Origin of the sequence: Streptomyces sp. NPDC060049, from assembly GCF_042736715.1 — a bacterium.
Taxonomy (GTDB): domain Bacteria; phylum Actinomycetota; class Actinomycetes; order Streptomycetales; family Streptomycetaceae; genus Streptomyces.
In genome coordinates this window covers 226846-336279 of sequence record NZ_JBHWVV010000007.1, presented here as the reverse complement: position 1 = coordinate 336279, position 109434 = coordinate 226846, and the positions used below count along the sequence as shown (strand labels likewise).

The following is a 109434-nucleotide window of genomic DNA, read 5'->3' as shown; positions in this document are numbered from 1 at the left end:
CCGCCCGCGGGGCCGGGGGCGGGGGCCCCCCGGCCGCGCCGTCCCGGCCCCCGCCCCCCACCCTCCCCCCCTAACACTGGGGGGGGGGGGGGCCGCGCCCCCCCCCCCCCCCCCCACGACCAGGAGTGTGACGTCAGATCACCTCCAGCCCTCCCGAAAGGGCCTCCAGCTCCTCGTCGTTGATCTCGAGGCCGGACTCCTCCGACGCGGTCTCCGGCGTGTTCTTCTGGGTGTCGCTCATGTCGTTCCTCCTGGTGGGACTGGCGGTCTGATGTTCCGTCGGAAGCATTCGGGAAATGCTCTTCGGAATTCCCCGAACATCGCTTCGCTCCGGTGAGATGAGTCGAACTTAGAGGCGCCCTGAAGTGACCGACAAGGCCTTTCGGACGGTTGCTCCGTAGCATGCACGGCCGCGACTCCACCGCTTCATCGATCCGTGCAACCACCCCGGCCGATTCGGACGGAAGCGCTGCCGTTCTCCCGGAAAGCCCGGCCGTCGGTCCCTCCCCGCTTAGGCTGCGGGCCCGGCGACAGTCCGATCGACGTGACTGCTCATCGCCCGCAACCAATTCTTCGAAAGGAGCGCCCAGATGTTTCTCGGTGTGGCCATCGACGCGGCCGGCTGCCACCCGGAGTCCCCGTGGTATTCGCCCGTCGAGCTGCTGAACCCCGGGCACTATCCGCGACTGGTACAGGAAGCCGAACGGGGAGGCTTCGACTTCGTGACGCTGGACGACTCCATGGCGCTCCGGGACGGTCCCGCCGCCGGTGGGCTTTTGGACGCGGTGTCCGTGCTGGCCGCGGTCGCTCCGCTGACCACCACCATCGGCCTGGTGCCCACGGTGACGACCACGCACTGCGAGCCCGTGCACGCGTCCAGGGCACTGGCCACGCTCGACCACATCAGCCGGGGCCGCGCCGGCTGGCGCCGCCGCGTGGTCACCACGGAGGCCGAAGCCGCGCACTTCGGGCCCGAGCCGCCTGCCGGTCTACAGGACCTGCGTGCCGAGGAAGCCGAGTTCACCGATGTGGTGATCAAGCTCTGGGACAGCTGGGAGGACGGTGCGGAGGTCAGAGAGGTGGCGGGCGGGCGCTTCCTCGACCGGTCCAAGGTCCACCACATCGACCATGTCGGACGGCACTTCCGCATCAAGGGCCCCTCGAACGTACCGAGACCGCCGCAGGGGCACCTCCCCCTCGCCGTCGACTTCGATCCGCGGCGCGACAGGGTCGCCGCCCACGGCGCCGACATGGTGTTCGTCGATGTCCGCGACGCACGGGAGGCACGCGCACGGGTGGGAGCGCACACCAGGGTCGTCGGCGAGCTGGAGATACTGTTCGACGGTGACCACGGCGTGTCCAGCTGGGACGAGCGGGCCGGCCACGGCGCTTCGCGCCGCTCCAGGTTCGCCGGATCAACGGCCGAACTCGCCGATGTACTGGGTGCATTGTGGGGCTCCGGAGACGTCGACGGATTCCACCTCCGGCCCGCTTTCCTGCCCGCCACGCTGTCCCGGTTCGTCGCGGAGGTCGTCCCGATCCTGCGCCGACGGTCCTTGCTCCGTCCTCCTCGGGGAACCTCGCTGCGCGGGCGGCTCGGCCTGCCCGAAAAGGCCCTGAACGTGTTCTCGGCCTGAAAGGTGGCCCCCTCGATGAGCAAGACCGTCAAGCAGATGCACCTCGCCGCTCTCTTTCCCGTCAACCACCTGACCGTCTGGCGCGACCCGCGCGCCGGGAGTCAGGTCGACTTCGCCTCCCACTCCCACCTGGCCCGCACCGCGGAGCGGGGCAAGTTCGACGCCCTCCTCCTCGCCGACTTCCCGCGAGTGGTGGAGCACCGCGCCGAGATCTCCGACGTCGGTGTCGCCGGCCAGCTGGACCAGATCACCGTGCTGTCGGCACTGGCATCCGTGACGCAGCGGATAGGGCTGGCCGCCACCGTGAACGCCACCTTCAACGAGCCCTTCGACGCGGCCCGCAGGCTGGCCACTTTGGACCACCTTTCCGGCGGCAGGTGCGGCTGGAACGTCGTGACCACTTCTGACGCCTGGACGGGCGAGAACTTCCGCCGCGGCGGCTACCTCCCGCACGCCGACCGCTACCTCCGCGCAGCGGAGTTCGTCGACGTGGCCAAGCGCTTGTGGGGCAGTTGGGGTCCGGACGGAGCCGCCCGGTTCCACCATGAAGGGGCACACTTCCGCCTCGAAGGACGGTTCACCGTACCGACCAGCCCCCAGGTGTACCCGCTGACCATCCAGGCGGGGGACTCGGAGCAGGGCCGCGAGTTCGCGGCCGCGACAGCGGAGATGATCTACAGCCGCCGCCTGGGGTCGGCAGGCCGGGCATTCTACTCGGACGTCAAGCGCAGACTGGCCCGCTACGGTCGTGCCCCGGAGCACGTGAAGATCATGCCCGGCGTGTCGTTCGTCCTCGGTGACACCGAGGAGGATGCCAGGGAGAACGCCGAGCTCATGCAACGGCGGGCAGTGAGCCCGCAGCTCGCGATCTGGTACCTGGAACGCGTCTGGGGACGCGACCTTTCGGCCTACGACCCCGACGGACCGCTGCCCGATGTCGACCCCGACCCCGAGGCGGCACCTCCCGACTGGCCGGGGCTGGCCGACGCCGCGGTGCGGTTGCGCCGGGTGCGGAAGTGGCGGGCCTTCGCCGCCGAGCAGAACCTCGGCATACGGGGGCTCGTGATGAAACTGACGGAGGGCAAACCGTTCATCGGCACACCCGCTCGCGTGGCGCAGCAGATGAACGACTACGTGCAGTCGGACGGCGCCGACGGTTTCGTGGTGGTGCCTCGATTCGCCCCCGGTGGACTGGACGAGTTCGTCGACCGAGTGGTGCCCGAACTCCAGGACCGCGGCGTCTTCCGCACCGAGTACACGGACCACACCCTGCGCGGCCATCTCGGGCTACCGGCGCCCGCCGAACAGTTGCAGGGGGCGGCCTGCTGAACGGCCGCCGGAGCCGGCCCGGTTCGGAGCGGCGTAGCAGAACCGTGATCCGGACCGGGGCAGCAGAACCGTGATCCGGGCCGGGGCAGCAGAACCGTAATTCGGGCCGGGCGGCTCCGACGTCACGTCACTTGTCGCCGATGCCCAGCAGTATCTTGTCGACCATCCGGGTGGTCGACCGCCCGTCGACATAGGGGAGGATCACCGTCCGGCCACCCCAGCCGTGGACCAGGGCGGCCTCGGGCAGGTCGTCCACCCTGTAGTCGCCGCCCTTGACGTAGATGTCGGGCCTGATCCGGCGCAGCGCCTCTTGCGGCGTGGACTCCGTGAAGACCACCACCCCGTCCACGGAGGCCAGCGAACCCAGGACCGCCGCACGGTCCCCGACCGGGACGACCGGGCGCTGTGGTCCCTTCAGCCGACGGATGGAGTCGTCGTCGTTGAGGCACACCACGAGGCAGTCGCCCAGTAGGCGGGCGCTCTCGAGCAGTGCGATGTGACCTGCGTGCAGCAGATCGAAGCAGCCGCCGGTCGCCACCACGGTGCCGCCGGCCGCCCGCACTCGGGCGACCGCCTCCAGCGGGTCGGCGGGATCGGTGCCCCGCACCTCTGCCGCCGTACCCGCCCTCCAGGCGGTCGCGCCACCGGCCGCCACGAACTCCTCGGCGGCCCGGACGGCGCCGGTGACCGCTTCCGAGAGCAGCGCGCCGCCCGCGAGCAGTGCGGTGGCCGACGCGGCGAAGCAGTCACCGGCACCGCACGTGTCCGCCGCTACGATGCGTCGCCCGGGAACGGCGAGAGGGGAGGACTTCGCCGCGTCCAGCAGGAGGGCGCCGTCGGCCCCCCTCGTGACGGCGACGCCGACGGCCTTCCAGATGCCGATGAGCTGCCGCCCGCGCTCGATGTCCGACCCCAGGTCCGTGCCCGCGCTCCCGGGCGCGAAGCCGCTCGCCTCGATGCGGTTCGGGGTGACCAGCCGGGCACCGGGGACCGGCCGGGCCCCGCGCGGGTGCGGATCCCAGACCAGCGGCGTCGCTTCGGCGGCGGCGGCGAGGGCCGCCCGGACGGAGGCGTCTTCGGTGATCCCGCGCCCGTAGTCCGAGACCAGGACGGCGCTCGCGCCGACCACCAGCGCGTGTTCGTCGTCGGTGAGGGCGCGGTGCAGCCCGGGCACGGCGTCGGGGGCTTGGCTGAACATCAGCACCGTCCGGCCGTCGGCGCGAACTCGGCTCTTCACCGGTGTCGGCCCGGCGAGCCCGAGGTCGATCACCCGGATACCGGCGTCTCGCAGCAGCCCGCCGAGGTCCCGGCCCTCCCGGTCGTCGGACAACGCCGTCACCAGGGTGACCGGCCCGGCGCTGCGAGCGGCGAGCACGGCCGCGAGGCCGGCGCCGCCGGGCCGCGACCGGACTTCGACGCGGTCGACGACGACAACCGGCGCCTCTGGGGAGACCCTGTCCACCGTGCCCAGCAGGTCCCGGTCCAGGAGCGCGTCACCGACCACGACGAGCCCGCCCGGTGCCGTGGGCGTGGCCGCCTCGGGGGTCACCGGCGGGCAGACGCCCAGAGCGATGTCGACGCCGGCACAGAGGATGTGCACGGCCACCAGGTGGCATTCCTGGACGGTCGCGGTGGGACCGTCCACGCGGACCGCCTCGTCGGCGACCTCGGTGAGCGGGTTCGGCGCCGCGCCGGTGAGCGCCCAGACCGTCATGCCCTTCCGGTGGGCCGCCTCGGCCGCTCGCAGGAGGTTCCCGCTGCGGCCGGACGTCGACAACAGCAGCAGGACGTCACCGGGGCGACCGTGGGCCCGGACCTGGCGAGCGAAGACTTCGTCGTACCCGTAGTCGTTGGCGATGGCCGTGACCGCAGAGGTCTCGGCGTGCAGGGCGATCGCCGACAGCGGCTCACGGTCGTCGCGCAGTCGCCCGACCAACTCCGAGGTGAGGTGCTGAGCCTCGGCCGCCGACCCGCCGTTGCCGGCGGCCAACAGGCGCCCGCCGCTCTGGAGCCGCGTGGCCAACTCACGGCCCCAGGCCTGCAGCCGCTCGACCTCCAGCGAGGCGAGCGCCCGTTGGAGGTGCTCGATGTGGTCGGCGCCGCTGGCCAGCGGCCTCGGGTGCTGCGGGGTACTGCTCGGGCCTGTCACGAGGGATCTCCTGATGGTCAGGACGGCGACCGGTCGGGGCCGGGCCGGCTCAAGGACGGTGTGGCGGCTGGTGTCGGTTCCGTCCTGGGTCGGCACGTTCGGTCGTGACGGGACGAAGGGAATTCAGGAGTGGATGTACCTGGTGCGTTCCGGAGCCTCCGCGACCTCCAGCCGCTGAACCACGGGGTTGCGCTTGCCACCCGCGGTGAGCACGAACCTCCCCTCCGGCCGGTGGCGGAGGCGGAAACCCTGTCGTGGTCCGAAGTGCTCGCCGAGCCGCGAGTTCACGGACCGCACCGTGGCGCCCGCGGAACCGGGGGCACCCGCCGTGACGAGGTCGAGCAGACCGGGTTCGTGCTGCACCACCTGGAAGTCCGGCAGCCCGGCGGCACAGAGGGCGGCCAGCAGCGCGTACGGCGAGTAGGCCGCCCCGTCGACCCCGACCAGGCTGCTCCCGGACCTTCCGAGCAGACCATCGGTCACGGTCCCGGGAAGTCCGCAGTCACATGTGGTGGGCCGGGGCGCCTGATCGCCGGTTACGTAGCGGATGACCGGCATGGGGGTGGACAGCAGCTGGGTGAGGACGATGTCGCCCACCTCGTCGTCGCCCGCCGGGGTGATCTCCGGCAGGACGAAGTCGTCCTGGAAGTGCATCCGTCCCTTGCGGCACTCCCAGGCCGCGTAGCCGGTCTCCGAAGTGGCGTAGAGCATCGTCACCTGACAGTCGAACGTCTCCTCGACCAGGCGGCGACCGCTGAAGGGCATGTGCTCGTAGGTGGCGACGACACCCTGCGGCCGGAGCCGGATGCCGCGTTCGGCGCAGTAGCGGGCCAGTGCGATCACCCGGCTCGACGAACCCGTGACCAGGTCGACCGGGAATCGGCCCACTACTGCCTCGTAGTCCGCGACGATCCCGGGCGAATCGGGGTCGAAGCCGCCGAGGTTGCACTTGACGTAGGGGCGCGGCAGCATCACCGGCTCGAGCAGCGGCGTGCCCCCGAAGAGCAGTCCTACGTTGAGGACCGTACCGCTGTCCGGAAGGCCGAGGTAGGCACTGAAGCGCTCCCGGATCACGTCGTTCGACAGACCGCCGGTCTCCGCGGTGGAGAGCAGGGCGACCGGCTGGCCGGTGCTGCCGCTGGTCTGGGTGAGGAAGAAGCGGCCGGGCTCCATCAGGCCGGTCGCATCACGGCTGATGGAGTCGACGAAATGATCGCGGAGATCGCTCTTGCGGGTCAGCGGGAAGTCGCTCAGCCCCGCCCGCTCCCGGCCGCGCAGCGCACGGTACCGCGGCACCCGCTCCCGGGCGGTGGCCAGCAGCCTGCCGAGTCGCTCGGCCCCCCTGTCCTGGTCGTACCGGGCCAGCCCCTCGATCTCCTGGCGCTTTTCCCGGTACCAGGAGGATGACCTCTTGCGTGCCATCCGCTCACGCATGTGCTGGAAGTCGTATGCGAGGTCACTCGGCGAATTCGACACAGTTCTCCAAATGGATTCGTCGCACAGCCCTCGGGTGGGGCTGGTCGCGGCCTGTTGGGTTTCACTCGTGAAGTGCCGGGGCGAGTTCCCGGTGGATACCCGAGGGGACATTCCGCGAATTCGGCTCTCGGTGAGACGATCCGAACCTAGGGCCGCCCGGGAAGCGCCTACAAGTCCCTTCCGGCACTTGCTCCGGAGCGTGCAGACCAAGGGGAGGACCGTGTCGTTGATTCATGTCACGCCGCCCCTCGCGCGTACGGGCGAAGCCTCGCCGAGCTCCACGTGGCGAGGTGTGTGTAGAGGGCACGCGTCCGGTGCCCTGCGACCGTGAACGGGGCCCAGCCGCTCGACGCCGACGGTTCCGTCCCCGCCTCGGAGCGCCTCCCGCCGCGCAACGCCCGAGGTCTCCGCATAATGGATGGAGGGAACGGCGGGTGGAAGGGGACATCTCGTGCCATCGGCTCTGCCGGGGGGCGAGGAGACTCACGGCCCGTTCTGGTCCGAGCCGGGGACGCTGCTGGAGCACGTGCCCGTGGCCGCCTTCGGTATCGACGACGCCGACCGCGTCTGTTACTGGGGGCCCGGCGCGGGGGACCTCTTCGGATACGACTCCACAGCCGTCCTGTCACGGCCCGGCGCCGTTCTCTTCGCCGACGGGCCCCAGGACCCCTCCGACGCGTGCGCCCGGCTGACGGAGCGAGGCCGGACCAAGGGGTACTGGAGGGGCCGCCTGACCGCGCGGCATCGTAATGGCACGGCCTTCGACTGCGGCTTCCGGGTCTTCTCCCTGACCGGAGCCGGAGGGCCTTCGGTGATGGTCCTGGCGAGCCGCAGCGACGAGCTCGATCGGGTCAAGACCAACCTCGCGTTCCTCGACGCCCTCTTCGAGACCTGCCCCATCGGCCTGGTCATGCTCGACCCGGACCTGCGCTACGTCCACCTCAACCAGGCGCTCGCCGACATGGACGGACTTCCGATCGAGTCCCACATCGGGCGGCACATGGACGAAATCATGATCATGTCCGACGGCGGTGAGTACCAGCGCATGCTCCGCGACGTCGCCCTGGGCGGGGCGCCGGTCGTGGGGACGCTGGTGGGCATGCGCCCGCGCGGGCATCCGGACCGTGACCAGGTGCGATCGGTGAGTTTCTTCCCCCTGAGCCAGGCGGTCGGCTCGCGCCCCGGGGTGGGCGGGCTGATGGTGGACGTGACGGACCGGGAACAGGCCATCCTGGAAGCCAGCGCCAGCCGGCGGAGGCTGGCGCTGCTGGACGGCGCCTCCACCCGCATCGGGACCACTCTGGACGTGAACCTCACGGCCCAGGAGCTCGTCGACGCGTCGATGCCGGACTTCTGCGACGGAGCCGTGGTCGAAGTCGTGGAGTGGATGGACGAGGCAGAGGTTTTCGACCCGGCGTTGCCGCTGATCACCCGCAGGATCGCCTTCGGGACGATCCTGCCCCCTCCGGCCGACGAACTCGTGAGCGGGGTGGAGACGGTGCGGTATCCGCCCGGCTCCGTCATCCACGACATGCTGCGAACCGGTCGCGCCATCTCCGCCGTGGTGGACGAGGAGTTCCTGGCCAGGACCGTCTCCCTCGAGTCACGCGCACGGCTCCTGGCCGAGAGCGGGCTGGCCTGCGTCCTCGTCGCCCCGCTCATCGCCAGGGGCACCGTCCAGGGAATCGCCATGTTCGGCCGGTCGGCGGACCGGCCGGCCTTCACCCCGGACGACGTCAGCCTGGCTGGTGAGCTCGCCTCACGCGCTGCGATCTGTCTGGACAACGCCCGTCTGTACAGCCGTGTCCAGGACATCGCCCTCACACTGCAGCGGGCTTTGCTACCCAGCGCGTTGGCGACCAGCCCGTACGTGGAGGTGGCCCACCGGTACGTGCCCGGCAGCCGGATCACCGAGGTCGGCGGCGACTGGTACGACGTGATCAGCCTGTCCGGCGGCCGAGTCGCCCTCGTGGTGGGCGACGTGATGGGGCACGGGGTGTCGGCTGCCGCCGCCATGGGGCGCCTCCGCATCACCGCCAAGGCTCTGGCCAGGCACGACAGTGAGCCTGCCGACCTGCTCACCGAGCTCGACGCCTGCGCCCAGGAGGCCGAAATCGAGCTGGCGACGTGCCTGTACATCGTCTACGACCCCAAGAGCGGACGCGCCCGCATCGCCAGCGCCGGCCACCCGCCGCCCCTGGTGCTCCGGCCGGACGGCACAGTGCAGACCGTCGACGATGTCCTGGGAGTCCCTCTCGGCGTAGGCGGCTGCCCCTTCCGGACGACCGAGATCGAACTGCCCGAGAACGCGACCCTCGCTCTTTACACCGACGGCCTCATCGAGGCACGCGGCCGCGACATCGAGGCCGGTCTGGAAGCACTGCGCGCCGAACTCGGCCGGGCCCCGGGGCCGTTGGAAGCGACGGCGGACCGCATCCTCGCGGATCTGCTGCCCGCCCCGCCGACCGACGACACGGTTCTCGTCCTCGCCCGCGTCCGCCGCGCCCCCTAGTGCTACTCCGTGTTCGCTCGCGACGCCCCCGGGCGGCCGTCGTGATCGGCCGTGGCATAGTCGCGGCAGGGCGGCGGTCCGGCCGCGCACGCACAGAGGGGGGCGGGCAGTGAACACTGAGATGTTCGAGGAGATCACCACCGAGGGGGAGCTGCGCGAGCTGCTCGGTGAACCCACCCCCGTGGCCCTCGGCAAGGAACGACAGACCCTCCACGACCACCACGAGCAGTGGCTCGCGCGGTCCCCGCTCTGCCTGATCTCCACCTCCGCCGCCGACGGCACCTGCGACGTCTCGCCCAAGGGCGACCCGCCCGGCTTCACCAAGGTCCTCGACGACACCACCCTCGTGATCCCGGACCGCCCCGGCAACCGCCGTGCGGACGGCTATCGCAACATCCTCACCAACCCCCACGTGGGTCTGCTCTTCCTGATCCCGGGCCGCGGCGACTCCCTCCGCGTCAATGGCCGGGCCCGGCTGCTCCGCGAAGCTCCCTTCTTCGACGACCTGACCGTCAAGGGGCACCGCCCCACGCTCGCCCTCCTCGTGGAGGTCGAACAGGTCTACTTCCACTGCTCCCGGGCCTTCGTACGCTCCGCCCTGTGGAAGCCGGAGACCTGGAACCCCGAGGCCGCCCCCTCCAGAGCGAGGATCTCCAAGAGCCTGGAGCGCACGCACGAGTCCCTGGAACAGCTGGAGCGCTACTACGGGCCGTCGTACGACGAGAAGAACATGTACATCTGACCGCGGGATCCGCGGATCCCCGACGCCTGCGCAGCCCTGGAGTACGCCGCCCAGCCGGTCTCACCTCCAGGGCGGAGCTCTGTGATCGCGAACAATTAGACTCACCCTCGGCGCCGTCGTGCAGGCGCCGCCATTGATACCGGTACGCGCAGCAGAGCCCGGGTCAGCCGCCGCGGCTTCGTCGACGAGAGGGCTCTCAGTGGGAACGGGAAGTACAGAACAATCCGAGCCACGCCAGCCCGTGATGGCCGATGTCGCGCGCGTCGCCGGAGTGTCGCACCAGACGGTGTCGAGGGTGCTCAACGGCGCGCCCCACGTCCGCCCCGGCACGCGGGAGCGGGTGCTCGCAGCCATTCGAGAGTTGGACTACCGACCCAACGTGGCGGCCCGGGCCCTGGTGACCCGCCGGTCCCAGACCCTGGGCGTGATCAGTTTCGGCAGGGCCCTGTACGGACCGGCCTCCATGCTGGACGGCATTGAGCAGGCTGCGCGCAGCGCGGGCTACTTCGTCAGCGTGGCGAGCCTCCGGTCACTGGACACGCGCTCGGTGCAGGAGGCCGTGGACCGGCTCCGGGACCAGGGTGTCGAGGGCATCGTGGTGATCGCGCCGCAGACTCCGGCGGTGAGCGCGGTCGCCCAGCTGTCCACGGCGGTGCCCGTCGTCGCGGTGGGGGCCGGCAGCGGTTCGCCCGTACCCACGGTCTCGGTCGACAACGAGGCGGGCGCCCGCGCCGTCACGCGGCACCTGCTGGACCTCGGGCACGCCACGGTCCACCACATCGCGGGCCCGCCGGGCTGGCTGGAGACCGCGACCCGGCAGGCCGGGTGGCGCAAGGCTCTCGAGGCGGCCGGGGCCCCGGTGCCCGAGGCCCACCCCGGGGACTGGAGTGCCCGCGCCGGCTACGACGCGGGCCTCCGACTGGCTGCGGACGCCGCCGTCACCGCGGTCTTCTGTGCGAACGATCACCTGGCGCTGGGGCTGCTGCGCGCGCTGCACGAAGCGGGCCGGGCCATCCCGGGGGACATCAGCGTGGCCGGTTTCGACGACATCTCCGAAGCCGGGTACTTCGCGCCCCCGCTGACGACGGTCCGCCAGGACTTCGCCGAACTGGGCAGACGTGCGCTGGAGCTGCTGGTCGACGAGGTGACCCGGAGCGGCCCGGCGAGCGGTGCGGCCGGCGGCGGGCGCGCCGGCGCGCCGCAGTCCCCTGGCAGACACATCCTGGTGCCCACGGAGATCGTGCTGCGTCGCAGCTCGGGCCGCGCGCCGCGCTGAGAACTCCCGACGCAAGGCCCGGAACGCCTCACCTATGCCGAAGCGCCGCCCCGTGTCGAGTACGAACTCACCGCTTTGGGAAGGACATTGAGTCCCGCTCCCCGGTCGACCGGGACCGACCTCGACCGAGGCCGAGGACGCCGCCGCCTTCCGCCTGGAACAGCCGCGGCGATGCCGCGCCCACCCACCCGTCCGGACGGCGGGCGATCAACCTCAACCGCCGCCGTCCAGGGGCTGTTCCGTCCAGATCGTCTTGCCGGCCGCCGTGTACCGGCTGCCCCAGCGGTGGGTGAGCTGCGCGACGAGGAACAGGCCGCGCCCGCCCTCGTCGGTGAGCTGCGCCCGGCGCAGGTGCGGCTGCGTCTGGCTCGGGTCGGAGACCTCGCAGATCAGCACGCGGTCCTTGATCAGCCGTAGGCCGACCGGGCCGCCCGCGTACCGGATGGAGTTGGTGACCAGCTCGCTGACGATCAGCTCCGTGGTGAAGACCAGGTCCTCCAGTCCCCACGCGGTCAGCTGGTCCGCGACGAGCGTACGGGCCCGTCCGACGAGGGAGGGGTCGGCGGCCAGCTCCCACGCGGCGGTGGCGTCCGAGGGCACCTCCCTGACCCGCACGACGAGCAGGGCGAGGTCGTCGTGCGGCGGCTCGCCGGCCTGCGCGGCCAGGATGCCGCGCCCGATCTCGGTGACCGGCAGCCCGCGGTCGGCGCCCTCCCGGGCCTGCGCCCCGATCGCCTCCCGCTGCCGCTCGGAGCGGTCGGTGTCCTTGGCGAGCGCGCCGCCGCAGAAGACGAGCACGTCACCGGCTCCCAGGCGCAGTTCCACCCCGTCGAACGGCTGCCCGCCGGTGCCCAGCACAGGACCCGGGCGGTACGTCACCGTGCCGCTCCCGGCGCCCCCCTTGGCGGCCAGCACGGGCGGAGCGTGGCCGGCGCCCGCCAGCACGCACAGGCGGGACACCGGATCGTACGTGGCGTAGAGGCACGTGGCGCCGGTCAGCGCGCTGGGCGTACCCGTAGCCGGTTCCTGGCGGTCGTCGTCCTCGATGAAGCGCACGACGAGGTCGTCGAGGTGGGCCAGCAGTTCGTCCGGACCGAGGTCGAGATCGGCCAGGGTCTGCACCGCCGATCGCAGTCGCCCCATCGCGGCCGTGGCGTCGAGGCCGCGTCCTTCGACCGTGCCCATGACGAACGCAAGCCGTGTCGAGGGGAGTTGGATGACATCGAACCAGCTACTGCCGACGGCCGCGGTCGCCGCTGCGGGCACGTGGACCCCCGAGGTCTCGGCGCCGGTGACGTCCATGACCGGCCTGGGCAGGAGACTGCGCTGCAGGGCTTCCGCGGTACGGCGCTCGCGGGTGTACCGGCGGGCGTTGTCCATGCTGAGCGAAGCCCGGGAGCCGATCTCCTCGGCGAGGACCGCGTCCTCCTGGTCGAAAGGGCGGCGCTCTGCGGTACGCCACAGGAGCAGGCCGCCGAGCACCGCGCCGCGTGCTCTCAACGGGACCATCATGAGGGAGGCGGCCCCGGGCGGAAGGATCAGCCGTACGCGCTCCTCCTCTCCGGTGAGCACCGCGCGCAGATCGGTCAGGTCGGCGAGGAAGACCGCCGAGCCCGCGCGCAGGTGGGCACTCTCGACGATTTCGAGACGGACGGTGTCGCCTACGCGGTGGCTCTCGGGCGGCCACCGCCCGTCGGCGGCCCGTACGGCGACGCGCCGCAACGGCGCTCCGGTGACCAGCTCACCGGGCTCCTCGCCGAGCAGCACGGGCTGGGTCAGGTCGACGGCCGCGAGGTCGGCGAAGGCAGGGATGAGAACGTCCACCAGCTGCTCGGCGTCGCGCACCATGTCGAGGGAGCTGCCGATCTCCGCGACGGCCGCGTCGAGCAGCGCCTGCCGTTCTGCGGAGCGCTGGTCCGCGGGGGGCTCGGGGGGCGACCGGCGGACGTCTTTGGCGACGGCGACCGGTACGGAGTCGGCCGGATCCGCGGGCCGCAGGCGCAGCAGGAACCGCGCCGACGAGCCTTCCAGCAGGGTGATGATGTCGACGTCGGCGTCCAGTTTCCCGCCGTCCGCCCGGCGCAGTCGTGCGCGGGCGCTACGCCGGGCACCTCCGACAGATCCGGCCATGAGCCGGGCCCACAGGTCGACGTCCTCGAAGAGGACGTCCGCGCCGAGGCGGTCGGCCCGGGAGCCGCCGACCTCGGGAGCGCCCAGGAGAGCCGCTGCCTGACGTGTGCCGGTCAGGACCCTGCCGGCGGCGTCGAGTACCAGAACAGCCGTGGGGAAGTCCGCTGCTGCGACGGGTTCTCCCGGGCCGTTGTCGCTCACTGGTCTCTCACTCCGGCAGGGATCGACGGCGCTCCTGATCTCATTGAACACCTCGCGGACAGCGTGTGCGCGGCGGCCGGGACGGTGCGCTCGCGTCCGTCGTCGCAGGCTCCGTCAGGAGCCGGCCCTGCGCTTGTTCCACACGTCGAAACCGACCGCCGCCAGCAGCACGAGCCCCTTGATGACCTGCTGGTAGTCGGTTCCTATGCCGACCAGCGACATGCCGTTGTTCAATACGCCCAGCACGAGACCGCCGATGATCGCGCCGAGTACGGTGCCGACTCCGCCGGACGCCGAGGCGCCGCCGATGAAGGCCGCCGCGATCGCCTCCAGCTCGAAGTTGATGCCCGCCTGCGGCGTCCCCGCGTTGAGGCGGGCCGCGAAGACCAGCCCGGCCAGCGCCGCCAGGACGCCCATGTTGACGAAGGCGAGGAAGACGATCCGCTTGCTCTTGACGCCGGACAGCCTGGCGGCGGGCTCGTTGCCGCCGATGGCGTACGTGTGGCGGCCCAGGACGGAGTTGCGCATCACGTAGCCGAAGGCGACCAGGAGCACGCCGAGGATGAGCAGCACGATCGGGAAGCCGTGGTAGCTCGCGAGCAGCAGGGTGAAGACCGTCACCGCGGTGGTGATCGCCGCCAGCTTGACGAGGAAGAAGCCCTTCGGGAGCAGCCGCAGTCCGTAGGAGGCGGCCTGGCGGCGGCCCCGCACCTCCTGTATGACGGCCAGCGCGAGCACGCCGAAGCCGAGCAGCAGGGTGAGGTTGTGGTAGTTCGTGTGGGGGCCGGCCTCCGGCAGGAAGCCGCTGCTGATCTGACGGAAGCCCTGGGGGAAGGGGGCCACCGACTGGCCCTGGAGCAGGATCTGCGTCCCGCCCCGGAAGAGCAGCATCCCCGCGAGGGTCACGATGAACGACGGAATGCCGACGTAGGCGATCCAGAAACCCTGCCACGCTCCGGCCGCGGCCCCGATGAGGAGCGCGGCGGCGGCCGCCACCGGCCAGGGGACGTCGTGGTGCACCATCATCACCGCGGCCGCGGCTCCGACGAAGGCCGCCAGGGATCCCACGGACAGATCGATGTGGCCGGCGATGATGACGATCATCATCCCGATGGCCAGGATGAGGATGTAACCGTTCTGCTGGATCAGGTTGGTGACGTTGAGCGGTTTGAGCAGTGTCCCGTCGGTCCAGATCTGGAACAGCACGATGATCAGCGCCAGGGCGACCAGCATGCCGTACTGCCGGATGTTGCCGCGCAGGAGGTGTCCGAGGAGGACGCGCGGACCTTCCGGCGCACCGGTGCCCTTGCTCCCGCCAGGGGCGGTACCCGCGGCATCGGTGGCGGGGCTCTGGATCTGGGTCATGCGTCACACCTGCTCGTTCTGGGTTGCGGCGCCCGTGGTCATCAGGCGCATGAGGGATTCCTGGGTCGCGTCCGCGCGAGCCGTCTCGCCGGTGATGCGCCCCTCGGCCATGGTGTAGATGCGGTCGCACAGGCCGAGAAGCTCCGGTAGTTCCGAAGAGATCACCAGGACGGCCTTGCCCTGGGCCGCGAGCTCGGCGATCACCGCGTAGATCTCGGCCTTCGCGCCGACGTCGATGCCCCGGGTGGGCTCGTCGAGGATGAGCACTTCGGGCTCGGAGAAGATCCACTTGCTGAGGACGACCTTCTGCTGGTTCCCGCCGCTGAGCTTGCCGGTCTGCGCGAACACCGAGGGCGCCTTGATGTTCATGGTGCTGCGGTACCTCTCCGCGACGCGGGTCTCCTCGTGCTGGTTCACCCAGCCCCGCCGGGAGACCTTGCCCAGAGCGCTCAGCGAGATGTTGCGGCGGATGTCCTCCATGAGGTTGAGCCCGAGGTGCTTGCGGTCCTCGGTCACGTAGGCCAGGCCGTGGGAGATCGCCTCGGGGACCGTGCGGGTGCGGATCTCCTTGCCGTCGAGCAGGACCCGGCCACTGGTGCGGCGTCCGTAGGAGCGGCCGAAGACGCTCATGGCGAGCTCGGTCCGGCCCGCGCCCATCAGGCCCGCCATGCCGACGATCTCGCCGCGCCGGACCGTGATCGACGCTCCGTCGACCACCTTGCGGTGCACGTCGATCGGGTGCAGGACGGTCCAGTCCTCGACCGTCAGGGCGACATCGCCGATGTCCGGGGTGCGCTCGGGATAGCGGTGTTCCACGTCGCGGCCGACCATCCCGCGGATGATGCGGTCCTCGGAGATCCCGTCGGCTTCGACCGAGATGGTCTCGATGGTCCGGCCGTCGCGCAGGATGGTGACGGCGTCGGCGACGCGCGCGATCTCGTTCAGTTTGTGCGAGATGACGATGCAGGAGATGCCCTGGGCCTTGAACTCGAGGATGAGGTCGAGCAGTTTGCGGCTGTCCTCGTCGTTGAGCGCGGCCGTCGGTTCGTCCAGGATCAGCAGCTTGACCTCCTTCGCGAGAGCCTTGGCGATCTCGACGAGCTGCTGCTTGCCCACGCCGATGTCGGCGACGCGGGTCTGGGGGTTGTCCGGCAGGCCCACGCGTTCGAGCAGGGACCGGGCGTGGGTGAGCGTCCGGTGCCAGCTGATGAAGCCCCGCGAGGCGTGCTCGTTGCCGAGGAAGATGTTCTCGGCGATGGACAAGTAGGGGATCAGCGCCAGTTCCTGATGGATGATCACGATGCCGCGGCGCTCGCTGGCCCGGATGTCGCCGAAGGCGCACGGTTCGCCCTGGAACCGGATCTCGCCTTCGTAGGAACCGTGCGGGTGCACGCCGCTGAGCACCTTCATCAGGGTGGACTTGCCCGCCCCGTTCTCGCCGCAGATGGCGTGGACCTCGCCGGCGGCGACGGTCAGATTGACGTCCGACAGCGCCTTGACGCCGGGGAAGGACTTGCTGATCGAACGCATCTCGAGGACGGGTCCGGCCATGGTGGTGAGTCCGTTCGACTGGGTGGTGCGGCGGGCCGGTCGGGGCGGCGCCGCACCACAGGCTCTTCGGCCCCGGTGGGTGGGCCCGGTGGCGGCTACTTCAGCTGGTCGTCGGTGTACTGCCCGGAGTCCACGAGCAGCTTCCGGTAGTTCTCCTTGTCCACGCTGACCGGCTGCAACAGGTAGGACGGCACGACCTTGACACCGTTGTCGTACTGTTTGGTGTCGTTGACCTCGGGCTGGCGGCCGGTGAGCAGTGCGTCACCCATCTGTACGGCCACCTTGGCGAGTTCACGGGTGTCCTTGTAGACGGTCTGGGTCTGTTCGCCGGCGATGATGGACTTCACGGAGGCGAGCTCGGCGTCCTGGCCGGTGACGATGGGCAGCGGCTTGCCCGCGCCGCCGTAGCCGACTCCCTTGAGGGACGACACGACGCCGATCGAGATGCCGTCGTAGGGCGAGAGCACCGCGTCGACGGTGGCGGACGAGTAGGCCTTGCTGAGCAGGTTGTCCATCCGGGACTGGGCCACACCGCCGTCCCAGCGCAGAGTGGCTGCCTGGGTGAATTCGGTCTGGCCGCTCTTGACGACGAGCCGCTTGGCGTCGATGTGGGGCTGGAGGACGCTCATGGCGCCCTGGTAGAAGAACGTGGCGTTGTTGTCGTCCGGCGATCCGGCGAACAGCTCGATGTTGAAGGGGCCCTTGCCGTCCTGGAGGCCGAGCCGGTCGGCGATGTACGTGGCCTGCAGGACGCCGACCTTGTAGTTGTCGAAGGTGGCGTAGTAGTCGACGTCCCCGGTGCCGCGGATCAGACGGTCGTAGGAGATGACCCGGATCTTGGCGTCGGCGGCCTTCTGGAGCACGTCGCTGAGCGAGGAGCCGTCGATCGGAGCGATCACCAGGAGCTTGGCCCCCTTGGTGATCATGTTCTCGACCTGGGCGACCTGGTTCTCCACGACGTTGTCGCCGAACTGGAGATCCGTCTTGTAGCCCTTGGCCTGGAACTGCTTGACCATGTTGGCGCCGTCGTTGATCCAGCGCTCGGAGGACTTGGTCGGCATGGCGATCCCGACCAGGCCCCCCTTGGCGTCGCCGGCGGCCGCATCGTCCCCGACGCCGTTCGAGCTCTGGCCGCACGCGGTCAGGGCCAGACCGAGGGCTGCCACGACTACGCCTGTCGAGATTCTTCGCACTTTTCCTCCAGTGATGCGCCGTGACCCGGCGCGGTGAGGGGGCGGGCCCGGCCTGACGGTGCCCAGGCGGATTCCGGACGGCGGAGCCGGCGCCGGCCGCTGGGACGCACGGCACCGCACCGCTCCGGCCTGGTGTGACACGAGTGTTAACGCTCACAACTGCGCCGTCAAGGCCCCCGGGGTGACCTTTGCTCACCCGTCGCAAAGCCCCTCCCGACCGCCTGCGCCCCGGGCCCGGGCCGCCCCGCGGAGGCGGAGGCCGGCGGCAGCGGGAGAGCCGCGACCTCCTCGGCTCGGCGGAGCGGAGCGAAGCCGACGTCCCCCGGGGCCCGCCGTGCCCGCTCGGACACATGGTGGGACGATGGGGTTGCCGGCGGTAGAAGCGCGAGGAGCTCGTGCGCCCACCCCGAAAGAGACAGCAGGCCAGGCCATGACCAAACAGCCGAAGCCGTCCCAGCCCAAGCACGGCGAGGGCCCGAGTCCCCACAAGGGCACCGACCAGCACGGTTGGTCGCCTGACGTGGACCAGACCCATCAACAGGAGAATCCGAGCGCCCACCGCTCCTTCCATCCGGACACCTACGCCCCGGCCAAGGGGCCCGGCCGGAAGGTCTCCAAGGAAGAGGCGGGCAACCCTCACGGCGAACCGGTGAAGAGCAGCGGCGAGCGCGGGGAGGATCAGAGCAAGGGATCCGGCGAAGAGGGCATGCACGACCTCGGCCCGCGCGGCCGTTCACGGCGCCCCAGCGGGACGAAGGACGCCTCCGCTTCGACCGGAGTCGACCCCCAGGACCCGCCCGGCACCCGCAGCGGCGGCTGAAGGTCGTTGCAGAAGCACCGATGCGGCCTGCCCACACGCACCGTCTGCAACAACCCGTAGACGGGTCCGGTCGGACGAGCCGCAGGTGGTCCGGGCCCCACGTACGGCTCATCCGGATCGTCCCCTCAGCAGATGCGCGGCAGCTGCTCCCCGATCGGCAGGTCGACCACACGGGTGCCGCCGAGGCCGGTCCGGGCCACTACGAGGCCCGGGTGGGTTTCCACCGCCTCGCCGATCACCGCCGCGTGCCGGCCGAGCGGGTGGGTGCGCATCGCGGCGAGTACGGCCTCCGCGTGCTCGCGGGGTACGAACGCGACGAGCTTGCCCTCATTGGCCACGTAGAGCGGGTCGAGGCCGAGGATCGCGCAGGCGTTGGCGACGGGCACGGGAACGGGAACGCTGCCCTCCTGGATGACCACGCCCACGCCGGACGCGGCAGCGATCTCGTTGAGCGAGGCGGCCAGACCGCCCCGGGTGGGGTCGCGCAGGACGTGCAGATCGGGCGTCACCTCCAGCATGGCCCGTACGAGGCCACCGAGAGGGGCGCAGTCGCTCTCGATGTCCACCCCGAACTCGAGCCCTTCGCGGACACTCATGATCGCCACTCCGTGGAGGCCGATCTCCCCGCTGACGATCACCACGTCACCGGGTACGACCCGCTGCGGCCGCAGGTCGACTCCCGGCGGGATCATCCCGATGCCCGCGGTGTTGATGTAGATCCCGTCTCCGTGGCCGGCCTCGACGACTTTGGTGTCGCCGGTCGCCACCTCGACCCCGGCCACGCGCGCGGCGTCTCCCAGGGCCTCGGCCACACGGGCCACCACGGAGAGTTCGACGCCTTCCTCGAGGATGAATCCGCACGACAGGTAGGCGGCTTGGGCTCCGCTCATGGCCAGGTCGTTGACCGTGCCGTTGACCGCGAGGCCGCCGATGCTTCCGCCCGGGAAGAACAAGGGGCGCACGACGTAGGAGTCGGTGGAGAAGGCCAGCCGGACCCCGCCCAGCGTGACGGCCGCCGAGTCGCCGAGCTGGGACAGCACGGGGCCGCCGAAGGCGGGTGCGAAGAGGTGCTCGACGAGCTCGGCCGAGAGCGCGCCGCCGCCGCCGTGACCCATCACCACCCGGGGGCGGTCACGCAGGGGTGCGGGGCAGGACCAGCCGGTGATGTCGAGGGTCGTGTCAGACAACGGGGCTCGCCTCCAGCGGCGTGTCGGTGGTTTCGGCCGGTTCCGCGATACGGGCGGTACGGGCCGGCGTGATCTCCAGGCGCCGGTAGAGGTAGTAGGCGGCGCACGCGCCCTCGCTGGAGACCATCGTGGCGCCGAGCGGGTTGCGTGGCGTGCAGGTCGTGCCGAAGGCCTCGCATTCGTGCGGTTTCAGCAGCCCCTGGAGCACTTCGCCGCTGCGGCAATCGGCTGGTTCGAGCGTCGTGATGCCGGTCACCGAGAAGCGGTGCTCGGCGTCGAACTCCCGGTAGCGGGGCGACAGCCGCCAGCCGCTGTCGGGGATCACGCCGATGCCGCGCCAGGCCCGGTCGGTGACCTCGAAGACGTCGCTCAGCATGGCGAGCGCCGCCGGGTTCCCCTCCGGGCGCACCGCGCGCGCGTAGGCGTTGTCCACGGTGTGCTCGCCGCGTTCGAGTTGCCGCACGGCCCTGCGTACGCCTTCCAGGATGTCAAGGGGTTCGAAACCGGTGACGACGATCGGGACGCGGTGGCGCGCGGCGAGCTCCGGATACTCTCCGGTGCCCATGACGCTGCACACGTGCCCGGCGGCCAGGAAGGCCTGGACCCGGCAGCTCGGCGACCGCATGATCGCTTCGATCGCCGGGGGGACGCGGACGTGGGACACCAGCAGGCTGAAGTTGCGGATGCCGAGCTTCTTGGCCTGATACACCGTCATGGCATTGGGCGGAGCGGTGGTTTCGAAGCCGATGCCGAAGAACACCACCTCGCTCCGGGGGTTCTGCTGCGCGATCTTCAGGGCGTCGAGCGGGGAGTAGACGACCCGTACGTCGCCGCCTTCGCTGCGCACTTGGAAGAGGTCGCGGCCCGTCCCCGGTACGCGCAGCATGTCCCCGAAGGAGCAGAAGATGACGTCGGGGCGGGAGGCGATCTCCAGAGCCTTGTCGATCACCTCCAGCGGGGTGACACACACCGGACAGCCCGGACCGTGGATCAACTCCACCATGTCGGGGAGGAGTTGATCGATGCCGTGCCGGATGATGGTGTGGGTCTGGCCGCCGCACACCTCCATCAGGGCCCAGGGCCGGGTCACCGTGGAGTGGATGTCCTCCAGGAGCCGGCGTGCGAGGTCGGGGTCCTGGAACTCGTCGATGTACTTCACTGCTGCGCCGCCTCCCGCGCTACGTCCTCGGGGCCGTCGGCGAAGGGCCACGGCTCCCCACCGGCCTCCGCGGCCTGCTCCCATGGATCGCCGAACTCCTCCTGGAGCATCCCGAGTTCCGCGAAGAGCTCCAGGGTCTGCTTGGCCGACTCCTCGTCCAGTCGCTGCAGGGCGAAGCCGACGTGCACGATCGCGTACTCACCGACCCGGAGGTCCGGCAGATACTCCAGGCACACCTCCTTGACCACCCCGCCGAAGTCGACGCTGGCCATGCGGGTGCCGTCCTTCTCCTCGATCTCAATCACTTTGCCGGGTACCGCCAGGCACATGGGCTTCTCCTTGCTGTGGGTGGTGCGTCACGAGGGCGGAGTCGGCCGCGGCCGCGGTGGCGGCCGCCACCATCAGCTGGCCGAGGGCCAGGCCGCCGTCGTTGGGGGGCACGCGGTGGTGCCGGAGCACGGTGAATCCGTGTCCGCGCAGGCGGCGGGCGCACGCCGAGGACAGCAGGGTGTTCGCGAAGACCCCGCCGGTCAGTGCGACGGCCTCCAGGCCGTACCGCTCGCGCGCGCGGAGGCACAGGTCGGCGACGAGCGCGGCGACGCCGGAGTGGAAACGGGCCGCGATGAGGGGTGGCGGGGTACCCGTGCGCACGTCGGCCGCGACGGCGGCCAGAACGGGCGCCGGATCGGCGACGACCGGACGCCCGGCGCCGGAAGCCGGCACGCGCAGGGCGAAGCGGTAGCCCTGCCCCTCGCCGTCTCCCGCCCCCGCGCCGCGCGCCGCGGACTCCAGCTCGATCGCGGCCTGGGCCTCGTACCCCGCGAGGTGGCGGACACCCGCCAGTGAGGACACGGCGTCGAACAGCCGTCCCATGCTCGACGTGGGGACGCAGTTCAGGTCTCGGTCCAACTGGCTTCGCAGAACCCGTAGTTCATCGGTCGGGCAGGCCGCCGTGCAGGGCAGGTCCGGCGCCCAGTCGAGGCCCGCCGCCCGTAGGTGCGCCAGGGCCATCCGGTACGGTCGCCGCACCGCGGCGTCACCGCCCGGCAGCGGCACGTACGCGAGGTGTGCGAATCGGTCGTATCCGGCGTAGTCGGCGAGGAGGACCTCGCCTCCCCACACGGCTCCGTCGTCCCCGTAGCCGGTGCCGTCGAAGGCGACGCCGATGACCCGCCGACTGCCGTCCAGACCGTGCTCGGCCATCACGGACGCGATGTGCGCGTGATGGTGCTGTACGCGCACCAGCGGCCGGCCGCCCGCGTGCCGTCCGGCCCACTGCGCGGAGCGGTACCCGGGGTGCCGGTCGGAGGCGAGCAGCCGGGGCGCGACGCCGGTGACGGACTCCAACTGCCGCTCGGCGCGCTCGAACGCGTACTGCGTGGCCAGATCGTCCATGTCGCCGATGTGCGCGGACAGCCAGGCCCGGCGCCCCTCACCGAGACAGAACGCGTTCTTCAGGTCCCCTCCGACCGCGAGGCTCGCGGGGACGGCCAGGGGCAGCGGCAGGGGCAGCGGGGCGTGGCCGCGCGAGCGCCGGACGATCAGTGCTTCCCCGTCGCACACGCGGACCACCGAGTCGTCGCACGGGACGTGGATGGGGCGGTCGTGGGTCAGCCAGGCATCGGCGAGGCCGGCCAGCCGGTCGAGGGCGTCGGTGTCGTCGGTGGCGATGGGTTCGCCCGAGAGGTTTCCGCTGGTCATGACCAGCAGCCGGGGTCCGGGCGGATCACCGGGCAACCCGAGCAGCAGGTGGTGCAAGGGGCTGTACGGGAGCATCACCCCGAGGTCGGGACTGCCCGGGGCGACGTCGGCGGCCGCGCCCGCGGCGCCCGCGCGGCGGCGCAGCAGGACGATGGGCCGCTCCCGCCCCGTGAGCAGGCTCCGTTCCCGGGGACCGACGTGGACGAGCTCTTCGACGGCGGGGAGGTCCCGCGCCATCAGGGCGAACGGCTTGTCACCGCGGGCCTTGCGCCGGCGCAGTTCCCGGACGGCGTCGGCGCGGCCGGCGTCGCAGGCGAGGTGGTAGCCGCCGATCCCTTTGACGGCGAGGATCGCCCCGGAGCCCAGGAGCCGCCGGGCACCGGCCACCGGGTCGGCGTCGTCCGTCTCGCGCGGCGGCGTGCCGGTGAGGAGCCGCAGCCGGGGTCCGCAGGCCGGGCAGGCGACGGGCTGGGCGTGGAACCGCCGGTCGGCGGGGTCGGCGTACTCGCGGGCGCAGTCGGGGCACATCGGGAAGCCGGCCATCGTGGTGTTCGGCCGGTCGTAGGGGAGTGCGGTGACGATGGTGAAGCGCGGTCCGCAGTGCGTGCAGGTGATGAAGGGATGGCGGTGGCGTCGGTCGGCCGGGTCGGCGAGCTCGGCGAGACAGTCGGCGCACGTGGCCACGTCCGGGGAGATCAGGGTGCGGCCGGGGCCCCCCGCCAGGGAGGCGACGATGGTGAATCCGGCACCGCCCACGGCCGGGACCTCGTCGTGGTCCACGGTGTCGACGACGGCGAGCGGGGGAGCGTCGGCCGCGAGCCGGTCGCAGAACTCCGCGACGGCCGACGGTGCGCCTTCCACCTCGGCGACGACGCCCTCCGCGGTGTTGGTGACGTGGCCGGCCAGCCCCAGGCCGGTCGCGCGGGTGTACACGTAGGGCCGGAACCCGACTCCCTGCACCACGCCGCGGACCGTGACCCGGCGGCGCTGGAGCGCCTCCATCAGTACGTCTGCACCGCGGTGGGACGGCCGTGCTGCTCGGGGTCGGGGTGCGGGTGCGGGTGCGTGTGCGGTTGACCTTCTGCGTGCCCGCCCGGGTGGGCGTGCTCGTGGCCGTGGCCCTGGTCGTGGCCGTGGCCGTGCGCAGGCGTGCCCCGGCCGGAGGCCTGCCGGGCCATGACCGGCGTGTGCGTCGCCGCGCCGTCCGCGACCGCGGTCGCCCGGTCGAGCAGGATGCCCACGCCCTCCCCGGAGCGCGCGGACGTCCGTACCACCTCCACCCCCGGATTGACCTGCCGGACGTGCGCCCGGAACGCGTCCTCGTCGAAGTCGACCGCCCCCGCGATGTCGGTCTTGGTGATCACCACGAGCTGAGCGAGACCGAAGGCGGTCGGGTACTTCAGGGGCTTGTCCTCACCCTCGGTCACCGAGGCCAGGACGACCCGCAGGGACTCGCCGAGATCGTAGGAGGCGGGGCAGACCAGGTTCCCCACGTTCTCCACGAACAGGAGCCGGGTGGCATCGGGCAGCCAGCCGTCCAGGTGCCGGCGGAGCATCCCGGCCTCCAGGTGGCACAGCCCGTCGGTGAGCACCTGCTGGACGGGTACGCCGGACCGCGCCAGCCGTACCGCGTCGTTCTCGGTGGCCAGGTCGGCGGTGAGGGCGGCCACCGCGAGACCGCGCTCCCGGGCGAGGAGCAGTTCGCGCTCCAGCAGGGCCGTCTTCCCGCTTCCGGGGCTGGAGAGCAGGTTGACGGTCACCGTGCCGCGGGCGGTGAGATCGGCCCGCAGGGCGTGCGCGGCGGAGTCGTTCTTGGCGAGTACCGCCTGCTTCAGGTCGACCACTCGGCACATGGTTCGTCGCTCCTCGGAGTTCGGTTCGCGGATGGGTGCGTGGCCGGGGCGACGCCGCAGTCGTCGTCCCAGTCGACACTGACGATGTGCAGCTCACGGCCCGAGAGCAGATCCACGTGCGCGGCGCTCCCGCATCCGGGGCAGCACAGCCGGGGCGGCATGCCGACCGCCCACTCCCGTGTGCAGGACGCGCACCGCGCGCGGGCGGACACCGGCTCCGTGACGAGCTCGGCACCGTCGAGGACCGTGCCCGCGCAGGCCAGTTCGAAGCAGAAGGACAGGGCGTCGGGGACCACTCCGGCCAACTCCCCGACACGGAGGCGCACCACGCTCACGCTGCGCGCGCCGGCGGCCTCGGCCGCTTCCTCCACCTGGCCCACGACGGCCATGGCGATCGACATCTCGTGCATCGGACTCCGTCCTGCCGGGGCTCATTACAGCGGCAGGACGGGGACGGTGCGGCCGGGCGCGCCGACGCGACGTCCGCCGCGTACGCCGTTCGGTCGCTCCGGGGGCCCGAGCCGGCGCCCGGCCCCGCGTCACGTCCCGAGCCGGCGCCCGCCGTCGTGTCACATGCGGCGCATGTGCAGATAGCGCTTGATGTCGGGGAGGATCTGCTGCAGTACGGCGAGGAGCGCGGCCGCGGCCACACCGCAGATGACGGCCTTCTTCACGGGGTCCTCCTCAACTCGGCGACCGGGGCCGCCTGTCCTTCGGGGTCGTGTCCTTCATCGGGGTGATCTTCTTCGTCGTGCTCCTCGGGGACGTGCCCTTCGAGGTCGTGCGTCTCGTGGCCGTCCCGCAGCAGGTCCAGGATCATGCGCACGGCCTCCGACACCGCGGCGGCCACCGGGCGGCTCAGCCCGATGCCCTCCGCGATCGAGGCGGGCTCGCATCCCACGACCAGGACCCGCCGGGGCGGGGTGGAGCCGGTGGTCTCGCACAGGGTGCCCAGCAGGGCCAGGACCGCGTCGGGGGACATGTGGTGGCCGTCCAGCAGGGCGCCGCCCGGCTGGACGGAGCCCGGTTCGTCGGCCTCGATGAGGTAGAGCGTGCCGGGGGCGCCGCCGCGCGCCGTGGCGTCCGCCAGGACGAGGGTGTCGTAGCCGTCGAGGAGCTGGTAGGCGAGGTGTACTCCCCGGACGCCGAAATCCACGGCCTCGACATGGGCCGGAAGGTCGTGCGCGGACAGCCGGCGCAGCGTCTCCACTCCGAAGCCGTCGTCGCCGAGGAAGACGTTGCCGATGCCCGCGACGAGCACGCGGCCGCTCACGCGTCCGCCAGGGGCGAGAGTTCGTCGGGCTGGAAGTAGAGGAACCGGCCCTGCTCCCGGCGGATGTCGGCCCCGGGATCGCCCTCCACGGTGACCGCGAGGTGCACCCCGCCGTCCACGTCGTGCAGGACGGCCTCGACCAGGGCGGCGCGGCCCCGCAGGAACAGGTCCTGGGCGTCGGTGCGGCGCAGGCCCGGACGCAACAGCACCCGGCTGCCGACACCGACCGGTACGCCGTCGACGAGGACCCGGTCCCGCGCGGGACCGGCCGTGTCCGTGTGCGCCGGGTCCCACCAGGGGGTCTCGGGTCTGAACACCGCCTGCTCGTCGACGAGTTCCGCGGCGTCGTCCAGCCCGTCCGGGCCGGTGATCTCGCGCAGGGCGCGCACGGCCCCGTGCAGCCGCTCCAGCACCTCGGGGGGCATCGACTCGGCCAGATCGATCACGGCGGCGGCCCTCGGGTCCGTTCCGCGCGCTTCCCGCTTCTCCTGGTCGGTCAGGGCTGCGGTGCGCAGGGCGAGGATCTCGTCGATTTCCGTGGAGTCGTACATCGCGCCGATGCTCTCGGGAGCGATCGCGGGATGGTCCTCCAGGATGATCGGCGAGGACAGCACCACGTCCGCCCGGCCCGGCTCCCCGGCGAGAACGGGCCAGGTGTGCCGGTTGAGGCAGGAGGCGACGGCACCCTTGGCCCATTCCGGCGGATCGGTCATCGACAGGAAGGAGCCGCTGCTCAGGCCCAGCAGGAGGTGAGCGGCCACGAGCGAGTGCGGCAGCGCGGCCTCACGGTCCTCGCCGTCGGCGGCGGGGGTCCAGGGACTGGTGTTCTCCACCACCGCCGTGAGTTTCAACACCCGGTAGGGTCCGCCGAGTTCGGTGGCGCGCAGCCGCACTCGCCCCTCGATCCGCTCGGTACGCCGCACCAGGCGGCCGACGCATCGTCCCTCGCCGTCGGTGACGGGCTCAACATCCTCCGTGGCCGCCCGCGAGAACGGGATCTCGGCTCCCTCTCCGGCCAGTTCGGCCAGGCCGACGCTCAACTCGACGCGCTCCTCGGCCCCTTCGTCCCAGGGCACCAGCACCCGGTCGTCCAGGTGCAGTTCGGCGACCTCCTTGAACCCGCCGTCGGGCAGGGCCTCTTGTACGGTGCGCCGCCGCGCGTGGAGGAACCGCAGCTCCACAGCGAGCGTCGCCTCGCCTCTGGGCTCCATCAGGAGCTCCGTCTGCTGGAAGGAGTGCTCGTCGTGCGCCGGTCCCCACGCCGGCGGTACGAGCACGCCGAACTGCCAGCGCAGCCGGTTCTTGGCCGCAGAGGCCCGGTAGGGGTACAGCACGTACCCCTCGAAGAGGACCGCGTCGGCCACCTGCCGGGCGGTCGCGAACCGGGCCTGTGGTGGGTTGGCCGTCGTCACGGCGCCGTCCTCTCGGTGACACGCGGCAGGACGGTGCCCAGCCGCAGGGGTTGCGGGGGCTCCGGCCGGGACCCGGCCGCCGCGTCCAGGAGGGTCCGTACGGTTGCCTCCCAGGAGGCCAGGGCGTGCCGCGAGCGGAAGGCGAGCAGCTCGTCCATGACGTCCCGGGGCAGTCTCAGCCAGCCGCAGCCGGGGAAGTGCTGCTCGACCATCTCGTGCCAGACCGCCACGGGCATCCGGTACGAGGCCTCGCGGTCCCAGGGCACGGGCTCGACGCGGAAGCCGCCGGCCCCGGTGAACGCGGTGCCGGAGAACAGCATCAGCAGGGGCGCCTCCCCGTCCTCGAGGGAGCTGAAGTACCGGCTCGCGGCGATGTCCATGTCGTACGTGCACGGCACGACCAGGTCGATCTCGGTCTCCCCGGTGAAGCTGGGGACCATGAGGGCGACCTGCGCGAACTGCACGGGCTGCATCGTGGTGCCCCAGCGGGAGCGTTCGCCGAACAGGTCGGCCAGGCCCGCCGCCTCGGCGGGTCCGTAGCCGCGCCGGGCGGGCTCGATGCGCAGTTGGCAGCGCAGCGCCAGGGCGTGTACCCGGGTGGGCTCGGGGCCCCCGCCGGCCGTGACGCGCAGCCGGAACACCAGGGTGGGTCCGGCGGCGTACGGGTCGGCGCGCACGCCGGTGCAGGTGAAGCCGAAGTCCGTCATGGCGCGGATGCCTCCGCCGGGGTCTTGGCCCGTCGCCCGACCTCGGCGAAGAAGTCGGCGAGTGCGGCCCGGGCTTCCGCTCCGCCGTCGAACCCCGTCCACAGCAGGCGCATCCGCCCGACGAGCTCGTAGCAGATGTCGATCGGCACCAGATAGCAGTCGGTCCGTCCCTGTTCACGACGCAGCAGCAGGGCCTCCACGTCGGGTTCGAGGAGCGGGGCGAGGCGCCCGGCGCCGAGCACGGTCTGCCAGGTCTCGGCGTCGAGTTCGCTCTCGGTGGCGCCGGCCGGACTCGGGTAGAGCGCGACGAGACGGTCGAGGGCGGCGTTGCGGAAGAAGAAGGCGACGCCGACCGGGATCTGGAGCATCTCCCAGGCGCTGTCGTCGAGCCGGTGGTCGGGGTCGGCGAGGTAGCGGCCGGGGACGGCGCGGAAGCGGCCGGTGGCGACGCCGGGCCGGTCGAACAGCAGGGCGCACGCGGTGCAGGCGCAGACCAGCGCCCGCTTCTCGGTCTCCACGACGTGGCGGTGCGCGTTCTCGGCGACCGCCACACCGCAGAGCCCGCAGACCTCTGGGCGGGCCGGGCGGGCGCCGGTGAAGCGGCGCAGTCCGCGCGGGGCGCCCGGCGCGCCCGGCGCGCCCGGGCCGGGCCCGCCCTCCGTGCGGAGGGCGGGCGGGGACCACCCCGGGGAGCCGCTCACAGCGCCCGCGCCGAGGTCTGCGGTCGCGTCCCGATCTGGAGCAGGACCGGTGCCGGGGCGTCGGCCGGCTCCATCTCCACCGTGATCACCTCGGGTGCGAAGCAGGCGAGAGCGTCCTCGACGGCCCGGGAGGGCTCCGCGCCGGCTTCGGCGCTGCCGCAGCCGCAGCCGCCACCGGGCGCGGACCGCAGCCGCAGCGTTCCGGTGGCCTCGTCGAAGCCGAGGACCTCCACGGGTTCCCGGGCGCTCGCCAGGGCGCGGGCGATGCGGGCGTCCACGTCCTCGGGGTGCAGGTCGTGCAGGGCGAGCAGGCTCGCCACGAGTTCGTCGTCGAGGAGTCCGGAGAGCGGGGCCTCGCCGAGGCCGGCGACGATCCGGGCGAGCCCGGCACCGTAGAAGTCCATGAGGACGCGCACCAGTTCCTCGGCGGCCGCACACGCCTCCCGGTCTCCGGTGGCGGCGAGCCGGTCGAGCACCTCCTCGACGCGCACCCCCGTCTGACGGGCATCGGCCCGCACGCTCGGGGCGGCGCTCATCCGCCCAGTCCGCTCAGGCCGGTGGGCACGTGCATCTGCTTCACCGTCTGGCCGCCGCCCACGTACATGTGGACCCCGCAGGGGAGGCAGGGGTCGAAGCTGCGCACGGCCCGCATGATGTCGATGCCCTTGAAGTTCTCCGGAGTGTTCTCCTCGAAGATCGGGGTGTTCTGCACCGCGTCCTCGTAGGGGCCGGGCGTGCCGAAGGTGTCGCGGGTGCTGGCGTTCCACGGGGTCGGTGGGTAGGGGTGATAGTTCGCGATCTTGCCGTCGCGGATCACCATGTGGTGCGAGAGCACCCCGCGCACGGCCTCGGTGAAGCCGACGCCGAGGCCCTCGTCGGGGACCTCGAACTTCTCCCAGGTCTGCGTGCGGCCGGCGCGGACCTCCGCCAGGCCCTTCTCGGCGCAGTGCAGGGCGATGGCGGCCGCGTACGCCTGGAAGTACGTGCGGGCGCGGTTGCGCTCCAGCGCGTTGCTCCACCTCGGGATCTTCCACTCGAAGCGGGTCTCGGGCTTGGTCATCGTGCGGGGGAGCGTGATGACCACGCTGTGTCCGGTGGCCTGCACGTAGTCGGTGTTCACCAGCCCGGACAGGGCGGTGGACCACAGTCGGGCGAGGGGGCCGCCGCCGGTGTCGAGGGCGAGGTGGTCCTTGCCGTCGAACCAGCGCGGCGACATCACCCAGCTGTACTTGTCGTCGAAGTTCCGCTTCTGCGGGGCGGGGATGGTGTGCTGGTTCCAGGGGTGGCGGGCGTCCACCGGGTTGCCGAGTGGGTCGTGGGTGACGAACTTCTCCTGGCCCTGCCAGTCGTCGTAGTAGGAACTGCCGAGCAGGATCCGGATGCCGAGGTTGATCTCGGTGAGGTCGTTGGTGACGAGCTTCCCGTCCACCACGACGCCCGGGGTGACGAACATCTTCCGTCCCCAGTCCGTCATGTTGGCGTAGGTGAAGTCGCAGTGCTCGGGGTCGTTGAGCGCACCCCAGCAGCCCAGCAGTACGCGCCGGCGGCCGACTTCCTCGTACCCGGGCAGGGCCTCGTAGAAGAAGTCGAAGAGGTCGTCGTGGAGCGGGACGACGCGCTTCATGAACTCGCAGTACCGCATGAGGCGGCTCATGTAGTCCGTGAAGAGCTGGACGGAGGCGATGGTGCCGACACCGCCCGGGTAGAGGGTGGAGGGGTGTACGTGGCGCCCCTCCATCAGGCAGAACATCTCGCGCGTGTAGCGGCTGACTTGGAGGGCCTCGCGGTAGAACTCGCCCTCGATGGGGTTGAGCGAGCGCATGATGTCGGCGATGGTCTTGTAGCCGTGTTCGCCGGCGTGCGGGGAGGGCGTGCGCTCGGCCAGTTCCAGGACGCCGGGGTTGGTCTCGCGGACCATCTTCTCGCAGTAGTCGACCCCGACCAGGTTCTCCTGGAAGATGTTGTGGTCGAACATGTACTCCGCCGACTCGCCCAGGTTGATGATCCACTCGGCGAGGTGGGGCGGCTTCACCCCGTAGGCCATGTTCTGCGCGTACACGGAGCAGGTGGCGTGGTTGTCACCGCAGATGCCGCAGATGCGGCTGGTGATGAAGTGCGCGTCGCGGGGGTCCTTGCCGCGCATGAAGACGCTGTAGCCGCGGAAGACCGACGAGGTGCTGTAGCACTCCGCGACCCGCTTCTGCTTGAAGTCGATCTTCGTGTGGATGCCGAGACTGCCCACGATCCGGGTGATCGGATCCCAGGCCATCTCCACCAGGCCGCTGCCGTCGCCGGCTGCCTTCGTCTTCGGTGTCATCGTGTCTGCCGTGGCCCTTCGGTGCTGGATCGGTGGTTCTCACATGGGTGTGCGTGCGGGGTGGGTACGGATGGGGGCGAGCACGCCTCCGATGCGTCCGCGCGCGCGTGCGCACGGGGGCCGGGGCGGCCCGGCCGCTCACCAGGGCGGGCGGTAGCCGGTGGTCAGCTTCTCCCCGCGGTGGCGCCACTTCGGCTCCTGGTCCACGGTGTGCGCCGTGATCGCCCGGAGCTTGCGGACCACCGCCCCGTAGGCGCCGCTCGCGGCGCTGGACACCTTGCCGCCGGGCGGTTCGTCCATGAAGGGCATGAACTTGTCGGGGAATCCGGGCATGGTGCAGGCGATGCAGATGCCGCCCACGTTCGGACAGCCGCCGATGCCGTTCATCCAGCCGCGCTTGGGCACGTTGCACTTGACGACGGGGCCCCAGCAGCCGAGCTTGACCAGGCACTTCGGGGAGTCGTAGGTGTGGGCGAACTGCCCCTGCTCGTAGTAGCCGGCCCGGTCGCAGCCCTCGTGCACGGTCGCGCCGAACAGCCAGGTGGGGCGCAGCTTGTCGTCGAGCGGGATCATCGGGGCGGAGCCGGCCGCCTGGTAGAGCAGGTAGGTGAGCGTTTCGGAGAAGTTGTCCGGCTGGATCGGGCAGCCGGGCACGCACACGATCGGGATGCCCGCCTTGGACTTCCAGTCCCAGCCTAGGTAATCGGGAAGGCCCATGGCGCCGGTCGGGTTGCCCTCCATCGCGTGGATGCCGCCGTACGTGGCGCAGGTGCCGATGGCGACGACCGCGAGGGCCTTGGGCGCCAGCCGGTCGATCCACTCGCTGGTGGTGATGGGCTGACCGGTCTGAGGATCGTCGCCGAAACCGCACCAGTAGCCCTCGGGCTTGATGCTCTCGTTGGGGATGGAGCCCTCGACGACGAGCACGAAGGGGTCGATCTCTCCGCGCTCCCCCTTGAAGAACCATTCGATGAAGGTGTCCGCGCCACCCACGGGACCGCACTCGAAGTCGATCAGCGGCCAGTGAACGGCGATCTTGGGCAGGCCTGGCAGTACACCCATCACGATCTCTTCGATGCTGGGCTGCATGGCCGCGGTCAGCGACACGGAATCGCCGTCGCAGCTCAGCCCCGCGTTGATCCAGAGGATGTGGATCGGGGGGTCCTCGGCTTCGGTCGGCGCTGCTGTGTCCATCCGGATGCCTCCTAGGGGAGGGGTGGCGGGGGAGGTGAGACCCGTACGACGGCCTCACCCTTCTTGCTAACAGGTGGACGGCCTCGATGCCCGCTCATGTGCGCCCAGTCCAGTGACCGAGCGCGGGACCGCCGCCCTGCGCGCGGCCCGAGTGCGCGGGGGTGGCGGCCGGGGTCTCCTTGCGGACGAACGCCCTGCGCAGGGCGTGGTACGGGGCTTCGGGGTCGAAGAAGGTGTCCCGCATCCGGGCGAGCTCGGCCTCCCGGTACGAGGCAAGCGGCCTCACCGACTCGTCGAGCTCGCGCCGTGCCTTCTTCCCGGCGATCCGGGCCTGCACCGCCGGCGAGCCGGCCAACCGCACGGCGAGCCGTGCCGTGACGTCCGTGAAGGCCTCCGGCGCGCAGGCGATCGTGCGGTCGGCGAGCCCGAGCCCCACCGCGGTGGCGGAACCGACGGGCAGCGCGTCGCGGGTGAGCCGCTCGGCGACCTGCGCACCGACGCGGCGCGGCAGGCTGTACGTCCAGTACTCCGAGCCGTACAGCCCCATCAAGCGGTAGTGGGGGTTGAGGACCACGCCCGAGCGGCACCAGACCTCATCGGCGGCGAGGGCGAGCACGGCCCCGCCGGCGGCGGCGTTGCCCCCGAGGGCCGCGACGACGAGGCGGTCGGTGGTGGTCAGGACGGCTTCGACGAGGTCGTCCATGGCGTTGATGTTCGCCCAGGACTCCTCGGCCGGGTCCGCGGCGGCCTCGATGACGCCCAGGTGGATGCCGTTGGAGAAGAAGTCCCGGCCGCCGCCGAGGACGAGCACCGAGGTGGGGCGCGAGCAGGCGGTCCGGTAGGCGTCGAGCAGGCGCCGGCACCGCTCGGTGCTCATCGCCCCGCCGGGGAAGGAAAACGTCAGGAACCCCGCCCCGCCCTCCTCCCGGTAACCGATGTCGGACCAGGTACGCCGGTGTGCGGTGCCGGCGGTGAGCACCGGGGCGGGGTGCTCGGGGAGTGGTCGCGGCAGGTGCGGTGGGCGCAGGCGGTCGCCGAGTGCCACCGTGGCCGGGAGCTTGAGGGGGGCCGGTTCCCCGGGAACGCGCCGTGCCCGGAGTTCGGGGATCCAGACGGCGCCGTCGGTGGTCGCCCGGCACACGGCCCCGGCGCGGGTCGCGAGCAGTTCGCCCGGGTGGCCGCGCAGCCGGTCCTCCGGGTGGCCGCCGTGCAGGTACCACTCGCCGCCGAGCAACTCGTCCCGTACGCCGGGCTGGGAGTCGGCGGCCCGCAGGACGCGCAGCACCCGTTCCGTGGAGTCCCGCCGCCAGTCGATGCCGCGGTGTTCCTGGCGCAGGTAGGGCAGGGCGCGGCCGGTGATCTGGGGCTGCGGTGCGTAGGTGCCGGAGGCGAAGCGGTCCACGGCGAGCAGGACCGCCTCGAGCGCGGCGTCGGCGATCTCCCCGCGGTACAGATCGCTCTTCGCGACCGGGGGGACGGCGCATTCGGCGGTGGCCCAGACGTCCCCGGCGTCCATCTCCTCGACAGCCTGCAGGACGGTGACGGCCCAGCGCGTCAGCCCTTCCTGGACGGCCCGGTCGAGGGAGGAGGGCCCGCGGTCGCCGACCGGTCCCGGGTGGACGATCAGGCAGGTGCGGGTGGACCACACCTCCCGCGGGATGGCCGTGCGCAGCATGGGCGCGAGGATCAGGTCCGGCTGAAGGCGGTCCACGGCCTCGATCAAGTCGGTGCCGGGCAGGGCTAGTTCGACGGCGACGTGGTGGCCCTGCTCGCGCAGTTGGGCGTGGACGCGCTGCGTGAGGCTGTTGAAGGCGCTCGAGACGAGCAGGACCTGCACGTGATCTCCTCCGCTGCCGGGCCACGGATCGTGACCGGAACATGACCGGCCGCCTGAGATCGTGGGGGATCGCGGCGGCTCCCCGCACGGCGCCGAGCGGCGTAGTCACTCGAAAGCGCGGCCTCGCGGGTCCACTCGGCGGCGCCGCGGACGGGTCGCGGACGGGATCCGCCGCCACACTGTGAAGGTGGGAGCGAGGGTCCGGCGCGCGCAAACGGAGGACGGTCGACATGGCGGACAGCCATCAGGTGCTGCTGATCTCGTTCACTGATCGGGAGGCCGGCCGGGCGGCGTTCCAGGATGCTCTGACGCTGCCGGGGCTGCGTCAGGCCTCGGTCCTGGAGCGCTCCGCCGAGGGGTTGCTCGATGTGCCGGAGACGCATGTGCAGGGAGCCGGCCGGCGGACGGCCGGCGGCGGGCTCGCCGGCGGACTGCTCGGCTTGCTGGGAGGACCACTGGGTGTCCTGCTCGGTGCCGCGGCCGGCGCGGCCCTGGGCGGCGCAGTCGAGAATGAGGAGCTGTTGAGGGACGGCGCGGGTCTGATCATGCTGAGCAGTCGCATCGACGAGGGTTCGTCGTTGCTCATCGTCGATCTGGACGAGGCCGCGCGGGAGCCCGCGGACGAACTGGCGCGGCGCCACGGCGGGGCCCTGGAGCGCATGCCCGAGGAGGAGTTCGCCTCCCAGGTGCGTGCCGCGGAGCAGGCGGCGGAGGAGTAGACGCGGACGCTCCCCGCCGTGGTGGCCGACGCCTGTTCAGGAGTTGAGGATCCTGCTCTTCTGCTCCGTGAATTCCGCCTCGGTCAGGATTCCCTGTGCCTTCAGAGCCCCGAGCTCCTTCAGCTGATCGATGCGACTGGTCATGTCGTCAGCCGGCGGAGCCGGTGCGACGGGGGCGGGCGGTGCGACGGGGGCGGGCGGAGCGGACTGCGCAGCGGGTTGCGTGTCCTGTTCGGCCCATCGGCCGGCCTGACGCCGCGATACCCGGTTGGAGACGGCGGTCGCCGTACCGGCCACCACCGCGGTGCGCGCTACTCCTCGAAGAAGACCAGGCACGTTGCTTCTCCCTCTGTCGGGGGCCGGGCCGGACAGGCCGTACCGGCCGCCGGCCCTCCCGTTCCATCCAGCATGGCACCGACGCGGGACGCGCGCGCTTGCGGGCGTCCTCGGGCGGCAAGGCTGCCGCCCCGGGGCGTCGGATGGTCACCCTGGGGGCGGGGGCGGGGGCGGGGGTGTGATCCGGCGGGTGGCGGAGCGCAGGGCGAAGGCCATCACCACTTCGAACACGCCGAGCAGCACGAGCCACAGCCCCAGCAGTCGTGTCAGGGCGACCGCGGAGTCGACCGGGAAGCAGAGCACCACGATTCCGGCGACGGCGCCGAGGGCGCCCAGTGCGAAGAGCAAGCCGCGGTGCACGAGCGCGTGGTCGGCGATCGCGACGTACGCCGTGAGGACGCCGGTCAACAGCCAGAACACTCCGACGATCAGGGAGAGTGCGCCGATCGTCTGCATCGGATGCCGCAGGACCAAGACGCCCGCCAGAAACGCGAGCAGGGCGATCAGGACGCCCGCCAGCTTGCTGCCGCCCCCGTCGCTGCTGTGCGAGAAGGCCGTGACGAAACGGAAGCCGCCGGCCACCAGGAGCTGCAGACCGATGATCACGGCCAGGATGTGCAACGTCTCGTCGGGCCAGACGAGTACGAGGATGCCAGGGATCAGGGTCGTGAGGGCGAAGCCGAGCGCCCAGTGCCACGAGCCTCCGAGCTGCTTGAGGACGTCCTCGGGATCGCTCTGTGTGTGCTGCCGTGCGGTGTCGGAGGGTACGGTCATCACGCCTCCCGGGCCAGCCGAACGACCCTTCGGGGTATCCAAAGGACGTCGGACATGCCTTGTGTACCTATCGGTCCCACTTTAGGTCGTTGTGGTACGGCTCGCTGCTCAGGGTCGGGCCGCGGGCCGCGAAGGGCGGCCGGAGCGAGGTTGCTCCGGGCTCACGGGCAGCGGGCAACCGGGTCGTCGTGGACGAGGGCGCAGATCATCTGCTCGCCGCGCCGGTGGTCCGGATAGGCCGCGAGCAGTTCGGCCTTGAAGTCGTTCCACTGGCGGGTGGTCTCGGCGGTGGCTCCGGAGACGGCGTGGTCGAAGTTGTCTCCGGACTTTGAGCGGCGGGACGCGGCGGTGTCCTTGTTCAGCTCGCGGTTGTGCGTGACGCGGCCCGCGCAGTCCTCGGATTTGACGCCGGTGGAGTCGAAGTCGGAGTAGCAGCCCGTCGTGAGGTCGACGGGCATGCGCGTGCGCGCGTCCCGGGTCCAGTCGGCGTCCTTCATGGAGCTGTAGCGGCGGATGTCGAGGAAGGGGGCGACATCGGTGCGCGCGAGGCCGGGAGGGTCGGCGGTGCCGACCGCACCGGGTGGGGTCCGGTCGGACCAGTTCGAGTGCGAGTAGAAGTCCTGGATCGGGTGCCAGCCGCGGCCGAGCTGTTCCAGGACGTCGCACTTGGCGCGGGTGGGTGCCTTCTGCCAGGTGCAGTGGGAGGACAGGTCGTTCTGGTCGGCCCGGACCTTGCCCTGCTCGTCGACGAGGCCGTCGGCCGCCCGGACCGCGTTCCGGAAGCGGGCGACCGAAGTGCGGATGCAGGCAAGGAGCTCGGTGGTGGCCTCGTCCCGGCTGCGGGGATAGTCCCGGGCGTGGCCGGGGGCGATGTAGTCGGCGTTGTCGCAGTGCAGAGGGCCCATGAGGAAGTACCCGCCGTGGTCATTGGCATTGACGGCGCCGTCGCGCGCATCGGCCATTTCGGCCAGGGTGACCGGCTCCCAGGGCAGCGCTGCCCGTGTGATGGTCTCGTGGTTGCCGCCGGTGAAGGCGAGCGCGGGGCCGGACGGCACACAGGTCAGGGCGATCACGAAGGCCGCCGGGACGGCCGATCGCGTCAAGGAGGGCAGCGAGCGGTACGACACGTGACGCTCCCGTCGAAGGGAAACGGACGTCTGCCCACAAGCCTAACGAACGGGTGGTGCGGCCGTCGGGTGCTCGGGCCCGAGCACCCGGGCGGCTTCGTTCACGTACGGCCGACCGGATCCTGGTCCTGGACGGCCTCCACGGGCCCCGGCCGGGAGGGCATGCCGGTCGGGACCGGCCCGGACGGGCCGCGCCGGCGGCTGATCCAGGCTGCGGCGGGTTCGGTGTAGCGGGCGGTGAGCGGTCCGACGACCACGAGGATCAGGACGTAGGCGGTCGCGAGCGGGCCCATGGCGGGCTCGATCCCGGCGGTGACGGCGAGCCCGGCGATGACGATGGAGAACTCGCCGCGGGCGACGAGCGTTCCACCGGCCCGCCAGCGTCCCTTGACCCCGACCCCGGCCCGCTGGGCCGCCCAGTAGCCGGTCGCGATCTTCGTCACGGCCGTGACCAGCGCCAGCGCGAGGGCGGGCAGCAGGACCGGCGGGATGCTGGCGGGGTCGGTGTGCAGGCCGAAGAAGACGAAGAATACGGCGGCGAACAGGTCCCGCAGCGGGCTGAGCAGGGTGTGGGCTCCCTCGGCGACCTCGCCGGAGAGGGCGATGCCGACGAGGAACGCGCCGACGGCGGCCGACACCTGGAGCTGCTGGGCGAGGCCCGCGACGAGCAGGGTCAGGCCCAGGACCACGAGGAGGAGCTTCTCCGGGTCGTCGTTGGAGACGAAGCGGGATATGTGGCGGCCGAACCGGACCGCCACGAACAGCACCCCGCCCGCGACGCCGAGCGCGATGGCCAGTGTGAGACTGCCGGCCGCGAGGCTGACGCCGGCCAGCAGAGCGGTGATGATGGGCAGGTAGACGGCCATGGCCAGGTCTTCGAGGACCAGGATGCTCAGGATGACCGGAGTCTCCCTGTTGCCGAGCCGGCCCAGGTCTCCCATCACCTTCGCGACGACGCCGGAGGACGAGATCCAGGTGACCCCGGCCAGGACCACGGCGGCGACCGGCCCCCACCCCATGAGCAGGGCCGCGACCGCCCCGGGTACGGCGTTGAGGGTGAAGTCGACGAGTCCCGCGGGGTATTGGGTCTTGAGGTTGGAGACCAGATCGCTGGCGGTGTACTCCAGCCCGAGCATGAGGAGGAGCAGGATGACGCCGATCTCGGCGCCGATCGCGACGAACTCCTCGCTCGCCCCCATCGGCAAGAGCCCTCCGGTGCCGAAGGCGAGGCCGGCCAGAAGGTACAGGGGGATCGGGGAGAAGTGGAAGCGGCCGGCGAGCCTGCCGAGCAGACCCAGGCCGAGGATGATCGCGCCGAACTCGATCAGGAAGACAGCGGAGTGCACGGGTGTCACTCCCGTCCGAGTATCGAGGCCGCCGTGTCGACGCCCTCGCGGGTGCCGATCACGATCAGGGTGTCCCCGCCGGCGAGCCGGAAGTCCGGGGCGGGGGAGGGGCGGGCTTCCGCGCGGCGCAGGACGGCCACGATCGAGGCGCCGGTCTCGGTGCGCATGCGGGTCTCGCCCAGCAGGCGGCCGTTCCAGTACGAGTGCGCCGACAGCTCGATCCGCTCGGCCACCAGCCCCAGATCGGTGGTGTGCAGCACGTTGGGACTGTGGTGGGCGGGCATCATCGCATCGATCACCGAAGCCGTCTCCGCCCCGGTCAGGTGCAGGGACTGTGCACAGGCGTCGGGGTCGTCGGCGCGGTAGACGTTCACGGTCCGCGTGCCGTCCCGGTGGGCGATGACCGACAGGTGGCGGTTCTCGCGGGTGGTGAGGTCGTATTGGACCCCTATGCCGGGCAGCGGTGTGGTGCTCATGCGTGGAGCGGGCACAGCTCTGTCCCCCCTTGCTCTGTGCTCGATGGCGGTACGGCGCCGGGTGGTCGGGAGGCAGGATCCCGGCCGGGCGCGGGTCCATCGTGCCACCCCGGGTCGCAGACACGTGCGGGAGCCGCCCGGCCCGTCAGGCGGCCGGCCGCAGCCGGACGCAGCACCGTCCGGGGCCGGGCGCCAGGCACGCCTCGAGTCCGGCCTCGCCCAGGCCGTCGAGAATTCCGCGCAGCAGGTGGAGGTTCATGCCGCACACCGTCCGGGTGTGCTCCTGGGCCAGCACCTGGAAGGGGCAGTTGGCCAGGACGACGGCATCGTCCTCGCGGCGCGGCTCGAAGCCGTACCGTTCCAGCAGGTCGAAGGCGTTCGTCCCGTCCTGCGCGCCCAGTCGTGCACCGAGTTCCCCGGCCTTGCGATGCAACACCTCGCGCACCGGCCCGCCGGTCGCGTCGGATTCCTCCACGGCTTGGGCGAGCAGCCGTCCGGCCAGCTCGTAGCGGCGGTCAGGCAGGTGGACGGCGACCTGCTTCGCCGAGCGGCGGTAGAGCTTGGCCGGTCTTCCCGCGCCCGGTCCGGACCGTCCGCTGCGGCGCTCGTAGACGACGTCGAGCAGCGCTTCGGCGGCGAGCCGGTCCAGGTGGAACGCGGCGGTCTGGCGGGCCAACCCGAGGGCGGCGGCCGCCTCGTCCCGGCTGACGGGGGCCGACTGGCGCACCACGTGGTCGTACAGCCTCCGGCGGGTCGGCTCGTCGAGGGCGGCGATGGCGGAGACGTCGGCGTCGCGTACTTCCTTCGAGGTGTCCACGCACCCAGTGTAAAACCCACAGCCATTGACTAAAGAGCTGGACGAGGGTTCTATTGTTAATGAAACTTGTCGATAGAAGGAGGGGTCATGACCTCCGCACCCACAAGCACCACCTCCGCCCCTCGGCGGGCGCTGCGCACCGACCCCGGCTACCAGGCGTTCGTGATCCTGCGCATCGGATTCACCGTCGCGCCGATCCTGTTCGGGCTGGACAAGTTCGCCAACCTACTCGTGGACTGGCCCACCTACCTCGCGCCGTGGATCGACGACATCGTGCCCGGCAGTGCCCAGGCGGCCATGTACGCCGTCGGCGTGATCGAGATCGTGGCCGGCATCGTCGTGGCCCTGGCCCCGCGGTTCGGGGGCTGGCTGGTGGCCGGCTGGCTGGCGGGCATCATCGTCAACCTGCTGACCATCCCCGGCTACTACGACGTCGCCCTGCGCGACTTCGGACTGCTCCTCGGCGCCGTCGCGCTCGCGCGGCTCGCCCAGCGCTACCACCCCGAGCGGAAGCAGCCGTGAACGGGCGCGGAGCGCGCTGAATCCCTCCGGCGGGTGGCGCCTGACGGCGTCGCCCGCCCTACCGTGCCCGCTCGGACCCCCGGACCGTGATCGGGCCCTTGCTCTCCGGGCGTCACCGCGGCCGCGCTGACAGCCTGACGGCCGGCACACCTCGCCCGGCACGGGCGGGGATGCCGTCCCCGCACAGCGGACATATGGTCGCCATATGGGTGACGGCCGGTGTGGCGGGTGCGGCGCCGCGATGTCAGGGCACCCGGTGACGGCCGGCCGGGAGGCCGGCGCCGGCTGGGCGCCGAGAGGCGCCGGTCCGGGCATCGGGGCGGAGGCGGCCCGCGTCCGCCCCTGGCGCGATCGGTCCGCCCACGCTGCCGAACGGCGGCGGTGACGGCATGCGCTCCCCAGCCGCCTCCCCCGCGGGCCCCGGCCCGGAGCGGCTCGACGCCGCCGTCGCCGATGTGGTCCGGGGAACCGGCGCTTCCATGGCTCTCGTCTACCTGTTTCCGCCCGGTGAGCGGGTCCTGCACCTGGCGGTGGTGTCGGGGGCCCCGGCACACATCACCGCTCCGTGGGCCCGGATCGACATCACCGCACCGATCCCCGTCGCGGACGCCGTACGCGACGGGCGCCCGGTGTGGTTGAGCGGCCGCGAAGAGATCGCCCGCCGCTATCCGAGGCTCGGGCTCGTGCTGCCCTACGACTTCATGCTCGCCGCCGCCCCGATCACGGACGGCACCACCTCGACGGGCGGCCTCGTGCTGCTCTGGCCCAGCTTCCGCCCGCCCGAACTGGGCCCGGCCGAAAACGAGGCGATCGACGCCTTCTGCCGCACGGCCGGCGCCCTGCTGCAGCAGGCCGCCGACGCCGGGCACCTCGCGCTGCCGGGGGACAAGCCCCGGGTACTGCCGCCACCCAGCTCACGCGCCCCCGAACGCGGGGAAGCGCTGGCCGCGGTCACTTTCGCCGAGCGCCTGCCGGTGGGCTGCTGCGCCATGGACCTGGACGGCCGCATCACCTACATCAACGCCGCCGCGACGGGCCTCGTCGGCGCCGGCGCCGACGTCCTACGGGGCTCCCGGCCGTGGGAGGTGCTCCCGTGGATGCGCGAGCCCGTCTTCGAAGACCATTACCGGGGAGCGGTGGTCAGCCGCCTGCCCACCTCCTTCACCGCGCTGCGTCCACCGGATACGTGGCTGTCGTTCCAGCTGTACCCCGACGCATCCGGCATCAGCGTCCACATCACCCCGGCCACGGCCCCTGGGACGGCGCACCTGTCGCCTCGGCACCCGCCACCGTCCGCGGAGCTGGCCGGCGCGACCTCCCTCTACCACCTGATGCACCTGGCCGCCGCCCTCACCGAGGCCGTCGGGGTGCAAGAGGTCGTCGATCTCGTCGCGGACCAGATCGTGCCCGCCTTCGGCCCCCAGGCCCTGGCCCTGCTGACGGCAGAAGAGGGCCGGCTCCACATCATCGGCTACCGCGGATACACCGCCGAGCTCATGGAACGCTTCGACGCCCAGTCCCTGACCGCCGACACGCCGACGGCACGGGTCCTGAGCACCGGTGAGCCCAGCTTCTTCAGCGACTTCGCCGACCTCCAGCGCGCGTACCCCTCCGCCGTCCACCTGGACGACATGGCCTCCTGGTCCTTCCTGCCCCTGATCGCCTCCGACCGGCTCGTCGGCTCTCTCGTCCTCGCCTACGCCCAGCCCCACCCCTTCACACCGGCCGAACGCGCCGTGCTCACCTCACTGGCGGGCCTCCTCGCCCAGGCACTGGACCGCGCCCGCCTCTACGACACCGAGCACGAGCTCGCCCAGACCCTGCAATCGGTCCTGCTCCCGCACAGCCTGCCCCGCGTGCCGGGCCTGGACGTGGCCGCCCGCTACCTGCCCGCGGGCCGCGGCATGGACATCGGCGGAGACTTCTACGACCTGATCCGCTGCGGCGGGACCGCGGTCGCCGCCGCGATCGGAGACGTCCAGGGCCACAGCGTCACCGCCGCCGCCCTCATGGGACAGGTCCGTACCGCCGTCCACGCCCACGCCACCGTCGGCACACCCCCCGGGGAGGTCCTCGCCCGCACCAACCGCCTCCTGGTCGACCTCGACCCGGGACTGTTCACCAGCTGCCTGATCGCTCACATCGACACCGCACGGCACCGGGCGCGCATCGCCACCGCCGGACACCCTCCGCCGATCCTGCGCCACCCCGACGGACGTACCGAGGTCCTCGACGTCCCCCCTGGCCTGCTGCTCGGCATAGACCCCGACGCCGACTATCCGACCACCGAGGTCCCGCTGCCTCCCGGCAGCATGCTCGCCCTGTACACCGACGGACTCGTGGAGGCTCCGGGCATCGACATCGACGTCACCACGGCCGACCTCGCCCGCCAGCTCGCCCACGCCGAAGGCCGCACGATGGACGCCGTCGCCGACGCCCTCGTCGCATACGCCACGGCTTCCGCGCCGCGTCACGACGACATCGCCCTCCTCCTGATCCAGGCATCCTCCGAACGGTGAAGCGGGCGACCGCCCCGCAGGAGTGGGAGCCGCCCGGCTCCGGGAGATGACGCCCGGCTCGGCGGCCCCGGACATCCGCAGGGTGAATGAGCCGCCGGGGGCCGGGCAGGCGGAGTGCAGGCGGAGCGCGTCATCCGCCGCGCTCGGCATCGGCGCCCCCTCGGCGGCCGCCCCGCCTGGCTCCTGCCCGAGGGCGCCCGGATGCGACGAGTCCGGGTCCCTCACGCGCCCGACTCGAGAAGGGGATGATCGTGAGTACGGCTGGACTTCGGCCCTGGACTCCGGACGGAGCGGGCCAGGCGGTTCCCGGGAAACGGACTACTCGGCGTGAGCTGAACGCTGTCGGCGCCGTCCCGGTCGTCACCCTGTCGGCGCATCGTGGGCGGGGGCGCACATGAAGACCTCGAAGATCGCGTACAGGCCGGTCGGGCTGGCTCTGGGCACCGTCAGCGGCATGATCGCGGGGATGGCGTTCAAGCAGGCCTGGAAGTTGATCGAAGGGCAGGGTGACGCTCCCGGCGCCACCGACGAGGACCGCTCCTGGAAGGAGATCCTCATCGCCGCGGGTCTCCAGGGCGCGATCTTCGCCGTCGTCAAAGCCGCCGTCGACCGTTCCGGGGCCGTTGCGACCCGACGGGTGACGGGCACCTGGCCGGGGTGAACCCCGCGCGCCGCCCGGGTCCCGGCCCGGGCGGGAGGTCCGTGATGGCCAGCTGCCCAGCCTCCAGGGGAACCACGGGGGCTGGGCAGCTGGCTGCGCGCGTCTACATGGGGTCCATGGTTCCGCTGCCCCTGCCGTTCTCCTGCTCGCTCTTCTCCCGGATGTGCAGGGCCTTTTCCGTCAGCCGCTGCCGTTCCGCGGGATCGGTGGCGTGCTGCGCCGCCTGCTCCAGTTCCTGAGCCTTGTCACGCATCTGCCGGGCTCGTTCGCTCGGCTGGTTCTCGCCGCTCATGATCAATCCTTGGTTCGTGGAATGCGGGTGCCTCCAGCCAAACAGCGTGGGCGTCCGCCCGCCACCGTAAGCAGCGCGCGCCGCCACGGCGGGGCTGCCCGGAACGGGGTCCCGACGAGGGCCTCCTCACTTCGGCGTCCGGCGCAGGCGCCCGCGCAGGCGCCCGCGCAGGCGGCCCGGGCGCCGGGCGCGGGCGTGCTGGTCGAGTTCCTCCAGCAGGCGCCGGGACCGCGTGTCGACGTCCAGCTCGTCGAGGACCCGGTCGATGTCGGTGAGCAGCGCGCCGCGCAGCTGCCAGTGCGCCGGATCCTGTAGGGCGGAGGCCAGCAGCAGATCCGCCAGCCGGTCGCGGTGGGCCCGTGCCACGGCCAGCTCCCCGGTCAGACGGGCCTCGGCCTCCTCCGCGTTGGCACTGACCTGAGCCGTGATCAGCTGGGCGAAGCTCTCCACGGCGGTCGCCGTATGGCGCAGTACCTGCTGGAGCGCGGCCGCGGTCCCGGCCTCGAAGAGCGGACCGTCGGGGCGGGCCTTCGTCAGGTCGGCGAGCGTCCGGCAGGCGACACGGAGCACCACCGCGCAGATCTCCAGGGTGTCCAGGCCGGTGCGCAGCACCAGCCTGAAGAGCAGGCCCTCCTTGACCCGCGGATTGAGCCGGAGGCTGTCCTCGGCCTGCCGCAGGGCGGCGTCGACCTGCGCGATGTCGTTGTCGAGCCGGCGTGCCTCGTGGAGCCGGGCCGCGGCCTGTTCGACCTTGGTCGGGCCGGACGTCTCCTCGCCGAGGTGGTCGAGGAGCCGGCTCATGCGGAGCGCGAGGTCGGTGATCGCGGCGCCCGCCGGGCCGACCCAGAGGGGCGGTGCGAGCAGCAGGTTGACGAGCAGCCCGACCACCGCGCCGATGACCGTCTCCAGGACCCGGTCCCAGGCGGTGTCCGTGACCTGGGTGACACCGAGGACGAGCATGGCGCTGATCGCGACCTCGGGGACGAACTCGTCGACCCGGACCAGGTGGCCCACCACGAGGGAGGCCAGGATGAGCAGGCCGAGGCTCCACCAGGTGAGGCCCACCAGCACGCTGAAACCGATCGCGATCAGGACGCCGACCACCACGGAGTTCACCCTGCGGATGCTGGTGGTCAGCGTGGAGTACAGAGTGACCTGGACGACGAGCAGGGCGGTGAGCGGGGCGGTCAGCGGGTTCGGCTCGCTGCTCAGGCGGAGCGCGACGGCGTAGCTGATGACCGCTGCCGCGGTGGACCGCAGGGCTTGGACGGCGACCGGCTCGCGGCGGCGCTGGGCGACACGGGTGACGATCCTGCTGATCATTTCCGGCATGCCGGGCACCTTCCCGCGAGGTCACCGGATGACGCGTCGCGGGTCGGCACTTTCTCCGTCTCCCGATGGGGCCCGCGGCGACCCCTCGCGGATACGGCCGGCCGCCGGGACCGACTCCGCCCGAATTCGTCTACGGCTCCGCGATGCGGGTAGGTACGTGGCATGGGGCATTGTGCCCCAAATGGGGCCTGATGAGGGGAGACGCCGTGCAGGGCAAGGAGAACAAGCGTCAGGAGCCGGGGAAGGGCCGCGAGGAGCAGGCGCAGGAGCACCCCGGCCCCGACCCGGTACATCCCGAGGCGAGCAAGCCGGTGGCCGGCAAGGGCCCCGACGAGATGAGGATCCGGGAGCAGCGGATGAGGACGCGGGAGCGGAAGACCCCCGAAGACCAGGACGGTGAAGCGGGCTGACCCGCGCACCCCGACGTGCGCGTCCCGGCCGGGGCCGTGGCCGGGACGGCTTGGGGGAACGCCGTGTTCGGTGCGGTGCGCCTTCCCCGGCTCCCCGGGCGGGGCGCCGGGGAAGGCGTCGGGGGCCGCGCCGGGGTCGGCGGTTCGGGGGCCGCGCCGGGGTCGGCGGTCCGGGCCCGGGTCGCGCGGGAGGAAGCGCGGCCAACCCCTGGTCAGGGGCCTTCGTCGTAGGTCCCCGCCTCGACCTCGAGGGCGAGTTCCTGGAGGACCTCGATCGCGGAGACGTCCGTCCGCCCACTGTCGTGCGCGATCGCGAGGCTGGTGAACGCCAGGCTGAACCCGGAGACCATCGTGTGCAGGGCCGGGCCGAGGGCTTCGGCGACCAGGGCCGCCACCTGCTGCGGCGTCGCGTCGGCCGGCACGCTGATCGACGGCAGCATCTCGTTCAGGAGCATCGTGGCCACCCCGGCCGTCGCCGCCGGGTCGTCGCCGCCGTCGCTGTCCTCCTCGCCCGTTTCCACGGCCCTGCGGATGTCCTGGGCTTCGGTGAGGATGCCGATCACCCGCTTGAGTACCTCTGCGCGTTCCACCTTGCGGAGCGTAGCGCCGCATCCCGACGAACGGGGGTCTGGGCCGTCTCTTTCGGATCTTGCCGGGCCCGCGGCGCCTGTGTACCGCACCTGGCCGCGTTGTCGGGGCGCCCCAGTACGTCCAGTACGCGGCACGCCCCTCCGCCTTGCCGTGCACGGCACCGGACGCCGCGGGCTCGGCCGCCACGATCCGAAAGAGACGGCCCAGGCCGTCTTGAAGTCGGTGCAGCTCTGGCTTCCGGCAAGGTTCGCGGCGGAGTTCGGCGCGCGCGCCGGGTGGGGGTGAGGAGGGCCGCGCGGACTGCCGTCATTTGAACGGGCGCGCGGCCGGCCGTCGGGGAACGGTGCCGGTGGGGGCGGGGATCGCGAGCACGGCTGTCGCCGCGGCCGGTGTCGGGGATCGGCGTCGGTCGCGCCGGTGCCACGGTCGGGCCAGGGCCGGTTCGGTGCCGCGGCGGCCTTACGAGGGTCCGCAGAGCGTCCGTTCGGGTGGCGTCATCCCCTTCACGACGGTAAGTGCCGCTGTATGCAGGCCGGCCCGTGCTGTGCTGTGGCCACGACCCGAACACGGTCGTACGCGGGCCCGCCCGCTGTTCGCGGCAGGTCCGCACCAACAGCGAAGGAGGACTGATGTCGCGCCACCACGAGGACCGGCGAAGCCGGAGCACGATCGGTCAACTGCTCGCGGTCACGGTCTTGTTGACCGTGGCCCTCCTGGACGTCTCCGGAGCACACGCCGCCGCCGTCCATTCCAAACCGAACACCAACTGGGACGCCATCGCCCGATGTGAATCCGGCGGGAACTGGCGGGCGAACACCGGCAACGGCCATTACGGCGGGTTGCAGTTCACCCGGTCGAGCTGGAAAGCGGCCGGAGGCCGCAAGTACGCACCGCGCGCCGACCTCGCCACGAAGGCGGAGCAGATCGCGACCGCGCGCAGACTCGCCAAGATCCAGGGCATGGGGGCCTGGACCTGCGCGCGCCGTCGCTGAAGGCAACGCCCTCCGCGGGGCGGCGGAGCCGCCCCGCAGTGGACCGCGGCCGGACGCGAAGACGCACAGTGGCTGTTGACGACCGCATCCGTCTTCCCGCCGCACCACGAAGGCAGTTGGAGTCGTGATCTGCGACCCGGCCCGTGCTGAGCGCTGCCGGGCGGCCCGGCGGCGGCGCCTCTCGCCGGCGGGGTAGCGGCGCACCAGATGTCCCGAAGAGAGTGCCATGCCCGTTACGGCCTGCTTCTCCTGGCTACTTCTGAGTCACCCGCACGATCATGTACCGTCCGGAACCTCTTGATCCGCTTCAGTGCCCCGCCGCCCGATGAGGAATCATGTTCGCCCATGCCGACGCACCGATCGCCGCTTCCACCGGGCGAGCCGCCCCCGACAAGCCATCCCGGATAGCGGACGGGGGGGCGCTCCTTTGAGATTCCGGCTCAGCCGCTCCGGCAACCCTTCCGCCTTCCCGACCCCGGAGGACCTGGCGCCCGCCCCGGGTCCGGCCGTACACGCCGCGGAGCCCCAGGCCGCCGAGGCTCCCCTGTCGCCCCGCGAGATCGACCTCCTGCGTGCTTCCGTCTCGGTGGTCGAGCCGCTCGCGGCGGACATGACGGTCTACTTCTACGCGATCCTCTTCGCGCGCTACCCCGCGGTCCGCCCCATGTTCCCCCCGGGGATGGACGCCCAGCGCGGCCGCCTGCTGCGGGCGCTCCTGCGCATCGTGGACCTGGTCGACGACCCGCAGAGCCTGGTCCGCTTCTGCGGACACCTCGGTCGCGATCACCGGAAGTTCGGCACGCTCGGCGCGCACTTCTCCGCCGTCGGCGAGTGCCTCCTCGCCTCTCTGGCCCGGTACGCGGGCCCCGCGTGGACCGAGGACATCGCCGCCGTCTGGACCAAGGCCTACGGTCTCGTCGCCCAAGTGATGATCAGTGCCGCCGAGGAGGACGCGGCGCGACGGCCCGCCGTGTGGCCCGCCACGGTCGTGCACCGCGTCCCCCGTGGGCACGGCATAGCCGAGATCACCGTTCGACCGCACGAGGCCTACGAGTACGCCGCCGGACAGTACGTGAGCGTCGAGACCCCCTGGCAGCCGAAGCAGTGGCGCTACTACTCTCCCGCCAACGCGCCCCGCGAGGACGGCACCCTCACCCTGCACGTCCGCGCGGTGGCCGGCGGGGCGGTCAGCGGCGCCCTGGTCCACCGGGCGGTCGTGGGTGACGTGATCTCGCTCGGTCCCCCGATGGGCGACATGGTCCTGGACTCGGCCGCCTCCAGGGATCTGCTCTTCGTGGCCGGCGGCACCGGCCTGGCCCCGATCCGCGCGCTCGTCGAAGAGGTGGTGCGGCGCGGTGGGCACCACCAGGTCGACCTCTTCCTCGGGGCCCGGACCGGGGGCGAGCTGTACGGCGTCGACGACATGCTCCGCATGGCCCAGCGGCATCACTGGCTGACCATCAGGGGCGCGGTCTCCGACGAATACATCCCCGGGCTGCGGGGCTCCTTGCCGGACGTTCTGGCCGAGTTCGGGCCGTGGTACCAGCACGACGCCTACCTCAGCGGCCCGGCCCGGATGGTCGCGTCGGCGAAAGAGGCGCTCACCCTGGCCGGCACCGCGCCCGACCGCATCCACCACGACCCCTTCGAAACGCCCGTCCTGTCCCTTCCCTGAGCCAAGAGCCTGCCCGAACCGCCAGGAGAACACCCCGTGACCTTGCCCCCGCCGCCCTTCGGATCAGTAGGCGAGCACCGGCTGCAGCAACAGCTGGGCACCGCCGACCGCGCCGCCCGGTTCTACGGAAAGCAGGTACACCCGTACCTCACGGCCGAGATGCGGGACTTCATCGGCCGCCAGACCATGGTCTTCCTCGCCACGTCGGACGCCCGCGGAGCATGCGACGCCAGCTTCCGCGCGGGCCCGCCCGGCTTCGTCCACGTCATCGACGACCGCACGCTCGCCTACCCGGAGTTCCGCGGGAACGGCGTGTTCGCCAGCGCCGGCAACATGACGGAGAACCCCCACCTGGGCATGCTCTTCGTGGACTTCACGCACCACCGCATAGGCCTCCACGTCAACGGTGTGGCCCGGCTCCACACCGACGCCGGGCTGCGCTCCCTCCACCCCGGCCTGCCCGCCGGGCCGGTGTCCGGGCGCAGCCCCGAGATGTGGGTCCAACTGGACGTCGAAGAGGCGTACATCCACTGCTCCAAGTACATACCCCACCTGGAACCCGCTCCCCGTCCCGCCGGCCACGACGCCGCGCGCCCCCGGGACGCCGACTACTTCGCCGGGCCGCAGGGCGGCGCGGGACACGTCCTGCCCGCGCAGGGTGGCGCACGACCGGCCGGGTGACGGGAGTGGGAGCGGATCCGGACGTATCCCTCTCGCCGACACCCGCGACGCCCGAACTCCGGCCGGAAGTATCTTGACGTCAAGATTAAACCTCGGGCAAGCTACGCCAGGTATCTCGATGTCGAGATACCTGGCGGGGGACTCGGAGGCCTGGGATGTGGCGGCGCGGTGCGGACAGCCCGAAGGAACGGCAGGAACGGCAAGGCCTGGTGGCCCAGTTGCGACGGCCACCCGGAGGCCGGGACGCGAGGATCATGCTGCTCGCCCAGTTCCTCGACCGCACCGGCACGGGGCTGTGGGCCGCCTCCTCGGTCCTGTTCTTCACCTTCGTCATCGGCCTGGACGCGGGGCGGCTCGGTCTCCTGCTGGGCGCGGCCGCGCTGGCGGGTATCGCCGGATCACCCCTCGCGGGCCACGCGGCCGGCCGTTTCCCGGTGCGCTCCTTGCTCATCGGCTGTCACCTCCTGCGCCTCGGCACCCTCGGCACGCTGCTCGTGGTCACCCGCTTCGACGTCCTGCTGCCCGTGGTCGCCGTCACCTACCTCGGCGACCGCGCGGCCAAGACCCTCGAGATGCTCTTCGCCACGCGCGCGGCCGGTGAGCGGCGAACCACCTACCAGGCACTGTCGCGCAGCACGGCGAACGCCGGTTACGCGCTCGGCGCGGGCATCGCGGCGGCCGGCCTCGCCGTGGGGACGCGGGAGGCCTACCACGCCCTGATCCTGGCCAACGCGCTGTCCTTCCTCGCGGCCGCGGCGCTGGTCTGGCGCACCCGCGAACCGCGCGGCCACGGGCGCGTGGCCGCGCGCACCGGCGATCCGGCGGCAGCGGAGTGCCGGCGGGACGCGCCGAGCCCGTGGCGGGACCGCGGCTACCTGCGCTTCGTACTGCTGGACATACCGATGAACCTGGACGACTCGATCCTGAGCATCGGCCTGCCGCTGTGGCTGGTGGACCACACCGAGGCACCGCACGCCTTGATCCCGGCCTTCCTCGTGACCAACACCGTGCTCGTCGTCGTACTCCAACTGCGCGTGTCGCACAAGGTCCAGGAGCCGCGCCAGGCCGCGGCAGCGGTCTTCCTGTACGGGCTGACGATGCTCGCGTGCTGCGCCCTCCTGGCCGCCACCACCGGGGCCGGGGCCGCGGCCGCCTCGGCCGGGCTCCTCGCCGCGGCCGTACTGGTCACCGTGGCGGAGCTGACGCGCTCGGTGAGTTCCTGGGAGCTGGCGGTCTCGCTCGCCCCAGCTGAGGCGAAGGCCTCCTACCTGGGCGTGGCGGGCATGGCCCAGTCCATCCAGAAGTCCGCCGGCCCGCTGCTCCTGACCGGCGCGGTGATGACGGCCGGCCCGGCGGGCTGGCTCGCCCTCGGCGCGGCCGTCGTAGCCCTGTCGGCCGTCCAGCGCCGGTCCGCTCTGCAGCGGTTGGACACCCTACTCGTCCGACGCCCCGCCACGGCGCCGGACGCCACCCGCCTGCACACGCCCTGACATCCCCGGAACCCCGTATCCGGGCAGGCGGTGCCGGATGTGGTCAGTAGCCTGGTGCCATCGCCATGAAAGCGGACGACTGCCGGCGCTGGACGCCCGTAGCCACGGGAGGGAGAGAGGACATGCCGGTGGTCACGAGCACGAGCACGGCCGGTCGGGGAGTGGAGGTGACCCGGCTGGGCGGCCGGTGGCGGGTGACGCGCCCGTGGCCTCACCAACTGCGCCCCTTCGTACACAGCTACGCCGGCTATTGGGAGGCGGCGGCCTCGCCCTACCGGGTGCGGCTGGTACCCACCGGGCGAGCGGTCGTCGTCATCAGCCTGGGGGAGCCGTTCGCCCAGATCCGCCGCCTCGGTGACACGGGCCCGAACAGCCGGGTGACGGGCTCGCTGGTCGCCGGTCTGGAGGACGGACCCCGGGTCTGTGACCACCCCGGCGGCCAAGAGGCGATCCGGCTCGAGCTGACCCCGCTGGGCGCCTACCGGCTGTTCGCCCTGCCCATGAGCGAGTTGACCAACAGGGTGGTCGAACTCCGTGACGCCCTCGGACCCGAGGCCGGAGTGCTGGTGGAACAACTGGCGGCCACCAGCGACTGGGGAGCCCGGTTCGACCTGCTGGACCACGCGCTGTCGGTTCGCCTCCAGCGCGGCCCGCGCCCCGCGCCCGAGGTGAGCCACGCCTGGCGACTCCTGTCCCGCGCCGGCGGGGCGATCCCGGTCGGCCGCATCGCGGGCGAAGTCGGCTGGAGCCAGGGCCACCTGATCCGCCGGTTCACCCAGCAGATCGGCCTGACGCCCAAGGCGTCCGCCCGGGTGCTGCGCTTCCACCGGGCCGTGCGGCTGGTCACCCGTGAGGGTGCGGGCCCCACCGAAGTGACCGCCGCCTGCGGCTTCTACGACCAGGCCCACCTCAACCGCGAGTTCCGTGCTCTGGCCGGGACCACTCCCGGCCAGATGGCCGCCGCCTGCGTGGCCGAGGGAGCCCTCACCCTGTGAGGGGCGAGGTCAATTTTGTCCAAGCCAGGCCGCCCGCACGTCGGTAGTGTCCCGGTTCGTAGTCGATCGAACACCCAGCACACCGAAGGCCTCCGCCGGGAGGAGAGGCCTCCGACCGGCCGCCGGGGGGCGGACCGGGCGGCGGTGTACCTGACGCGGAGGGGAGCACACGATGGAAGAGCTGCTGCGCATCCTCGTGGGCGGCGCGCTCACAGGCGGCTTGATCGGTTTGGCGGGGGCACTGGGCCGGCGCAACCGCAGACGTCGAGAGGGCGGTGACACGAACGGCCGCTGACGTCGCGTGCGGCAGGGTTGTGGACTGCCCCGCGCCTGCCTGCCGATACGGGAAGCGCCGCACATACGGGGGTTGTCGCGGACGGCTCACCGTGCGACCGGCCCGCCGCCGGACTCGTCCCCGGCCCCGCCCTGGGAGCGGGACCGGGGGCCGGTACGGGGGGCAAGTGCCGAGGGTGAGGTCAGCAGTTCGACGCGGAGGAGATCCGGATGGCATCCGCGTAGCGGAGCGGCTCGTCGTTGATGAAGGAGTAACTGCTGTTGTTCTCGACGCAGATGACCTTGCCGTCCGTCATGTGCACGTACGCCACGTCGTCGTTGCGGGTGTTCACCACGTAGTCGGCGCCCCGAGAGCTTCCGGTGAACCACTGCCACCCACTCGTCACCACCTGGTACTTGCCGGTCATCTTCGCGGCGGGGTTGTCGAGTTCGTCCACGTTGTAGAAGCAGACGTACGGATACGGGCAGGCCGGTGCGGCCGCCGCGGCCGCCGGAGCCAGTACCAGTCCGGCGGTCGTACCCAGCAGTGCGATTCCTGTGGCGACAACGGATCTGACGGTCAGTCCCATACCGCGTTCCTCCTGCGAGAGCCCGTGGTTCCAGTGGGGCGCGGGCCGGCGAAACGGCCTGCCCGCGCCGGGTCGGGCGCCAGTGTGGCAGACGCCCCGGCGCACGGACCATCCTCCGGTCAGGAGCTCGCGCTCCGTTCCGGTTCCTTCTCCGCGCGGCGGCGCAGGGCGTCCTCGTCCGTGGACGCGTCGTAGGAGATCAGCTTCGGGAGCAGCGCGGCCAATGCGGCCACCGACGCCACGCAGGCCAGGCCGCCGCTCCACAGGGCCGTGCGGGTGCCGGTCCACCCGGCCGTCGTGCCCGCCCGGACCTGGCCGAGCTGCGGGCCGACGCTGTACGAGAGCACCTCGATGCCCGCGAGCCGGCCCCGCAGCGCCTCCGGGATCGTCTGGTTCCAGATCGTGGCGCGCCCGAGCCCGCTGAGCATGTCGCCCGCGCCCGCCACCGCGAGGCACAGCAGCACCAGCCGGATGTCGGCGGTCCAGCCCGCGGCCGCCACCGCCAGTCCCCAGACCCCTGCCCCGCAGACCACGAGCAGTCCGTGCCGGCGTACCCGCGACACCCAGCCGCTGGTCAGCCCCAGCACCATGGAGCCCGCCGCGCCCGCCGCGTACATCAGACCCAGGGCCCACACCGCGTCGAGCTCGTCGGCGAGGAAGGGGAAGACGGCGTTCGGGAAGGCGAAGACCATCGCCGCCAGGTCCACGGCGTACGTGCCGAGCAGCACGGGCCGGCTCCACGCGTACCGCGCCCCCTCGGCGACCGCGCGCAGCGAAGGGGGCTCGGCGCCCCGGACGGGCGGAGCCGGCCGCAGCCGAAGGCACAGCAGTACCGATACGAGGAAGCCCGCGACGGTGAGCGAGTACGCCGCGGCGTATCCGGCGTACGCGACGATCAGCCCGGCCAGCGCGGGACCCGCGATCGCGCCGAACTGGTAGCGGAGGCCGTTCAGCGCGGCGGCGGCGGTCAGCTGGTCGTGCGGCACGATCCGCGCCATCAGCGAGTCCAGGGCGGGCCTCTGGAGTCCGGTCAGGCCCGACACCCCGCCCGCGACCACGTACAGCGGCCACAGCAGGGGATCCGGCAGGGCGGAGTTCACCAGGAGCACCAGGGCGAGCAGCCCGAGCCCGGCCTCGGTCAGCAGGATCATCCGCCGCCGGTCGACGGCGTCGGCGAGGGCGCCCCCGTAGAGACCGCAGACCACCAGCGGAACCAGCTCGACGGCGCCCATGGCGCCGACCGCGAGCGGCGAGTCCGTCAGGTGTTTGATCTGGAGCGGTAGCGCGATCATCGCCATGAACGAGCCGAAGAAGGTGACCGTGCCCTGGTAGAAGAGCAGCCGGAAGTCGGGGCTGGACCGCAGAGGGGTGAGGTCGGGAAGTACGGAGGCCAAGCGGGATCTGCTCACGACGGGCCATGGTCGGCCCCGGGCCCCGCCCGGGGCAACGGATTTTCCGCTGTGGACGGGACGGGCGGGGCGCAGGGGGGAGAACGGGCCGGGCGGTGGCGGGCCGGTCGTACCGTGGTCGGGGGCGCCGTCGCCCATCCTGCACAATCGGCGGATGAGTGAAGCAGATCCCTACCTCTGGCTCGAGGACGTATCCGGCGAGGCAGCCCTCGGCTGGGTCCGTGAACGCAACGCGGAGACCGTGGCCGAGCTGGCGGCGGAACCCGGTTTCAAGGTGCTGGAGTCGGCGATCCGCGAGGTCCTCGACGACGACGGCAGGATCCCCTACACGCGCCGCCGGGGCCGTCACCTCTACAACTTCTGGCAGGACGCCGACCACGTGCGCGGCCTGTGGCGGCGCACCACGCTGGAGGAGTACCGCAAGGAGCGGCCCGTCTGGGAGCCCGTCCTGGACCTGGACGCGCTGGCCGCCGCCGAGAACGAGAAGTGGGCCTGGGCGGGCAGCGCCGTCCTGGCGCCCGAGCACCGCCACGCCCTGGTCATGCTGTCGAGGGACGGCGCGGACGCCTGCGTGGTGCGCGAGTTCGATCTTCAGACGCTGGAGTTCGTCGAGGGCGGTTTCGAGGTCGCCGAGGCCAAGACCCGGATCGGGTGGATCGACCGGGACCGGGTCTGGATCGGGACGGACTTCGGCCCCGGCTCGATGTCCGGGTCCGGCTACCCCCTCCAGGTGCGCCGCTGGCGGCGCGGCACGCCCCTGGCGCAGGCGGAGGCGGTCTACGAGGGCCGGCCATCGGACCTGTCGGCGTCCGGACACCACGACGACACCCCCGGTTTCGAACGGGACTTCATCCACCGGCAGATCGACTTCTGGCAGCAGGAGCTCTTCCTCCTCCCCGAGGACGGGTCCGCCGGCGCGCCCCTGAAGATCGAGGTACCGGACGACGCCGGCGCCTCCGTCCACCGCGAGTGGCTGATCGTCGCCCCCAAGTCGCCGTGGCTCGGCCACGACGCGGGCAGCCTGCTCGCCTTCGACTTCGACGCCTTCCGCGCGGGGGACCGCGAGGCGGCGGTGCTGTTCACCCCGGACGGGCACACGGCCCTCGCCGGCTGGAGCTGGACCCGCCACCACCTGATCCTCACCACCAGCGCCGACGTCTCCTCCCGGATGGAGATCCTGACCCCCGGCCCGGGTCCCGACGGCTGGAGCCGCGCACCGCTCGCCGGCGTACCGCCGCTGTCCACGGCCTCCGTCACCGGCACCGACCCCGACGTGAGCGACGAGTTCTTCCTGAACGTCGCCGGCTTCCTCCAGCCGTCCACCCTCTACCGGGGCACGGCGCCGGCCGGCGCCGATGAGAGCGTCAAGCAGGGCCCGGCCCTCTTCGACACCGAAGGCCTGGCCGTCCGCCAGTACTTCGCGACGTCCGCGGACGGCACGCGCGTGCCCTACTTCGTCGTCGGGCCCCAGGACCGCCCCGGCCCCGGCCCCGCCCTGCTCTACGGCTACGGCGGCTTCGAGATCTCCATGGTCCCGGGCTACAGCGCGGTCACCGGCCGCGCCTGGCTCGGTCGCGGCGGCACCTACGTCGTCGCGGGCATCCGCGGCGGCCACGAGTACGGGCCCGACTGGCACAAGGCGGCCCTCGGAGCGAACCGGGTCCGGGCGTACGAGGACTTCGCCGCCGTCGCCCGGGACCTCTTCGCCCGGGACATCACCACGCCCGCGCAGCTGGGCATCGAGGGCGGCAGCAACGGAGGGCTGCTCATGGGCGCGATGCTCACCCGCGAGCCCGGGCTCTTCGGCGCGGTCGTCGCCCACGTGCCGCTGCTGGACATGCTCCGCTTCCACAAGCTGCTCGCCGGAGCCAGCTGGATCGCCGAGTACGGGGACCCCGACAGCCCGGCCGACCGGCCCCACCTGGAACGGATCTCCCCGTACCACCAGGTCCGGACGGACGGGCCACCGTATCCGCCGCTGCTCCTGCTGACCTCGACCCGCGACGACCGCGTCCACCCCGGGCACGCCCGCAAGATGGCCGCCCGGCTGCGCGAGCACGGCCATCCCGTGCTGTTCCACGAGCACCTCGGCGGCGGCCACGCGGGCGCCACCGATCACGGGCAGACCGCCTTCAACGAGGCGCTCGTCCACACCTTCCTGTGGGAGCGGCTGACCCCGCCGAGGTGAGCGCGCCGTGCTCGCGGGCGGGGATCAGACCTGGCAGGCGATCTCGCCCGCGACGCGTTCGCCGGAGGCGACGGCCGCGTTGAGGGTGGAGTCCTCGACGTCGGTGTGCTCGCCCGCGAAGTGGATCCGGCCCTCTTGGAGCCCCTCGCAGCCGGCCATCGAGGTGTACTGGCCGACCTTGTAGTACTGGTAGGCGCCCCGCTGCCACGGAGCGCGCGACCAGTGGTCCTCGTACGCCTTGCCGGTGAAGGCGGCCCTGGTGCCCGGGTACACGTGCTCGACCTGGGAGAGGAACCAGTCGACGTCCGCGGCCGGCGCGGGACCGTGGGCGGCTCCGGTGAGCGTGTCGCGTGCGGTGTTCCCGCCGGGGAAGCCCACCAGGAGCGCGGGGGACCCGTTCGGGCCGAGGGCGACCGAGCCGTCCCAGGCCGCCTGGTAGCCGAGCGGGCCGGTGTTGCTGATCCCGTTGTAGCCGAGTCCGGGCCACGGCTTGGCCGAGAGTTCGGTGACCAGCTTCGCGTTCTGGCCCATGCCCTGTTGCCGGATGGCGGTCAGCTTGCGGGCGGACAGGCCCGCCCCGGAGAGGTCCACGTCGCGCAGGGTGCTGAAGGGCAGGGCCAGCACCACGTGGTCGGCTGCCACCGTGACCGTGTTCCCGCCACGGTCGAAGGTGCAGGTGTACGAGCCGTCGCCCTTGCGGCGCAGGGCGACGAGTTCGTGTCCTTGGCGGACGGTCCCCGCCGGCAGCTGTGCCGCCATCCCGCTGACGAGCTGGTCGTTGCCGCCGACGAGGTGGTACTTCTCGTCGAAGCCGCCGCCCGCGAACACGGACGAGGCCCCCAGGAAGCCGATCATTCCGAGCGCCGAGGCTTCGGCGGGTTCGCCGCCGGACTGGAGCTGGAGGGACCGGACGAGCTGTCCGAGTCGGGATCCGGGTGCCAGTCCGACCTCGTCGAGGTACTCCAGGCAGGAGAGGTGGTCCAGCCGGTACGCCTCCGGCGTGTGGCTGTCGTAGCGCGCGGTGCCGGCCGCCGCGTAGGAGGCGCTGAACGCGTCGTAGGCCGCGGCGATCCAGTCGTCCTGCTGCTCGAGGCCGGGGTAGGAGACGCCGTCGATCCGGGCGGCGTAGTCCCCGGCGTTCAGGGCGCCGCCGCCCGCCAACTCCCGTCGCAGGCCGAGGACGTGGGCCAGCCCGAGGACGGCTGAGTCCGTGGAGCTGATGAACGAACCTCCGTGCTCGTGGACCGCACCGCCGGAGAAGAAGCCGCGGAGGGACCAGCAGCGGCCCCCGATGTGCGTGGTGTCCGCCTCGTAGACCGTCGTGGCGAGCGGGTTCGCCCGGTTCCACAGGCGGTGCGCGCAGCGCAGTCCCGCCAGCCCCGCGCCGACGATCACGATGCGCGGGGCGGCGGCGCCGGTCGCCGCCGCCGCGTCGCGCGGGAAGAGCAGGCCGCCGGGCAGCGCCGCGGCGACGGCCATCGCGCCCGCCGCGCCGAGCACGCGGCGCCGGCTCGGCATCCGGGCGGAGGAGCTCCGTGCGTCGGCGCGGCGTTCGCGCTCGCGGCGGGTGTGCTCGGTGTTCTCGCCGATGACCTCGGCAACGGGCATGCCCCGTCGGCGGGCTTCGGCGTGTACGGAGAAGGCGAGGCGCAGCGGGTCGGGAATGCCGGCGCGGTTGGCCGACTGGTGCACGTGGTGCATGAGATCCCTCTTCTCGGAATCCTGCTGAGACGGCATGGACTCGGACTGAGGGGGAGTGAACCGGTGGCGCAACGCCGTTGTCAACGGTGTTGCGCCACTTTTGTGCGAGCGGGGGTAGGGGCGGGGGTGCGGATGAAGTCCGGGCGCAAGTGCGGGCGTTCGGACGTGAGGGGTGGACTTTCCGGTCACGGCAAAGGCGGCCTTACACGCCGCGCAGCGCCTCGGCCCTGGTCTCGATCGCGGTGATCAGCGCCTCGACCCGGGCTTCGAAGATCTCCTCGTCCGTCACCTCGGCCAACTGGGTGCTCAGCCGGGTGATGTTGGGGAACCCCTCGGGGTCGACCAGCCGGTACTCGCGGTTCCAGGAGGACTCGTCGGCGGCCCGGACGTCCGGGTCGAACAGCAGGTAGGCGGCGCGCTGGCCGACGTAGGCGAGGAGGGAGTCGCCGACCATCCGGTAGTGGACGGCGGCTTCCGCCCCTTCGAGCCCGGCCTCCGTCACCGCGCCGAGGATGAGCTCGACGACGCGGAACTCGTTCGGCCGGCGGGTGGTCCGGCTGGCCATGGTCGAGCCGACCACCGGGTACCTGAGTGCGACTTCGAGGGAGCCGTCCGCGAGTGCCCGCAGCCGGTCCTTCCAGTCGAGGCCCTCGGGGATGCTGTCGAGCACCTCGCCGAGCGTGCGGTCGGCGACGGACAGCAGCAGTTCGTCCTTGTCGCGGAAGTGCCGGTAGATCGCGGTCGGGTCGGCGCCGAGTTCCTCGCCGAGACGTCGGACGGTGAAGGCGTCCTCGCTGCCGCGAGCCGCGATGCGCAGGCTCGCTTCGATGATCGCGTCGGGTGTGAGCTGGCTGCCCGCGCGCTTGGACCGGGCGGGTGTGTCGGATGGCTTCGGCATGGTGGGGCCAGTGTATCGATTTGGAACAGAGGCAGCGCAACACCGTTGACAACATTGTTGCGCTCCCGTTCACTCCTCCTCAACGAACAAGCCGTGCGGGGTATCTCCCGCCGAGCCGAAGGATGGGTCGATGGCCAGCAACAGGCAGCGGATCAGGAAGCCCGGCGAGCAGCGGGCCGACACCGTCTTCGTAGGCGGGCGGGTCTTCACCGGGACCGGGCCCACCCCGATCGACGCCGCCGTCGCCGTCTCGGACGGCAAGATCATCGCTGTCGCCGACGCGGCCACCGTGCGCTCCCTCGCGGACGCCGACACCGACATAGTCGATCTCAACGGCGGCCTGCTCGTCCCCGGCTTCCAGGACGCCCACGTCCATCCCGCGGTGGCCGGCGTCCAGATGCTCAGTTGCGACCTGAGCGAGGAGCGCACCATCGACGGCTACCTCACGGTGGTCGCCGAGTTCGCCAAGGCGCACCCCGACGCGGCCTGGATCCGCGGCGGCGGCTGGTCGATGGACGTCTTTCCCGGGGGTACGCCGACCCGCGCCATGCTCGACGCGGTGGTCCCGGACCGGCCCGTCCTGCTCACCAACCGCGACGGCCACGGCGCCTGGGTCAACACCCGGGCCCTCGAGATCGCAGGCGTCGACCGCACCACGCCCGACCCGGCCGACGGCCGGATCGAGCGCGAGGCCGACGGAACCCCGGCCGGCACCCTCCAGGAGGGCGCCATGGACGTGGTCGCACGCCACGTGCCCATCGCGACACCGGACGAGGCGCACGCCGGGCTGCTCGCCGCGCAGGAGCACCTCTTCTCCCTCGGCGTGACCAGCTGGCAGGACGCCATGATCGGCGCCTTCCCCGGCAACCCCGACAACTACGACGTCTACCTGCGCGCCGCACGGGAGGGCTCCCTGCGCGCACGCGTCGTCGGCGCCCTGTGGTGGGACCGCGAACGCGGACTCGAGCAGATACCCGAGCTGGAGGAGCGCCGCCGCGGCGGCCGGGTGGGCCGCTTCAACGCCACCAGCGTGAAGATCATGCAGGACGGCATCGCCGAGAACTTCACGGCCGGCATGCTGGAGCCCTACCTCGACGGCTGCGGCTGCGCCACCGGCAACTCCGGACTCAGCTTCATCGACCCGCAGGTGCTCACCGCGGCGGTGTCCCAGCTCGACGCCTCGGGCTTCCAGATCCACTTCCACGCCCTCGGGGACCGGGCCGTGCGCGAGGTGCTCGACGCCCTCGCCGAGGCACGCGAGGCCAACGGCGCCAACGACAACCGCCACCACCTCGCGCACCTCCAGATCGTCCACCCCGACGACATCGGGCGCTTCGCGAGCCTGGGCGCTGCCGCCAACATCCAGGCACTGTGGGCCGCCCACGAACCGCAGATGGACGAGCTCACGATCCCCTTCCTGGGACCGGAGCGGGCCCGCCTCCAGTACCCGTTCGGCGACCTGCAGCGCGCCGGGGCCCGCCTCGTCGCCGGCAGCGACTGGTCGGTCAGCAGCCCCAACCCCCTGTGGGGCATCCACGTCGCCGTCAACCGCTCCGTACCCGACGAGGCCCCCAACTCGCCCGATACGTTCGAACCGATGGCGCCCTTCTTCCCCGAGCAGGCCCTGACCCTCTCCCAGGCGCTCACCGCCTACACCGCCGGCAGTGCGTGGGTGAACCACCTCGACGAGGTCACCGGCACCGTCGAGGTGGGCAAGTACGCGGACCTCGTCGTGCTCGACCGGGATCCCTTCACCCACGACCCGATGGGGATCGCCGACACCCGCGTGCTCCGCACGTACATCGACGGCGAACTCGTCTTCACCGCGACCGACTGAGCCGCGACCACCGGGTCGCAGCCGACTGAGCCGCGACCGCCCCGCCGCCGAGAGCGCCGCGACCGGCCGGGCGCCGCCGACAGCGCCGAACCCGGTCGAGCGTCCCCGGCCGAGCCGTCACCCGCCGATCCGCCACCGGCCGAGCGTCACCGGCCGAGCCGTCCCCGGCCGAGCGTCACCGGCCGATCCGCCATCGGCCGAGCGTCACCCACCCCACCGAGCTCATCCCTCAGGGAGCAAGACGATGTCACCAGCCCGATCGGGATCCCCACTGCACCGAAGCGGCCGCAGCCGCGTCCGCCACACCCTGGCGGCGGCCCTCGCCGCGGCCGCCGTGCTCGTCACGAGCGCGTGCAGCGGCACCGCGAACCAGGCCAAGGACCAGGCCACCGCCTACCGGCTCACGGACAAGACGCCCGCCGCCGCCGGAAACACGGACTCCTTCACGTGGTCGATCTTCGCCGAACCGACCTCCATCGACTACGCCTACGCCTTCGACTACCCGCCGAACCAGATCCTCTCCAACGTCTGTGAGAGCCTGCTCCGCTGGAACCCCGACCTGACGACCTCGCCGAACCTCGCGGCCTCCTACAGCAACCCCACGCCCACCACCTGGGTCTACCAGATCCGCCCCGGCGTGCGCTTCCACGACGGCACCGAGCTCACCGCCGACGACGTCGTCGCCTCCCTGCGCCGCAACCTCGCCCCCGAGACGGCCAGCGTCTGGGCCTACCCCTTCCGCAACGTCACCGCGGTCGACCGCACCGGGCCGCTGGAAGTCACCGTCACCCTCGCGCAGCCCGACTCCACCTTCAACAAGTACCTCGCCGCGAGCCCCGGCACCGTGGAGTCCGCCGCCACCCTCGCCAAGTCCGGCAAGGACTACGGCAATCCGCAGACCGGCGTGAACTGCACCGGCCCGTTCTCCTTCGGCTCATGGACCTCCGGCCAGTCGCTCACGCTCAAGCGGTTCGACGACTACTGGAACAAGGATCTGAAGGCCAAGTCCGGCGAAGTGAAGTTCGTCTTCCTCGCCGACGCCACGACCCGCGTCAACGCCTTCCAGAGCGGTGAGGTCGACGGCGGCTGGATGGTCCCGCCGAACGCCTACGCCCAGCTCGGCTCCACGCAGGCCGGGACGCTCTACTTCGGCCGCAACACCACCGTCGCCAACGAGGTGGTCGGCAACCTCAAGGGCCCCCTCGGCGACGCCCGGGTCCGCCAGGCCCTCCTCATGGCCATCGACCGCAAGGGCATCGTCAAGGCCGGCGCGGGCGGGGTCGGCGAGGTCTCCGACTCGCTCGTCACCGACAACCTCTGGGCCGACGCTCCCGACGCGACCCGCGAAGCGCTCCTGAAGGACCTGCCGAAGTACCCGTACGACCCGGCCAAGGCCAAGGCGCTCGCCGCCGAGGCCGGAGTGAACGGCCAGAAGATCGTCATCGCGACGAGCCCGCTCGACTCGCAGACGACCATCATCACGCAGGCCGTCGCCCAGGCCGCCACGGCCATCGGACTGAAGCCCGAGATCGACTCCGTCTCCGCGGAGAAGTACACGACCCTCTTCACCGACCCGGCCGCACGCGAGGGCATCGACCTCTTCCTCACCTTCTGGTACACGTCCATCACCGACCCGCTGGACATGTACGGCTCCCTCCAGACCGGGGCCTACAGCAACTACGGCAACTGGTCCGACCCGGCCTTCGACAAGGCCGTCGACCGCGCCATCGCGGCCTACGACCCCGCCGAGCACGCGGCCGCCAACGCCGAGGCCCAGAAGATCGCCATGAAGGAACTGCCCTGGCTGCCCCTGTACACGCAGCCCGTCAGCGTCTTCCTCGGCAAGAAGATCACCGGGGTCCAGCCGTCCATCGCCTACCTCTACTACCCGTGGGCGGCCGAGATCGGGGCCAAGGGATGACGGCCGCGGTGGCCCGGGCCGGACGGGTGCTGCGCCGCCTGGCCGGCATGGCCGCGACCCTGCTCGTCACCTCCTTCCTCGTCTTCTCCTCCCTGTTCATGGCGCCCGGGGACCCCGCGAGCTTCCTGATCAAGGGCCGCAGTCCCAGCCCGGAAGAACTCGCCGCGATCCGCAGCCAGTACGGCTTCGACGACCCCTTCCTCGTCCGGTACGGGAACTGGCTCGACGGGGTGCTGCACGGCGACTTCGGCCGCTCCTACCTCTTCCACCAGGACGTCGGCTCGGTCATCTGGTCGCGTCTGCCCTCGTCCATGCTGCTGATCGGTGTGTCCGGCTTGATGATCGCGGTGTTCGGCCTCGGCTCCGGCATCCTCGGCGCCCTGCGCCGGGGCTCCCGTACCGACCGCTCCCTCATGCTGCTCGTGACGGTGGGCGCGGCCGCGCCCGCCTTCGTCGCCGCCCTGCTGCTGAGGTCGGTGTTCGGGGTCCAGCTGGGCTGGTTCCCGACCATCGGCAACGGCGAGGGCGTCATGGACCGGCTCCACCACGTGATCCTCCCCGCCGCGGCCCTGTCCGTGACCTTCACCGCCCTGGTGACCCGCGTGACCCGCTCGGCGATGCTCGACGAGCTGCGCCGCGACCACGTGGAAGTGGCCTTGAGCCGGGGGACACCGCGCCGGACCGTCATCCGCCGCCACGTCCTGCGCAACGCGCTCGGGCCGATCGTCACCGTCTCCGCGCTCCTGGTCTCGGGCATGCTGGTCAGCACCGCGATCGTGGAGACCGCCTTCGGGATGTCCGGCGTGGGCTCCCTGCTGGTGCAGTCCGTGGACCAGCTCGACTTCCAGGTCGTCCAGGCCATCGTGCTGCTGGTGGTCGCCGCGTTCGTCGTCGTCAACGCCCTCGTGGACCTCGTCCACCCGCTGATCGATCCGCGCACGGCGGCGGCGGGGAGCGCCCGATGAGCACACTTCCCGAAGTCGGGGCCAAGCCCCGCGTCCCGCGCACCCGGCCCGACCGGCTCGCCCGACTGCGCCGCCTCGGCGGCGGCCGGCTCCAGCGGACCTGCCTGCTGCTCCTCGTCCTGTTCGTACTGGTCGCGCTGCTGGGACCCTGGATCGCACCCCAGGACCCCACCTTCGGCCACCTCGGCGACACCCTCCTGGGGCCGAGCGCCGAACACTGGATGGGGACCGACCAGGGCGGCCACGACACCTTCTCGGCGCTCCTCGTCGGCACCCGGACCAGCCTGGCCGGCCCGCTCGCCGTCGTCCTGTTCTCCACCGTCCTCGGTGTCGCCGTCGGCCTGTTCACCGCCTGGCGCGGAGGCTGGATCGACACCGCCGTCAGCCGGGTCCTCGACGTCCTGTTCGCCTTCCCCGCGCTGCTCCTCGCGATCCTCGCGGTGGCCCTGTTCGGCAAGGGGATGACCGCTCCGGTCCTGGCCATGGCGATCGCCTACATGCCCTACACGGCGCGCCTCGTCCGGGGCCTGGCCGTACAGGAGAAGTCCCGGCCCTACATCGCCGCCTACCAGGTGCAGGGCCACTCGGCCCTGTACGTCATGGTCCGCAGGCTGCTGCCCAACATCGCGCCGACCCTGCTCGCGCAGTCGACGGTGAACTTCGGCTACGCGCTGCTCGACCTCGCCGCCCTCTCCTTCCTCGGGCTCGGCGTACAGCCGCCCACCCCCGATTGGGGCGCCATGATCAACCAGGGGCAGGCGGCCCTCCTGCAGGGCCAGCCGCTGTCCGCGATCGCGCCGGCCGTGGCGGTCGTCCTGGTCGTCGTCGCCTTCAACATCGTCGGGGAAGACCTCGGCGACCGGCTCGCGGGGAGGGACTCCTGATGACGCTGCTCGCATACGAAGCCCTGAGCGTGACCCTCCCCGCGATGGCCCGGCCCGTCCTCGACGGGGTCGGTCTGACCGTCGCCGCCGGGGAGGTGGTCGCCCTCGTCGGTGAATCCGGCTCGGGCAAGTCGGTCACCGCCCGCGCCGCCCTCGGCCTGTTCCCGCAGGGCGCCGAGATCGGCGGCCGGGTACGGGTCGACGGGATCGACCTGGTCGGCGCCGCCCCCGCGAGCCTGCGCGAGGTGCGCACCAACAAAGCGGCCATGATCTACCAGGATCCGCGGGCGGCCATCAACCCGGTGCGCCGGGTGGGGGACTTCCTCACCGAACCGCTGCGCCTGGTGCACGGCTGGTCCAGGGCCCGGGCGAACGTCAGGGCCGCCGAACTGCTCGACGCGGTCGGCCTGCCCGACCCCGTACGGCACCTGAACCAGTTCCCGCACGAGCTCTCCGGCGGCATGCTCCAGCGCGTCGTGATCGCCGCCGCCCTCACCGCCGAACCCCGGCTGCTGCTCTGCGACGAACCGACCACCGCGCTCGACGTCAGCACCCAGGCCGAGATCCTCGCCATCCTGGGACGGCTCCAGCGCGAACGCGGCCTCGGACTCCTCCTCATCACCCACGACATCGAGCTCGCGGCCTCCGTCAGCGACCGGATCTACGTCATGTACGCCGGACGGATCGTCGAGACGGCTCCCGTGGCGGAACTCTTCGCCTCACCCCGGCACCCCTACACCGCGGGCCTGCTCGGATCCTCCCCGCCGCTCGTCGGCCCCCTGGCCCGCCTGACGCCCATCCCCGGAGCCCCCATGGGGCTGCTGGAGTCCGCGCCCGGCTGCGCCTTCGCACCCCGCTGCCGGTTCGCCGAACCCGGCCTCTGCGACCAGTCCCCGCCGGAGCTGGATCGGCACGGCCCGGCCGAAGTCGCCTGCCACCGCGTCGCCGAACTCACCCGCAAGGAGGACAGTTGACCACCGAACCGAGAACGGGCAGCGAGCCGGGGACGGACACCGCCCCGGAACTCCTCAGTGTGCGCGGCCTGCGCAAGACCTACCGCTCCGGCGCGACCGATGTCGTCGCCGTCGACGACCTGTCGTTCTCCGTGCGGGCCGGCGGGGCGCTCGGCATCGTGGGGGAGTCCGGTTCCGGGAAGACCACCACGGCCCGGATGCTGGTCGGCCTCGAACGCCCGGACGCGGGAGAGATCCTCGTACAGGGCAAGCCGCTGGCGGCCTCCGTACGGGGGAGGCCGGCCCGGCTCGCGAGGGCCAAGGCCGTCCAGATGGTCTTCCAGGACCCCTACCTCTCCCTGGACGCCCGGATCAGCATCGGTGGGACGGTCGACGCCGTGCTCCGGCTGCACGGAATGTCCGACCGGACGGCGCGCGCCGCCCGGGTCAGGGAACTGCTGGCCCAGGTCGGCCTCGGCGACCGCGAGGCGGCAGCCCTGCCCCGCCGGCTCTCGGGCGGCCAGCGCCAGCGCGCCGCGATCGCGCGGGCGCTGGCGGCCGAACCGGCCGTGCTGGTGCTGGACGAGGCGGTGTCCGCCCTGGACGTGTCCGTGCAGGCGCAGGTGCTCAACCTGCTCTCCGACATCCGCCGCGACACCGGCATCGGCCTGGTCTTCGTCAGCCACGACCTGGCCGTCGTCCGCTACGTCTGCGACGAGGCGCTCGTCATGTACCGGGGCCTGACGATGGAGCACCGTCCGGTCTCCGAGCTGCTCACCGACCCCCACCACCCCTACACGCGGCTGCTGCTGGCATCCGTGCCCCGTCCCGGCTGGGACCCCGACTCGATCAGCCGCCGGCGGCGCGAACTGGATCCACTGAGCGGCACCACGGCGGTGTGAAGCAGGGGCGGGGCGGAACGAACCCGCCCCTGCTCCGTGTCCGCCTCCGTCTCCGTGTCAGAACCAGTTGACGGTGAGGGGGAAGGTGGCGGCGGCGGTGGCTCCGGCGGAGTCGGTGGCGGTGGCGGTGATCTGGAGGGTGCCGATCGCCCACGGCTTGCCGGTGACGCGGCCGGTGGCGGCGTCCAGGGCCAGGCCCCAGGGGAGTCCGGTGGCGGAGTAGCGGACCGGGGGCCTTCCTCCGGTGGTGGTGAGCTGGACGGTGCAGCTCTGGTTGAACTTGCAGGCCTGTGGGCCGGGGTCGGCCAGTTTCAGACCACCCGGCGTGGGTGTCGGCGTGGGTGTCGGAGTCGGCGTCGGCGTGGGCGTGGGCGTGGGCGTCGGGGTGCCCCCGCACCCCGGGGCGGCCTCCGGAGGCAGCGGAACACGCCAGATCTGGGTGTCGTTCTCCGACCCCACGAGCAGGCTCGTGCAGTCGGCGTACGTCACCGTCTCGCCCTGCGACTGCGCGGGGAGGGCGACGTCCGCGAGCTTGGTGCCCGCGGTGTCGTACACGGAGGCCGTGTTGGCGCCCAGTGGCCCGCCGCTGCGCAGGGTGTACGAGGCACCCGACGGCGAGAACGCGCCGTCGGTGGCGAAGACCGGGGCCGGCCGGACCGCGGTGAGGGTGTTGAGCTGCCCGGGGACCGGCGGTAGCGGGGCCTGGTACACCTGGCCGGCCGCCCCTATGAGTTTGCTCGCGATGTGGATCCGGCCGGTGACCGGGTCCGCGAGCAGGGACTCGGCGTCGTGTTTGCCGTCGGAGTAGGCGAAGCGGTACGTCGTGGGTGTCACCGAGGCGTTGGCGAGCCGATCGGGCTCGGCGAAGGAGTGCACGGTGATCTCGGCCCGGCCGCCTAAGTTGTCGCCGATGTCGCCGACCAGGATCGCGGGGCCGCCGGCGGCGTCCCTGCCGATCGCGAGCGCCTCCCAGTCGGTGTTGCCCACTCCGGAGACCGTGAGCGTGGCCAGGAGCCGGCCGGAGGAGGAGCCGCAGTCGATGGCGAAGACCTGGTTGGTGTTGCCGCTGTCGTTGACGGCGTAGAGGACGCCCGGGTGCTTGCGGCTCACGGCGAGCCCGCTGAGCTCGGCCAGGCCCGCGGGGAGGGTGCACGCGCGCTCGGGTACCAGGGCGGAACCGGCCGGTGGTGCGGCCGCGGCCGCGGCGGGAGCGGCGCCGGCGGCGGACCCGGCCATCCAGGCAGCGGCCGGCAGGACCATGGCGAGGACCGCTGTGGCGAGGGCGGCGGTTCGTGGGGGTGAGAGGCGTAGTCGGGACATGCCCACCATGTGAGGGGACGCCACATCAAGGCGCCAGGACAACGGCCCGCCGTTCGAGCATCGTTCAATGCCGGACGGGCATGTCTGGCAGCCGCGGCTGGTCTTCCGCTCGGTGCGGCCCATTTTGGCTCGAACGGTTCAGCGGGCCGGCTCCCGTACGGGCGAGTTGTGCCGGGCGTGCGCGATGAAGGCGCGGGCCGCCCGGCTCAGCGGCCGCCGGGCGTGCGCGATGCCCACCGGACGCAGCAGGGGCGGTGTGAAGGAACGGATCTCCGCCCTGCTGCCGAAGGCCCTCGCCACCACGTCGCGGTACCAGATGAGGGACCCGCGGCCGTCGGTCACGCCCGTCACCCAGGCGAGGCGTTCGTCCACTTCGAGACAGGGCACCGGGCGCACGCCCAGGCAGCTGAACATGGCCTCCATCTCGGTGCGCCGGCCGGTCCCCGGCGTGGGCAGGACCATCGGCAGTCCGTCGAGGGCGCGGAACGGCATCGGGTCCGGCAGGGGCGAACCGATCGGCGAGACGAGCACCACCTCGCGCTCCTGGATGTGGTGGGTGGACAGCTCCTTGTCGACGGGCAGGTCGACGAGACCCAACTCGGCCCGCCCCTGGCCCAGTTCCTGGACCAGAGCCTCACGGCTGTCGTACTGGTGGAGTTTTACGTCGATCCCGGGGTGCCGCCCGGTGAAGGCCGGAACCAGCTCGGAGGCCAGGTCCAGGGCCAAGGTGGGGGTGGTGACGAGGGTGAGGGTGGCCCGGCCGCCCTTGCAGTGCGGTGTCCCGATGTCGTCGATCGCGTCCACCGCGTCGAGTACCGTGCGGGCCAGCCGGACGACCCGGGCCCCTTCCGGGGTGAGGTCCACCCCCCGTCCCCGGCGGGCGAGGAGGTCGACGCCGAGGTCGCGCTCCATGGCCTGGACGGCCCGGGACAGCGCGGACTGGGCGACGAAGACCGAGGCGGCCGCGCCGGTGATGGAGCGGCAGTCGGCGACGGCGACGAGGTAGCGGAGCTGCGCGAGGGTGGGGGTCATGACCGGACGGTAACCGCGTGAGGGTGCACCTGTAAGACCATGTCGGGTCAACAACTGCTTGCGTCCGCATAGGGGTTCATGCTGGGCGGGTGGCAAGCCATACCCATGCGGCATGACCGCGGCCCCCGCACGGTACGTCGGCCCGAGCACCGGGTCGGGCCGCTCGGGCCGCAACACCGCAGGTCAACTCGGTGCGGGCAGGGCGCGGACGGGGTCGTCGGGCGGTCGCCCGAGCGGTCCGCGGGCGTCGGCGGGGGGAAGCGGCGTATTCCGTTTGGCCGTTGACAGTGCGGGGCCGCGACCGCACGATGCATCGCGGCGTCGGGGAACTTGACCACCGCTCAACCCCGCCCCGGTGGATCGACCGGTCGGTCCGCGCGTCGCGCACCACTGCTCCCAGCCCGGCCGGCACCGCGCCCGCCGCTCTCCCCCCGTCTTCCGCCTTGCACTGCGCCATGTCTCACAGCACTGGAAGAGGAGCGCCCGTGTCCCCCCAGCCCGAGCCGTCCCCGCAGGCCGAGCCGTCCCCACAGCCCTCGCAGCACCCACCGGCACGGCGCTCCGCGCGGGCCGGGCGACCCCCTCGAGTCTCCCAGGTCGCACAGGCCGCGCCGTCCCCGCAGGCCCCGCCGCCCCAAGGGTCCGGCGGGTCCCTTGCCGCCGACCGCGGGCTGGTCGTCGCTGTCAGTCCGTTCGAGGAGCCCAACGCGCGGATCGTCATCGCCGCCGAACGCGCCGGATCCCTCGGACTGTTGGACCTCGGCCGCAACGAAGGACGCGCACGGCGCGGCTTCGGCGAACTCGCCCGCCGCCTCGGCGAGGGCCGCTACGGCGTACGGGTGCCCGCGGGCTGCCCGATCGGGCCGGGGGAGCTGCCGGCCGAAGTGGACACGGTCCTCCTCGCCGACCCCGCGTCACAGACTCCGCAGAGCGTCGCCGGCTGGGCGGCGGCCGACGGGCGGCCCCGTGTCTGGGCCGAGGTCACCGATCCGGCGCAGGCCCGGGCGGCCGTGGCCGCCGGGGTGGACGCACTCGTGGCCAAGGGGCACGAGGCCGGCGGCCGGGTTGGCGGCGCGACCACCTTCGTACTGCTCCAACAACTGCTCGCGGACCCCGCGATCGGGGTACCCGTACGGGCCTTCGGCGGTATCGGGCCGCACACGGCGGCCGCGGCCGTCGCGGGCGGAGCCCGCGGCGTGCTGCTCGACGTACAACTGGCCCTCACCCCCGAGGGCGAAGCCGGGCTGCCCGCGGACGTGGCCGCCGCGGTGCGGGCCATGGACGGTTCCGAGACCCGGCTCGTGGAGGGCCACCGGGTCTACGCGCGCCCCGACCTGACCACGCCCGAGGGGCCCGTCGCGACCCTGCTCGGCGCCCGGGACCTGCGGACACAGCTGCTCCCGGCCGGGCAGGACGGCGCCTCGGCGGCCAGGCTGGCCGCGCGCCACCGGACGACCGGCGGCGTTCTCCAAGCCGTCCGGGCAGCCGTCACCGGGCATCTGGAGGCCGTCGTACGCGCCCGGCCGCTGGGAGGCGGACGCGACCCCGGGCAGCCGCTCCCCGTCGCGCAGGGGCCGATGACCCGGGTGAGCGACCAGGCGGCCTTCGCCGAAGCGGTCGCGGCCGGGGGCGGGGTCCCCTACCTGGCGCTCGCCGTGATGGAGGGACCGGAGGTGCGCCGGCTCCTGACCGAGGCCGCCGAGCGGCTCGGAGACCGGCCCTGGGGGGTGGGGCTGCTCGGCTTCGCCCCGGCCGAACTGCGGGCCGAGCAGCTGGCGGCCGTAGCCGCCGCGCGTCCCCCGTACGCGATCATCGCGGGCGGTACGCCGGGGCAGGCGGCCCCGCTGGAGGCGGCCGGGATCCGGACCCATCTGCACGTGCCCTCACCGGGGCTCCTGGAGCGCTATCTCGCCGAGGGAGCACGGCGGTTCGTGTTCGAGGGGCTGGAGTGCGGTGGACACGTCGGTCCGCGCGCCTCGTTCCCCCTCTGGGAGGAGCAGATCGAGCTGCTGCTGGCGTGCGGCGAACCCGCCGCCCTGGACGTGCTGTTCGCCGGCGGCATCCACGACGAGCGCTCCGCCGCGATGGCCGCGGCGGCCGCGGCGCCACTCGCCGAGCGCGGCGCGCGGATCGGGGTGCTCATGGGCACCGCCTACCTCTTCACCGAGGAGGCGGTGGCGGCGGGCGCGGTACTGCCGGGCTTCCAGCGCGCGGCGGTGGAGTGCACGGACACCGTGCTGCTGCACACCGCGCCCGGGCACGCCACGCGGTGCGCGCCGACACCGTACGTCGACACCTTCGAAGCGACCCGGCGGCGGCTCCAGGACGGCGGAGCCGAACCGCGCGAAGTGTGGGAGGAGCTGGAGCGCCTCAACCTGGGACGGCTGCGGATCGCCAGCAAAGGGCTGCGGCGCGGGGCGGGCGGCTCCGCCCTGGAGCCCGTGGACGGGGAACAGCAGGACGCCGAGGGCCTGTTCATGCTCGGCCAGGCCGCCACCCTGCGCTCCGGGACCACCACGATCGCCGCGCTGCACGCCCAGGTCACCGAGGGTGCGACCGAGCTGCTCCGGCACCGGGCCCGTGAACTCGACGCGGCCGCGGACGACGCGCCGCCGCCCGCGCCGCTGGACGTCGCCATCGTCGGCATGGCCTGCGCCTACCCCGGCGCACCGGACCTCGCCGCCTACTGGGCCGGCATCCTGGCGGGGAACGACGCGGTGACCGAGGTACGGGCCGACCGCTGGGATCCCGCGCTCTACTTCGATCCCGATCCGGCGCGGGCCGGCGAGCGGACCCCGTCCCGGTGGGGCGGATTCCTCGGCCCGATGCCCTTCGACGCCCTCGCCCACGGCATCCCGCCCGCCTCGCTGGCCGGCATCGAACCGGTGCAGCTGCTGGCCCTGGAGATCTCGGCCCGGGCCCTGGCGGACGCCGGGTACGGCAAGGACAGGGAGTTCGACCGGTCCCGGACCTCGGTGGTCTTCGGCGCGGAGGCCGGCACCGAACTGGCGGGCGCCTACGGCCTGCGCGCGCTGCACCCCGCCTACCTCGGCGAACTTCCCCCCGAGCTCGACGAGCAACTGCCGCGGCTCACCGAGGACTCCTTCCCCGGTGTGCTCGCCAACGTCATCGCGGGCCGGGTCGCCAATCGGCTGGACCTCGGCGGTGCGAACTGCACGGTCGACGCCGCTTGCGCCTCGTCGCTGGCCGCCCTCGACCTCGCCTGCCGCCAACTGATGGCCGGCGACAGCGACATGGTGCTGTGCGGCGGCGCCGACGTCCACAACGGGATCAACGACTACCTGCTGTTCTCCTCCGTCCGCGCGCTGTCCCCGGGCGGACGCTGCCGGCCCTTCGACGCGGCCGCCGACGGCATCGCCCTCGGCGAGGGGGTGGGGGCGCTCGTCCTGAAGCGGCTCGCGGACGCGGAACGCGACGGCGACCGCGTCTATGCCGTGATCAAGGGGGTGGGGGCCTCCAGCGACGGACGCTCCCTCGGCTTGACGGCGCCCCGGCCCCAAGGGCAGCGGCGGGCGCTGGAACGGGCCTACGCCCGGGCCGGGATCAGCCCCGGCGAAGTCGGCCTCGTCGAGGCGCACGGCACCGGAACCGTCGTCGGCGACAGCACCGAACTGGCCGTGCTGAGCGAACTGTTCATCGAGGCGGGCGCGACACCGGGAGCCTGCGCGCTGGGGTCGGTGAAATCGCAGATCGGGCACACCAAGTGCGCGGCCGGCCTCGCCGGGCTGATCAAGGCGGCCCGGGCGGTCCACTCGGGGATTCGGCCGCCGACCCTGCACATCGACAGGCCCGTCCCGGCGTGGCAGGCGCAGACGAGCCCGTTCTCCTTCGACACGCGGCCCAGGCCGTGGACGGCGCCGGCGCAGCGGCGGATCGCGGGGGTGAGTGCCTTCGGGTTCGGCGGGACGAACTACCACGCGGTGCTGACGGGTTACGCCGGAGCCGAGGAGCCCCGGCACGCTCTGGAGGAGTGGCCGGGCGAGCTGTTCTGCTTCCGCGGTGCGGACCGGCGCGCCGCCGGCCGGGCGATGGCGCGGCTGGCCGCCAGGCTGGAGGAGAACGACGCGGCCGGGCGCCCGTGGGCGCTGCGCGACCTCGCCGCCGAGGTCGCGGCCGATCCCGGCACGGTGCGGGTCGCGGTCGTGGCCGCCGACTTGGACGAGCTGGCCGCCCGGCTGGAACGGGCGCGGGCCTTCGCCCCGGGCGCGGGTGTCCACGTACGGGAGGAGCAGGCGGACCCCGGCCAGGTCGCCTTCCTGTTCCCCGGGCAGGGCAGCCAACGCCCCGGAATGCTCGCCGAGTTGTTCACGGCGTTCCCCGCACTGCGGGAGCTGCTGGAGACCGCGCCGAGCGCGGTGGCCTCCGCGATGTTCCCCCCGGCGGCCTTCACCGCGCAGGAGCGGGCCGCACAGCGTGCCGCCGTCACCGACACCCGGATGGCCCAGCCGGCGCTGGGCCTGGCCGGCTCGGCGGCGCACCTGCTGCTCGGGACCCTGGGAGTGCGCCCGGACTGCGTGGCCGGGCACTCCTACGGCGAGCTCACCGCGCTGTGGGCGGCAGGGGTGTGGGACGCGGAGAGCCTGCTGCGGCTGAGCGCGCGCCGGGCCGAAGCCATCCTGGCCGCCGCCGGGGCGGATCCCGGGTCGATGGCGGCGGTGACGGCCGCGCCGGACGAGGTGCGGCCGATCGCCGAGCGCTCCGGCTGCGTCGTGGCGAACCACAACGCCCCCCGGCAGTGCGTGATATCCGGGCCGACCTCCGCCGTGTCCGGGGCCGTGGCGGCACTGCGGGAGGCCGGCCTGTCGGCGGAGCCGATCCCGGTGGCCTGCGCGTTCCACAGCGAGGTGGTGGCGGGAGCGTCGACTGCCCTCGCCGAGGAGCTGGCCGGGACGGCACTGGCCGAGGCCGCCGTCCCGGTCTGGTCGAACACGACGGCCGGCCCGTACCCGCAGTCCGCGCAGGAGGTACGGGGCCTGGTGGCCCGTCAGGTGGCCGAGCCGGTCCGGTTCGTGGAGCAGGTGGAGAACATGTACGCCGCAGGCGTGCGGACCTTCGTGGAAGCCGGCCCGGGCCGTGTGCTGTCCGGTCTCGTCGGCCGCATCCTGCACGACCGGCCGCACACGGTGGTCCCGCTGGACGTACCGGGGGAGCACGGGCTGGTCCGGCTGGTCACCGCGCTGGCGGAACTGGCCGCGGCGGGCGTGTCCGTGGCGCCGGAGGCGCTGTTCCGCGGCCGGACCTCCCGGCTCCCCGAGCGCGCTCCGCGGCGCCCGGGCTGGCTGGTGGACGGCCACCTCGTCCGCACGTCGGACGGTGCCCCGGTCGCCGGCGGCCTCCGCCCGGCCCGCCGGATCTCCGCGGCGGTGTCCGCGACCGCGGTTCCCGCAACGACCGCCGAGCGGGTGAACGGCCGCGGGACCCACGCCGTGGACGGGCTCCGGGCCTCCGGAAGCCTCCGGTACGCGGCAGCAGACGACATGGGAGGACATCAGATGGTCCAGGCCACGAACGGCGACCCGGCCGGAGGTTCCTGGCCCCCGGCGGTCGAAGGGACGCCCGGCTCGTCCGGCACCGAGGCCGCGGGATCGGATTCCGGTGCGACGGGCGAGTTCTACGGGTGGGTGGACGGTCGTTTCGTCCAGGCCGCGGGCGGCTACTCGGCTGCCGGTGGCCGCTGGGTTCCGGCGGTCGAAGGCATGCCCGGCCCTTCCGGCAGCGAGGTCGCGGGCTCGGGTTCCGGTGCGGTGGGCCCGGGCGTCGGGTGGGTGGACGGTCACCTGATCCGGGGCGAAGGCGGCATGCCGGTGGCCGGCGCGCACCGGCCCGGTGCTGCCGACGGCCGTGAACAGGTGGTCCTGGAGTACTTGCGCGGCTCGCGCGAACTGGTCCAGGCGCAGCGGGACGTCCTGCTGGGCTGGCTGGGCTCGGCGGCGCCGGTCGCGCCGCGGCCCGGGGCCGGCGCGGACCCGCTCGCGGGGCAGACCCCGGCCGGTTCGGTCCCGCTCCCCGGCCTCGCTGCCGGCGCGGGCCCGTGGCGGCCCGCTTTCGAACCGCTGGGCACCGGCCAAGGCCCTGCGGGCCCGCCGTACGCGGCTGCGGCTTCGGGCATGGGCCCCGGCCCGGGTGTGCAGGGGCAGCAGTACGGTGCGGCCTGGGGCTCGGCTGCTGCTCAGGGCCTTGCAGGTCCGCCGTACGCGGCTGCGGCTTCGGGCATGGGCCCCGGCCCGGGTGTGCAGGGGCAGCAGTACGGCGCGGCCTGGGGCTTGGCCGCCGGCCAGGGCCCTGCGGGGGCGCAGGGCGCGGGCCTGGCCGCCGGGTCGGAGGGCGTCCGTCCGGCCGGAGGTGCAGGCGGCTCGTGGCCGGCGGATCACGACGGGGTTCCGGCGGCCGCGGAACACGGGCCCGGGGCGTCCGGGAGCCGGCCTGCCGCTCCGGGTGCCGCGGTGCCCGGAGCCGCCCCGGCCGACGCGGCGACGGCACCCCCCGGTCGCGCCCCCCGGTCGTCGGAGGAGGTGATGGACGTGATCGTGGAGATCGTCCACACCCGGACCGGATACCCGAGGGACATGCTCGATCCCGGGCTGGACCTGGAGGCGGACCTGTCCATCGACTCCATCAAGCGCGTCGAGATCATCGGCGCCCTGGCCGACCGGATCGGCCTCCCGCAGGACCCGGGAGGCTCAGCCGAGTCCGCGGTCGAGGAGCTGTCCCGGATCAAGACGCTGCGCGGCATCGTCGACTGGGTCACCGCCCACACCGCGCCCCCGGCTCCCACCCGGCCCGCCCCGGGCGACCCTCGGCCGGCCACGGCCACGGCCACGGCCGCAGCCACGGTCAGCCGACTGCGCGTCGACCTGCTGCCCCTGCCCCCGGCGGCCTCGGACCCGGAGGCTCTCCGGGGTCTGCGGATCGGCCTCGTCGGGGACGGCCAGGCAGTCGCGCCCGCGCTCACCGAGGCCTTGCGGGCCCGGGGAGCGGACGTACGCGAACTCGCCGGAGCGGAAGCCGGGTTCGACGCGGTCCTCGACCTGTCCGCCCTGCGGCCGGGCACGGAGCCCGTCCTGCCCGACGCCTTTCCCGGGCTGCAGCGGGCCCTGACCGGTGGTGTGCGACGGCTCCTCCTCGTGACCGTGCACGGCGGCACCCCCGGAGCCGGCGTGCACGGCTTCGCCCGCAGCGCCGCGCTCGAATTCCCCGGCAGTCTGATCCGCGCGGTGGACGTCCACCCCAAGGAGGACCCGGAACGGATCGCGGCCCAGGTCCTCGCCGAGCTGAGCTGCGGGCTCCCGGTTCCCACCGTTCCCACCGGGCCCACCGGGCCCACCGGAGCCTCCGGTACCGTCGAGGACCCCGGATCCTCCGCCCCCGCCTCCGTCGGGTACACCGCCGAGGGGGTACGGGTCACGCGCCGGCCGGTGCCCGCACCGCTCGCGCCCGCAGACGGACCGCCGCCGCTCGACCGGGGCTCAGTCGTCCTGCTGACGGGCGGGGCCCGCGGGATCACCGCCCGGACCGCCCTCGCGCTGGCCCGGGCCACCGGTTGCCACGTAGAGCTGATGGGACGTACCCCGCAACCTCCGCCCGAGGCCGATGAGTTCGGGCACGCCACCGACCGGGTCGCCCTGCGCGCGGCCCTGATCGCCACCGGTCTGCGCACCCCGGCGGAGATCGAGGCCGCGGCCTCGCGCATCCTCGCCGAGCGCGAGGTGCGCGGCACGCTGTCGGCCCTCGCCGCCGTGGCCGCCTCCGTCCGCTACCACTGCGCGGACGTCACGGACGAGCAGGCGGTGAAGGCCGTCGTGGCCGACGTACGGGCACGGCACGGTCGGCTGGACGGCATCGTGCACGGAGCCGGGACGCTGAACGACGGGCTGCTCCGCGACAAGCAACCGGACGTCTTCGCCCGGGTGTTCACGACGAAGGTGGCCGGTGCCCGCCATCTGGCCGCCGCGGCGGCCGAGCACGGAGCGGCGCCCGCTCCCCGCTTCCTCGCCCTGTTCGGCAGTGTGGCCGGGGTGTACGGCAACCGGGGCCAGACCGATTACGCCGCCGCGAACGACGCGCTCGACGGCCTCGCCCACACCTGGGCGGAGTCCTTCCCGGGCCGGGTGCTTTCCGTGGACTGGGGTCCCTGGGCCGCGGAGGCGGGCGGGATGGTCAGTCCCGAACTGGCCCGCGCCTACGCCCGGCGCGGCATCCCGCTCATCGAACCGGACGCGGGCGGCGCCGCGTTCCTCGCCGAGCTCGCGCACGGGAGCGACGTACAGGTGGTCCTGATGGCCGAGGGGAGTGAGGGGCGTGGCTGACGGGCGGCGCGGTCGGGGCCCGCGGCCGACCGACGCGGCGATCGTCGGGATGGGCGCGGTGTTCCCGGGCGCCGCGGACCTGGCCTCGTACCGCCGCAACCTCCTCGCCGGCACGGACTGCATCGGCGACGTGCCGCCCGGGCGCTGGGACCCCGAGGTGTACTACGACCCGGACGGCGCCAGCGGACCGGCGGCCGGAGACCGGTTCTACTGTCGGCGCGGCGGCTTCGTGGACGGGCTCGCGGCCTTCGACCCGACCCGGTTCGGGATCATGCCGGCCACCGTCGAAGGGGCCGAACCGGATCAGATGCTGGCCCTGCACGCCACGGCGGAGGCGATCGCGGACGCGGGTGGCGACGCCCGCCTGCCGGCCGACCGCTCACGGATCGGGGTGGTGCTGGGGCGCGGCGGGTTCATGGGGGTGGCCACGGCGCGGCTCGACCAACGGGTGCGTACGGCACACCAGTTGGCGCAGACCCTACGGGAACTCGCGCCGGAGCTGGGCGAGCGGCGGATCGCGGCGGTGCGCTCGGCCTTCCAGGACGCCCTGGGTCCGGAGCGGCCGGAGGCGTCGATCGGACTCGTGCCGAGCTTCACGGCCGCGCGCACGGCGAACCGGCTGGACTTCCGGGGCCCCGCCTACACCCTGGACGCCGCGTGCGCGTCCTCACTGTTGGCGGTGGACCAGGCGGTGGGGCTGCTGGCCGGCGGGCGCTGCGACGCGGTGGTCGCCGGCGCCGTGCACCACTGCCACATCGCCACCCTGTGGAGCGTGTTCACGCAGCTGCGGGCCCTGAGCCCCAGCGAGCGCATCCGGCCCTTCGACCGGCGGGCCGACGGGACCCTGCTGTCCGAGGGAACCGGGGTGGTGCTGCTGAAGCGACTCGCGGACGCGGAGCGGGACGGCGACCGGATCTACGCGGTGATCCGCGGTACGGGCGTGGCCGGGGACGGCAGGGCCGCGAGCCTGATGAGCCCGCTCGTCGCGGGCCAGGTGCGGGCGTTGGAACGGGCCTGGCGCGAAGCCGGCCTGGACCCGCGCGCGCCCGGTGCGCTCGGACTCCTGGAGGCGCACGGTACCGGGACACCCGTGGGTGACGCGGCCGAACTGGAGACACTGGCCGCGGTGTTCGGAGCCCCGGGGGAGGGCACCCGACGCGGAACCGCCCGCGGGACCGGAGACGCCGTCGGAGCCGAAGACGGAGACGGAGCCGGAGACGGAGCCGGAGACGGGATCGGCTTCGGCTCGGTCAAGTCGATGCTCGGCCACACCATGCAGGCCTCCGGCATGGCCGGGCTGATCAAGGCCGCGCTCGCGGTCCACGAGGGGGTGCTGCCGCCGACGCTGCACCTGGAGGAGCCGCACCCGGACCTGGCCCGGACGCGTATGCGGCCGGTGACGACGGCCCGGCCGTGGGAACGCGGGCAGGCTCCGCGCCGCGCCGGGGTCAACGCGTTCGGCTTCGGTGGCATCAACGCGCACGTGGTGCTGGAGGAGGCTCCCGGCTCCGTGCGCCCGGTCGCGCCCGGCCGGCGGTTCCTGGCCCTGGGCGGCTCGGCCGCGCCGGTGGGAGCGGACGCGGACGCGCGGGAGGACGTACTCCTGATGGAGGCGGCCGACGCGGCGGAACTGTCGGTCCGGCTGACGAGCGGTTCCCCGCGATCCGGGGGTGAGGGGCCGTACCGGCTCGCCGTGGTGGGGCCGACGCCCCAGCGGCTCGCGCTGGCCGCCAAGGTGGTGGCACGCGGACGGGCTTGGCGGGGGCGCGGGGACGTGTGGTTCGCACCGGAACCGCTGGGCGGCCGGGTGGCGTTCCTGTTCCCCGGCCTGGAACCGGAGTTCACTCCGGCGCTGGACGACGTGGCGGACCGGCTCGGGCTGGAGCGGCCCCGGCTGGGCCGGGGCGGCGAGTTGGTGGAGCGGGCCCTGGACGCGATCGCGACGGGTCGCTTCTTCGCCCGGGTGCTGCCGGAACTCGGGGTCGAGGCCGATGTGCTGGCCGGGCACAGCCTGGGGGAGTGGGCGGCGATGGTCGCGGCCGGGATGTATCCGCAGGACGCGGTCGACACCTTCCTCGAGTCGCTGCGCCCTGGCTCGCTGAAGGTGCCGGACCTGGTCTACGCGGCGCTGGGGTGCGGGAGCCGGCGGGCGGAGGCGGGGCTCCACGGCCTGGACGGTGTGGTGGTCAGTCACGACAACTGCCCGCACCAGTCGGTGATATGCGGGGAGCCGGCCCAAGTCGCCGCCGCGCTGGCACGGTTGAGGGCAGAGGGGGTGCTCGGCCAGGAACTCCCCTTCCGCTCCGGTTTCCACACCCCGATGTGGGAGCCCTACCTCGGTCAGGTCCGCGCCGCGTTCGGCCGGCTGCCGCTGCGGCCGAGCACCTTGCCCCTCTGGTCGGCGACCACGTGCGCGCCGTTCCCCCCGGCCCAGGACGAGGTGCGGTCGCTCGTGGTCCGCCATCTCCTGGAGCCGGTCCGATTCCGCGAGTTGACGCTCCGGCTGTACGAGGACGCCGGCGTCCGCAGCTTCGTCACGCTGGGCCCGGGCACCCTGCCGGGCTTCGTCGAGGACACCCTGCGCGAGCGCCCCCACCTCTCGGTGTCGGCCTCCTCCCCGCGCCTCCCCGGCCTGGCCGCCCTCCGGCGCACCTGCGCCGCCCTGTGGGCCGAGGGGCACGCCCCGCGCTGGGACCGGCTGTCCCCGGCGGGAGAGGACGTCGCCGATCGGGCGGCCACGGCGCCGGCCGCCCGGCCTGCCCCGACGGGACCGCCCGCGCCGGGGCGTGCCGTGCCCTTGGACCTCGGGTCGCCGCTGGTCCGACTGGGGGAGGCGGCGCGCACGGCCCTGAGCGGCCTCCTGCCGGGCGCCGGGGCTCCCGCCCCCGCAGCCCCCGCCGCCCCGGCGGCCACGGGCTCACGCCCCGTCCTGCTCTCCGCGCTGGACGCGGTCCTCACCGAGACCGCTCCGGGCGGTCGCGTCGGGAAGCAGACCCTGCGGCTGTCGCTGGCCGCGCTGCCCTACGTACGGGACCACTGCGTGTACCTGCAGCCCGAGGGGTGGGCGGAGGAATCGGACTGGTTCCCCGTCGTGCCCATGACGACCACGTTGGAGCTGGCGGCCGGAGCCGCACTGCGGCACGCCCCGCCCGGCCTGGCCGTCACCGGCTACGACCGGGTACGGGCCCTGCGGTGGCTCCCCGTCGAACCGGCCCTCGACGTCGAGGTCACCGTGCGGGACGACGGGCCCGGCCGCACGCGCGTCACCCTCGGCGACTACGCCGACGTGGTCGTCCTCCTCGGCGAGCGGTACGGACGCCTGCCCGGGCCCGATCCCACTCCCCTGCACGACCCGCGACCGGCCCCCGTCAGCGCCGAGGCGCTCTACCGGGACCGCTGGATGTTCCACGGCCCCCGCTTCGCCGGCGTGCACGAGGTGCGGGCCGTGGGCACGGACGGAATCCGCGGAGTGCTGCGGGCACTGCCCGACCCCGGCGCGCTGCTCGACGCCGCCGGTCAGCTGTTCGGGCACTGGATGCAGCTGCGGCTCCCGGTGGACCGGCTGGTCTTCCCGGCAGCCGTCGACCGCATCCGGTTCTCAGGGCCCCCGCCCGCCCCGCACGAGCTCGTCGCCGCCACGGCCCGGATCCGCGAGGTGCGCGACGTCACCGTGCGCGGCGACCTCGAGCTGTGCCGGGCCGACGGCGAGGTGTGGGCCCGGATCGACGGCTGGACGTACCGCCGCTTCGGCGCCGACGAGCGGGTCTGGCCGATGAAGTTCACCCCGGAGGTCTGCGGCATCGGCGAACCCCAGCCCGAGGGCTGGTGCCTGGCCCGTCGCCGCTGGACCGACCCCGCGTCGCAGGAGCTCGTCATGCGCCGCTACCTGGGCGCCGCCGAGCGCACGGCGTACGAGCGGCTGGCGCCGCGTGCGCGGGCACCCTGGCTGCTGGGCCGGATCGCCGCCAAGGACGCGCTGCGGCAACTGCTGTGGGACGGCGGAGCCGGGCCGGTCTTCCCGGTGGAGGTGCCGGTCGGCAACGACCCGGCCGGCCGGCCCGTCGCGCAGGGCGCCCTGGCCCGCGGGGTCCGGCTGACGATCGCCCACAAGGACCGGATCGCGGTCGCCCTCGCGCACCGCGACCAGCCGGTCGGCATCGACGTGGAGCCGGTCACCACCGACCCGGACGCGCTGATCCGCGTCGCGCTGACACCCGGCGAACTCGCCCTGGCCGAAGGGCTGGCGGCCCACGACGGCACCGGTCTGCCGGCCGCCCTCACGGTCCTGTGGTGCGCCAAGGAGGCAGCGGCCAAAGCGGCGGGAACCGGACTCGGCGGCCGGCCGCGCGACTGGCGGGCGGCCGGTGACCCCGGCTCCGGCCGACTGCGGGTGCTGTCCCCGGACGGACACCCGTACCCGATCCGAACCACCCTGCTCGCGGACGCGCCACTCGACCACGTCGTCGCCTGGACCGACCGTCGCGCGGCTCCGTCCACCGTCCCCTTCCACCTCACGGAGACCAGTCATGGCAGCTGACATCCTCGCCGAGATCACGGGCATGCTCGTGGAGATCGTCGGTGACGAGTTCCTCCTCGCGGACGAGGTCACGATGAAGACGACGTTCAACGAGGACCTCGCCCTGGAGAGCATCGAGTTCGTCGCCCTCGCCGAACTGCTCCACCACCGCTACGGCGCCGAAGTGGACCTGATGGGCTTCCTGTCCGAGAAGGACATGGACGCCATCCTCGCGATGTCCGTCGGCGAACTCGTCACGCACATCGGCCGGATCACGCACGCCTCCCTCGCCCGGGTCTCGGCCGCCACGGCCGCCGCGCCCGCGTCGGACGGCTGATCCCGCCATGGCCTTCGTCCCGGCGGACTCGGTCCGCTTCCACGTCCAGCAACTGCCGGCCGGCCCGGGCGCGTCCGGCCGTGACCGTCCGGACCGCCCCGTCGTGGTCTTCCTGCACGGACTGGTCGTCGACAACCTGTCCTCCTTCTACTGCCCGCTCGCCGTCCCGGCGGCCAGGGCCGGGCACGAGGTCGTCCTCTACGACCTCCGCGGCCACGGCCGCACCGAACGGCCGGCCACCGGCTACGACAGCCGCACCGCCGTGGGGGACCTCTTCGGCCTGCTCGGCGAGCTCGGCCTCGGCCGGCGCCCCGTGCACCTGGTCGGCAACAGCTACGGAGGCACCCTGGCGCTGCACGCCGCTCTCGCCCGGCCCGACCGCGTCACCGGGCTCACGCTGCTCGAACCACCGCTCAGCGGAGCGTGGGTGGAGAACATGGTGGACACCCTGTCGGCCGCCGCCCTCAGCCTCGAGGACAGTCCGGTACCCGACGAGCTGCGCACCCTGCGCCTGCGCAAAGCGGCCAACCTCACGGCGATCGCGGACGACCTGCTCAACCGCACCACGCTCATCGACGACATCGCGGCGAGCCGCACCTTCACCCCGGACGACTACGCCGGACTGCGCTGCCCGGTCCTGATCGTCTGCGGCGAGCATTCCGAACTGGTGCCCGGCGCCCGGGAACTGGCCCGCCACGCCCCGAACGTCGCCGCGATCCGGATCCTGCCGGGTCTGGGGCACGACGTGCTGAAGGAGAGCAGCGGGGCGCTGCGGGAGGCCGTACTCGCCCATCTCGACACGGTGGCCACGGCGGCCGCGCCGACCCCGGCGCGGCGACGGGCGGGGGTGCTGGTCCCATGAAGGTGCTCTTCACGGTTCCGCCGCTGGCGGGGCACGTCAATCCGACCGTGGCGGTCGGCTCCGAACTGGCCGCCCGCGGACACGAGGTCGCCTGGACGGGTCCCCCCGGGGCGCTCACCCGGCTGCTGCCCGACCACGCCCGGATCCTGCCCGCCGGAGAGGAGGCGGGCGGCGGGTACGCGATGCTGCACGCCCGCTGGCGCGATCTGCGCGGGGTCGGGGCGCTGCGGTTCCTGTGGGAAGAGGCGCTGGTACCGCTGGCCACGGCGATGGTGCCGGGTGTCACGCGAGCGGTCCGCGCCTTCGAGCCGGACGTGCTCGTCGCCGACCAGCAGGCCCTCGCCGGCCCGGTGGTCGCGCGGCAGCTCGGCGTGCCGTGGGTGACGTCCGCCAGCACCTCGGCCGAACTCACCCGGCCCTTCGCGGACTTCCCGAAGGTAGGGGAGTGGGTGGCCGCACAGATCGGCGGGCTGCTCGCGCAGTGCGGGGCCGACTGGGACACGGCGGGCCCCGGTGGGGATCCGCGGTTCTCGGACCGGCTGGTCCTGGTGTTCTCCAGCCGTGAACTCGTCGGCGGGGGCGAGGACTTCCCGCCGCACTACGCCTTCGTCGGCCCGGCCTTCGGCGCCCGGCCGCCCGCGCCCGGGTTCCCCTGGGAGCGTTTGGACCCGGCGCGGCGCCGGGTGCTCGTATCACTGGGGACCCTCAACCAGGAAGCCGGCGGCCGGTTCTACGCCGCGGTACTGGAGGCGGCCGAACGGCTTGGTGAGGACGTCCAGTTGGTGCTGGCGGCCCCCTCCTCCCTGGTCGGGCCGGTACCCGGGAACGTGCTGCTGCGGGAGAGCGTTCCGCAGCTGGAGTTGCTGCCGCACCTGGACGCGGTGGTCTGCCACGGCGGACACAACACCGTCTGCGAGGCCCTCGCGCACGGGCTGCCCCTGGTGGTCGCGCCGATCCGCGACGACCAGCCGATCGTCGCCCGGCAGGTCGTCGAAGCCGGGGCCGGGGTGCGGGTGCGGTTCGGCAGGACCAGGGCCGAGGAACTGCGCGACGCGCTGACCGCCGTCCTGGACGAACCACTACACCGCCGGGGCGCCCGGCGGATCCAGGCCTCATTCGCCGCCGCGGGCGGGGCCGCCGCCGCGGCCGACCGGTTGGAGAAACTCATATGACGCGCTCCGCGATCCCTCCCGTCCCCCCGTTCTCCGCCTCCCCTCCCCGCGTCCCGTGGACCTCCGTGGTGCTGCTGGCCGCGCTCGGCGCGGGCACCGTGCGCGCCGCCCGCCGGCTGCGGGCGATCCCGGTACTGCCCATGACCGCTCCCATGACGGGGCCCGCGGCCGCCGGGGTGCCGCGCGCCGCCGGCTGGCGCCTGCTCGCCGCACCAGGCGTCGAGCCCGACGCGGCCACGTTCCTCGCCGCGTGCGCGCACGCCGACCGGGAAGGGCTGGCAGTACTGGACCTGCTGCCCGGGGACCTGGCCACCGAACGGGCGCTGGGACTGCTGCGGCTCGTCGATCCCGCCGGTTACCGGCAGGACCGGCTCGGCGAGGGGCGCGGGGCCGGGTTCGCCGTGCTCGTCTCCGAAGACGTGCTCGCGCGGGCCGGAGTGGATCCCGCCGAGCCGTACCGCGGTCCGGCGGAACTCCTGGCACTGACCCGGCGTCTGAAGGAGTATGCGGCGGACGCCACGGGACTGGCCGTCGCACCGGCCCTGAGCTGCGGACCGGCGCCGGACGCCGCCGGGGCGGCGCGCGCCGGTGAACTCCGGGCCCAGGGGCTGCCACCGGGGCCTTTGGCCGCCGCGCAGCTCGCCGGGCTGGCGCTGCTCGCGGGCGCGGCCGTGCGCCAGGGCAGGTGGGGAGCCGCCGCGGCCGGACTGTACTGGATCCAGCCCTACCTGGCCCTCGGCTGGCCCGGGGCTCCGCTGCGCCCCGCCGATCTCGCCCGTGCCACGGCCACCCGGCCGGTACGCTCCCTCGGCGCGGCCCTGCGCACGGCCGCCGCCACGACGCGTTCCCGGCGTGTCCGGGACGCCGCGCCCGAGAGCGGCGGGGACCTCGCGCGGGCCGCCGTCCGGGCCGCGACCTACCGGGCCGATCTGTCCGCCGGGACCGACCGCTTCCTCGAACCGCGCCGCCCGGACTGCCCCTGGTGCGGTTCCGACCAGCTGTCCGTCCGGGTCCGGGTGCCCGATCTGCTCCAGGCCAAGCCCGGACGGTTCACCCTGGAGAGCTGCGCCGACTGCGACCACGTCTTCCAGAACCCCCGACTGACCCTGGAGGGTCTGGAGTTCTACTACCGCGACTTCTACGACGGCCGCGGTGGCGAGGGAGCGGCCACGGTCTTCGGGCGGCTGGGCGCCGCCTACCGGGGCCGCGCCGAGATGCTCCGCCCCCATGCCGACCCGGTGTCCTGGCTCGACGTCGGCACCGGACACGGCCACTTCTGCAACGCGGCGCGGGACGTCTGGCCGGACACCCGCTTCGACGGGCTGGACATGGGCGACGGAGTGCGCGGGGCGGAGCGGCGCGGCTGGGTGGAGACGGCACACCAGGGCCAGTTCCCGGAGTTCGCGGTCAAACTGGCCGGCCAGTACGACGTGGTCAGCATGTACCACTACCTGGAGCACACCCGGGACCCGCTCACGGAACTCGACACGGCGGCCGCCGTCCTGGTCCCCGGCGGCCATCTGGCCATCGAGCTCCCCGACCCGCAGTCGCGCATGGCCCGGCTCCTCGGCCCGGCCTGGCTGCCCTGGTTCCAGCCGCAGCACCAGCACCTGATCCCTTCCGCGAACCTGCGCGAGGCGCTGGCCGACCGCGGGTTCACCGTGCTCGCCGAGGAACACGGGTCGGCCCACCAGGGCAACGACTTCTTCGGCGCGGTCGCCCTGACCGCGACGCGGCTGGCCCCGGACCCGGACCGGCCGTGGGCCTCCCCGGCCACGCCCGGCCGGCGTGCCCTCGGCCACGCCGTACGGGTGGCGGCGCTGCCGTGCTTCGCCGCCGCGGCGGTGCTCGACGGGGTGCGCACGGTCGTCGCCCGGCGCACGGACGGCGGGAACGCCTACCGGATGCTGGCCCGCAAGGACGAGCGGTGACGGGCGCGGCCGCCCCCGCCGCGGGGGGCGGAGCCTCCCGCGGCGGCACCGACGGCGCCGTCGCAGTCTCCTCCGATCCCCCCGCCCCCGCCCCCGCCCCCGCCGGAGCCGACCTCGCCCGCCGGGCCACCGCCGACCCGCTCTTCCGCCTCGTCGCCTATGCCCTGGAGAGCGCCCACGGCCGGCCCCCGGCCGCCGTCTGGAGTGCCCCGTACACCTTTCACCTGGGCTCGCCCGGCCTGGTCGCGGCCGCGGGCTGGCCGGTGGCGGCCGCCGCCGCGCCCCGTAGCGACGGGCTCGTACGGCTCAGCTCCCTCGGCCATCCCGCGGACAGCTGCGACCTGCCGCTGACCCTGTCCGGGCCGCCCCCCGCCACCCCCGACTGGGCCGTCCGCCCGTACGCCCTGCTCCGCGCACTGGCCCGGGCCGGATACGGCCGAGGCGGCACCGACCTGCACCTGCAGGGCTCCCTCACCCCGGCCGCCGGCCTGGCCACGGCGGAGGCGGCCGACTGCGCGGTGGCCCTGGCGGTGGCCGACGTGCACACGCCGCAGGGGGAGGACCCCGACCGCGCGCGGCTGGCCCGGCTGATGGCCGGTGCGCTGCCGGACGGCGACGACGCGCTGCGCCGGGGTGCGCTCTTCGCCCGGCTCGGCAAGGCCCTTCTGCTGGGCCAGGGTTCGCGCCGGCGGGAACCCCGGCGGCTGCGACAGCGGTACGTCGCCTTCGACCCGGCCGAATCCGGTGCGCGCCTGGTGCTGATGGCCGTGCGCGGGAGTTCCGGGGGCACGGCCCGGGCTGCGGACCTGGCCCGGGCCGTGGGACGCGCCCGCCGGGCCGGGTCCCTGAGCGCGTGGCCGCCCGGGCAGCGGCCCGGACGGAGCGTGCTGGTGCTGCTGCCCGAGGCACGGCTGACGGCGGTGCGGGCGGCGGTCGCGGAGGACTTCCGCGACCGGGGGCGGCCCGTGCCCCGGTTCCTGAATATCGCCGTGGCCGGTGCGGCCCGGCGCGAGCAATGACTCCACTCACCCGCCACCGCACGCCCCCCACCCCGTACGACCTTGGCCACCCCATCACGAGGAGGAACCACCCATGCCCATCCATCCGTCAACGACGGCGGGCGCGAGAGCGCGGACCCGCCGGTCCGCGCTCGTCGCCGGACTCGGCGCGCTCGGCCTGCTGGGCGCCTTCACCATCGCCAACTCTCAGGCCGCCGAAGGCGGTTCCGCCGCCCTCGCGCACACTGCCGCACTGCCGGCCTACGACCACGTGGTCGTCGTCGTGTACGAGAACAAGCAGTACGGCGAGATCATCGGCAGCGCCAACGCGCCGTACGTCAACCAGCTCGCCAACGGCGGCGCGAGCCTGACCGGCATGAAGGCACTGACCCACCCCAGCCAGCCGAACTACTTCAACCTCTTCTCCGGCGCCACCCAGGGCATTACCGGGGACGGCTGCTACACCCCGCAGTCGATGACCGCGCCCAACCTCGGCCAGGAGCTGATCGCGGCCGGCAAGACCTTCGCGACGTACAACGAGGACCTGCCGGGCGAGGGGTCCACGGCCTGCACGAACGGCCAGTACGCGCAGAAGCACAACCCCTGGTTCGCCTTCAAGAACGTGCCGCTGAACACCGGGAAGACCTGGTCGCAGTTCCCGCAGGGCAATTTCGCGGCGCTGCCGAACCTGTCCTTCGTGGTGCCCAACCAGTGCAACGACATGCACTCCTGCCCGGTCGCCACGGGCGACACCTGGACGAAGAACAACATCGACGCCTACGCGCAGTGGGCGAAGGCCAACAACAGCCTGCTGGTCCTGACATGGGACGAGGACAACTACCTCGGCTCCAACCAGATCGCCACGGTCTTCTACGGGGCGAACGTCAAGACGGGCAAGTACGCCACCGCCTTCAACCACCACCACCTGCTGCGCACCTTCGAGGACCTCTTCGGCACGGGGCACGCGGGGAACGCGGCCAACGTCCAGCCGATCAGCGAGGTGTTCGGCGGCTCCACCGAACCCACGCCGACCCCGACTCCCACGTCCACCCCGACTCCCACCCCCACCCCGACTCCCACCCCCACCCCGACACCCACCGCGACCCCGACCGACGGTGATCTGAAACTGGCCAACCCCGGGTCGCAAACGTGCAAGTTCAATCAGAGCTGCACCGTCCAGCTCACCACCACCGGAGGAAGGCCCCCGGTCCGCTACTCCGCCACCGGACTCCCCTGGGGCCTGGCCCTGGACGCCGCCACCGGCCGCGTCACCGGCAAGCCGTGGGCGATCGGCACCCTCCAGATCACCGCCACCGCCACCGACTCCGCCGGAGCCACCGCCGCCGCCACCTTCCCCCTCACCGTCAACTGGTTCTGAAAGAGGCATCCGTGTACCTGTCGACCAGCCGAGCGGCGGACATCGCCGCGGACCCTGCGGCTCCGAAGGGCCCCCTGCGGGCCGTCCCCGGCACGGTGCTCGCGCTCGGCCTGGTCAGCCTGGTCACGGATGTCTCCGCGGAGATGGTCACCGCCGTCCTGCCGCTGTACCTGGTGGCCGGACTCGGGATGTCCCCGCTCGCCTTCGGCGCCCTGGACGGGCTGAACCAGGGCGCCACCGCGCTGCTGCGCCTCGTGGGCGGACGGGTCTCGGACCGCACCCACCGCCGCAAGCTCGTCGCCGGCACCGGCTACGCGATCTCCGCCGCGTGCAAGGCGGCCCTCCTGGTGGCCACCGCCCCCTGGTCGGTGGCGGTGGTGCTCGCCGCCGACCGGACCGGCAAGGGACTGCGCACCGCCCCGCGCGACGCGCTGATCTCGCTGTCCTGCGCGCCGGGGGAGCAGGGCCGGGCCTTCGGCGTGCACCGCGCGCTGGACACGGCCGGGGCGCTGCTGGGGCCACTGGCTGCGTTCGGCGTGCTGTGGGTGGCGGTGGACGGGTACGAAGCCGTCTTCACCGTGAGCTGCTGCGTCGCGGTGCTGGGGGTCGTGGTGCTGGCCCTGTTCGTACGCGAGAGCCCCGCACCGGCGCCGGCCGCCGGGGCGCCCCCGGCCCGCGACCTCCTGCGGATCCCCGGCCTGCGGCGGCTGTGCCTGACCGCCGCCGCCCTCGGGCTGTTCACCGTCACGGACGCCTTCCTCTACCTCCTGCTCCAGCGGCGCCTCGACCTGCCCGTCGCCTACTTCCCCCTGCTGCCCGTCGCCACGGCGGCCGTGTTCCTGCTGGCCGCGCTGCCCGTGGGCCGGCTCGCCGACCGGCTGGGGCGCCACCGGGTCTTCCTCGGCGGGCACCTGCTGCTGCTCGGCGCCTGCGTGCTGCTCCTGGCGCCGGTGCCGGCCGGGCCGCTGCTCGCCCTCGGGGTACTCGGGCTGCTCGGACTGTTCTACGCGGCCACCGACGGGGTGCTGATGGCCGCCGCCGGGCCGCTGCTGCCCGCCGGACTGCGCACCACCGGCCTCGCGGTGCTGCAGACGGCGCAGGCCCTGGCACGGTTCGCGGGATCCCTGCTGTTCGGGGCGGCCTGGACGCTCTGGGGCCCGGGCCCGGCGCTGGGAGCGGCGGCCGGTGGGCTCCTGCTGGCCCTGACCGCGACCGCAGTGCTCGGCGGCCGCCGGCGCACGGGCCGGGCCGGGGACGGCCGCGGCCGGGAGGACGGTGCCCGGTAACGGTGGGCGGGAGCGGTACACCGACCCGCGTTTCACGATCATGGCCGGATCCGAGCGGGTCCGCGGGGGTGCCCGGAACGCATCGCCGAAGATCCCTCAGCGGGCGCCGCCCGTGGCTTACGATCTCGGCGGACGGTCCCGTCCCGTGATCGCCGCTCGCCCCGCACTCGTGGAGGTCAACCGTGTCCCGGACGGCCAGAGGTAACCGCACTCGCCGCAACAGCCTCCGTATCCGCGTCGCGGCAGCAGCCGCCGCGGCGGGCGCGTTCCTCGTCGCGGGATGTTCCTCGGGCGACGACGGCCCGGGCGAGGCGGCCGGCGGAGTACCAGTCGTCGAGAAGGGCAAACTGACGACCTGCACCCACCTGCCGTACCCGCCGTTCCAGTTCGAGAAGGACGGAAAGGTCGTCGGTTTCGACGTGGCCCTGGTCGACCTGGTGGCGAGCCGGCTCGAGGTCGAGCAGAAGATCCTCGACACGCCCTTCGAGAACTTCAAGACCGGTGCCTTCCTGAACTCCGGCGAGTGCGACCTCGCGGCGGCCGGCATGACGATCACCGACGAGCGCAAGAAGAACGTCGACTTCTCCGTCCCCTACTTCGACGCGACCCAGGCACTGCTCGTCACCAAGAAGAGCGGCGTCACCTCCCTCGCCGACCTCAAGGCGAAGTCGAAGAAGCTGGGCGCGCAGGCCGAGACCACCGGTGAGAGCTACGCCAAGGGCCAGGGGTTCGACCCGGTCGCCTTCGAGAGCTCGGACGCGGTGCTCAACGGACTGCGCACCGGACAGGTCGACGGCGTCGTCATCGACTATCCGGTCGTCCAGGGCTGGCTCAAGGACCCCAAGAACGCGGCCGAGTTCACCCTCGCGCAGAACATCGAAACGGGCGAGCAGTACGGCTTCTCGGTGAAGAAGGGCAACACCGCCCTCGTGGCGGCGATCGACAAGGCGATCACGGACGCCAAGGCCGACGGCACCTACAAGAAGCTCTACGAGCAGTGGATCGGCCCGCTGCCCCAGGCCGCGCCGTGACCTCGAGGCTGACCCGCCGCCAGCGCCGCCGCGTGTCGCAGGGCGCGCAGTACGCGCTCTTCGCCACCGTGCTGGTGCTGGTCGGCGTGAACGCCGACTGGGCCCGGCTGCAGAACCAGTTCGCCCAGAAGGACCTCGCGCAGCAGCTCTTTCCGGAGATCATCACCACGGCCCTGCGCAACACGGTGATCTACACGCTGTCCGGGTTCCTCCTCGGCCTGGTCCTCGGCCTGGTCGTCGCCATGATGCGGCTGTCCTCGGTGGCCCCCTACCGGTGGGTCGCCGGGGTCTACATCGAACTGTTCCGCGGACTCCCGGCCCTGCTGATCTTCATCTTCGTCGGCGTGGCGGTGCCCCTGGCCTTCCCCGGTACGGAGATCCCCGGCGGCACGTACGGCAAGGTGGCCCTCGGACTCGGCCTGGTCGCCGCCGCCTACATGGCGGAAACGATTCGGGCCGGCATCCAGGCGGTCCCCAAAGGCCAACTGGAGGCGGCCCGCTCGCTGGGCTTCTCGCACGCCCGCGCCATGGTCTCGATCGTCATTCCCCAAGCCTTCCGCATCGTCATCCCGCCGCTGACCAACGAACTGGTCCTGCTGTTCAAGGACTCCTCGCTCGTCCTGTTCCTCGGCGTGACGCTGCAGGAGCGGGAGCTGACGAAGTTCGGGAGGGACCTCGCCAGCCAGACCGCCAACTCCACCCCGATCCTGGTCGCGGGACTGTGCTACCTCCTGGTGACCGTGCCGCTGAGCTTCGTGGTGCGCCGCCTGGAGACCCGCGCGGCCAAGGCCACGTGAGGACGAGATGCCACAGGAGACGCAAGCGGTGGACACGACGGCCAAGGACGGCCCGGAGATCGAGATCCGCGCCCTGCACAAGTCCTTCGGCGACAACCACGTCCTGCGCGGCATCGACCTGGAGATCGCGCGGGGCGAGGTGGTGTGCGTCATCGGGCCGTCCGGCTCGGGCAAATCGACGCTGCTGCGCTGTGTGAACCTGCTGGAGGAACCCAGCGAGGGTCGCGTCTTCGTCGGCGGGACGGAAGTCACCGACCTGGACGTGGACATCGACGCCGTACGCCGCCGCATCGGCATGGTCTTCCAGCAGTTCAACCTCTTCCCGCACCTCGACGTCACCGGGAACCTCACCCTGCCCCAGCGCCGGGTCCTGGGCAGGGACAAGGCCCGGGCCGCGGCCGTGGCCCGCGAGAACCTCGCCCGAGTCGGTCTCTCCGACAAGGCCGGGGCCTTCCCCGCCCAGCTGTCCGGCGGGCAGCAGCAGCGGGTGGCGATCGCCAGGGCGCTGTCGATGGGCCCGGAGGTGATGCTCTTCGACGAGCCGACCTCGGCGCTCGACCCCGAACTCGTCGGCGAGGTACTGGCGGTGATGCGGATGCTGGCGAGCGAGGGCATGACGATGATGGTCGTCACCCACGAGATGAGCTTCGCCCGCGAGGTCGCGGACCGGGTCGTCTTCATGGACGGCGGAGTGGTCGTCGAGCAGGGGCCGGCGGCGCAGGTGGTCGGGGCCCCCCGGCACGAGCGGACCAGGAGCTTCCTCAACCGCATCCTGGACCCGGCGGCGGCCGAGGCACCCGGCCCCGCGGGCGAGGACCCGGGGCAGGGCGAGGACGCCTGAATCCCGTCGGTCCCCGGCGCGGCCCCGGCCCCGCGACGTGGGACACCGGGCGCGAGACCCGGGCCCGCCCCGCGGCGCCGCCCCGCCGATGGGGCAGGATGGCAGCCCGTTCCGCATGCGCGTGCATGTCCGAACGCGGCTTCCCTCACGACGAACTGACAGGTGACAAGGTGACGACACACCTCATACGGCGGCCGGCGGGTCCCCCCGCCGCTTCCCCGCTCCGGCGAGGGGCGGAGGACGTCCGTTGAACCGGGACCTCGTCCTGCACGACTGGCTCGTCGCCGGCATCGCCCTCGCCGCGGGCGCGCTCGCCGGTCTGCTCCTGCGCGCCCTGGTGCGGTGGCTGGGCAAGCACGCCCTCCGGACGCGCTGGAGCGGCGACGACATCATCGTCGACGCGCTGCGCACCTTCGCGCCGGGGGCGGCCGTCATCGCGGGCGCCGCCGTGGCCGCCTCGACGCTGCCCCTCAGCACGCGGGTCTCCGGCTGGGTGAACCAGTCGCTGACGGCCCTGCTGATCCTCATGGCGACGTTCGGCGCGGCCCGCGTCGTCGCCGGACTCGTCCGGTCCGTGGCCCAGGCGCGGACGGGCGTGGCCGGATCGGCCACCATCTTCGTCAACATCACGCGGGTCGTGGTGCTCGCGATGGGCATGCTCGTCGCACTCGAAAGCGTGGGCGTGTCCATCGCACCGCTGCTCACCGCTCTCGGGGTGGGCGGTCTGGCGGTCGCCCTGGCGCTGCAGGACACCCTCGCCAACCTCTTCGCCGGCGTGCACATCCTCGCCTCGAAGACGGTGCAGCCCGGTGACTACATCCGCCTCACGAGCGGCGAGGAGGGCTACGTCGTCGACATCAACTGGCGCAACACCGTGGTCCGCAACCTGTCGAACAACCTGGTGATCATCCCCAACGGGCGGCTCGCGCGCACGAACATGACCAACTTCACGCAGCCCGAGCAGCAGTTGTCGATCCTCGTGCAGGTGGGCGTGGGCTACGAGAGCGACCTGGAACACGTCGAGCGGGTGACCCTCGACGTGGTGGACGGGGTGATGGCCGACATCAACGGCGCGGTCCCCGACCACGAAGGGGCCGTCCGCTTCCACACGTTCGCGGACTCCAGGATCAACTTCACGGTGATCCTGGGAGTCGGCGAGTTCAGCGACCAGTACCGGATCAAGCACGAGTTCGTCAAACGGCTGCACCGCCGGTTCCGCGAAGAGGGCATCTCGATCCCCGCCCCCACGCGGACCGTCGCGCTCCAGCAGGACGACCCGCGGCCCGCACCGCCGTTGCCGGTCCCGCACCAGCGTGGGGCGACGGCCCCGGCGCTGGCGGACAACGGGCGGTAGGGGGCGGCAGCGGTCGGCAGCGGTCGATGGCGGGCCGTGGCGTGAGCCGGGCCGATCCGGTGTCCGTCACATGTCCGGGCCCGCCGACCGCGCGGGCTCGGGCAGGCCCGGGTACGGGCGACGAGGGCTCCGGGCCGGATGGTGGCCACCATCCGGCCCGGGTTCAGCGTGAGCTGGGGGAGCCGCGGGAAAGTTGGCCCTGATGGGGGACGCCGCCCACCCGATGCTCCAGTACGCCGCCCAGGCCCTGGAGGCCGCCGTGGTACCGGGCGGCGCGCTCGCCGGCGCCACCCGCGACGACGTGGCGCGGCGCGGCGCCCGGCGCGGTACAACGCCGCCCGGCGCGAGCGGACCGCGCGCGTCCAGCTGGTGGCCAGGGAGATGGGCACGCGGCTCTACCATCCCGCGGGCGGGTCCGCGCGGGTCCGCAATGCGATGCGGAGGTCGCAACCGAGGACGACCTGTACGAGAAGGCGGCCTGGCTGCACGGCCACCGGGCTCACGGGGCCCGCACCGCGCGCCGTGGCCTCCTTGAGCGGTGTTCGACTGCCGTAGGCGAGAAGGTCTCATGGTGAGACATTCCTTCCGGTCCCTGTCCGTCCGCAATTTCCGCTACTTCACTCTCGGGCAGGTGCTCTCCGTCACCTGCGGCTCGATGATGTTCGTCGCCCAGGACTGGCTGGTCCTGTCGATGTCCGGCGACTCGGCGCAGACGCTCGGCCTGGTGACCGCGCTGCAGTTCGCCCCGATCCTGCTGTGCAGCCTCTACGCGGGACGGCTCGCCGACCGGTACGACAAGCGCCACCTGCTGGTCCTGGCCAACATCGCGGCGGGCACCCTCGCCCTGCTGCTGGGCCTCCTGCTGCTCTCCGGCGCCGAGCGGCTCTGGCACGTCTACGCCTTCGCCCTCGCCCTCGGCACGGTCAACGCCGTCGAGACCCCGGCGCGGATGTCCTTCGTGAGCGAGATGGTCGGTCCCGAGCTGCTGCCCAACGCCTCCGCCATGAGCGCCGCGTACTTCAACGTCGCCCGCATCGCGGGGCCGGCGATCGCGGGCGTGGCGATCAGCGGGTTCGGGGTGGTGTCCGTCGTGCTGCTCAACGCGGTCAGCTACGTGGCCACGGTCGCCGCCCTGCTGTTCATGCGCCCGGCCGAGCTGACGCGGCCCGACGTCCGGCCGCACGACGCCAAGGTGTCCGACGGGCTGCGCTACCTCTCCGGCCGCCCCGACCTCATCCTCCCGCTGGTCCTCGTCGCCTGCGTGGGCCTCCTGGGATTCAACTTCCAGCTGGTCCTGCCCCTGCTGGCCAAGACGGTGTTCCACACCGGGTCGGCCTCCTTCGGGATCCTGACCACCGCACTGGCGGCCGGCTCGCTGGCCGCGGCCTTCGTGACCGCCGCCCGCAGCGGCAGGCCCTCGCAGCGGCTCGTCCTCGGCGCGGCCGTCGCCTTCGCCGCCGTGGAGACGGCCGCGGGCCTGGTGACCGGCTACGCCGCGGCCCTGGCGCTGCTGGCCGCCACCGGATTTGCGGCCGCCTACTTCGCGCAGGCCGCCAACCACCGGATCCAGTTGGGCAGCGACCCGCAGTACCGCGGCCGGGTGATGGCGCTGTACTTCCTCATCTTCCAGGGCTCCACCCCGGTCGGCGCCCTGCTCTGCGGCTGGCTGGCCGAGCACTGGGGCGTGCGGGTCGTGCTCTGGGGCGGCGGCCTGGCCTCGCTGGCCGTGACCGGCGTACTGATCCTCGTGGCCGCGGCGTACCGCACGGACCGCTCCGACGGGAACAGCCCGCCGGAGCAGGACCGCGCGGACCGTCCGGACCAGGGAGAACGCAAGACCCGCGCGAGCGCGGGATGACCCGGGGGCGGCGGGGCGCACGCGGCGGCCCGCCCGCCTCCGGGGCGCTGGAGACCGGCGGCGGGCGGCAGGACGGCAGGTCATAGGCTGTCGGTCCGGCGGACCTCCGCCTGCGGTTCCCTCCTGCGGAAAGGACCACGTCATGAGCGAGAAGGCCCGCAAGCTCTTCGACGCACTCGATCTCAACAACGACGGCGTCCTGACGCGCGACGAGGTGATCTCGGCCCTGCGGGCGAAGGGTCCCGCCCTCGCCGCAGCCGGCGACCTGCCCTACTGGGGCCTGGGCGACGCGGACGCCTCCTCGGCGCTCTTCGACCGGGCCAACCTCGACGGCGACGACGTCCTGTCCTTCCAGGAGTTCGAGCGCGAGGTCGACCGCCGCTTCGGCTGGTAGCCGCGGCTCAGGCGGGGCGGATCCCGTCGCAGGTGATCCGCAGGTGCCGGGGCCCGCGCAGGACCGCGTTCTGGCGGTAGGGCGGCGGATCCTCCAGGAGGCGGGGGTTCTCCAGGCGCCGGGCCAGCTCGCTCAGCGCGAGCTGGGCCTCCAGCCGGGCCAGCGGAGCGCCGAAGCAGCTGTGGATGCCGCTGCCCAGGCCCAGGTGCTGGATGTCCTTGCGGTGCGGGTCGAAACGGTCCGGATCCCGGAAGCGGTCGGGGTCCCGGTTGCCGGAGGCCAGGACGAGCCACATCGAGGACCCCTTGGGAATGATGGTCCCGCGGACCTCGATGTCCACGAGCGGGGTGCGCTGCGGCAGCAGCTGCACCGGCGGTTCGAACCGCAGCAGCTCCTCCACCAGGGGTACCGCCAGACCCGGATCCTGACGCAACTGCCCCAGTACGTCCGGGTTGCGCAGCAGGGTCAGCATCCCGTTGGTGATCAGGTTGACCGTGGTCTCGTGGCCGGCGATGAGCAGCAGCGCCGCCGTACTGAGCAACTCCATCGTGGACATGGACCCGTCCGGTCCGCGCCCCACGGCCAGTTGGGAGAGCATGTCGTCGCCGGGGTTCCCGCGCCGCTCCTCGATGAGCCCGGCCAGGTACATGCCCAGCTCCATCCGGGCGTCGTGGGTGCTCCGCAGCCGCTCCGCGGGATCGGAGTCGGGATCGGGGTCCAGGCTCGCGGCGAGGGTGTCGGCCCAGACGTGGAAGCGCGCCTCGTCCTCGTGGGGCACGCCCAGCAGCTGACAGATCATCGTCACCGGGAACGGGTAGGCGAACTGGTCGACCAGGTCGATCCGCTCGGTGTCCCCGAGATTGTCGATGAGGCCGGTGACGATGCCGCGCAGACCGTCCCGCATCCCGTCGACGCGGCGCGGGGAGTGCGGCGGGCCGAAGGGCCGGTTGGTCATCCTGCGCAGCCGGTCGTGTTCCGGCGGGTCCAGCTTCAGGAAGCTCGGCGGCAGCGCCGTCGCCTCCTCCTCCCCGCCCCCGGCCAGCGGGTCCCCGGCCGTCGCGGCCAGGTTGCGGGAGTCGGAGCTCAGCCGCGGATCGTGCAGCAGGCTCTGGATGTCGTAGTAGGTGCTGATGACGTACGGGCCGGTCCCGTCGTGGAAGACCGGGGTCCGGCGCAGCTCCTCGTACAGCGGGTACGGGTTCGCGCGGTTGGCGTAGTCCAGGATCTGGCTCAGGATGCCGTGGGTCATGGCGGGTCCTCCGGGGGCGTGCGGGTCAGTGCCCGGCGGGGGTGAAGGTGATCCGGCGGTCGGCCGGCGAGTACCCGCTGAGAGTGATGGTCGGGCCGTGCGTGGGCACGGACGGGTCGGGGAAGTCCGCGGGGATCGGCCGCTGCCCGTCGGCGCGGCGGTCGACCGTGGTGAACGGGGGCGGGAAGGGCGCGGTGGTCTCGATCTGCCGCTCGTAGAACTGGAGCCAGCGCGCGTTGTCGAAGGTGACGGCCCCGATGACCCGGCCCTGGTAGCCGTAGACCCCGGTGAAACGCCGCTCGGCGCGCGAACCCTGGGTGATCATGATTTCCGTGCCCATGGACGGCACGCCGACGGACTTGATGTTCACGCCGAACTGGGAGGACCAGAACGCCGGCACCCACAGGTGCGGGCGGCGCTGCGTGCTCTCGCTGAGCATGTTGTGGGCGGCGGTCTCGGCCTGCGCCACGGCGTTGCCCCAGTGCTCCAGGGACAGGAACTGGTAGCCGAACAGCGCGTGCGGGGAGCGGGCCACGTCCCCCGCCACGTAGATGTCGTCGGTGACGATCCCGCGGATGTCGAAGGCCCGGCAGCCGGCGTCGCACGCGATGCCGCGCGGGCCCGCGCCGAGTCCGGAACCGGTCAACCACTCCGTGTTGCGCTGCGCGCCGAGCGAGACGACCACCACGTCGCACTCCAGGGTGGTGCCGTCGGACAGGTGCGCGGCCCGGACCCGTCCCGAGGAGTCGCCCTCCAGGCCGGTGACCATGATCCCGGTTCGCAGGTCGACGCCGTGCTCCCGGTGGAGTTCGGCGGCGACGGCCCCGATCACCCCGCCCAGCGCCCCGACCAGCGGGGCGTCGCCGCGTTCGGCGACGGTGACCTCCAGGCCGCGTTCGCGGCAGGCCGACGCGATCTCGGAGCCCGTGAAACCGGCGCCGATGACCAGGACCCGGCGCGGTCCGGCCGCCAGCCGCCGGGCCAGGGCCGCCCCGTCGTCGCGGGTACGCAGCGTGAAGACGTTCTCCAGCTCGCCCTCGGCCTGGTCGGGCCAGGGCCGGGCCCGCACCCCGGTGGCGATCAACAGCCGGTCGTAGGGCACCTCGTCGCCGTCGGCCAGAACGACCTTCCGGGCCGCCATGTCGAGGCCGCTCGCCGCTACGCCCAGGCGCCACTCGGCGTCGATGGCACGGCGCCGGGGGAGCGCGGTGCGCTCGGCCTCGGCCCGGCCGAGCAGTACCTGCTTGGACAGCGGAGGGCGGTCGTACGGCTCATACGGTTCGTCGCCGATCAGGGTCAGGGAGCCGGTGAAGCCCTTCTCCCGCATGGTCTCGGCGGCGCGCAGTCCGGCCAGCGAGGCGCCGACGACCACGATCCTGCCGGACCGCTTGAGCTGGTCCAGGGCGGTGTCAGGCATCGGACGCCTCCCCGGTGGCGGTGGCGGAGCCGGCGGCGGTCAGGTCCATCTCGTCCACGAGGATCGCCTGGACCGGACATGCGGCGACGGCCTGGGCCACGCGTTCGCGCTGGGCCGCCTCGGCCTGCGGGTCGTACAGCAGTCCCTCGTCCCCGTGCATCGCGAAGACGTCGGGGGCCAGGAAGGCGCACTGCGCGTATCCCTGGCACCGGTTGAGATCGACGACGAGCCTCAGCAAGGTGCGGTCCTTTCCTGGCCCCCTAGGCTTCCCGGACCAGCGTGCTCACGGTGGCGCCGCCGGGCCCGTCGGGCGCCGCCATTGGGATGACGTCCGGTCGGGTGCCGTCAGGGGGCCGGGCGGGGGCGGCCCCGCGCCGACCGCAGGATGTACAGGCTCACGACCAGGGCCCAGGCCGGGAAGACCAGCTCGGACCACGGCACGGAGGAGCCGGCGACGAGCAGCACGAGCCCGACGAGGTACCCGGCCAGGGTCAGCGGGCGCGGGAAGACCCCGAGCTTGCGGCCGATGGTCGAGGTCGCGAAGACGAACACGGCGGCCATCCGCATCCCGTACGTCGTGAGCAGCGAGTACGCGAACTGGCGGCCGAACTCCTGGGGCTGGTCGGCGTCCAGCACGGTCCCGGCGGCCGCCGCGGCGCCGAAGAGGCTGGCGACGAAGACCAGGCCGCTGCCCAGGAAGACGGTGGAGACGAACCGGTCCTCGGCCTCCCCGGCGTGCTCCCGCAGCGCGCCCATGAACCAGAGGAAGGCGATGCCGGCGAACGGGACGAGTTCGAGGGCGGTGGTCACCGCGTCCCGCTGGCCCGGGCTGACCTCGACCCGGGCCGCGCCGCCGCCTTCCGGCAGGGCGATCCGGGCGAGCACGATCGCCGCCGCCATGAGGCCGGCGAAGACGATCCCCGCCAGCCCCGCCGCCCGGGGTGTGCTCAGGCTCTGTCCCGGGGCGGTGCCCGGTGCTCCTTGTGTCATTGGTCCAGCAAGCCGGGGGCCCGGCATGGGTGCCAGCGGAGCCGCGCGCCCGGGTGACGCCGGGCCCGGCGCGGCGAGGCCCCGGGCCGGCGGGGCTCAGGCCGTCGCGGGGCTCAGCCCGTCCCGTCCGTGCGGTCCAACTGGTCGATGTGCCACAGCGGCAGGCTCCGGAAGAAGTCCACGGCATCCGGCCGCCAGTACGGGGCCCAGGAGGCGGCCTCGGCGGCCGCCGCCTCGGCGTACCGGCGGATCTCGGAGCGCAGCCACCGGTCCGCGCCGGCGTCGCGCGCGATCCGCTGGATCCGGGCGATCGTGGAGTCCGGGCAGGCACGGTCGCCGAGCGCGGCCTCCACCAGGGCCGCGTCGGCCGCGCCCGCGCGGGCCAGGACGGCGTTGACGGCGTAGGTGCGCCGCCCGGAGCGGATGTCGGCCCCGGTCGACTTGCCGACCTGGCCGGCCTCGTGGAAGAGGTCCAGGTAGTCGTCGCGCATCTGCTCGCCGATCCCCACCAGGCGGGCGTAGCGGTGCAGCCGTTCGCGGTGCGGTGCGGGGTCCTCGCCCGCGGCCAGCAATCCCATGGTCAGCGGAGCCAGGACGGAGTACCGCGCGCTCTTGAAGTCGGTGACCTCGTGCAGGAACTCCCCGCCGGGATCCGCGAGGGTGTCCCGTTCCAGGTCCGCTACCTGTCCGACCACCGTCTCGGCCGCCGTCCGCGTCTGGACGGCCAGCAGGGCCAGGCGCAGCTCCGCGGGCACGTCGGCTTCGAGCAGCACCTGCATCGACAGGAACGCGGCGAGGTCGCCCGCGAGCACGGCGAGGCCGAGCGCGGCCGGGAGGTCGCCGGGCAGGTCCTGGCGGTAGGCGTAGTAGGTCGACGGTCCGCCGCGCCGCAGGGGTGCGTCGTCGATGATGTCGTCGTGGACGAGCCCGTGGGTCTGCAGTAGTTCGAGGCTGAGCCCCGCTTCGGCCAGGCCCGGAGGCTCGTCGGTGGTGACCAGCCGGGCCGCCTCGTGGAGCAGTACGACCCGCAGGCGCTTGCCGCCGCGCGTCGACAGCTCCCTCAGCAGCTCCAGGGCGCGCGGCGCGAAGCGGCTGTGGGTCGGGGTGTCCAGCCGTTTCCCGAGGGTGTCGAAGTACATCTGGAGGCGGGCGTCGAACCGGCTGCGGTGTCCGGATATCCGTTCCAGGGTCAGTGCGGCGGTGGCCGTGTCGTTCATGAAGATCAGTATCGGGCCGCGGCGTGGCGGCAGGTGTCACCGTCGGTGGATCGATGTAAGAAATCATTGACACGAGGTATGGATCCTTTTACATTCGTCATGTCAAAGTTTTTTTACATAGGAGTGAGAGTGGCCTTCGAAGAGAAGCGCGCGTGGATCATGGGGGTGGTCGCGGTCGCCGGGTACGCGGTCTATCTGGCCCTCGTGCTGGGCCGGGCCGGTGACGGCGTCCCCCTCGTGGAGGTCCCGTACGTCGCGCCGCTGCTCTGGACGGTCGGCGGAGCCGTCGTGGCCGCGGTCCTCCTCAACATCGCGGCGGCGGCGGCCTCTCCCGGCGAGGCCGACGTCAAGGACCAGCGCGACAAGGAGATCGGCCGCCTCGGCGAGCACGCCGGGCAGTCCTTCCTCGTCATCGGAGCCGTGGCCGCGCTGATCCTCGCGATGGCCGGAGCGGACCGTTTCTGGATCTCCAACGCGATCTATCTCGGCTTCGTCCTCTCGGCGGTGCTCGGCTCCGTCGTGAAACTCGCCGCCTACCGCTGGGGGTTCCAGTCGTGGTGAAGCCGACCGGCATCACGAACCGGATCAGGACCCTGCGCTTCGAGCACGCGGAGATGACCCAGGCGGAGCTGGCGGAGCGCGTCGGCGTGACCCGGCAGACCGTCATCGCCATCGAGAAGGGCCGCTACTCGCCCTCGCTCGAGACGGCCTTCAGGATCGCCCGCGTGTTCACGGTGTCGCTCGAACAGGTATTCCAGTACGCGGACGAGGAAGGGACGGCGCCGTGAAGGCGATCGTGCAGGACACGTACGGCTCCAGTGACGTACTGGAGTTGAGGGACGTCGAGACGCCGAAGCCGGGCAGGGGCGAGGTGCTCATAGCCGTCCGGGCCGCCGCCGTCGACGCCGGCGTCTGGCACCTGATGAGCGGCCGGCCCTACCTGCTGCGACTCATGGGCTTCGGACTGCGCGCACCCAAGGTCCCCGTACGCGGCCGGGAGGTCGCCGGGGTCGTGGAGTCGGTCGGCGAGGGCGTGAGCGCGTTCCGCCCGGGGGACGAGGTCTTCGGCATCTGCGAGGGCTCCTTCGCCGAGTACGCGAGCGCCCGGCAGGACAAGCTCGCGCACAAGCCCGCCGGCCTCCCCCTGGAGGAGGCGGCCGCGCTCCCCATGTCGGGCCTCACCGCGCTCCAAGCGCTCCGCGACGCGGGACGCGTGCGGCCCGGACAGCGGGTGCTGGTCATCGGCGCCGCGGGCGGGGTCGGCACCTTCGCCGTGCAACTGGCCAAGGCGTACGGCGCGCACGTCACCGGGGTGTGCAGCACCACGAAGACGGAGCTGGTGCGGTCGCTCGGCGCGGACGAGGTCGTCGACTACACGCGCGAGGAGTTCGCCGACGGCGTCCACCACTACGACCTCGTCCTCGACACCGCAGGCAACCGCACCCTGTCCCACCTCCGGCGCGCCCTGACACCGCGCGGAACGCTCGTCCTCATCGGAGGCGAGGGCGGCGGCCGCTGGCTGGGCGGCGTCGACCGAACCCTGCGGGCCGCCCTGCTGAACCCCTTCGTGCGCCACGGCCTCAAGGGCTTCATCTCCGCCGAGCGCCAGGCCGACCTCGAAGTCCTCAAGCGGCACGTCGAGGAGGGCACCCTGTCCCCGGCCGTCCAGCGCACCTGCCGGCTCGCCGACGCCCCCGCGGCCATCGACCAGCTCCACCGCGGCGAGGCGCGCGGGAAGATCCTGATCACCCCCTGAGTCCGAGGCCCGGCCCCGGCCCCGGGCTTCAGCCGAGGTGCGGGAGGGGTGCGGCCGAGGGTGCGGCCGGGCTCGCGGGGGCTCCCTCGGTGCCGGGTGCGGCGGCCGCGGGCGGCGTGCCGGGCGTGGCCGATGTGCCGGGCGTGGCCGACGGCCCGGGCGTCGCCGACGGGCCGGGAGCGGCCGGTGCGGTCGCGCCGGGCGTGGCGGTCGGGGATTCGGGGACGCAGGTGACTTCGTCGCGCGGGGTGTAGTGCGTCCGGAACGTCTCGCGGCCGACTTCCTGGCCGCGCTGGACGAAGACGCGGTCGACGGAGACGTCGAAGCCTTCCAGCGGGGTCTGCGCCTCGCAGGTGGGGCCGGCGACCGTGACCTTGCCCGGCGGCGTGACGTGGGTGCGCGGACCCTTGGTCGCGCGGACCTCGTCGTACTTCTTCGTCCCGCGCAGGGTGACGGTCACCGAGGTGCCGGTGGACGAGGCCCTGACGGTGACGGGGTGGCCGGAGTCGTTCTGCCAGCGCAGGTCGAGGGTGCCCCAGGCGACGGTGGCCTCGCGGCCTTCGGGGTACCGCTCGATGTAGAAGGAGTGGGCCCCGTACTCCACGGGCTTGAGGCCCGCGAAGAACATGGCGTTGAACATGGTCGTCGCGACCGCCGAGACGCCGCCGCCGGGCGACTTCACGTACCGGCCGTCGTTGATCATGATGCCGTCGACGAAGCCGTTCTCCTTGGTCCGCTCGCCCACGGCCTGGTTGAAGCTCCAGACCTCCCCCGGGGTGACCACGGCGCCGTCGATGAGCTCCACGGCGCGGGCGATGTTGTGGGTGCGGTAGGGCGCTGCCGGGAAGGCCACGGTGAAGGTGGAGAGGAGCTGCTGCCCGGCGGCCGGAGGGGCGGGAGCCGCCGGAGCGGCCCGAGGGGCGGTGTGCGAAGCGGGGGGCGCGGGGGCGGGCGCGGCGGGGGCCTCGGCGCCGGCCGGCCGGTCGGCCGGCGGTTCCGCCGCCGCCGCGGAACCGGTGGAGAGTCCGCTGAGGCCGAGTGCGGCTGCTGCGGCCACCGATATCAGGGCGGTCCGCGTGGTGGCCGTACGGCCGTGTGCGCGTCGCATGTCTCTCCCTGTCGCTCTGGAATCCGGTCCGGGCTCCGACGCACGTCCGAAAGGCGGAATGCGCCGGAAGCCAGAGACAAGCGTGGACCAAATGCGACCAAAAGGGTCAGGAATGTGCCGGTTCTCACGAGAGGGCCGACCGCGAGCACTTCGGAGCGTATCCATCTGGTCACGCGGTGCTCACGGAACCGAGCGGATCCGCCGGACCAGCAGCGACCCCGCGAGGGCCAGTCCGCCCGCGAGCCCGTACAGGGCGGTGTACCCGCCGAGGTGGCCCACGACCGGCGCCGCGATCACCGGGGCCAGCACCTGCGGCATCGCGTTGGCGATGTTGATGACGCCGAGGTCCCTGCCCCGGTCCTGCGCCGTCGGCAGGACGTCCGTGAGCAGGGCGAAGTCCACCGCCGTGTACACGCCGAAGCCGAGGCCGAGGATCAGCGAGGCGACGACGGCGCCGGTCCAGGTCTGCCAGACGGCGAGCAGTACGGTGGCCGCCGCGATGACCAGCCCGGACCGGATGACGTAGGACTTGCGGCGGCCGCTGCGGTCCGACCGGATGCCGCTGATCACCACCGTGGAGAGCAGCGTGAGGGCGTTGAGCGCCGTGAGGACCAGTACGCCGGTGTCCGCGTCGCCCTCGTAGCGCACGGCGTCGGTGAGGTAGTAGAGCAGGTACATCGTGCTGATCGAGTAGGAGAGGTTCATCAGGAACCGGGTCAGCCAGGCCCAGCCGAAGTCGGGATGGCGGCGCGGGTCGATCCAGAAGCCGGCGACGAAGGTCCGCCACCGGAAGGCCGGCCGGTCGGCGGGGGCGAGCACCGAGTCGCGCCGCATCAGTACGTACGGCACCGCCGCGAGCACCGAGAAGGCCGCGCAGGCGAGATAGCCGGCGCTGATCCCGCCCGCGACCGTGGCCAGCGCCGTGCCGACCAGGATGCCGACGACCTGGGAGACCCCGAGCCAGCCGCCGACCAGGCCCCGCTGCCGGTGCGGGACCTGGTCGGGGACGGCCGCGGTGAGCGCGGCGAAGGCCGCATTGAGGGCGAGCTGTACCAGGCACCAGCTTGCGATCACGGCGGTGACGCTCTGCGCCAGGGACAGGACCGTCAGGCCGGCGGCCCCGCCCGCCACCCCGGCGACCACCCAGGGGATACGGCGGCCCGCGCGCGCGGTCGTACGGTCGGACAGTGCTCCGAAGACGGGGTTCGCGACCATGGACACGGCCGCGCCCAACCCCGTCACCACGGCGAGGGTGGACGCCTTGTGGTCCGGGGTGAGGTGCTCGGCCTGGCGTGCCAGGAGCAGTTGCAGCGGTCCGAACCAGCCGACCCAGATCCCGAGGTTGGCGAGGGACAGCGCGCTCACCCACCGGCCGCCGGGCGGGGCGCCGGACCCGGCGGCTTCCACGGCCTTCGGCTCCGCGGTCATCTGCCGCTCTTGATCAGGTCGCGGTACCAGGCGTACGACTCCTTGGGCGTCCGCGCCAGCGTCTCGTAGTCCACGTGGACGAGCCCGAACCGCTGCCGGTAGCCCTCCGCCCACTCGAAGTTGTCGAGGATCGACCAGATGAAGTAGCCGCGGACGTCGGCCCCCTCGGCCATCGCCCGGTGCAGTGCGCGCAGGTGGCCCTCGTGGTAGGCGATCCGGCGCGCGTCCTCGATCCGGCCCGTCCCCGGGTCCGGCCCGTCGCCGTACGAGCAGCCGTTCTCCGTGATGTACAGGGGCGGCAGCCGGTCGCCGTAACGCGCGCGCAGGGTGGCGATCAGCTCGCGCAGTCCGTCCGGGACCACCGGCCAGTCGAAGTCGGTGCGGTCGTACCCCTCGAGCTGTCCGATGTCGAAGGGGAGTCCGGAGGGGATGTCGATCCCGCCGAAGGCGGAGGGGCCGGCCGGGGTCGGGGCGCCGACGAGCATCGGGTTGTAGTAGTTGACCCCGTACCAGTCCAGCGGGGCCGAGATCGTCTTGAGGTCGTCGGCCACCGGCCCGGGCAGGAGGGATTCCAGTCCGTCCGGGTAGGCGCCGGTCAGGATCGGGTCGGCGAAGAGGCGGTTGGTGAGCGTGTCGTACAACTCGGCGGCTGCGCGGTCCTCCTCGCTCTCGCTCGCGGCCCAGACGGGGCTGTGCGAGGCGGCAATGCCGATCCGGCGGGCGCCCGCGGCGCGCAGGGCCTGCACGCCCAGCCCGTGTGCCAGGAGCTGGTGGTGGGCTGCGGGCAGGGCGTCGAAGACGAGCTGCTTGCCCGGGGCGTGCTCGCCGAGGCCGTAGCCGAGGAGGGTGACCTCGGCGGGCTCGTTGATGGTGATCCACATGGGCACGCGGTCGGCGAGGCGCTCGGCGACCACCGAGGCGTACGCCGCGAACCGCTCGGCGGTGTCGCGTTCCAGCCAGCCGCCCCGCTCCTCCAGGGCGAGCGGGGTGTCCCAGTGGAAGAGGGTGGGCACGGGGGCGATCATCGCGGCGCACAGCTCGTCGACGAGCCGGTCGTAGAAGTCCAGCCCCGCCCGGTTGACGGTGCCGTGGCCCTCGGGCAGGACGCGGGACCAGGAGACCGAGAACCGGTAGGCGTCGACGCCGAGCCCGCCCATCAGCGCCACGTCCTCGCGGTAGCGGCGGTAGTGGTCGGTGGCCACCTCCGCGTGCGAGCCGTCCTTGACGCGCCCCGGCTCCCGGGTGAAGGCGTCCCAGGAGGAGGGGCCCCGGCCGTCGGCCGTGGGCGAGCCCTCGATCTGGAAGGCGGAGGCGGAGACTCCCCAGAGGAAGCTGGCCGGGAACTGGGGTACGGGCTCTGTCATGCGGACTCGCTTCGGTCGGGGGAGCGCCGATCCCCAACGAGGGTGCGGGGAGGCGCTGTCGGGCGTGCTGCTCCCGGCACTTTCGGGTCCCCGGGCCCGCCCTGTCAATGGAAAGTGAACAATCCTCAACTTCTATCCCGGATCCCCGGCCCGCGGGGCCGCCAGGTCCGTCAGCAGCCGGGCCCGCTCCTCCATCGGGATCATCAACTGGATCCGGGCGATGTCCGTGGCGTTGGAGGCCGCAGCCCGCGGCGGCCCCGCAGTCGGCCGCGGCGCAGCCGGTGACGAGGAGCGCCGCGAGCAGGGCCCACGCCTGCCGCCGGGTCAGAAGGTGTCGACGGAATCGCACTTGGCGCTCTGTACGGCGCAGACCTTCACGCGCTGCCCCGGGGCGGTGTCGTCCCAGGCGTTGAAGAATGCGCCGTGGATGGAAGAGGCCGTCCCCGAACACAGCGAGAGGCCGGCCGGGCTGCCGCCCGTCGGAGAGCCGATCACGAAGCGGCTGCTCCTGGGTCTGATCGAGGGCGGGCCCGGGGACCCGGTGGACATGCCGAACGAACTGGTGATCCGCGAATCGTCCTGACCCCCTACGGCGCGGGGGCTACTGGCTGCCCCCGCCTCGACCCGTCACGTCCCGTACGTGCCGCAGGCCCGGCCCCGCGAGCACCTCGTGCAGTTGCTGGAAGACCTGCCGGGCGCCCACGGCGTTCCAGTCCGCGGGAAGCAGTTCGGCCGGGAGCCCTGGGTCGAGGTAGGGCAGCCGGCGCCACTCGGTGAGCATGGGCACGTAGTGGCGGAACGCCTCGGCGGCGTCGATGCCGTCCTGCCGGGCGAGCCGCGCGGCGACCGGGGCGTACGCGCCGGTGAAGGTGGCGTACTGGGCCTGGATCGCGGGAAAGTCCCACCACGAGCTCACCGCCTCGGGCAGCTCGCTGAACGCGGCGTAGTCGGCCGCGGCGAACAGGTGGACGTACTCGCTGAGGCCGAGCCGCACGAGCATGTCCCGGGCGTCCTCCAGGAGCCGGCCCGGCGCCAGCCACACGCCGGGGGCGATGTTGCCGAAGCCGAGCCAGGTCAGTCTGGTGCGCAGCTGGTAGCGGTGGGAGCGCTCGGACTCCGGTACGGAGAAGACCGCCATGGCCCAGCCGTCCGCCAGGTCGGCCGGTTCGAGACTGGCGAAGATGCGGCGGTCACCCGCGTCGAAGACGGGGTGGACGGCCGGGCTGAGCCGGTAGCCGGTGGCTCCGCGGCGTTCCGGTTCGAGGACGCCCTTCTTCTTGAGCCGCGAGATGGCGGAGCGCACCGCCTGGCTCTCCACGCCGAGCTCCGACATGAGCGTGATCAGGTCGGCGACGGAGATCCAGCCGCCGCTGCCGCGCACGAAGGCCCCGTAGACCGTACTGATCAACGAGCTGGGCCTGAGGGGGCTGTCGGACATGATCACCTTCCCGTGGTGTGCGGTGGTGATCCTACCGAGCGGCTGCGCGGCCGGGCCGCCCGCGGTCGGTCCCCGGCAGGCGCCCCCGGGCGAGCGGGGCCTACGCGTACGCCCCCGAAAGGAGGTGTCCGGCTCCCGGCGCCACGGCGGGGAGGTCGAGGGCGCGCAGCATCTGGTGGGCGGTGCAGACGGCCGCGGACACGACCGGCTTGCCGAGCAGCTGTTCGGCCTCCTCGATGGCGCCGAGCGAGGGCATCTGCACGCAGGCCGACAGGACGACCGCGTCCGCGTCGGCGTAGTCCAGGGCGCGGGCCAGGCCGGGGAGCCTCGCCGGGTCGTGGGCGGCGACGTCGAGGTTGTTCGCGATCTCCAGGGCCTGGTAGTCGAGGACTTCGATGCCCTCGTGGGTGAGGTAGTCGACGACCGTCCGGGTGAGCGGGCGCATGTACGGGGCCAGCAGGGCCACCTTCTTGGCGCCCATGGTGTGCAGCCCGTGGACGAGGGCTCCGGCGCTGGTGACCACGGGGGCGGGGGCCCCGTTCTCCGCGGTGCGCGTGTGCAGGCGCTCCTCGGACGTGCGGTGGTAGCCGAGGCCCATGCTCATGATGGCCACCAGGCAGGCGTAGCCGAGTACGTCGACCCGCGCGTCGGAGAGTTCCACGGCGCAGCGGTCGGAGTCGGCGTCCATGGCCCTGAGCTGCTCCGGGGTCACGTGGGTCATGCGCATGCGACTGGAGTGAAAGGTGAAGCGCTCGTCGGGCGCGATGTCCATGCGGGCGCGCAGGATCGCGGGGACCTCGGTCTCCATGGTGACGTTGGAGCTCGGGACGATCTGCCCGATGCGGTAGGTACGGGACGACACGGGTACTCCTGGGTTGTCTGCGAAGGCGGTGGGGGCAGGGGGCAGGGGGCAGGGGGCGGGGGCCGGCGGGGCCGGCCGGGTTCAGCGGGCGTCGACGACGGGATTGGCGAGGGTGCCGATGACTTCGACGCTGGCCTCGACGGTGTCACCGGGCACGAGGAACTCGGACGGGACCATGCCGGCACCGACGCCCGAGGGGGAGCCGGTCGCGATGACGTCTCCGGGCTCCAGGGTCACGCCGGAGCTGATGTCGGCGATGAGCCGGGCGATGGAGAACAGCATGTGGCGGGTGTTGGACTTCTGCTTGGTGACGCCGTTCACGCGCAGTTCGAGGTCGAGTGCCATCGGGTCCGGCACCTCGTCGGCGGTGACGACGGCGGGGCCGAAGGGGGCGTAGGAGTCCTGGCCCTTGGAGAAGAACCACTGGCCCGAGCGGCGCTGGTCGCGGGCGCTGATGTCGTTGACGATGCTGTAGCCGAAGATGTGGCCGTACGCCTCCTCCTCGGTCACCCGGAAGGCGGTGGCCCCGATGACGACGGCGAGCTCGCACTCCCAGTCCAGCTGCGTCGTGAGGTCGGCGTTGTGCAGGATCGGCGCCCCGGGTCCGGTGACGGCGGTGGCGGGCTTGCTGAAGAGCACCGGGCGCGGGGGCAGGTCCTTGTCGGTGTCCAGGCTCCGGCTGGACTCCTCGACGTGCTCCACGTAGTTCAGCCCCACCCCGACGATCTTGCCCGGGCGCAGCGGGGCGCGCAGGGTGATGTCCTCCAGCCGGTGGACGGCCCCGGCGGGCCGGGCGGCGGAACCGCCCTCCAGCAGGAGGGAGGCGATCTCGCGGGCGGCGGCGCCGGCCCGGATGAACGAGAGCAGGTCGCCGGGCAGCTCGGCGCCCGCGTGCCGGGCGAGGGCCGCGAGGTCGTACACCAGGCCGTCCACCTGGGCGCCCAGGCGGTCGGCGGTGTCGGTCGTTCCAGTGGGCGTGTAGGTCACCAGTCGCATCGGTGGCTCCTAGAGGAAAGTGGCTGAGGAAGGGGGCGGGGGGGGCGGCGGGGGGGGGGGGGGGGGGGCCCCCCCCCCCCCCCCCCCCCCCCCCCCCCCCCCCCCCCCCCCGCCCCCCCCCCCCGGGGGGGGGGCCCCCCCCCCCCCCACCCACGGTAAAAAAAAAAAAAAAAAAAA

General features: G+C 72.8%; 89 protein-coding genes and 1 pseudogene. 43 read left to right on the top strand and 47 right to left on the bottom strand.

The annotated features are described in order from the left end of the window. Window positions 1–590: 590 nt before the first annotated feature. Both ACFWBY_RS16040 and ACFWBY_RS16035 read left to right on the top strand, forming a co-directional pair. A complete protein-coding gene (locus ACFWBY_RS16040; protein WP_385342526.1) occupies window positions 591–1637 on the top strand; it encodes an LLM class flavin-dependent oxidoreductase in 1047 nt (348 codons plus the stop codon). Window positions 1638–1652: 15 nt separating this feature from the next. Further along, a complete protein-coding gene (locus ACFWBY_RS16035) occupies window positions 1653–2966 on the top strand; it encodes an NtaA/DmoA family FMN-dependent monooxygenase (protein ID WP_385342528.1) in 1314 nt (437 codons plus the stop codon). Window positions 2967–3093: 127 nt separating this feature from the next. Here the strand turns inward: ACFWBY_RS16035 and rfaE2 are convergent, their stop codons facing one another. Further along, window positions 3094–5115: a D-glycero-beta-D-manno-heptose 1-phosphate adenylyltransferase gene (gene rfaE2, locus ACFWBY_RS16030; RefSeq protein ID WP_385342530.1), complete on the bottom strand. Its 2022-nt coding sequence runs from the start codon at window positions 5113–5115 to the stop codon at window positions 3094–3096. Between the two features lie 123 nt (window positions 5116–5238). Further along, window positions 5239–6591 carry a phenylacetate--CoA ligase family protein gene (locus tag ACFWBY_RS16025; RefSeq protein WP_385342532.1) on the bottom strand — a complete coding sequence of 451 codons (1353 nt, stop codon included), beginning with the start codon at window positions 6589–6591 and terminating at the stop codon, window positions 5239–5241. Between the two features lie 451 nt (window positions 6592–7042). Here ACFWBY_RS16025 and ACFWBY_RS16020 point away from each other — a divergent pair, with 451 nt between their 5' ends. The 3 genes from ACFWBY_RS16020 (at window position 7043) to ACFWBY_RS16010 (ending at window position 11121) form a co-directional block, all read left to right on the top strand. Next, a complete protein-coding gene (locus ACFWBY_RS16020) occupies window positions 7043–9103 on the top strand; it encodes a SpoIIE family protein phosphatase (RefSeq protein ID WP_385342534.1) in 2061 nt (686 codons plus the stop codon). A 121-nt stretch (window positions 9104–9224) separates the two neighbouring features. Next, window positions 9225–9845 (top strand): pyridoxamine 5'-phosphate oxidase family protein, encoded by a 621-nt coding sequence (locus ACFWBY_RS16015; RefSeq protein WP_385342565.1) that lies wholly within the window; start codon window positions 9225–9227, stop codon window positions 9843–9845. Between the two features lie 244 nt (window positions 9846–10089). Further along, window positions 10090–11121 carry a LacI family DNA-binding transcriptional regulator gene (locus ACFWBY_RS16010; RefSeq protein WP_385342536.1) on the top strand — a complete coding sequence of 344 codons (1032 nt, stop codon included), beginning with the start codon at window positions 10090–10092 and terminating at the stop codon, window positions 11119–11121. Window positions 11122–11334: 213 nt separating this feature from the next. On the opposite strand, the gene ACFWBY_RS16005 is transcribed toward ACFWBY_RS16010, so the two are convergent. From ACFWBY_RS16005 to chvE, 4 genes are all read right to left on the bottom strand, one after another. Then, window positions 11335–13452, bottom strand: a complete 2118-nt coding sequence (locus ACFWBY_RS16005; RefSeq protein ID WP_385342537.1) for a SpoIIE family protein phosphatase — start codon at window positions 13450–13452, stop codon at window positions 11335–11337. 114 nt (window positions 13453–13566) lie between these two features. Then, window positions 13567–14817 (bottom strand): multiple monosaccharide ABC transporter permease, encoded by a 1251-nt coding sequence (gene mmsB, locus ACFWBY_RS16000; RefSeq protein WP_385342539.1) that lies wholly within the window; start codon window positions 14815–14817, stop codon window positions 13567–13569. A 3-nt stretch (window positions 14818–14820) separates the two neighbouring features. Next, a complete protein-coding gene (gene mmsA / locus ACFWBY_RS15995; RefSeq protein ID WP_385342541.1) occupies window positions 14821–16368 on the bottom strand; it encodes a multiple monosaccharide ABC transporter ATP-binding protein in 1548 nt (515 codons plus the stop codon). Between the two features lie 95 nt (window positions 16369–16463). Beyond that, on the bottom strand, window positions 16464–17534 hold the full coding sequence (gene chvE, locus ACFWBY_RS15990) for a multiple monosaccharide ABC transporter substrate-binding protein (protein WP_385342543.1): 1071 nt from the start codon (window positions 17532–17534) through the stop codon (window positions 16464–16466). 457 nt (window positions 17535–17991) lie between these two features. On the opposite strand from chvE, the gene ACFWBY_RS15985 reads away from it, so the two are divergent. Next, complete coding sequence (locus ACFWBY_RS15985) at window positions 17992–18381, top strand: hypothetical protein (protein ID WP_385342545.1); 390 nt, start codon at window positions 17992–17994, stop codon at window positions 18379–18381. 125 nt (window positions 18382–18506) lie between these two features. Here ACFWBY_RS15985 and hypE read toward each other — a convergent pair whose 3' ends face one another. The 15 genes from hypE to ACFWBY_RS15910 all read right to left on the bottom strand — a co-directional run bounded on the left by hypE (window position 18507) and on the right by ACFWBY_RS15910 (window position 33722). After that, window positions 18507–19568: a hydrogenase expression/formation protein HypE gene (hypE, locus tag ACFWBY_RS15980; protein ID WP_385342546.1), complete on the bottom strand. Its 1062-nt coding sequence runs from the start codon at window positions 19566–19568 to the stop codon at window positions 18507–18509. Continuing rightward, a complete protein-coding gene (gene hypD, locus ACFWBY_RS15975) occupies window positions 19561–20727 on the bottom strand; it encodes a hydrogenase formation protein HypD (protein WP_385342548.1) in 1167 nt (388 codons plus the stop codon). The genes hypE and hypD overlap by 8 nt, the downstream gene beginning before the upstream one ends. Beyond that, a complete protein-coding gene (locus ACFWBY_RS15970) occupies window positions 20724–21056 on the bottom strand; it encodes a HypC/HybG/HupF family hydrogenase formation chaperone (RefSeq protein ID WP_385342550.1) in 333 nt (110 codons plus the stop codon). The genes hypD and ACFWBY_RS15970 overlap by 4 nt, the downstream gene beginning before the upstream one ends. Next, window positions 21025–23430 (bottom strand): carbamoyltransferase HypF, encoded by a 2406-nt coding sequence (hypF, locus tag ACFWBY_RS15965; protein ID WP_385342552.1) that lies wholly within the window; start codon window positions 23428–23430, stop codon window positions 21025–21027. Before hypF ends, ACFWBY_RS15970 begins: the two co-directional genes overlap by 32 nt. Continuing rightward, a complete protein-coding gene (hypB, locus tag ACFWBY_RS15960) occupies window positions 23430–24281 on the bottom strand; it encodes a hydrogenase nickel incorporation protein HypB (RefSeq protein WP_385342554.1) in 852 nt (283 codons plus the stop codon). The genes hypF and hypB overlap by 1 nt, the downstream gene beginning before the upstream one ends. Further along, window positions 24260–24691: a hydrogenase maturation nickel metallochaperone HypA gene (locus tag ACFWBY_RS15955; protein ID WP_385342556.1), complete on the bottom strand. Its 432-nt coding sequence runs from the start codon at window positions 24689–24691 to the stop codon at window positions 24260–24262. Before ACFWBY_RS15955 ends, hypB begins: the two co-directional genes overlap by 22 nt. 159 nt (window positions 24692–24850) lie before the next feature. Then, a complete protein-coding gene (locus ACFWBY_RS15950) occupies window positions 24851–24955 on the bottom strand; it encodes a DUF6893 family small protein (protein WP_385342558.1) in 105 nt (34 codons plus the stop codon). After that, window positions 24952–25554: a hydrogenase maturation protease gene (locus tag ACFWBY_RS15945; RefSeq protein WP_385342559.1), complete on the bottom strand. Its 603-nt coding sequence runs from the start codon at window positions 25552–25554 to the stop codon at window positions 24952–24954. The genes ACFWBY_RS15950 and ACFWBY_RS15945 overlap by 4 nt, the downstream gene beginning before the upstream one ends. Next, window positions 25551–26966 (bottom strand): hypothetical protein, encoded by a 1416-nt coding sequence (locus tag ACFWBY_RS15940; RefSeq protein ID WP_385342561.1) that lies wholly within the window; start codon window positions 26964–26966, stop codon window positions 25551–25553. The genes ACFWBY_RS15945 and ACFWBY_RS15940 overlap by 4 nt, the downstream gene beginning before the upstream one ends. After that, window positions 26963–27673, bottom strand: coding sequence for a DUF6084 family protein (locus ACFWBY_RS15935; protein ID WP_385342563.1), 711 nt, complete (start codon window positions 27671–27673; stop codon window positions 26963–26965). Before ACFWBY_RS15935 ends, ACFWBY_RS15940 begins: the two co-directional genes overlap by 4 nt. After that, window positions 27670–28281 (bottom strand): DUF5947 family protein, encoded by a 612-nt coding sequence (locus ACFWBY_RS15930; RefSeq protein WP_385342566.1) that lies wholly within the window; start codon window positions 28279–28281, stop codon window positions 27670–27672. The genes ACFWBY_RS15935 and ACFWBY_RS15930 overlap by 4 nt, the downstream gene beginning before the upstream one ends. 89 nt (window positions 28282–28370) lie before the next feature. Further along, window positions 28371–28910, bottom strand: coding sequence for a hypothetical protein (locus tag ACFWBY_RS15925; protein ID WP_385331339.1), 540 nt, complete (start codon window positions 28908–28910; stop codon window positions 28371–28373). Beyond that, a complete protein-coding gene (locus ACFWBY_RS15920) occupies window positions 28907–30691 on the bottom strand; it encodes a nickel-dependent hydrogenase large subunit (protein WP_385331341.1) in 1785 nt (594 codons plus the stop codon). The genes ACFWBY_RS15925 and ACFWBY_RS15920 overlap by 4 nt, the downstream gene beginning before the upstream one ends. 138 nt (window positions 30692–30829) lie before the next feature. Next, entirely contained in the window at window positions 30830–31885 is a 1056-nt protein-coding gene (locus tag ACFWBY_RS15915) for a hydrogenase expression protein HypE (RefSeq protein ID WP_385331343.1), read from the bottom strand. A gap of 94 nt (window positions 31886–31979) precedes the next feature. Beyond that, window positions 31980–33722: a hydrogenase maturation protein gene (locus ACFWBY_RS15910; protein WP_385331345.1), complete on the bottom strand. Its 1743-nt coding sequence runs from the start codon at window positions 33720–33722 to the stop codon at window positions 31980–31982. 230 nt (window positions 33723–33952) lie between these two features. Between ACFWBY_RS15910 and ACFWBY_RS15905 the strand changes: the two genes are divergently transcribed. Beyond that, on the top strand, window positions 33953–34441 hold the full coding sequence (locus ACFWBY_RS15905) for a hypothetical protein (RefSeq protein WP_385331347.1): 489 nt from the start codon (window positions 33953–33955) through the stop codon (window positions 34439–34441). A 36-nt stretch (window positions 34442–34477) separates the two neighbouring features. Here the strand turns inward: ACFWBY_RS15905 and ACFWBY_RS15900 are convergent, their stop codons facing one another. The 6 genes from ACFWBY_RS15900 to ACFWBY_RS15875 form a co-directional block, all read right to left on the bottom strand. Continuing rightward, a complete protein-coding gene (locus tag ACFWBY_RS15900) occupies window positions 34478–34777 on the bottom strand; it encodes an SHOCT domain-containing protein (RefSeq protein WP_385331350.1) in 300 nt (99 codons plus the stop codon). A 147-nt stretch (window positions 34778–34924) separates the two neighbouring features. After that, window positions 34925–35551, bottom strand: coding sequence for an HdeD family acid-resistance protein (locus tag ACFWBY_RS15895; protein WP_385331352.1), 627 nt, complete (start codon window positions 35549–35551; stop codon window positions 34925–34927). A 161-nt stretch (window positions 35552–35712) separates the two neighbouring features. Further along, window positions 35713–36678 carry a hypothetical protein gene (locus ACFWBY_RS15890; protein WP_385331355.1) on the bottom strand — a complete coding sequence of 322 codons (966 nt, stop codon included), beginning with the start codon at window positions 36676–36678 and terminating at the stop codon, window positions 35713–35715. Between the two features lie 101 nt (window positions 36679–36779). Further along, window positions 36780–38024 (bottom strand): cation:proton antiporter, encoded by a 1245-nt coding sequence (locus ACFWBY_RS15885; protein WP_385331358.1) that lies wholly within the window; start codon window positions 38022–38024, stop codon window positions 36780–36782. Window positions 38025–38029: 5 nt separating this feature from the next. Beyond that, window positions 38030–38500 carry a cation:proton antiporter regulatory subunit gene (locus tag ACFWBY_RS15880; protein WP_385331360.1) on the bottom strand — a complete coding sequence of 157 codons (471 nt, stop codon included), beginning with the start codon at window positions 38498–38500 and terminating at the stop codon, window positions 38030–38032. Window positions 38501–38645: 145 nt separating this feature from the next. Then, the gene (locus tag ACFWBY_RS15875; RefSeq protein ID WP_385331363.1) at window positions 38646–39317 is read right to left on the bottom strand and encodes a helix-turn-helix transcriptional regulator; all 672 of its coding nucleotides are present in this window, start codon (window positions 39315–39317) and stop codon (window positions 38646–38648) included. An 87-nt stretch (window positions 39318–39404) separates the two neighbouring features. On the opposite strand from ACFWBY_RS15875, the gene ACFWBY_RS15870 reads away from it, so the two are divergent. The 3 genes from ACFWBY_RS15870 to ACFWBY_RS15860 all read left to right on the top strand — a co-directional run bounded on the left by ACFWBY_RS15870 (window position 39405) and on the right by ACFWBY_RS15860 (window position 43019). Further along, a complete protein-coding gene (locus ACFWBY_RS15870) occupies window positions 39405–39839 on the top strand; it encodes a hypothetical protein (RefSeq protein ID WP_385331366.1) in 435 nt (144 codons plus the stop codon). A gap of 389 nt (window positions 39840–40228) precedes the next feature. Continuing rightward, on the top strand, window positions 40229–42358 hold the full coding sequence (locus ACFWBY_RS15865) for a SpoIIE family protein phosphatase (protein ID WP_385331368.1): 2130 nt from the start codon (window positions 40229–40231) through the stop codon (window positions 42356–42358). 394 nt (window positions 42359–42752) lie between these two features. Further along, window positions 42753–43019 carry a DUF4235 domain-containing protein gene (locus ACFWBY_RS15860; RefSeq protein WP_385331370.1) on the top strand — a complete coding sequence of 89 codons (267 nt, stop codon included), beginning with the start codon at window positions 42753–42755 and terminating at the stop codon, window positions 43017–43019. Window positions 43020–43122: 103 nt separating this feature from the next. On the opposite strand, the gene ACFWBY_RS15855 is transcribed toward ACFWBY_RS15860, so the two are convergent. Together ACFWBY_RS15855 and ACFWBY_RS15850 are read right to left on the bottom strand one after the other, a co-directional pair. Then, window positions 43123–43311, bottom strand: coding sequence for a DUF6381 family protein (locus ACFWBY_RS15855; protein WP_356661522.1), 189 nt, complete (start codon window positions 43309–43311; stop codon window positions 43123–43125). Between the two features lie 126 nt (window positions 43312–43437). Beyond that, on the bottom strand, window positions 43438–44643 hold the full coding sequence (locus ACFWBY_RS15850) for an aromatic acid exporter family protein (protein ID WP_385331372.1): 1206 nt from the start codon (window positions 44641–44643) through the stop codon (window positions 43438–43440). Window positions 44644–44834: 191 nt separating this feature from the next. On the opposite strand from ACFWBY_RS15850, the gene ACFWBY_RS15845 reads away from it, so the two are divergent. Continuing rightward, window positions 44835–45053, top strand: a complete 219-nt coding sequence (locus ACFWBY_RS15845; protein WP_385331374.1) for a hypothetical protein — start codon at window positions 44835–44837, stop codon at window positions 45051–45053. Window positions 45054–45265: 212 nt separating this feature from the next. On the opposite strand, the gene ACFWBY_RS15840 is transcribed toward ACFWBY_RS15845, so the two are convergent. After that, window positions 45266–45643, bottom strand: coding sequence for a hypothetical protein (locus tag ACFWBY_RS15840; RefSeq protein ID WP_385331376.1), 378 nt, complete (start codon window positions 45641–45643; stop codon window positions 45266–45268). 630 nt (window positions 45644–46273) lie between these two features. Here ACFWBY_RS15840 and ACFWBY_RS15835 point away from each other — a divergent pair. The 6 genes from ACFWBY_RS15835 to ACFWBY_RS15810 all read left to right on the top strand — a co-directional run bounded on the left by ACFWBY_RS15835 (window position 46274) and on the right by ACFWBY_RS15810 (window position 51772). Continuing rightward, window positions 46274–46636, top strand: coding sequence for a transglycosylase family protein (locus ACFWBY_RS15835; protein ID WP_385331378.1), 363 nt, complete (start codon window positions 46274–46276; stop codon window positions 46634–46636). 427 nt (window positions 46637–47063) lie between these two features. After that, the gene (locus ACFWBY_RS15830; protein ID WP_385331380.1) at window positions 47064–48311 is read left to right on the top strand and encodes a globin domain-containing protein; all 1248 of its coding nucleotides are present in this window, start codon (window positions 47064–47066) and stop codon (window positions 48309–48311) included. Between the two features lie 36 nt (window positions 48312–48347). Continuing rightward, complete coding sequence (locus tag ACFWBY_RS15825) at window positions 48348–48992, top strand: pyridoxamine 5'-phosphate oxidase family protein (protein WP_385331383.1); 645 nt, start codon at window positions 48348–48350, stop codon at window positions 48990–48992. A gap of 254 nt (window positions 48993–49246) precedes the next feature. Continuing rightward, window positions 49247–50482 (top strand): MFS transporter, encoded by a 1236-nt coding sequence (locus ACFWBY_RS15820; RefSeq protein WP_385331385.1) that lies wholly within the window; start codon window positions 49247–49249, stop codon window positions 50480–50482. A gap of 122 nt (window positions 50483–50604) precedes the next feature. Further along, on the top strand, window positions 50605–51477 hold the full coding sequence (locus ACFWBY_RS15815; RefSeq protein ID WP_385331388.1) for a helix-turn-helix domain-containing protein: 873 nt from the start codon (window positions 50605–50607) through the stop codon (window positions 51475–51477). 172 nt (window positions 51478–51649) lie between these two features. Continuing rightward, window positions 51650–51772 (top strand): hypothetical protein, encoded by a 123-nt coding sequence (locus ACFWBY_RS15810; RefSeq protein WP_385331391.1) that lies wholly within the window; start codon window positions 51650–51652, stop codon window positions 51770–51772. Between the two features lie 181 nt (window positions 51773–51953). Here ACFWBY_RS15810 and ACFWBY_RS15805 read toward each other — a convergent pair whose 3' ends face one another. Further along, on the bottom strand, window positions 51954–52340 hold the full coding sequence (locus ACFWBY_RS15805) for a hypothetical protein (protein WP_385331394.1): 387 nt from the start codon (window positions 52338–52340) through the stop codon (window positions 51954–51956). 119 nt (window positions 52341–52459) lie between these two features. Beyond that, the gene (locus ACFWBY_RS15800) at window positions 52460–53734 is read right to left on the bottom strand and encodes an MFS transporter (protein WP_385331714.1); all 1275 of its coding nucleotides are present in this window, start codon (window positions 53732–53734) and stop codon (window positions 52460–52462) included. A gap of 169 nt (window positions 53735–53903) precedes the next feature. On the opposite strand from ACFWBY_RS15800, the gene ACFWBY_RS15795 reads away from it, so the two are divergent. Beyond that, the gene (locus tag ACFWBY_RS15795; protein ID WP_385331397.1) at window positions 53904–55937 is read left to right on the top strand and encodes a prolyl oligopeptidase family protein; all 2034 of its coding nucleotides are present in this window, start codon (window positions 53904–53906) and stop codon (window positions 55935–55937) included. Window positions 55938–55961: 24 nt separating this feature from the next. On the opposite strand, the gene ACFWBY_RS15790 is transcribed toward ACFWBY_RS15795, so the two are convergent. Then, a complete protein-coding gene (locus tag ACFWBY_RS15790) occupies window positions 55962–57638 on the bottom strand; it encodes a flavin monoamine oxidase family protein (protein WP_385331399.1) in 1677 nt (558 codons plus the stop codon). Window positions 57639–57840: 202 nt separating this feature from the next. Next, window positions 57841–58536 carry a TetR/AcrR family transcriptional regulator gene (locus tag ACFWBY_RS15785; RefSeq protein WP_385331402.1) on the bottom strand — a complete coding sequence of 232 codons (696 nt, stop codon included), beginning with the start codon at window positions 58534–58536 and terminating at the stop codon, window positions 57841–57843. A gap of 130 nt (window positions 58537–58666) precedes the next feature. On the opposite strand from ACFWBY_RS15785, the gene ACFWBY_RS15780 reads away from it, so the two are divergent. The 6 genes from ACFWBY_RS15780 to ACFWBY_RS15755 all read left to right on the top strand — a co-directional run bounded on the left by ACFWBY_RS15780 (window position 58667) and on the right by ACFWBY_RS15755 (window position 65998). After that, window positions 58667–60373: an amidohydrolase gene (locus ACFWBY_RS15780; protein WP_385331405.1), complete on the top strand. Its 1707-nt coding sequence runs from the start codon at window positions 58667–58669 to the stop codon at window positions 60371–60373. Between the two features lie 244 nt (window positions 60374–60617). Continuing rightward, a complete protein-coding gene (locus ACFWBY_RS15775; protein WP_385331408.1) occupies window positions 60618–62294 on the top strand; it encodes an ABC transporter substrate-binding protein in 1677 nt (558 codons plus the stop codon). Further along, window positions 62291–63259: an ABC transporter permease gene (locus ACFWBY_RS15770; RefSeq protein WP_385331411.1), complete on the top strand. Its 969-nt coding sequence runs from the start codon at window positions 62291–62293 to the stop codon at window positions 63257–63259. Before ACFWBY_RS15775 ends, ACFWBY_RS15770 begins: the two co-directional genes overlap by 4 nt. After that, a complete protein-coding gene (locus ACFWBY_RS15765; protein WP_385331414.1) occupies window positions 63256–64143 on the top strand; it encodes an ABC transporter permease in 888 nt (295 codons plus the stop codon). Before ACFWBY_RS15770 ends, ACFWBY_RS15765 begins: the two co-directional genes overlap by 4 nt. Beyond that, a complete protein-coding gene (locus tag ACFWBY_RS15760; RefSeq protein WP_385331417.1) occupies window positions 64143–65117 on the top strand; it encodes an ABC transporter ATP-binding protein in 975 nt (324 codons plus the stop codon). Before ACFWBY_RS15765 ends, ACFWBY_RS15760 begins: the two co-directional genes overlap by 1 nt. Then, window positions 65114–65998: an ABC transporter ATP-binding protein gene (locus tag ACFWBY_RS15755; protein WP_385331420.1), complete on the top strand. Its 885-nt coding sequence runs from the start codon at window positions 65114–65116 to the stop codon at window positions 65996–65998. The genes ACFWBY_RS15760 and ACFWBY_RS15755 overlap by 4 nt, the downstream gene beginning before the upstream one ends. A 57-nt stretch (window positions 65999–66055) precedes the next feature. On the opposite strand, the gene ACFWBY_RS15750 is transcribed toward ACFWBY_RS15755, so the two are convergent. Then, entirely contained in the window at window positions 66056–67318 is a 1263-nt protein-coding gene (locus tag ACFWBY_RS15750) for a putative Ig domain-containing protein (RefSeq protein WP_385331423.1), read from the bottom strand. A gap of 138 nt (window positions 67319–67456) precedes the next feature. Beyond that, complete coding sequence (locus tag ACFWBY_RS15745) at window positions 67457–68350, bottom strand: LysR family transcriptional regulator (RefSeq protein ID WP_385331425.1); 894 nt, start codon at window positions 68348–68350, stop codon at window positions 67457–67459. 485 nt (window positions 68351–68835) lie between these two features. Here ACFWBY_RS15745 and ACFWBY_RS15740 point away from each other — a divergent pair, with 485 nt between their 5' ends. The 15 genes from ACFWBY_RS15740 to ACFWBY_RS15670 all read left to right on the top strand — a co-directional run bounded on the left by ACFWBY_RS15740 (window position 68836) and on the right by ACFWBY_RS15670 (window position 95432). Beyond that, on the top strand, window positions 68836–76677 hold the full coding sequence (locus ACFWBY_RS15740; RefSeq protein WP_385331428.1) for an SDR family NAD(P)-dependent oxidoreductase: 7842 nt from the start codon (window positions 68836–68838) through the stop codon (window positions 76675–76677). Then, a complete protein-coding gene (locus ACFWBY_RS15735; protein WP_385331431.1) occupies window positions 76670–81214 on the top strand; it encodes a beta-ketoacyl synthase N-terminal-like domain-containing protein in 4545 nt (1514 codons plus the stop codon). Before ACFWBY_RS15740 ends, ACFWBY_RS15735 begins: the two co-directional genes overlap by 8 nt. After that, window positions 81204–81530 (top strand): acyl carrier protein, encoded by a 327-nt coding sequence (locus ACFWBY_RS15730; RefSeq protein ID WP_385331434.1) that lies wholly within the window; start codon window positions 81204–81206, stop codon window positions 81528–81530. The genes ACFWBY_RS15735 and ACFWBY_RS15730 overlap by 11 nt, the downstream gene beginning before the upstream one ends. A gap of 7 nt (window positions 81531–81537) precedes the next feature. After that, window positions 81538–82392, top strand: coding sequence for an alpha/beta fold hydrolase (locus ACFWBY_RS15725; protein ID WP_385331437.1), 855 nt, complete (start codon window positions 81538–81540; stop codon window positions 82390–82392). Continuing rightward, the gene (locus ACFWBY_RS15720) at window positions 82389–83564 is read left to right on the top strand and encodes a glycosyltransferase (protein WP_385331440.1); all 1176 of its coding nucleotides are present in this window, start codon (window positions 82389–82391) and stop codon (window positions 83562–83564) included. The genes ACFWBY_RS15725 and ACFWBY_RS15720 overlap by 4 nt, the downstream gene beginning before the upstream one ends. Next, window positions 83561–85495, top strand: a complete 1935-nt coding sequence (locus tag ACFWBY_RS15715) for a class I SAM-dependent methyltransferase (protein WP_385331443.1) — start codon at window positions 83561–83563, stop codon at window positions 85493–85495. Before ACFWBY_RS15720 ends, ACFWBY_RS15715 begins: the two co-directional genes overlap by 4 nt. After that, on the top strand, window positions 85492–86514 hold the full coding sequence (locus ACFWBY_RS15710; RefSeq protein ID WP_385331446.1) for a galactokinase: 1023 nt from the start codon (window positions 85492–85494) through the stop codon (window positions 86512–86514). The genes ACFWBY_RS15715 and ACFWBY_RS15710 overlap by 4 nt, the downstream gene beginning before the upstream one ends. Before the next feature lie 73 nt (window positions 86515–86587). Then, window positions 86588–87871 carry an alkaline phosphatase family protein gene (locus tag ACFWBY_RS15705; protein WP_385331449.1) on the top strand — a complete coding sequence of 428 codons (1284 nt, stop codon included), beginning with the start codon at window positions 86588–86590 and terminating at the stop codon, window positions 87869–87871. Window positions 87872–87882: 11 nt separating this feature from the next. Then, window positions 87883–89157 (top strand): MFS transporter, encoded by a 1275-nt coding sequence (locus ACFWBY_RS15700; RefSeq protein WP_385331452.1) that lies wholly within the window; start codon window positions 87883–87885, stop codon window positions 89155–89157. A 182-nt stretch (window positions 89158–89339) separates the two neighbouring features. Beyond that, window positions 89340–90188 (top strand): ABC transporter substrate-binding protein, encoded by an 849-nt coding sequence (locus ACFWBY_RS15695; protein WP_385331455.1) that lies wholly within the window; start codon window positions 89340–89342, stop codon window positions 90186–90188. After that, window positions 90155–90985 (top strand): amino acid ABC transporter permease, encoded by an 831-nt coding sequence (locus tag ACFWBY_RS15690; protein WP_385331458.1) that lies wholly within the window; start codon window positions 90155–90157, stop codon window positions 90983–90985. The genes ACFWBY_RS15695 and ACFWBY_RS15690 overlap by 34 nt, the downstream gene beginning before the upstream one ends. Window positions 90986–91013: 28 nt before the next feature. Beyond that, complete coding sequence (locus ACFWBY_RS15685) at window positions 91014–91826, top strand: amino acid ABC transporter ATP-binding protein (protein ID WP_385409666.1); 813 nt, start codon at window positions 91014–91016, stop codon at window positions 91824–91826. A 247-nt stretch (window positions 91827–92073) separates the two neighbouring features. Next, window positions 92074–93180: a mechanosensitive ion channel family protein gene (locus tag ACFWBY_RS15680; protein WP_385331463.1), complete on the top strand. Its 1107-nt coding sequence runs from the start codon at window positions 92074–92076 to the stop codon at window positions 93178–93180. A gap of 568 nt (window positions 93181–93748) precedes the next feature. Beyond that, window positions 93749–95038, top strand: a complete 1290-nt coding sequence (locus ACFWBY_RS15675; RefSeq protein WP_385331466.1) for an MFS transporter — start codon at window positions 93749–93751, stop codon at window positions 95036–95038. Between the two features lie 142 nt (window positions 95039–95180). Continuing rightward, entirely contained in the window at window positions 95181–95432 is a 252-nt protein-coding gene (locus ACFWBY_RS15670; RefSeq protein ID WP_385331469.1) for an EF-hand domain-containing protein, read from the top strand. Window positions 95433–95439: 7 nt separating this feature from the next. Here the strand turns inward: ACFWBY_RS15670 and ACFWBY_RS15665 are convergent, their stop codons facing one another. From ACFWBY_RS15665 to ACFWBY_RS15645, 5 genes are all read right to left on the bottom strand, one after another. After that, the gene (locus ACFWBY_RS15665) at window positions 95440–96681 is read right to left on the bottom strand and encodes a cytochrome P450 (RefSeq protein WP_385331473.1); all 1242 of its coding nucleotides are present in this window, start codon (window positions 96679–96681) and stop codon (window positions 95440–95442) included. 25 nt (window positions 96682–96706) lie between these two features. Then, window positions 96707–98098, bottom strand: coding sequence for an NAD(P)/FAD-dependent oxidoreductase (locus ACFWBY_RS15660; protein ID WP_385331476.1), 1392 nt, complete (start codon window positions 98096–98098; stop codon window positions 96707–96709). Beyond that, the gene (locus ACFWBY_RS15655) at window positions 98091–98333 is read right to left on the bottom strand and encodes a ferredoxin (protein ID WP_385331717.1); all 243 of its coding nucleotides are present in this window, start codon (window positions 98331–98333) and stop codon (window positions 98091–98093) included. The genes ACFWBY_RS15660 and ACFWBY_RS15655 overlap by 8 nt, the downstream gene beginning before the upstream one ends. Window positions 98334–98443: 110 nt before the next feature. After that, window positions 98444–99088, bottom strand: coding sequence for a hypothetical protein (locus ACFWBY_RS15650; protein ID WP_385331479.1), 645 nt, complete (start codon window positions 99086–99088; stop codon window positions 98444–98446). 113 nt (window positions 99089–99201) lie between these two features. Next, window positions 99202–100305, bottom strand: a complete 1104-nt coding sequence (locus tag ACFWBY_RS15645) for a polyprenyl synthetase family protein (RefSeq protein ID WP_385331482.1) — start codon at window positions 100303–100305, stop codon at window positions 99202–99204. Between the two features lie 129 nt (window positions 100306–100434). On the opposite strand from ACFWBY_RS15645, the gene ACFWBY_RS15640 reads away from it, so the two are divergent. Genes ACFWBY_RS15640 through ACFWBY_RS15630 form a run of 3 tightly spaced genes read left to right on the top strand, consistent with a single transcriptional unit; the run spans window position 100435 to window position 102061 of the window. Next, window positions 100435–100866 carry a hypothetical protein gene (locus ACFWBY_RS15640; protein WP_385331485.1) on the top strand — a complete coding sequence of 144 codons (432 nt, stop codon included), beginning with the start codon at window positions 100435–100437 and terminating at the stop codon, window positions 100864–100866. Window positions 100867–100919: 53 nt separating this feature from the next. Next, window positions 100920–101093, top strand: a complete 174-nt coding sequence (locus ACFWBY_RS15635; RefSeq protein ID WP_385331720.1) for a helix-turn-helix transcriptional regulator — start codon at window positions 100920–100922, stop codon at window positions 101091–101093. Continuing rightward, window positions 101090–102061: an NAD(P)-dependent alcohol dehydrogenase gene (locus ACFWBY_RS15630; protein ID WP_385331488.1), complete on the top strand. Its 972-nt coding sequence runs from the start codon at window positions 101090–101092 to the stop codon at window positions 102059–102061. The genes ACFWBY_RS15635 and ACFWBY_RS15630 overlap by 4 nt, the downstream gene beginning before the upstream one ends. A 208-nt stretch (window positions 102062–102269) precedes the next feature. Here the strand turns inward: ACFWBY_RS15630 and ACFWBY_RS15625 are convergent. The 3 genes and pseudogenes from ACFWBY_RS15625 to ACFWBY_RS15615 all read right to left on the bottom strand — a co-directional run. Next, a pseudogene (locus ACFWBY_RS15625) lies at window positions 102270–102938 on the bottom strand (VanW family protein); the annotation flags it as partial. A 411-nt stretch (window positions 102939–103349) separates the two neighbouring features. Beyond that, on the bottom strand, window positions 103350–104597 hold the full coding sequence (locus ACFWBY_RS15620; protein WP_385331491.1) for an MFS transporter: 1248 nt from the start codon (window positions 104595–104597) through the stop codon (window positions 103350–103352). Beyond that, the gene (locus ACFWBY_RS15615) at window positions 104594–105961 is read right to left on the bottom strand and encodes a GH1 family beta-glucosidase (protein WP_385331493.1); all 1368 of its coding nucleotides are present in this window, start codon (window positions 105959–105961) and stop codon (window positions 104594–104596) included. Before ACFWBY_RS15615 ends, ACFWBY_RS15620 begins: the two co-directional genes overlap by 4 nt. Window positions 105962–106181: 220 nt before the next feature. On the opposite strand from ACFWBY_RS15615, the gene ACFWBY_RS15610 reads away from it, so the two are divergent. After that, a complete protein-coding gene (locus ACFWBY_RS15610) occupies window positions 106182–106544 on the top strand; it encodes a hypothetical protein (RefSeq protein WP_385331496.1) in 363 nt (120 codons plus the stop codon). Window positions 106545–106562: 18 nt separating this feature from the next. Here ACFWBY_RS15610 and ACFWBY_RS15605 read toward each other — a convergent pair whose 3' ends face one another. The 3 genes from ACFWBY_RS15605 to ACFWBY_RS15595 form a co-directional block, all read right to left on the bottom strand. After that, window positions 106563–107399, bottom strand: a complete 837-nt coding sequence (locus ACFWBY_RS15605) for a PaaX family transcriptional regulator C-terminal domain-containing protein (RefSeq protein ID WP_385331499.1) — start codon at window positions 107397–107399, stop codon at window positions 106563–106565. 100 nt (window positions 107400–107499) lie between these two features. Continuing rightward, complete coding sequence (locus ACFWBY_RS15600; protein WP_385331723.1) at window positions 107500–108207, bottom strand: Asp/Glu racemase; 708 nt, start codon at window positions 108205–108207, stop codon at window positions 107500–107502. A gap of 135 nt (window positions 108208–108342) precedes the next feature. Beyond that, on the bottom strand, window positions 108343–109257 hold the full coding sequence (locus ACFWBY_RS15595) for a fumarylacetoacetate hydrolase family protein (protein ID WP_385331501.1): 915 nt from the start codon (window positions 109255–109257) through the stop codon (window positions 108343–108345). Window positions 109258–109434: the final 177 nt, after the last annotated feature.

Excerpts from the sequence above, each read along its gene's own strand:
- ACFWBY_RS15725 (WP_385331437.1), top strand. The coding sequence starts at position 81,538 with ATGGCCTTCGTCCCGGCGGACTCGGTCCGCTTCCACGTCCAGCAACTG.
- ACFWBY_RS15820 (WP_385331385.1), top strand. The coding sequence starts at position 49,247 with ATGCTGCTCGCCCAGTTCCTCGACCGCACCGGCACGGGGCTGTGGGCC.
- ACFWBY_RS15635 (WP_385331720.1), top strand. The coding sequence starts at position 100,920 with ATGACCCAGGCGGAGCTGGCGGAGCGCGTCGGCGTGACCCGGCAGACC.
- ACFWBY_RS15605 (WP_385331499.1), bottom strand. The coding sequence starts at position 107,399 with ATGTCCGACAGCCCCCTCAGGCCCAGCTCGTTGATCAGTACGGTCTAC.
- ACFWBY_RS15760 (WP_385331417.1), top strand. The coding sequence starts at position 64,143 with ATGACGCTGCTCGCATACGAAGCCCTGAGCGTGACCCTCCCCGCGATG.
- ACFWBY_RS15610 (WP_385331496.1), top strand. The coding sequence starts at position 106,182 with ATGTCCGTGGCGTTGGAGGCCGCAGCCCGCGGCGGCCCCGCAGTCGGC.
- ACFWBY_RS15835 (WP_385331378.1), top strand. The coding sequence starts at position 46,274 with ATGTCGCGCCACCACGAGGACCGGCGAAGCCGGAGCACGATCGGTCAA.
- ACFWBY_RS15925 (WP_385331339.1), bottom strand. The coding sequence starts at position 28,910 with ATGAGCGCCGCCCCGAGCGTGCGGGCCGATGCCCGTCAGACGGGGGTG.
- ACFWBY_RS15810 (WP_385331391.1), top strand. The coding sequence starts at position 51,650 with ATGGAAGAGCTGCTGCGCATCCTCGTGGGCGGCGCGCTCACAGGCGGC.
- ACFWBY_RS15815 (WP_385331388.1), top strand. The coding sequence starts at position 50,605 with ATGCCGGTGGTCACGAGCACGAGCACGGCCGGTCGGGGAGTGGAGGTG.
- mmsB (WP_385342539.1), bottom strand. The coding sequence starts at position 14,817 with ATGACCCAGATCCAGAGCCCCGCCACCGATGCCGCGGGTACCGCCCCT.
- ACFWBY_RS15935 (WP_385342563.1), bottom strand. The coding sequence starts at position 27,673 with ATGACGGACTTCGGCTTCACCTGCACCGGCGTGCGCGCCGACCCGTAC.
- ACFWBY_RS15850 (WP_385331372.1), bottom strand. The coding sequence starts at position 44,643 with ATGCCGGAAATGATCAGCAGGATCGTCACCCGTGTCGCCCAGCGCCGC.
- ACFWBY_RS15775 (WP_385331408.1), top strand. The coding sequence starts at position 60,618 with ATGTCACCAGCCCGATCGGGATCCCCACTGCACCGAAGCGGCCGCAGC.
- ACFWBY_RS15985 (WP_385342545.1), top strand. The coding sequence starts at position 17,992 with ATGACCAAACAGCCGAAGCCGTCCCAGCCCAAGCACGGCGAGGGCCCG.
- ACFWBY_RS15920 (WP_385331341.1), bottom strand. The coding sequence starts at position 30,691 with ATGACACCGAAGACGAAGGCAGCCGGCGACGGCAGCGGCCTGGTGGAG.
- ACFWBY_RS15895 (WP_385331352.1), bottom strand. The coding sequence starts at position 35,551 with ATGACCGTACCCTCCGACACCGCACGGCAGCACACACAGAGCGATCCC.
- ACFWBY_RS15620 (WP_385331491.1), bottom strand. The coding sequence starts at position 104,597 with ATGACCGCGGAGCCGAAGGCCGTGGAAGCCGCCGGGTCCGGCGCCCCG.
- hypB (WP_385342554.1), bottom strand. The coding sequence starts at position 24,281 with ATGTGCCGAGTGGTCGACCTGAAGCAGGCGGTACTCGCCAAGAACGAC.
- ACFWBY_RS15845 (WP_385331374.1), top strand. The coding sequence starts at position 44,835 with ATGAGGGGAGACGCCGTGCAGGGCAAGGAGAACAAGCGTCAGGAGCCG.
- ACFWBY_RS15600 (WP_385331723.1), bottom strand. The coding sequence starts at position 108,207 with ATGGAGACCGAGGTCCCCGCGATCCTGCGCGCCCGCATGGACATCGCG.
- ACFWBY_RS15970 (WP_385342550.1), bottom strand. The coding sequence starts at position 21,056 with ATGTGCCTGGCGGTACCCGGCAAAGTGATTGAGATCGAGGAGAAGGAC.
- ACFWBY_RS15765 (WP_385331414.1), top strand. The coding sequence starts at position 63,256 with ATGAGCACACTTCCCGAAGTCGGGGCCAAGCCCCGCGTCCCGCGCACC.
- ACFWBY_RS15650 (WP_385331479.1), bottom strand. The coding sequence starts at position 99,088 with ATGACACAAGGAGCACCGGGCACCGCCCCGGGACAGAGCCTGAGCACA.
- ACFWBY_RS15670 (WP_385331469.1), top strand. The coding sequence starts at position 95,181 with ATGAGCGAGAAGGCCCGCAAGCTCTTCGACGCACTCGATCTCAACAAC.
- ACFWBY_RS15665 (WP_385331473.1), bottom strand. The coding sequence starts at position 96,681 with ATGACCCACGGCATCCTGAGCCAGATCCTGGACTACGCCAACCGCGCG.
- ACFWBY_RS15790 (WP_385331399.1), bottom strand. The coding sequence starts at position 57,638 with ATGCACCACGTGCACCAGTCGGCCAACCGCGCCGGCATTCCCGACCCG.
- hypF (WP_385342552.1), bottom strand. The coding sequence starts at position 23,430 with ATGGAGGCGCTCCAGCGCCGCCGGGTCACGGTCCGCGGCGTGGTGCAG.
- ACFWBY_RS15615 (WP_385331493.1), bottom strand. The coding sequence starts at position 105,961 with ATGACAGAGCCCGTACCCCAGTTCCCGGCCAGCTTCCTCTGGGGAGTC.
- ACFWBY_RS15795 (WP_385331397.1), top strand. The coding sequence starts at position 53,904 with ATGAGTGAAGCAGATCCCTACCTCTGGCTCGAGGACGTATCCGGCGAG.
- ACFWBY_RS15805 (WP_385331394.1), bottom strand. The coding sequence starts at position 52,340 with ATGGGACTGACCGTCAGATCCGTTGTCGCCACAGGAATCGCACTGCTG.
- ACFWBY_RS16035 (WP_385342528.1), top strand. The coding sequence starts at position 1,653 with ATGAGCAAGACCGTCAAGCAGATGCACCTCGCCGCTCTCTTTCCCGTC.
- ACFWBY_RS15730 (WP_385331434.1), top strand. The coding sequence starts at position 81,204 with ATGGCAGCTGACATCCTCGCCGAGATCACGGGCATGCTCGTGGAGATC.
- ACFWBY_RS15785 (WP_385331402.1), bottom strand. The coding sequence starts at position 58,536 with ATGCCGAAGCCATCCGACACACCCGCCCGGTCCAAGCGCGCGGGCAGC.
- ACFWBY_RS15870 (WP_385331366.1), top strand. The coding sequence starts at position 39,405 with ATGACCTCCGCACCCACAAGCACCACCTCCGCCCCTCGGCGGGCGCTG.
- ACFWBY_RS15660 (WP_385331476.1), bottom strand. The coding sequence starts at position 98,098 with ATGCCTGACACCGCCCTGGACCAGCTCAAGCGGTCCGGCAGGATCGTG.
- mmsA (WP_385342541.1), bottom strand. The coding sequence starts at position 16,368 with ATGGCCGGACCCGTCCTCGAGATGCGTTCGATCAGCAAGTCCTTCCCC.
- ACFWBY_RS15750 (WP_385331423.1), bottom strand. The coding sequence starts at position 67,318 with ATGTCCCGACTACGCCTCTCACCCCCACGAACCGCCGCCCTCGCCACA.
- ACFWBY_RS15770 (WP_385331411.1), top strand. The coding sequence starts at position 62,291 with ATGACGGCCGCGGTGGCCCGGGCCGGACGGGTGCTGCGCCGCCTGGCC.
- ACFWBY_RS15860 (WP_385331370.1), top strand. The coding sequence starts at position 42,753 with ATGAAGACCTCGAAGATCGCGTACAGGCCGGTCGGGCTGGCTCTGGGC.
- ACFWBY_RS16040 (WP_385342526.1), top strand. The coding sequence starts at position 591 with ATGTTTCTCGGTGTGGCCATCGACGCGGCCGGCTGCCACCCGGAGTCC.
- ACFWBY_RS15720 (WP_385331440.1), top strand. The coding sequence starts at position 82,389 with ATGAAGGTGCTCTTCACGGTTCCGCCGCTGGCGGGGCACGTCAATCCG.
- ACFWBY_RS15715 (WP_385331443.1), top strand. The coding sequence starts at position 83,561 with ATGACGCGCTCCGCGATCCCTCCCGTCCCCCCGTTCTCCGCCTCCCCT.
- ACFWBY_RS15855 (WP_356661522.1), bottom strand. The coding sequence starts at position 43,311 with ATGAGCGGCGAGAACCAGCCGAGCGAACGAGCCCGGCAGATGCGTGAC.
- ACFWBY_RS15675 (WP_385331466.1), top strand. The coding sequence starts at position 93,749 with ATGGTGAGACATTCCTTCCGGTCCCTGTCCGTCCGCAATTTCCGCTAC.
- ACFWBY_RS15905 (WP_385331347.1), top strand. The coding sequence starts at position 33,953 with ATGGCGGACAGCCATCAGGTGCTGCTGATCTCGTTCACTGATCGGGAG.
- ACFWBY_RS15915 (WP_385331343.1), bottom strand. The coding sequence starts at position 31,885 with ATGGACACAGCAGCGCCGACCGAAGCCGAGGACCCCCCGATCCACATC.
- ACFWBY_RS15645 (WP_385331482.1), bottom strand. The coding sequence starts at position 100,305 with ATGAACGACACGGCCACCGCCGCACTGACCCTGGAACGGATATCCGGA.
- ACFWBY_RS15865 (WP_385331368.1), top strand. The coding sequence starts at position 40,229 with ATGCGCTCCCCAGCCGCCTCCCCCGCGGGCCCCGGCCCGGAGCGGCTC.
- ACFWBY_RS16010 (WP_385342536.1), top strand. The coding sequence starts at position 10,090 with ATGGCCGATGTCGCGCGCGTCGCCGGAGTGTCGCACCAGACGGTGTCG.
- ACFWBY_RS16015 (WP_385342565.1), top strand. The coding sequence starts at position 9,225 with ATGTTCGAGGAGATCACCACCGAGGGGGAGCTGCGCGAGCTGCTCGGT.
- ACFWBY_RS15880 (WP_385331360.1), bottom strand. The coding sequence starts at position 38,500 with ATGAGCACCACACCGCTGCCCGGCATAGGGGTCCAATACGACCTCACC.
- ACFWBY_RS15595 (WP_385331501.1), bottom strand. The coding sequence starts at position 109,257 with ATGCGACTGGTGACCTACACGCCCACTGGAACGACCGACACCGCCGAC.
- ACFWBY_RS15705 (WP_385331449.1), top strand. The coding sequence starts at position 86,588 with ATGCCCATCCATCCGTCAACGACGGCGGGCGCGAGAGCGCGGACCCGC.
- ACFWBY_RS15745 (WP_385331425.1), bottom strand. The coding sequence starts at position 68,350 with ATGACCCCCACCCTCGCGCAGCTCCGCTACCTCGTCGCCGTCGCCGAC.
- ACFWBY_RS15955 (WP_385342556.1), bottom strand. The coding sequence starts at position 24,691 with ATGCACGAGATGTCGATCGCCATGGCCGTCGTGGGCCAGGTGGAGGAA.
- ACFWBY_RS15780 (WP_385331405.1), top strand. The coding sequence starts at position 58,667 with ATGGCCAGCAACAGGCAGCGGATCAGGAAGCCCGGCGAGCAGCGGGCC.